General features: G+C 43.3%; 100 protein-coding genes, 2 tRNA genes, 1 pseudogene and 1 riboswitch (1 of these 104 running past the window's edge). Of the genes and pseudogenes, 72 read left to right on the plus strand and 31 right to left on the minus strand.

All coding sequences use genetic code 11. From position 1 onward, the window contains the following. A protein-coding gene (locus tag EYB58_RS11495; protein WP_111953005.1) for a PilW family protein crosses the window boundary here: on the minus strand, positions 1–294 show its beginning. The gene continues 396 nt to the left of window position 1, outside the view; only the first 294 of its 690 coding nucleotides appear in the window; its start codon is at positions 292–294; its stop codon lies off the left edge, out of view. Then, positions 285–893 carry a GspH/FimT family pseudopilin gene (locus EYB58_RS11500; protein WP_111953007.1) on the minus strand — a complete coding sequence of 203 codons (609 nt, stop codon included), beginning with the start codon at positions 891–893 and terminating at the stop codon, positions 285–287. The genes EYB58_RS11495 and EYB58_RS11500 overlap by 10 nt, the downstream gene beginning before the upstream one ends. 460 nt (positions 894–1,353) lie before the next feature. Continuing rightward, positions 1,354–1,465: riboswitch (TPP riboswitch) on the plus strand. An 80-nt stretch (positions 1,466–1,545) separates the two neighbouring features. Here EYB58_RS11500 and thiC point away from each other — a divergent pair. The 25 genes from thiC (at position 1,546) to trbJ (ending at position 23,621) form a co-directional block, all read left to right on the plus strand. Then, positions 1,546–2,832, plus strand: coding sequence for a phosphomethylpyrimidine synthase ThiC (thiC, locus tag EYB58_RS11505; RefSeq protein ID WP_111953009.1), 1,287 nt, complete (start codon positions 1,546–1,548; stop codon positions 2,830–2,832). A gap of 220 nt (positions 2,833–3,052) precedes the next feature. Beyond that, on the plus strand, positions 3,053–3,568 hold the full coding sequence (locus EYB58_RS11510) for a hypothetical protein (protein WP_111953011.1): 516 nt from the start codon (positions 3,053–3,055) through the stop codon (positions 3,566–3,568). Next, positions 3,568–4,773 carry a bifunctional phosphopantothenoylcysteine decarboxylase/phosphopantothenate--cysteine ligase CoaBC gene (gene coaBC, locus EYB58_RS11515; protein ID WP_111953013.1) on the plus strand — a complete coding sequence of 402 codons (1,206 nt, stop codon included), beginning with the start codon at positions 3,568–3,570 and terminating at the stop codon, positions 4,771–4,773. The genes EYB58_RS11510 and coaBC overlap by 1 nt, the downstream gene beginning before the upstream one ends. Positions 4,774–4,777: 4 nt before the next feature. Further along, positions 4,778–5,374 (plus strand): uracil-DNA glycosylase, encoded by a 597-nt coding sequence (locus EYB58_RS11520; RefSeq protein ID WP_111953197.1) that lies wholly within the window; start codon positions 4,778–4,780, stop codon positions 5,372–5,374. Continuing rightward, on the plus strand, positions 5,346–6,260 hold the full coding sequence (locus EYB58_RS11525) for a tyrosine recombinase XerC (protein WP_423201846.1): 915 nt from the start codon (positions 5,346–5,348) through the stop codon (positions 6,258–6,260). The genes EYB58_RS11520 and EYB58_RS11525 overlap by 29 nt, the downstream gene beginning before the upstream one ends. An 80-nt stretch (positions 6,261–6,340) precedes the next feature. Continuing rightward, positions 6,341–6,886, plus strand: a complete 546-nt coding sequence (gene hslV, locus EYB58_RS11530; RefSeq protein WP_111953017.1) for an ATP-dependent protease subunit HslV — start codon at positions 6,341–6,343, stop codon at positions 6,884–6,886. A 38-nt stretch (positions 6,887–6,924) separates the two neighbouring features. Continuing rightward, a complete protein-coding gene (hslU, locus tag EYB58_RS11535) occupies positions 6,925–8,289 on the plus strand; it encodes an ATP-dependent protease ATPase subunit HslU (protein WP_111953019.1) in 1,365 nt (454 codons plus the stop codon). Further along, the gene (gene argB / locus EYB58_RS11540) at positions 8,286–9,170 is read left to right on the plus strand and encodes an acetylglutamate kinase (RefSeq protein WP_111953021.1); all 885 of its coding nucleotides are present in this window, start codon (positions 8,286–8,288) and stop codon (positions 9,168–9,170) included. Before hslU ends, argB begins: the two co-directional genes overlap by 4 nt. Before the next feature lie 114 nt (positions 9,171–9,284). Further along, positions 9,285–10,481, plus strand: coding sequence for an aspartate aminotransferase family protein (locus EYB58_RS11545; protein WP_111953023.1), 1,197 nt, complete (start codon positions 9,285–9,287; stop codon positions 10,479–10,481). Beyond that, the gene (gene argF, locus EYB58_RS11550; RefSeq protein ID WP_111953025.1) at positions 10,478–11,392 is read left to right on the plus strand and encodes an ornithine carbamoyltransferase; all 915 of its coding nucleotides are present in this window, start codon (positions 10,478–10,480) and stop codon (positions 11,390–11,392) included. The genes EYB58_RS11545 and argF overlap by 4 nt, the downstream gene beginning before the upstream one ends. Positions 11,393–11,441: 49 nt before the next feature. After that, positions 11,442–12,821, plus strand: coding sequence for an argininosuccinate lyase (argH, locus tag EYB58_RS11555; RefSeq protein ID WP_111953027.1), 1,380 nt, complete (start codon positions 11,442–11,444; stop codon positions 12,819–12,821). Further along, on the plus strand, positions 12,818–13,261 hold the full coding sequence (locus EYB58_RS11560; protein WP_111953029.1) for a hypothetical protein: 444 nt from the start codon (positions 12,818–12,820) through the stop codon (positions 13,259–13,261). Before argH ends, EYB58_RS11560 begins: the two co-directional genes overlap by 4 nt. Next, complete coding sequence (folK, locus tag EYB58_RS11565) at positions 13,248–13,793, plus strand: 2-amino-4-hydroxy-6-hydroxymethyldihydropteridine diphosphokinase (RefSeq protein WP_111953031.1); 546 nt, start codon at positions 13,248–13,250, stop codon at positions 13,791–13,793. The genes EYB58_RS11560 and folK overlap by 14 nt, the downstream gene beginning before the upstream one ends. Next, the gene (gene fsa / locus EYB58_RS11570; RefSeq protein WP_111953033.1) at positions 13,777–14,421 is read left to right on the plus strand and encodes a fructose-6-phosphate aldolase; all 645 of its coding nucleotides are present in this window, start codon (positions 13,777–13,779) and stop codon (positions 14,419–14,421) included. Before folK ends, fsa begins: the two co-directional genes overlap by 17 nt. An 87-nt stretch (positions 14,422–14,508) precedes the next feature. Beyond that, positions 14,509–14,583, plus strand: a tRNA-Gly gene (locus EYB58_RS11575). 3 nt (positions 14,584–14,586) lie between these two features. Continuing rightward, positions 14,587–14,661, plus strand: a tRNA-Cys gene (locus EYB58_RS11580). Positions 14,662–15,091: 430 nt separating this feature from the next. Further along, complete coding sequence (locus tag EYB58_RS11585) at positions 15,092–16,177, plus strand: helix-turn-helix domain-containing protein (RefSeq protein WP_111953199.1); 1,086 nt, start codon at positions 15,092–15,094, stop codon at positions 16,175–16,177. After that, a complete protein-coding gene (locus EYB58_RS11590) occupies positions 16,161–17,144 on the plus strand; it encodes a 3'-5' exonuclease (RefSeq protein WP_111953035.1) in 984 nt (327 codons plus the stop codon). The genes EYB58_RS11585 and EYB58_RS11590 overlap by 17 nt, the downstream gene beginning before the upstream one ends. Next, positions 17,141–17,497 carry a TraK family protein gene (locus EYB58_RS11595; protein WP_111953038.1) on the plus strand — a complete coding sequence of 119 codons (357 nt, stop codon included), beginning with the start codon at positions 17,141–17,143 and terminating at the stop codon, positions 17,495–17,497. Before EYB58_RS11590 ends, EYB58_RS11595 begins: the two co-directional genes overlap by 4 nt. Positions 17,498–17,601: 104 nt before the next feature. Next, positions 17,602–18,798 carry a Rha family transcriptional regulator gene (locus tag EYB58_RS11600; RefSeq protein WP_111953040.1) on the plus strand — a complete coding sequence of 399 codons (1,197 nt, stop codon included), beginning with the start codon at positions 17,602–17,604 and terminating at the stop codon, positions 18,796–18,798. A 3-nt stretch (positions 18,799–18,801) separates the two neighbouring features. Then, positions 18,802–19,539, plus strand: coding sequence for a nucleotide-binding protein (locus EYB58_RS11605; protein ID WP_111953042.1), 738 nt, complete (start codon positions 18,802–18,804; stop codon positions 19,537–19,539). Then, positions 19,536–19,796 carry a hypothetical protein gene (locus EYB58_RS11610; protein ID WP_111953044.1) on the plus strand — a complete coding sequence of 87 codons (261 nt, stop codon included), beginning with the start codon at positions 19,536–19,538 and terminating at the stop codon, positions 19,794–19,796. The genes EYB58_RS11605 and EYB58_RS11610 overlap by 4 nt, the downstream gene beginning before the upstream one ends. Before the next feature lie 15 nt (positions 19,797–19,811). Continuing rightward, positions 19,812–20,132 carry a TrbC/VirB2 family type IV secretion system protein gene (locus EYB58_RS11615; RefSeq protein WP_111953046.1) on the plus strand — a complete coding sequence of 107 codons (321 nt, stop codon included), beginning with the start codon at positions 19,812–19,814 and terminating at the stop codon, positions 20,130–20,132. Between the two features lie 13 nt (positions 20,133–20,145). Then, positions 20,146–22,875 carry a VirB4 family type IV secretion/conjugal transfer ATPase gene (locus EYB58_RS11620; protein WP_111953048.1) on the plus strand — a complete coding sequence of 910 codons (2,730 nt, stop codon included), beginning with the start codon at positions 20,146–20,148 and terminating at the stop codon, positions 22,873–22,875. Next, positions 22,872–23,621: a P-type conjugative transfer protein TrbJ gene (gene trbJ / locus EYB58_RS11625; protein WP_111953050.1), complete on the plus strand. Its 750-nt coding sequence runs from the start codon at positions 22,872–22,874 to the stop codon at positions 23,619–23,621. Before EYB58_RS11620 ends, trbJ begins: the two co-directional genes overlap by 4 nt. Before the next feature lies 1 nt (position 23,622). Here trbJ and EYB58_RS23195 read toward each other — a convergent pair whose 3' ends face one another. Next, complete coding sequence (locus EYB58_RS23195) at positions 23,623–23,790, minus strand: hypothetical protein (RefSeq protein WP_165477763.1); 168 nt, start codon at positions 23,788–23,790, stop codon at positions 23,623–23,625. On the opposite strand from EYB58_RS23195, the gene trbL reads away from it, so the two are divergent. The 18 genes from trbL (at position 23,771) to EYB58_RS11715 (ending at position 42,667) form a co-directional block, all read left to right on the plus strand. Beyond that, positions 23,771–24,835 (plus strand): P-type conjugative transfer protein TrbL, encoded by a 1,065-nt coding sequence (gene trbL, locus EYB58_RS11630; protein ID WP_242637331.1) that lies wholly within the window; start codon positions 23,771–23,773, stop codon positions 24,833–24,835. The genes EYB58_RS23195 and trbL overlap by 20 nt on opposite strands. Further along, complete coding sequence (locus tag EYB58_RS11635; RefSeq protein WP_111953052.1) at positions 24,836–25,489, plus strand: VirB8 family type IV secretion system protein; 654 nt, start codon at positions 24,836–24,838, stop codon at positions 25,487–25,489. A gap of 11 nt (positions 25,490–25,500) precedes the next feature. Further along, positions 25,501–26,343, plus strand: coding sequence for a P-type conjugative transfer protein TrbG (trbG, locus tag EYB58_RS11640; protein ID WP_111953054.1), 843 nt, complete (start codon positions 25,501–25,503; stop codon positions 26,341–26,343). Next, complete coding sequence (locus EYB58_RS11645; protein WP_111953056.1) at positions 26,340–26,765, plus strand: conjugal transfer protein TrbH; 426 nt, start codon at positions 26,340–26,342, stop codon at positions 26,763–26,765. Before trbG ends, EYB58_RS11645 begins: the two co-directional genes overlap by 4 nt. Further along, complete coding sequence (locus tag EYB58_RS11650) at positions 26,762–28,075, plus strand: TrbI/VirB10 family protein (RefSeq protein ID WP_111953058.1); 1,314 nt, start codon at positions 26,762–26,764, stop codon at positions 28,073–28,075. The genes EYB58_RS11645 and EYB58_RS11650 overlap by 4 nt, the downstream gene beginning before the upstream one ends. After that, on the plus strand, positions 28,072–28,248 hold the full coding sequence (locus tag EYB58_RS23200) for a hypothetical protein (protein WP_165477764.1): 177 nt from the start codon (positions 28,072–28,074) through the stop codon (positions 28,246–28,248). The genes EYB58_RS11650 and EYB58_RS23200 overlap by 4 nt, the downstream gene beginning before the upstream one ends. After that, positions 28,245–30,410 carry a DNA topoisomerase 3 gene (locus EYB58_RS11655; RefSeq protein WP_111953060.1) on the plus strand — a complete coding sequence of 722 codons (2,166 nt, stop codon included), beginning with the start codon at positions 28,245–28,247 and terminating at the stop codon, positions 30,408–30,410. Before EYB58_RS23200 ends, EYB58_RS11655 begins: the two co-directional genes overlap by 4 nt. Before the next feature lie 2 nt (positions 30,411–30,412). Beyond that, positions 30,413–30,631 (plus strand): hypothetical protein, encoded by a 219-nt coding sequence (locus EYB58_RS11660; RefSeq protein WP_111953062.1) that lies wholly within the window; start codon positions 30,413–30,415, stop codon positions 30,629–30,631. Then, on the plus strand, positions 30,628–33,411 hold the full coding sequence (locus tag EYB58_RS23940; RefSeq protein ID WP_242637332.1) for a zincin-like metallopeptidase domain-containing protein: 2,784 nt from the start codon (positions 30,628–30,630) through the stop codon (positions 33,409–33,411). Before EYB58_RS11660 ends, EYB58_RS23940 begins: the two co-directional genes overlap by 4 nt. Next, complete coding sequence (locus tag EYB58_RS11675; RefSeq protein ID WP_111953064.1) at positions 33,408–35,264, plus strand: type IV secretory system conjugative DNA transfer family protein; 1,857 nt, start codon at positions 33,408–33,410, stop codon at positions 35,262–35,264. The genes EYB58_RS23940 and EYB58_RS11675 overlap by 4 nt, the downstream gene beginning before the upstream one ends. Next, positions 35,254–35,712 carry a S26 family signal peptidase gene (locus EYB58_RS11680; RefSeq protein WP_111953066.1) on the plus strand — a complete coding sequence of 153 codons (459 nt, stop codon included), beginning with the start codon at positions 35,254–35,256 and terminating at the stop codon, positions 35,710–35,712. Before EYB58_RS11675 ends, EYB58_RS11680 begins: the two co-directional genes overlap by 11 nt. A gap of 23 nt (positions 35,713–35,735) precedes the next feature. Then, positions 35,736–36,671 (plus strand): P-type conjugative transfer ATPase TrbB, encoded by a 936-nt coding sequence (gene trbB, locus EYB58_RS11685; RefSeq protein WP_111953068.1) that lies wholly within the window; start codon positions 35,736–35,738, stop codon positions 36,669–36,671. Continuing rightward, positions 36,668–37,321 (plus strand): TrbM/KikA/MpfK family conjugal transfer protein, encoded by a 654-nt coding sequence (locus EYB58_RS11690; RefSeq protein ID WP_111953070.1) that lies wholly within the window; start codon positions 36,668–36,670, stop codon positions 37,319–37,321. Before trbB ends, EYB58_RS11690 begins: the two co-directional genes overlap by 4 nt. An 87-nt stretch (positions 37,322–37,408) precedes the next feature. Beyond that, complete coding sequence (locus EYB58_RS11695) at positions 37,409–37,750, plus strand: plasmid mobilization protein (protein WP_111953072.1); 342 nt, start codon at positions 37,409–37,411, stop codon at positions 37,748–37,750. Positions 37,751–37,840: 90 nt separating this feature from the next. Continuing rightward, positions 37,841–39,367, plus strand: coding sequence for a relaxase/mobilization nuclease domain-containing protein (locus EYB58_RS11700; RefSeq protein ID WP_111953074.1), 1,527 nt, complete (start codon positions 37,841–37,843; stop codon positions 39,365–39,367). A gap of 392 nt (positions 39,368–39,759) precedes the next feature. After that, on the plus strand, positions 39,760–40,410 hold the full coding sequence (locus EYB58_RS11705) for a hypothetical protein (RefSeq protein WP_111953076.1): 651 nt from the start codon (positions 39,760–39,762) through the stop codon (positions 40,408–40,410). Between the two features lie 71 nt (positions 40,411–40,481). Next, positions 40,482–41,429, plus strand: coding sequence for a phospholipase D-like domain-containing protein (locus EYB58_RS11710; protein ID WP_111953078.1), 948 nt, complete (start codon positions 40,482–40,484; stop codon positions 41,427–41,429). 245 nt (positions 41,430–41,674) lie between these two features. Continuing rightward, positions 41,675–42,667 carry a ParA family protein gene (locus tag EYB58_RS11715; protein WP_111953080.1) on the plus strand — a complete coding sequence of 331 codons (993 nt, stop codon included), beginning with the start codon at positions 41,675–41,677 and terminating at the stop codon, positions 42,665–42,667. Positions 42,668–42,676: 9 nt separating this feature from the next. Here EYB58_RS11715 and EYB58_RS11720 read toward each other — a convergent pair whose 3' ends face one another. After that, complete coding sequence (locus EYB58_RS11720; protein ID WP_111953082.1) at positions 42,677–42,859, minus strand: hypothetical protein; 183 nt, start codon at positions 42,857–42,859, stop codon at positions 42,677–42,679. Positions 42,860–42,903: 44 nt separating this feature from the next. Between EYB58_RS11720 and EYB58_RS11725 the strand changes: the two genes are divergently transcribed. The 3 genes from EYB58_RS11725 to EYB58_RS11735 all read left to right on the plus strand — a co-directional run bounded on the left by EYB58_RS11725 (position 42,904) and on the right by EYB58_RS11735 (position 48,010). Continuing rightward, complete coding sequence (locus EYB58_RS11725) at positions 42,904–44,667, plus strand: hypothetical protein (protein ID WP_111953084.1); 1,764 nt, start codon at positions 42,904–42,906, stop codon at positions 44,665–44,667. 752 nt (positions 44,668–45,419) lie between these two features. After that, on the plus strand, positions 45,420–46,148 hold the full coding sequence (locus EYB58_RS11730; protein ID WP_111953086.1) for an endonuclease: 729 nt from the start codon (positions 45,420–45,422) through the stop codon (positions 46,146–46,148). Between the two features lie 533 nt (positions 46,149–46,681). Next, a complete protein-coding gene (locus EYB58_RS11735; RefSeq protein ID WP_131072050.1) occupies positions 46,682–48,010 on the plus strand; it encodes a hypothetical protein in 1,329 nt (442 codons plus the stop codon). A gap of 319 nt (positions 48,011–48,329) precedes the next feature. Here the strand turns inward: EYB58_RS11735 and EYB58_RS11740 are convergent, their stop codons facing one another. Then, complete coding sequence (locus EYB58_RS11740) at positions 48,330–48,911, minus strand: recombinase family protein (RefSeq protein ID WP_111958357.1); 582 nt, start codon at positions 48,909–48,911, stop codon at positions 48,330–48,332. A 257-nt stretch (positions 48,912–49,168) separates the two neighbouring features. On the opposite strand from EYB58_RS11740, the gene EYB58_RS11745 reads away from it, so the two are divergent. Next, complete coding sequence (locus EYB58_RS11745; RefSeq protein ID WP_111958355.1) at positions 49,169–51,097, plus strand: tetratricopeptide repeat protein; 1,929 nt, start codon at positions 49,169–49,171, stop codon at positions 51,095–51,097. A gap of 1,112 nt (positions 51,098–52,209) precedes the next feature. Here the strand turns inward: EYB58_RS11745 and EYB58_RS11750 are convergent. The 9 genes from EYB58_RS11750 to EYB58_RS11790 form a co-directional block, all read right to left on the minus strand. Further along, positions 52,210–53,517: an IS91 family transposase gene (locus EYB58_RS11750; RefSeq protein WP_111958353.1), complete on the minus strand. Its 1,308-nt coding sequence runs from the start codon at positions 53,515–53,517 to the stop codon at positions 52,210–52,212. A gap of 410 nt (positions 53,518–53,927) precedes the next feature. Continuing rightward, complete coding sequence (locus EYB58_RS23945; protein ID WP_165477765.1) at positions 53,928–56,207, minus strand: tetratricopeptide repeat protein; 2,280 nt, start codon at positions 56,205–56,207, stop codon at positions 53,928–53,930. Positions 56,208–57,623: 1,416 nt separating this feature from the next. Further along, positions 57,624–57,857, minus strand: coding sequence for a DUF2188 domain-containing protein (locus tag EYB58_RS11760; protein WP_111958349.1), 234 nt, complete (start codon positions 57,855–57,857; stop codon positions 57,624–57,626). An 11-nt stretch (positions 57,858–57,868) separates the two neighbouring features. Then, positions 57,869–58,654 carry a hypothetical protein gene (locus EYB58_RS11765; RefSeq protein WP_131072052.1) on the minus strand — a complete coding sequence of 262 codons (786 nt, stop codon included), beginning with the start codon at positions 58,652–58,654 and terminating at the stop codon, positions 57,869–57,871. After that, entirely contained in the window at positions 58,651–59,442 is a 792-nt protein-coding gene (locus EYB58_RS11770; protein WP_111958345.1) for an SMODS domain-containing nucleotidyltransferase, read from the minus strand. Before EYB58_RS11770 ends, EYB58_RS11765 begins: the two co-directional genes overlap by 4 nt. Positions 59,443–59,919: 477 nt before the next feature. After that, positions 59,920–60,141 (minus strand): hypothetical protein, encoded by a 222-nt coding sequence (locus EYB58_RS11775; RefSeq protein WP_111958343.1) that lies wholly within the window; start codon positions 60,139–60,141, stop codon positions 59,920–59,922. Further along, the gene (locus tag EYB58_RS11780; protein ID WP_111958341.1) at positions 60,141–60,998 is read right to left on the minus strand and encodes a replication initiation protein; all 858 of its coding nucleotides are present in this window, start codon (positions 60,996–60,998) and stop codon (positions 60,141–60,143) included. The genes EYB58_RS11775 and EYB58_RS11780 overlap by 1 nt, the downstream gene beginning before the upstream one ends. Before the next feature lie 254 nt (positions 60,999–61,252). Then, positions 61,253–61,672, minus strand: coding sequence for an ankyrin repeat domain-containing protein (locus EYB58_RS11785; RefSeq protein WP_111958339.1), 420 nt, complete (start codon positions 61,670–61,672; stop codon positions 61,253–61,255). 581 nt (positions 61,673–62,253) lie between these two features. Next, on the minus strand, positions 62,254–63,204 hold the full coding sequence (locus tag EYB58_RS11790; RefSeq protein WP_242637333.1) for a tyrosine-type recombinase/integrase: 951 nt from the start codon (positions 63,202–63,204) through the stop codon (positions 62,254–62,256). A gap of 542 nt (positions 63,205–63,746) precedes the next feature. Here EYB58_RS11790 and EYB58_RS11795 point away from each other — a divergent pair. The 5 genes from EYB58_RS11795 to EYB58_RS11815 all read left to right on the plus strand — a co-directional run bounded on the left by EYB58_RS11795 (position 63,747) and on the right by EYB58_RS11815 (position 75,749). Further along, on the plus strand, positions 63,747–64,031 hold the full coding sequence (locus EYB58_RS11795; protein WP_111958335.1) for an integration host factor subunit alpha: 285 nt from the start codon (positions 63,747–63,749) through the stop codon (positions 64,029–64,031). A gap of 679 nt (positions 64,032–64,710) precedes the next feature. Then, positions 64,711–67,941, plus strand: a complete 3,231-nt coding sequence (locus EYB58_RS11800) for an ATP-binding protein (RefSeq protein WP_111958333.1) — start codon at positions 64,711–64,713, stop codon at positions 67,939–67,941. 11 nt (positions 67,942–67,952) lie between these two features. Continuing rightward, positions 67,953–68,564 carry a DUF7680 family protein gene (locus EYB58_RS11805; protein ID WP_111958331.1) on the plus strand — a complete coding sequence of 204 codons (612 nt, stop codon included), beginning with the start codon at positions 67,953–67,955 and terminating at the stop codon, positions 68,562–68,564. A gap of 19 nt (positions 68,565–68,583) precedes the next feature. Continuing rightward, positions 68,584–71,817: a DUF1156 domain-containing protein gene (locus tag EYB58_RS11810; RefSeq protein ID WP_111958329.1), complete on the plus strand. Its 3,234-nt coding sequence runs from the start codon at positions 68,584–68,586 to the stop codon at positions 71,815–71,817. Continuing rightward, positions 71,817–75,749, plus strand: coding sequence for a helicase-related protein (locus EYB58_RS11815; RefSeq protein WP_111958327.1), 3,933 nt, complete (start codon positions 71,817–71,819; stop codon positions 75,747–75,749). Before EYB58_RS11810 ends, EYB58_RS11815 begins: the two co-directional genes overlap by 1 nt. Positions 75,750–76,308: 559 nt before the next feature. On the opposite strand, the gene EYB58_RS11820 is transcribed toward EYB58_RS11815, so the two are convergent. Then, the gene (locus tag EYB58_RS11820) at positions 76,309–78,564 is read right to left on the minus strand and encodes a hypothetical protein (protein WP_111958325.1); all 2,256 of its coding nucleotides are present in this window, start codon (positions 78,562–78,564) and stop codon (positions 76,309–76,311) included. Between the two features lie 688 nt (positions 78,565–79,252). Here EYB58_RS11820 and EYB58_RS11825 point away from each other — a divergent pair. Then, positions 79,253–80,173: an Abi family protein gene (locus EYB58_RS11825; protein ID WP_163354494.1), complete on the plus strand. Its 921-nt coding sequence runs from the start codon at positions 79,253–79,255 to the stop codon at positions 80,171–80,173. 198 nt (positions 80,174–80,371) lie between these two features. On the opposite strand, the pseudogene EYB58_RS24565 reads toward EYB58_RS11825, so the two are convergent. Continuing rightward, a pseudogene (locus tag EYB58_RS24565) lies at positions 80,372–80,521 on the minus strand (hypothetical protein); the annotation flags it as partial. 729 nt (positions 80,522–81,250) lie between these two features. On the opposite strand from EYB58_RS24565, the gene EYB58_RS24725 reads away from it, so the two are divergent. From EYB58_RS24725 to EYB58_RS11845, 4 genes are all read left to right on the plus strand, one after another. Then, on the plus strand, positions 81,251–81,370 hold the full coding sequence (locus tag EYB58_RS24725) for a hypothetical protein (protein WP_423201856.1): 120 nt from the start codon (positions 81,251–81,253) through the stop codon (positions 81,368–81,370). 368 nt (positions 81,371–81,738) lie between these two features. Next, on the plus strand, positions 81,739–81,960 hold the full coding sequence (locus EYB58_RS23205; protein WP_423201857.1) for a hypothetical protein: 222 nt from the start codon (positions 81,739–81,741) through the stop codon (positions 81,958–81,960). A 159-nt stretch (positions 81,961–82,119) separates the two neighbouring features. After that, on the plus strand, positions 82,120–82,365 hold the full coding sequence (locus tag EYB58_RS11840; protein WP_111958317.1) for a hypothetical protein: 246 nt from the start codon (positions 82,120–82,122) through the stop codon (positions 82,363–82,365). A gap of 35 nt (positions 82,366–82,400) precedes the next feature. Next, positions 82,401–82,619, plus strand: coding sequence for a Tn3 family transposase (locus EYB58_RS11845; RefSeq protein ID WP_278186442.1), 219 nt, complete (start codon positions 82,401–82,403; stop codon positions 82,617–82,619). Between the two features lie 153 nt (positions 82,620–82,772). On the opposite strand, the gene EYB58_RS11850 is transcribed toward EYB58_RS11845, so the two are convergent. After that, on the minus strand, positions 82,773–83,597 hold the full coding sequence (locus EYB58_RS11850) for a PEP-CTERM sorting domain-containing protein (RefSeq protein ID WP_111958313.1): 825 nt from the start codon (positions 83,595–83,597) through the stop codon (positions 82,773–82,775). Positions 83,598–84,282: 685 nt separating this feature from the next. On the opposite strand from EYB58_RS11850, the gene EYB58_RS24730 reads away from it, so the two are divergent. The 3 genes from EYB58_RS24730 to EYB58_RS11860 all read left to right on the plus strand — a co-directional run bounded on the left by EYB58_RS24730 (position 84,283) and on the right by EYB58_RS11860 (position 86,730). Continuing rightward, on the plus strand, positions 84,283–84,492 hold the full coding sequence (locus EYB58_RS24730) for a DUF6399 domain-containing protein (RefSeq protein WP_368733858.1): 210 nt from the start codon (positions 84,283–84,285) through the stop codon (positions 84,490–84,492). Positions 84,493–85,228: 736 nt separating this feature from the next. Then, on the plus strand, positions 85,229–85,681 hold the full coding sequence (locus EYB58_RS11855) for a hypothetical protein (protein WP_111958311.1): 453 nt from the start codon (positions 85,229–85,231) through the stop codon (positions 85,679–85,681). A gap of 263 nt (positions 85,682–85,944) precedes the next feature. Further along, a complete protein-coding gene (locus tag EYB58_RS11860; protein WP_163354488.1) occupies positions 85,945–86,730 on the plus strand; it encodes a PEP-CTERM sorting domain-containing protein in 786 nt (261 codons plus the stop codon). Positions 86,731–87,091: 361 nt separating this feature from the next. Here the strand turns inward: EYB58_RS11860 and EYB58_RS11865 are convergent, their stop codons facing one another. Both EYB58_RS11865 and EYB58_RS11870 read right to left on the minus strand, forming a co-directional pair. Next, positions 87,092–88,228 carry a hypothetical protein gene (locus EYB58_RS11865; protein ID WP_131072053.1) on the minus strand — a complete coding sequence of 379 codons (1,137 nt, stop codon included), beginning with the start codon at positions 88,226–88,228 and terminating at the stop codon, positions 87,092–87,094. A 561-nt stretch (positions 88,229–88,789) separates the two neighbouring features. Then, positions 88,790–89,794 carry a helix-turn-helix transcriptional regulator gene (locus tag EYB58_RS11870; RefSeq protein WP_111958303.1) on the minus strand — a complete coding sequence of 335 codons (1,005 nt, stop codon included), beginning with the start codon at positions 89,792–89,794 and terminating at the stop codon, positions 88,790–88,792. A gap of 96 nt (positions 89,795–89,890) precedes the next feature. Between EYB58_RS11870 and EYB58_RS11875 the strand changes: the two genes are divergently transcribed. The 10 genes from EYB58_RS11875 (at position 89,891) to EYB58_RS11920 (ending at position 106,361) form a co-directional block, all read left to right on the plus strand. After that, positions 89,891–90,250, plus strand: a complete 360-nt coding sequence (locus tag EYB58_RS11875; protein ID WP_111958363.1) for a DUF4116 domain-containing protein — start codon at positions 89,891–89,893, stop codon at positions 90,248–90,250. 94 nt (positions 90,251–90,344) lie between these two features. Beyond that, positions 90,345–91,076, plus strand: coding sequence for an LEM-3-like GIY-YIG domain-containing protein (locus EYB58_RS11880; protein ID WP_111958301.1), 732 nt, complete (start codon positions 90,345–90,347; stop codon positions 91,074–91,076). Positions 91,077–91,406: 330 nt separating this feature from the next. After that, positions 91,407–92,312: a PQQ-binding-like beta-propeller repeat protein gene (locus EYB58_RS11885; RefSeq protein WP_131072054.1), complete on the plus strand. Its 906-nt coding sequence runs from the start codon at positions 91,407–91,409 to the stop codon at positions 92,310–92,312. Positions 92,313–92,375: 63 nt separating this feature from the next. Further along, a complete protein-coding gene (gene recC, locus EYB58_RS11890) occupies positions 92,376–95,906 on the plus strand; it encodes an exodeoxyribonuclease V subunit gamma (RefSeq protein ID WP_111958297.1) in 3,531 nt (1,176 codons plus the stop codon). 2 nt (positions 95,907–95,908) lie between these two features. Further along, positions 95,909–99,604, plus strand: a complete 3,696-nt coding sequence (recB, locus tag EYB58_RS11895; protein WP_111958295.1) for an exodeoxyribonuclease V subunit beta — start codon at positions 95,909–95,911, stop codon at positions 99,602–99,604. Next, positions 99,601–101,616 carry an exodeoxyribonuclease V subunit alpha gene (gene recD, locus EYB58_RS11900; RefSeq protein WP_207309038.1) on the plus strand — a complete coding sequence of 672 codons (2,016 nt, stop codon included), beginning with the start codon at positions 99,601–99,603 and terminating at the stop codon, positions 101,614–101,616. Before recB ends, recD begins: the two co-directional genes overlap by 4 nt. A gap of 236 nt (positions 101,617–101,852) precedes the next feature. After that, the gene (locus EYB58_RS11905; RefSeq protein WP_111958293.1) at positions 101,853–102,557 is read left to right on the plus strand and encodes a hypothetical protein; all 705 of its coding nucleotides are present in this window, start codon (positions 101,853–101,855) and stop codon (positions 102,555–102,557) included. A gap of 337 nt (positions 102,558–102,894) precedes the next feature. Continuing rightward, positions 102,895–103,944 carry a hypothetical protein gene (locus EYB58_RS11910; RefSeq protein WP_111958291.1) on the plus strand — a complete coding sequence of 350 codons (1,050 nt, stop codon included), beginning with the start codon at positions 102,895–102,897 and terminating at the stop codon, positions 103,942–103,944. 388 nt (positions 103,945–104,332) lie between these two features. After that, the gene (locus EYB58_RS11915) at positions 104,333–104,959 is read left to right on the plus strand and encodes a plasmid pRiA4b ORF-3 family protein (protein ID WP_111958289.1); all 627 of its coding nucleotides are present in this window, start codon (positions 104,333–104,335) and stop codon (positions 104,957–104,959) included. Positions 104,960–104,972: 13 nt separating this feature from the next. Next, a complete protein-coding gene (locus EYB58_RS11920) occupies positions 104,973–106,361 on the plus strand; it encodes an ISKra4 family transposase (RefSeq protein ID WP_111958287.1) in 1,389 nt (462 codons plus the stop codon). Positions 106,362–106,638: 277 nt separating this feature from the next. On the opposite strand, the gene EYB58_RS11925 is transcribed toward EYB58_RS11920, so the two are convergent. The 12 genes from EYB58_RS11925 to EYB58_RS11975 all read right to left on the minus strand — a co-directional run bounded on the left by EYB58_RS11925 (position 106,639) and on the right by EYB58_RS11975 (position 112,507). Further along, a complete protein-coding gene (locus tag EYB58_RS11925; protein ID WP_131072056.1) occupies positions 106,639–106,863 on the minus strand; it encodes an Asp23/Gls24 family envelope stress response protein in 225 nt (74 codons plus the stop codon). Between the two features lie 13 nt (positions 106,864–106,876). After that, positions 106,877–107,251: a hypothetical protein gene (locus tag EYB58_RS11930; protein ID WP_111958283.1), complete on the minus strand. Its 375-nt coding sequence runs from the start codon at positions 107,249–107,251 to the stop codon at positions 106,877–106,879. 11 nt (positions 107,252–107,262) lie between these two features. Continuing rightward, entirely contained in the window at positions 107,263–107,568 is a 306-nt protein-coding gene (locus EYB58_RS11935) for a hypothetical protein (RefSeq protein WP_111958281.1), read from the minus strand. A 448-nt stretch (positions 107,569–108,016) separates the two neighbouring features. Further along, positions 108,017–108,463 carry a hypothetical protein gene (locus EYB58_RS11940; RefSeq protein ID WP_111958279.1) on the minus strand — a complete coding sequence of 149 codons (447 nt, stop codon included), beginning with the start codon at positions 108,461–108,463 and terminating at the stop codon, positions 108,017–108,019. A gap of 33 nt (positions 108,464–108,496) precedes the next feature. Continuing rightward, the gene (locus EYB58_RS11945) at positions 108,497–108,757 is read right to left on the minus strand and encodes a hypothetical protein (protein ID WP_111958277.1); all 261 of its coding nucleotides are present in this window, start codon (positions 108,755–108,757) and stop codon (positions 108,497–108,499) included. Between the two features lie 108 nt (positions 108,758–108,865). Continuing rightward, the gene (locus tag EYB58_RS11950; RefSeq protein WP_111958275.1) at positions 108,866–109,150 is read right to left on the minus strand and encodes a hypothetical protein; all 285 of its coding nucleotides are present in this window, start codon (positions 109,148–109,150) and stop codon (positions 108,866–108,868) included. A gap of 11 nt (positions 109,151–109,161) precedes the next feature. After that, a complete protein-coding gene (locus EYB58_RS11955; protein ID WP_111958273.1) occupies positions 109,162–109,551 on the minus strand; it encodes a hypothetical protein in 390 nt (129 codons plus the stop codon). 89 nt (positions 109,552–109,640) lie between these two features. Beyond that, positions 109,641–110,006: a hypothetical protein gene (locus tag EYB58_RS11960; RefSeq protein WP_111958271.1), complete on the minus strand. Its 366-nt coding sequence runs from the start codon at positions 110,004–110,006 to the stop codon at positions 109,641–109,643. Between the two features lie 73 nt (positions 110,007–110,079). Further along, on the minus strand, positions 110,080–110,370 hold the full coding sequence (locus EYB58_RS11965; RefSeq protein WP_111958269.1) for a hypothetical protein: 291 nt from the start codon (positions 110,368–110,370) through the stop codon (positions 110,080–110,082). Between the two features lie 60 nt (positions 110,371–110,430). Beyond that, complete coding sequence (locus EYB58_RS23210) at positions 110,431–110,607, minus strand: hypothetical protein (protein ID WP_163354486.1); 177 nt, start codon at positions 110,605–110,607, stop codon at positions 110,431–110,433. Next, complete coding sequence (locus EYB58_RS11970) at positions 110,604–111,233, minus strand: tyrosine-type recombinase/integrase (protein WP_111958267.1); 630 nt, start codon at positions 111,231–111,233, stop codon at positions 110,604–110,606. Before EYB58_RS11970 ends, EYB58_RS23210 begins: the two co-directional genes overlap by 4 nt. Before the next feature lie 425 nt (positions 111,234–111,658). Next, a complete protein-coding gene (locus tag EYB58_RS11975) occupies positions 111,659–112,507 on the minus strand; it encodes a tyrosine-type recombinase/integrase (RefSeq protein WP_111958265.1) in 849 nt (282 codons plus the stop codon). A gap of 981 nt (positions 112,508–113,488) precedes the next feature. Here EYB58_RS11975 and EYB58_RS11985 point away from each other — a divergent pair. Further along, the gene (locus tag EYB58_RS11985) at positions 113,489–114,859 is read left to right on the plus strand and encodes an HD domain-containing protein (protein WP_163354484.1); all 1,371 of its coding nucleotides are present in this window, start codon (positions 113,489–113,491) and stop codon (positions 114,857–114,859) included. 13 nt (positions 114,860–114,872) lie between these two features. Then, on the plus strand, positions 114,873–115,193 hold the full coding sequence (locus tag EYB58_RS11990) for a glycosyltransferase family protein (RefSeq protein ID WP_111958256.1): 321 nt from the start codon (positions 114,873–114,875) through the stop codon (positions 115,191–115,193). The last annotated feature ends 150 nt before the right edge of the window (positions 115,194–115,343 follow it).

Consider the following 115,343-nt stretch of genomic DNA (forward strand, 5'->3'; position numbering starts at 1 on the left):
CAAAACGCCATCCCCGTCAGTATCTGTTTCAAACTGGATTCTTCCTGCATTTGTGGGGGTGACGGAAAAATTTCCGCTGGCCGTGGGATCATAACCGGCCATGCGAAGGTCAATGGCGATTATTGAAAACGCGGCCCGTAGATTTTGTTGCATTTCAGCCACCTGGTCTTGGGTATAGTAAGCTTTTTGCTGGGATAAATAGGTGGCATAGGCCGCCCCTGTAATCATTGCACCGATGACCAGGGTCATCATTAATTCGATCAGGGTAAATCCCTTCTGGTTGTTTACGGCCATTCTGGTCCACCCCATTTTAGTAGTTTGACTAATCCACTGGACAGTGTACCTACGGCATAGGTCGTGCCGTTGTTCGGGTTGGTAAGGTAGACATATCCGGCATTTCCTATGCCACTTGAGTTAACAACGAGAACATTATTTGGTGATGGATAGGTAATGAAATCACCAAAGGTCGAGCCTACAGGCGTGGTTGCATTTCCATTGCCAAATTGAACTCTGTTTTTATACGTCGGTGACAGCAGCGACACGCTTCGTTCAATGACGTTATCGCCTGTTCCGGTCATATCCCCGGCAGAGTCCCAGTCGTCATCAGCACCTTTATCACTGCAAATGTAGTAACAGCTGTTGGTCGTATCAAAAACAATGGCCGCACTGGCATTCTGCTTAACCGCAATCATGCGGGCCTCCTGCATAGCCGAATACAGGTCCCTTGCCGCAGATTTGACGCTTAAGTTGTCAAACCAGAGCATCAGGTTCGGAACAGCCATTGACGCGGAAACTCCAATAATCGCAATGACAATCATCATTTCAATCAGTGTAAATCCGCCATTATGCTGTTGTTGTCCGGGAATCATTCTCTTTAAAGATCTTTTAATCATGTTATCTTATCTTTTATTTGTTGTTTATATCTATATTATCCCGGCAGGGTGTCAATCATCAGGCTATAATCGGGAAAAATCGTCATTTGGGGCCGGATTTTATAAATACGCTGAATGGTAAAGCAAAAATCATTCCAATCAGCCTCGTCGTTAACGGGATCTTGAATAAATCGCCTTATTCTTTACCATACATTAATACGCGTGTCTCGGGTATGGTTCAACCTATATATCTGTATCTAAAGTTCGGCTTTTTCTTAAGAAATATTTAATTTTTTCGGATGTTAGCCAGGCAAAATGCATAGAAATTGCTTGACGTCATGGTTAAATTTCACCAAAACCATTAAATAAAATTAATACTACAGGTGTCATTGGTTTTCAATCATTGTTTTAACCGTGTCGAAAATCTGGTCTCAGGATCAAGACATTGACAGAACCTTCCGAATCAAGTATTTGATATTTTAGTTGATCACGGGGGTGCTTTCGTAAAAGCTGAGAGAAGTTGGCTCAAGACTTCAACCCTTGGAACCTGATCCGGTTCGTACCGGCGTAGGGAAAGTGATTGAAGCTTTGGCATAGAGCTTGTTTGTCATTTTCCCGCCTTTTCCGTTTCAGTTTCCCTGCCCAAAAATAAATATAAACAGGAGATGTACACATGTCACAGTCATATACGACTCAGATGGATGCAGCCAGAAAAGGTATTCTCACCCCGCAGATGGAACAGGTGCTCGCCAATGAACCCATCTCAAAACAGGAGCTGATGGAGGGCCTTGCCGAGGGCAGGATTGCTATCCCTGCCAATAAAAATCATTTAAACCTGAAAGCAGCAGGCGTGGGAAAAGGGCTTAAAACTAAAATTAACGTTAATTTAGGCGTATCCAAAGATGTCTGCTGTTTTGATTCAGAATTAAATAAAGCGAAGTTGGCGATAGAGTACCAGGCAGATGCCGTCATGGACCTGAGTGTATCCGGCGAGACTGAAAAATTTCGAAAGCGTCTGGTGGAACAAATTCCCGTGATGATCGGTACGGTGCCTATTTATGACACCTTAACCCGTACTGGAAAGCCCACAGAAGAGATAACCCTGGAAGATTGGTTTGAAACCGTTGAGATTCATGCCGCCAACGGGATTGATTTCATTACTATCCATGCCGGGCTCAATCAAAAATGCGCCCGAAGCATTAAGGCGAATCCCAGGCTTTGCGGAATTGTCAGCCGGGGTGGGGCTATTCTGTTTGAATGGATGGAAAAAACCGGCAATGAAAATCCCTTTTATGAACACTTTGACCGGCTCCTGGACATTTGTCAGGCCCATGATGTCTGCATCAGCCTGGGGGATGGACTCAGGCCGGGTGCGATAAAAGATTCAACAGATGCCCCCCAGATCGAGGAGCTGATCACCTTGGGAGAACTGACCAAGCAGGCCTGGGAAAAAAACGTACAGGTTATGATTGAGGGACCTGGTCACGTGCCGCTGCATGAGATAGAAATGAACATGAAACTTCAGAAAAAGCTTTGCCACAACGCCCCGTTTTATGTGCTTGGCCCCTTGGTTACCGACATTGCCCCCGGCTACGACCATATCACGTCAGCCATTGGCGGTGCCCTGGCCGCCATGCATGGTGCCGACTTTTTATGTTATGTCACCCCTGCTGAACATCTGCGACTGCCAACCGCAGACGATGTTAAACAAGGTATTATTGCATCCCGGATCGCCGCCCATGCCGGAGATTTGGCCAAAGGGCTTAAAGATGCTGAGATTATAGACCATAAAATGAGCAAAGCCCGGGGGGCCCTGGACTGGGAGGGGCAGTTCGATTGCGCCCTGGACCCGGAAAAGGCCAGGGAATACCGCAAGTCGTCCCAGCCTGGGGAAAAAGAAGTCTGTACCATGTGCGGTGATTTTTGCGCTGTTAAACGTGTGGGGGCTCTGCTTGGATAGCGGCTTCATCCTGACAAGTTGCATCAATCGTTTTATATTCATGCGTCAGTACTGAAGTTAGGATTATTGAAACAATAAAATCCACTATATGGTTTGTCTTTCCAACCGTATTTGTGGATTTTAAAATTTTTATGGCCCTTAATGACATTGAATTGACATTTAAGGGGATTAGTTTTAGAAGAAATAACATTTGAGGTAACGGATAATTGGGAGAAAATTAATGCACATTCGTCATTGTCTACCATCAACCTTTTTAATTTGTTTGATCTTTACCGCCTTTATTTTTGTTTCAGGGTGCGGGGTTTTTCAGGGGGCGTCTGCCCCGGAACAGGGTCAATCCACCCAGTCGGAAGTTGAGACTAAACCCCTTGCAATTTACCATGATTTTGAGGATGTGCTGGTGCCCGAGGAATTGACAATTATAAAAAACCGCACGGTCGTGGTCTCAACACCCGGATTTAGATCCGGAATCCTTACCCTTAGGGGGCGGGTGGAGTCCAATTCTCTATATAACTTTTTTTCCATAAATATGGAAAAGGACAACTGGGAGGTCATTTCCAGGATTAAAGCTCCGGAAACCACCATCATGGTATATCAAAAGGCCACCCGATGCGCTGTGATTACAATCCGTGAAGAACAGATCTATACTTATGTTGAAATCGGAATAGCCCCGACTTTGCGCGACGTCTCCGAAACTCCGATAAACAGTGGGACCTTAAATGACGGGACCTATTGATGACATTGAATGGCAAACACATTTTTTTAGGTGTGACCGGCGGAATAGCTGCGTATAAATGCGTTGAATTGCTTCGGCTTTTCAAAAAGGCCGGGGCCGATGTGGTTGTAGGCATGACCCGGGCAGCCACCCGGTTTGTGGGGCCTGCCACCTTTGAGGTGCTCTCGGAAAACCCGGTGCTGGTGGATTTGTGGGAAGGACCCGGCTCCGGGGTTTCCCACATTGAAGTGGCGTCAACGTCGGATCTTGCCGTTATCGCACCTGCCACGGCCAACTGCATCGGCAAGTTGGCCCACGGTATTGCCGACGATGCGTTGACCACGACGATGCTGGCCATGACCTGCCCTGTCTTGATCTGCCCGTCCATGAATACGGACATGTACCAGAATATGCGGGTGCAGAAAAATCTGGATCTGCTGGAAGAAACAGGCATTCACATTCTGGACCCGGATTCAGGGGCACTTGCCTGTAAAACCACAGGTGCCGGGCGCCTGCCTGAACCCTGGTTTATTTTTGACCGGGCCTGTACCTTTTTCTATAAGAATGATCTTAAAGGAAAAACCGTTTTGGTTTCTGCAGGGCCCACGGTGGAGCCCCTTGACCCGGTGCGGTTTATAAGCAACCACTCCTCGGGTAAAATGGGGTATGCCATTGCCGGGGCTGCGGAAAAAAGAGGTGCCAAGGTTATCCTTGTGTCCGGGCCAGTCAGCCTTGATCCGCCTGTCGGTGTGGCGTGTGTACCTGTAGGGTCCTGCGATCAGATGTATGATGCTATGTTTGATCACCTGGATCAGGCCGATATCATTATTAAAGTCGCGGCTGTGGGGGATTTTAAACCTGTTTCGGTCAATGCCCATAAAATTAAAAAAACTGGTGACCAGGATCAGGATCATATGACTCTTGAGTTGATCCAGAACAAGGATATTTTAAAAGCCATTGGGCTCAAAAAACGAAAAGATCAGTACCTGGTCGGCTTTGCTGCGGAAACCCGTGATCTTGAAACCTATGCGGTGGGCAAAATGGAAAAAAAACACCTGGACATGATTGCGGCCAACATTGTGGGCAAAAGCGGTTCCGGTTTCAAAGCGGATACCAACAAAGTCAAGCTGTTTACCCGGGACGGCCACGTAACGGATCTGCCTTTGATGACTAAGGAGAAGGTGGCCCACGCCATTCTGGATGCTGTTGTCCAGGCGATTTCTTGAACCCATGGATATTTCTAACGGAAAAGCTGCCCAACATTCAGACTGCGGTCATGGGGTTGTCCAGGCCCTCAATGCGTTAAGCCGGTTTCTGAAATTTCAAAAAAGTTTGGGTAACCAGTCCATGACTTTGGGCCGGGATGCTTTTCATCTCCTTGATCTATGGGGTACTCCGTCATGGCCGCCACCGCCCTTTGTTGCCCAGGGTCCTGAGGATGCGAAAATCGTTCTGGTGGACAGTGAGGGGTCCTTTTTTAACGGACAACCCGGCAACCTTTTGGTAAAGATGCTTTCAGCCATGCATCTTGCTCCTTCAGATGTGTATATCTGCAATGCTGCTGACAATACGCTGCTTACCCGGCATATATTAGTGCATAAACCTATTGTCGTGGTGGCATTAGGCGAGAAAGCCTGCCGGATGACCAAAGGCACGGGTGAACCTCTGGCAAAAATCCGGGGGGATTTTTTTCAATGCCACGGGGTGCCGGTTATGGCCACCCATCACCCTGGGGCACTTTTGAAAAACTCTGCCCTGAAACGTCAGGCCTGGGATGATCTCAAACAGGTCATGGCCTTTGCAGGACTGGACCACCATGATTCTTGACGACTATCTGAGTACCCTGGAAGCTGAAAAAGGGTATTCTGTTCATACGCTTCGGGCTTATTTTACGGATATAAAAAGCTTTATCCTTTTTTATCTGGACACCTGCAACTGCAAGGATGAAAATTGGCAACAGGCCTTTGAACAAAAAGTTCAACAGGTGGACAAGATGATTGTGCGCAGATATCTTGCCGTCCAGACCGCCTTGAAAAAAAGTAAAAAAACCCTTTCACGGCGGCTATCCGCCTTAAAATCTTTTTTTGATTACCTGGTCCGGTCCGGTCTGATCGTGTTGAATCCTGCGGATGCCATCCCCTTTCCAAAACTTGAGAAAATCCTTCCCAAGGCCATGGGTATTGATGATATCTTCAGGCTGTTGGATACCATGAAAACTGATACCTGGATGGAGCGGCGCAATCTTGCCATGTTTGAGACTTTTTATTCCACAGGTATGCGAATCGGCGAGCTTCACATGCTAAATATTCAGGATATCGATTTTAATGCCGGTCTGGTTCGGGTTTTAGGCAAGGGAAACAAGACGCGCATCATGCCCGTGGGCAGGCGTGCCCTTGATGCCGTCCAAACCTACCGGGCTGATCTCAAAGAAAATTTTTCTGCCGTATTTTTAAATAAAGATTTTGGAAGGCTTGGCAGGCGCTCCATTCGGCGCATTCTTGATAAGGTGGTCATGGAATGCGGTTTAGGCGTAAAAATATCACCCCACACCCTGCGGCATACCTTTGCCACTCATATGCTGGATTCCGGCGCAGATCTTCGGGGTATTCAGGAGATTCTAGGCCATGCCAGCCTGTCCACCACCCAGATCTATACCCATGTGAGCATGGATCGCCTGATGGCCGTTTACGACAAAGCCCATCCCCGAAGATAAATGTCTTATCAAATTAAACAAAAAAACCAGACTGTTGGCTGATTTTAGCGGCGAACAGAATCAGGAGAAATGGATATTATATGGATAATCAACAATTTCACGGTACCACAATTCTTGCCATTAGAACCGGAGACATGGTAGTGGTTGCAGGTGATGGACAGGTGACGCTAGGCCATGTTGTAACAAAACATAAAGCCCGGAAGGTCAGGCGGATCTATAACAATCGGATTCTTACAGGATTTGCAGGCGCCACCGCCGATGCCCTGACCCTGGCTGAAAAGCTTGAGGAAAAACTGGATCAGTACAGTGGCAGCTTAACCCGGGCCTGTGTGGAACTTGCCCGGGAGTGGCGTACGGATAAATATCTTCGCCGTCTTGAGGCCATGATGATTGCAGCGGATAAAGAAAACCTGTATCTTCTATCAGGTAACGGGGATGTGATTGAACCGGATGAAGGCGTCATCAGCATCGGGTCCGGCAGCACCGCAGCCCAGGCTGCCGCCACGGCCCTGATTGAAAATACGGATCTTTTACCTGTGCAGATTGTGGAAAAAGCCATGAAAATTGCCGCAGATATCTGTATATACACCAATCACCATGTAACCATTGAAACGATAGAAAATTAATAACTAATATCCAAACACTAACCATTGGAAATAAGTGAATGAAGGATTTAAAACCTCACCAAATTGTAACGGAACTGGATAAGTATATTATCGGCCAGAATGACGCTAAAAAATCGGTGGCAGTGGCTTTGAGAAACCGCTGGCGACGACGGCAGCTGGAACCGGTTCTCCAGGAAGAGATTGCACCTAAAAATATCATCCTCATCGGTCCCACAGGGGTTGGCAAAACCGAGATTGCCCGCCGTCTTGCCAATTTGACGGATTCTCCTTTTTACAAGGTGGAGGCATCCAAATTCACCGAGGTGGGATATGTGGGCCGGGACGTGGAATCCATGATCCGGGACCTGGTGGAACTCACCGTGAACATGCTCAAAGGCCGCCAGCAGGAGGCGGTTCAGGAAAAGGCGCTGAAAATCGCCCGGGAGCGGGTGCTTGATATCCTTTTGCCTTCCCCAAAAAACAGTCCGGTATTCGGGCTTGACACAAAGGATGATGCGTCCCAAACGCCTGATGAGAAGCCTTCGGAACATACCCGGGAAAAGCTTGGTAAAATGCTTGATGACGGCAAGCTTGACGACCGTAAAATAGATATTGATGTCCAGGAAAAAAACTTGCCCATGGTGGAGATTTTTTCGAATGCCGGCATGGAGGAAATGGGTATCAATATGAAGGATATGCTTGGTAATTTCATGCCTAAAAACACCAAGAACCGCAATGTAAAGGTCAAAGAGGCCCTTGCCCTGATTGCCCAGGAGGAGGCGGCCCATCTGGTGGATATGGAAGCGGTGAAAAACGATGCCATTAACCTGGTAGAGCAGTCCGGCATCATTTTCATCGACGAGATTGACAAGATTGCGGGCAAGGGCAAGAGCCATGGACCGGAAGTGTCCAAGGAAGGGGTGCAAAGGGATCTTTTGCCCATTGTGGAAGGCAGTTCCGTGCCCACCAAACACGGTACCGTGAAAACAGATCATATTCTGTTTATTGCATCGGGTGCCTTTCATGTGTCCAAACCTTCGGACCTCATCCCGGAATTGCAGGGTCGGTTTCCCATTCGGGTGGAGCTTTCCTCGTTGGGTGCATCGGAATTTGCCCGTATTCTCACCGAGCCTAAAAATGCCCTGGTACTGCAATATATTGCGTTGCTGCGCACCGAAGGGGTGCAGTTAAGTTTTACCCAGGGCGCTGTGGACAAACTTGCCCAGATTGCCGTTGAGGTGAATGCATCCATGGAAAATATCGGTGCAAGGCGGCTGCATACGCTCATGGAGCGCCTGCTTGAAGAAATTTTATTTGATGCCCCGGATATCGAGGATCCCAGCATCTCCATTGATTCTGATTTCGTTGAAAAACGGTTGTCAGATATTGCCAGGGACCAGGACTTAAGCAGGTATATCCTATGAAAAATACTGTTGCAGACATATTGATAGAGGCCTTGCCGTATATCCGGAAATTTTCCGGAAAAACCGTGGTGATCAAATATGGTGGACACGCCATGGTGGATGAAGATCTGAAAACCAATTTTTCCAAGGACATCAGCCTGCTTAAAACCATCGGGATTAACCCGGTGGTGGTTCATGGCGGCGGTCCCCAGATCAATGAGGTGCTCAAAATCATGGGAATCACCTCCACCTTCATCAAGGGCATGCGGTACACGGATGATGCCACCATGGATGTGGTGGAAATGGTGTTAGGCGGCAAGGTGAACAAGGATGTGGTGTCCCGGATCAATTTGGAAGGCGGACGGGCCGTGGGTCTTTCGGGCAAAGATGCCGGATTGATCCTGGCCGAAAAAATGACTATTTACCACCAGGAAGATGAAAGTAAGCCGCCTGAGATCATTGATCCGGGTATGGTGGGGGATGTGTCCCGTATCAATCCTGAAATCATTCATACGCTCAGCGCCCAGGGTTTTATCCCCATTATTGCGCCGGTGGGGGTGGGCAGCAAAGGTGAAACCTATAATATTAATGCGGATGTGGTGGCGGCAAGGATTGCCAGTGCCCTGAATGCCGAGCGCCTGATCCTTGTCACGGATGTGGACGGGGTGCTGGACAGTGACAAGGCACTTTTCTCATCCCTGAATGAACCCCAGGCCCGGGAAATGATCCGGGATAACCGGATTTCCGGGGGTATGATTCCAAAGGTGGAATGCGGACTTTCCGCCTTGAACGCCGGCGTTAAAAAAGTCCATATCATTAACGGAAAAATCGCCCATGCTGTTCTGCTTGAACTGTTTACGGACTCTGGTATCGGCACACAGTTATTTGCGGGTGACATTTAAATATAACAGCCCCGGGCTGACCTTGGTCTATCGACACCCAGGCTCAGTCCACAACGAAAGTTGAAAAGATCTGTGTCGCTTACACAGACTTTTTATATGAAAAGGAATTATAAAATGAGCATTGAACTTACCCAGGATCATGTGTTTCAGACCTATTCTCGCCAGGGTCGGCCCTTTGTCAAAGGACGGGGTACCAAACTTTATGACGATCAGGGCAATGAATATACCGACTTTTTGGCCGGCATTGCCGTATGTAGCATGGGGCATTGCCACCCGGATATCACCGCAGCCATTTGTGCCCAGGCAGCTACTTTGGTGCATGTGTCCAACCTGTTTTATACAAGGCCCCAGGCCGAACTTGCAAAGGTTCTGACGGAAAAGTCCTTTGCAGACCGCGTATTTTTTGCCAATTCAGGGGCTGAGGCCAACGAGGCTGCCATCAAACTCGCCCGGCGGTTTTTCCAGGCAAAGGGGGAGACCGACAGGTTCAAGATTGTGACCATGCAGCAAAGTTTTCACGGACGGACCATGGCCACGCTGTCCGCCACGGGTCAGGACAAAATCAAAAAGGGCTTTTATCCTCTGCTGGATGGATTTATCCATGTGCCCTTTAATGATATTGAAGCACTGAAAGCTGTTCTGGATGATACGGTGTGCGCGGTGATGATGGAGCCTGTGCAGGGGGAGGGGGGAGTTATCCCTGCCGATCCCGAATATATCAAGGCCGTAAGGCAGCTTTGCACGGATACCGGGACCCTGCTGGTTTTTGATGAAATTCAAACCGGCATGGGCCGTTGCGGCACATTATTCGCCCATGAATCCTATGATGTGACACCTGACATCATGACCCTTGCCAAGGCGCTGGCCAATGGGGTTCCCATCGGCGCCATGCTGGCCACCGAAACGGCTGCCCAGGGGTTTGACATTGGCAGTCACGCCACCACTTTTGGCGGTACTCCCATTGCCACAGCCGCAGGTCTTGAGATGATTCGTTTAATCTGTCAAGAAGGTCTTTTGGCGTCTGTACGTGAAAAAAGCGCCTATTTTCTGGAGCAGCTCAATGTTTTAAAAGAAAAGCATCAAAAAGTGGTGGATGTCAGGGGAAGAGGGCTGCTTCTCGGTATGGAGCTTGATATTTCCAAGGGGAAAACAGCCACAGAGTATGTGTCTGAGTGCTTTAAAAAAGGCTTTATTATTAATGCAATTCAAGATAAAATTCTTAGATTTGCACCGCCCTTGATTATAGGGACCGCCGAAATTAATCAGCTGGTTGCCGTACTGGACAGCCTGTTTGCAGGAGAAGATCATTGAAGAAGGATTTATTGTGTTTACTGGACCTTGAACCCCAGGATTTTGTAACCCTGTTTGAAAGAGCCTTAAGTCTGAAGGCGCGTTATCAAAAAGGTATTTTTGATTCCCTTCTGGCCGGTAAAACTCTGGGCCTTATTTTTGATAAGAAATCCACCCGGACCCGCATTGCATTTGAAACGGCCATGATTCAAATGGGTGGACACTCCATATATATGAGCACCCAGGATACACAGATATCCAGAAATGAGCCGGCAAAGGATACGGCCCGGGTTTTATCCCGGTATATTGACTGTCTGGCCATGAGAACCTTTGACCATGCTTTGGTGGAAGAATTTGCCCAAAGTTCTACGATTCCGGTGATCAACGCTCTGACGGACGCCTTTCATCCCTGCCAGATTTTAAGCGACATCATGACTGTGATTGAACATAAAGGCGGATATGAAAATGTCAGGATCGCCTGGGTGGGGGACGGTAATAACGTGGCAAATTCATGGGTCAATGCCGCAGTTGTGCTGGGGTTGGATCTGATCGTGGCCTGTCCGGACAGCCACCATATCAAGCCTGATATCATTGCCGCATCCGGAGCAGACACAAAAAAAAATATTGTGTTCACCAATGACCCCAAAGAGGCTGTTAAAGGTGCCGATGTTGTATATACCGACGTGTGGGCCAGCATGGGTGAGGAAGACCAGCTTGAAGGCCGGCTTAAGACGTTCGAGGGATTCCAGGTCAATGAGAAACTGCTCAAAGGCGCCAAGGACGACTGTCTGGTGCTTCACTGCCTGCCTGCCCACAGGGGTGAGGAAATTTCCGAATCTGTTTTTGAAGCACAAAATGCAGCGTTCTGGGACCAGGCAGAAAACAAGCGGCATATGCATAAAGCCATTTTGGAGCGCTTGATTTTATCATAAAGGTTTTGGCGCCCAATGAAAAAGAAGAACTACATAGGAAGAAAAAATAATGAGTGAAAAACTATGGGGCGGCCGGTTTGTCGAATCCACGGATAAGCTGATGGAGTCTTTTAATGCCTCCATAGACGTGGATAAACGCCTCTATGAGAGCGACATAAAAGGTAGCCAGGCCCACCTTGAAATGATGGAAAAACAGGGCATTATCTCATCAGAAGATGCCGAGATTCTAGTCAAGGGTCTGGATACGGTAAAGACCCGGATTGATAACAACGAAATGCCATTCACCGATGCCCTGGAAGACATCCACATGCATGTGGAGGAGAATTTAGGCGATGTCTGTGGGGCTGTGGCCAAGAAACTTCATACGGGCAGAAGCCGTAATGACCAAGTGGCGCTGGATGTGCGCATTTATCTTAAGGCAGAGACCTTAAATCTTATCCAGATGCTCAAAGATTTCCAGACCGCTTTGGTGACCCTTGCCGATGCCAACAGAAAAACGGTGATGCCCGGATATACCCATATGCAACGGGCCCAGCCCGTATTGTTTGCCCATCACATGCTGGCATATTACCAGATGTTCAAGCGGGATAAGGCCCGTTTGGAGGATTCCCTGGATCGTCTGGATGTGATGCCCCTTGGCTCAGCTGCCCTGGCCGGCACCACCTTCCCCATTGACCGGGAATATACCTGCCAGGTTCTAGGCTTTTCCCGGGTATCGGAAAACTCCATGGACGCTGTGTCTGATCGTGATTTTATTATGGAATTTATTTCCCATGCGTCCATCTGCATGATTCATCTGTCCCGGCTGTCCGAGGAACTGATTTTATGGTCCACGTCGGAATTTGCCTTTATCACTATTTCCGATGCCTTTACCACTGGCTCTTCAATCATGCCCCAGAAAAAAAATCCGGATGCGTGCGAACTTGTCAGGGGTAAAACAGGGCGTGTGGTGGGCAATCTGATGGCTATTTTAACCACCATGAAATCGTTGCCCATGGCTTATAATAAGGACATGCAGGAAGATAAGGAACCCTTGTTCGATACCGTTGATACCTTAAAAATATGTCTTGATGTGTATACCCGTATGTTTGCGCATATTGATGTACATAAGGACCGGATGCGCACTGCCTGCATGACAGGGTTTTTAAATGCAACGGATTTTGCCGATTACCTGGTCAATAAGGGTGTTGCCTTTAGAACGGCCCATGGTATTGCCGGCAAGGCCGTAAGTTTTGCCCTGGATCAGGGTAAGGAGCTGGGCGATTTAAGTCTTGAAGAGATGCATTCCTTCAGTGAGCTTATTGAAACGGATATTTATGATTTCATCAGCCTGGATGCCGTTGTGGCCCGGCGCAACTCCTATGGTGGGACCGGATTTGACAACGTATCTGCGGCCGTGGATGCGGCAAAAAAGGAGATTGGCATTTGAACCGGATATTTCAGCGTGTATTGTCATGTCTTCTTTTTGCTTTGTTGAGCGCAGGCATGCTTTTTATGGCTCCGGGATGCGGTAAAAAAGGACCGCCCGTGCTCCCGACCAAGGCCGGTGATATCCCTGCTGCCCCCACCGGCCTGAAATATACGCTCAATGGTCGTGATTTGACCCTTACATGGACCTGTGCATCTTTGCAGAATCAGGAACACGGGCCAAAGGTGGAAGGGTTTGAGGTGTTCATGGCTACTAAACCCCTGGATGGTTGCCAAGGATGCCCGTTTATGTTCAAATCCCTGGGCGTGGTTTCCATGCCCCGGAAAAGCTTTGTGTACACCCTTGACCAGGACCTTCATTATTATTTCAGGGTTCGGACCCTGGGGCATGACAACATAAAAAGTAAGGTATCGGACACCCTTTATATTGAATTGCCCTGATTCCTTACCCCTGACACCTGCATTTTTAAGTATCGGCGCCAATGTGGGAAATAAGCTTGCCAACATTGGCCGGGCCCTCAGGCGTCTTGGGGTAACAGAAGGTATATTTGTAGAGGCGCTGTCAAAATTTTATAAGACAGCGCCCCAGAACTATACGGATCAGGACTGGTTTGTGAATGCAGCCATTAAAATCAACACGGCGTATTCTCCAGAACAGCTTTTAGAGGTGCTACAAGCCATTGAAAAAGAACAGGACCGGGACGGCAAACCCTTCCGCTTTGGTCCGCGCAAGATTGATCTGGATATTATTTTTTACGGCCAAAAGGTGATGAGCACAGCGACTCTTGTGCTTCCCCATCCCAGAATGCATGAACGCGCCTTTGTATTAAAACCCCTTTGCGACATAGATAAAAATCTGGTTCACCCGGTAAGCGGCCTGACCGTGGGTGAACTGTTTGAACAAATTAAAACAGATGAAAGCCAGGCCGTCATTGCCCTGGCTAAGGAGGAGACCCGTGAAATTTTTTATTGATACAGCCAATATTGAACAGATCAAGGATGCCAATGATATGGGCATGGTGGATGGTGTGACCACCAATCCGTCCCTGATTGCCAAAGAAGATGGTGAGTTCAAAGATATTATTGCACAGATCTGCAACATTGTTGATGGTCCTGTTAGCGCAGAAGTGATCAGCCTGGAGTATGAGGGGATGGTCTCCGAAGCCCGGGAACTTGTAAAAATTGCCGATAACATTGCCGTGAAGATTCCCATGACCGTAGAAGGGCTGAAAGCGGTTAAAACATTATCTGCCGAAGGCATTAACACCAATGTGACTCTGGTTTTTTCAGCGCTCCAGGCTCTTATGGCGGCTAAAGCCGGCGCAACCTATGTCTCTCCCTTTGTGGGACGCATTGACGACCTGGCCCAGGAAGGCATGGGGCTCATCGAAGAAATTGTCCAAATTTTTACCAATTATGATTTTGATACCCAGATCATTGTGGCATCCGTGAGAAGCCAGCTTCATGTTCTGCAGTCCGCCTTGATGGGGGCGGATATTGCCACCATCCCCTATGGCGTGCTTAAAAAACTGGCCGCACATCATATGACCGACAAGGGCATTGAGTCCTTCCTCTCAGACTGGAGCAAAAAGAATAAATAGCAGCCGTATTGCTGAAAAAATAAGGATGTTGTTAAAATTTTATTGACAAAAGCAGCACATCCCTCTATAAATACTTCCTGTTGATGAGCGGGAATAACTCAGTGGTAGAGTGCGACCTTGCCAAGGTCGAAGTCGCGGGTTCAAATCCCGTTTCCCGCTCCACAAGGCGGCTTGGCCAAGTGGTAAGGCGACGGCCTGCAAAGCCGTTATTCTCCAGTTCAAATCTGGAAGCCGCCTCCAACCCAAATTTTAAGGGCTTAGAAGATCTTCTTTCTTCTGAGCCCTTTTTTTATTTGGGCTCTCCTTAAGTGGTGGTCTGGAAAAAGACTCCAGGTCACCCGTCTTAACTTCTTTCTTTATTACATTACGCTCTATTATAAAATTTTTTTTATGGAGAGTGAACTTATTTTTAAAAAAAGGTAACCGCTAAAAACAAAAAAACCTCATCGGTAGCAGCCGATGAGGTCCTTCTGTAGAAGCTTGTATCTTCTAAATTGAATAATCTCAATTTAGAGGATAACTCAAAAAAAGAGTTTTGTCAAGCGATCGGTGGAGTGTTTTGTTTTTTCGGTTAGAAAGGGGAATGTTGAATAATCTCACAATTTCGCATGGTTATGCGACCGATCTTGATTTATGGTTTGGGAAAATCGAAAGAAAAGATGGTGGAAAAATGACTGCAGGAATCGAAAAAACTTTTAAGGCGATGGTAAGATGCGCAGTTGGTAAAGACCATACATTCGTGAATATGGGAACATTAGCCAACCGGACAAATGTCTGCCATCGAACCATTGAAAGACACGTCAAAATCCTTCAAGAAGCCGGGCTGATCAACTCTGTGAGAGAAGAAATTAACGGCTGGATGCAGACCGCCTATTATTTTCTTGCCCATCCTGTAATCATTAAATTCAGGGAATTAAGAGCTGGTAAAACAAACCCTCAGCAAAAACCGGATGAAACGCCCAAGCCGGATCAGCCGGAAGTGGCCTCGGAAATGGAGCCAGAATTTCCGGAATGTGGCGACCAGGAGACCATCCGGGAATGTCTTGCCCCGGATCAAAAAAATGTCGGCAATTTGTCGGATTATACCATAGATAGATTATATATAGATACTCCCTCTCTATCCCCCTCAGAATCCGTCATAAATCATGGCCGCCAGGAGCCTGCAACCTGGGCAAAAGTCAGAGAGTGTATCATCGAAAAAGACCAATTAAATTTGGCCGCTAAAATGCTTCCCTGCCTTGAGGCTACAATCGAGAAAGATAGTGTAATTCTGTCAGGGCCTAACGAAATAGCATTACAAAGAATCGAAAAACATTACGGTCAAACACTCAAAGATAATTTTTCTTTTTTTGGCGTTAAATCCCTTGTCTTTAAAGTCTTTTCGGAAGAACGCCAAAAGAAAAAAAATGAAGATCAAAAACTGCAGGATCAAATTCAACGGCAGCAGCAGAACGAACAGCAGGAAAGGATTCTGGCTGAAAAACAGCAGCAGGAAACTGAATTAAATAGTTTGCCCCTCAAGAAACAATTTGAAGTTCTTTTAAATCAATACCCCCGGAGAACCGGGAAATGGCAAGCCTGGATGAATTTTAAAAAACTTGTTCAGGCTGGAGAAATACCAAAAACATCAAAACTTTTACAAATCATTGAAAAAAACAAGATGTCCCAGGGCTGGCAACGAGATAATGGCCGCTGGATACCGGGACTATCAAAGTTTTTGAAAGAAAGACGATGGTTAGATGAAATTAATACTTAGCACAGAAAACACCGGCACGGAAAGCCAGGATCAGGTTATAGAACTGGCAATTATTGACGCAGATACAGCCCAGATACTTTTTAATCAACGGTTCAAACCATCTGTTTTTATAAAGGACCAGGCTGCAGCTGTACACGGCATTACCCTTGGTGCCCTGGCACATATCAAGACCTGGGCAGATTACCATGATCATATTCTTGAGATCATTAAAAGTGCAGAATCGATAATGACCTATAACGCCGATTTTGACTTCAGGTTAATGCGGCAGACTGCAGAGGCGTTTGATCGTGTCTGGCCGCAACTTATCCCGCCATGCCGGGATTTAAGGGCAGCATATGCTGATATAGCTCAGATTGAATTCAACGAATATTACGGTACCTGGAAATGGCAAAAATTAGAAGTGGCCTGTCGGCAGCAGGGTATTGATGTGTCTGACATCAAAACGCACAATGCGCTTGATGACTGCAGGGCAACACAACGGCTGTATAAAAAATTGCAAGGGGCTTTTGACGCATATTGGAAACCGTTTGTTAAACCTCAGTCCACTAAGTATGAAGAATTTAAAGAAAATATAGAAGAAATATCACAGCTGTTTTCTCAAGGCTTATCCATAAGTCATATTCATCAAAAACTTATTCAGGACGGTAAAATAACCTTGTCGTACACGCATTTTACCAAATTTTTTAAAGACTATACAGAAACTTATGTGTCTTTAGCCGAGTTGCCCGCGCCCAGGCTTACGCCGAAAACAGGACCTAAATCAGCCCAAGACAGAGAAATTGAGTTCCAAGCCAACAAGCATGAAATTATTGTGCTTTTAAACAAGGGGTACTCCAAGGCCCGAATTCATAGAATGCTTAAGAAGCAAGGTAAATGGAATACCAGTTATGCCAATTTCACAGAAATCTGCCGCCAGTATAACGTCAGAAAACACCATAAACTCGATATAAACAAGGCTTTAAAATGAATTTAAAACCGACATGTAAAAGTCAATATTTGGCAGTCCACAGTGAAGCCAGGCAGCTGCTGGACCAGGGTTACACGAAAAAAACAGTTTTTGATTATTTTGTGGCCCAGAAAAAAATCACAATGTCATACAAAGCCTGGGTGAAAATTGTTGATAACTACGACCAGAAATCACCGTTCTCTCGAAAAAAGAAAACTTCAACAGCTCGAAAAACCATAGGGCAAAGTTTGGGTTCAAAAAAGGGAAAGTTCAGCCATTCAAATGATCCGTACCCAACTGAAGATACAACTGACTCTATTGTGGAAGAAAAAGAAAATGAAAAACCGTTTAACCTCATTCAAAAGGGTAAATAATACATTGTTATTATTAAATATAATCAACGGGCGTAAAATTGAGCCCGTTAAACACAGGTAGTGATCTGACAATTTTAAAGCGTTACTTTTTGGGGAGTTTAACGATGGATATGGAAATAGGAAAACAAGACGTCAACATTACAGAGACAAACGGGAAACTGATGGTACCGTCGGTAATGGTGGCAGAGCATTTTAAAAAGAGACATGACAACATTATCCGAACAATTAAAAGCCTTGAGATACCACAGAATTTTCGACTCCTCAATTTTGAGGAGTCCTCATATATTAACGAACAAAACAAAACACAGCCAGCAATGAACATGACCCGTGATGGTTTTGTTCTGTTAGTTATGGGGTTCACAGGCAAGAGAGCTATGGAGTGGAAACTCAAATATATTGAGGCATTCAACGCCATGGAAAAGGCCCAAAAAGACAAATTATATTTAAAAGCCACGTTACAAATACCAATAGACAGTGATCTGACAGTTTTATTGCCCACCGGCGAGTTCGGCATTTCAAGCTGGAAACTGGCCCGGGAAATAGACCAGCCCCACAATGCCCTTGCAACAAAAATCCATTTTTTGGATATTCCTGCTGCATTCAAGGCAGAAAATTTTATCCCAATGGGCCATGTGGCAGATCACGGCCCAAGAGAGGATGGTTACGGGATCACCTTGGCCGGTCTTGGCATGATGGGGCATCTCTTTCGCAGCCAGGTAGCCAAGGCAGCTCAATTAAAAGGGTATGAACAGTTAAAGGCTGTTAACGCCCAAAAAACCCAGGTGGAGACTTTCCAGGTACAGCCAGTTCAAAATGTTACCCCCCGGTTCCAGCGGGCTAATGTTACTGAAAAAAAAATGCTTGCGCTCAAAGGTTTAATTTCCATTTGGGCATGGATTGAAAATACCACTGCTGAAAAACTTGAAGCTGAATTATGTGCCTACATGCAGATAACAAACCTGAAAGGCATCACAACGTCGAGTTATGAAAATGCCATGGAATACATTTGGTCAGGCATGAACATGCTGCAGAATGATTTTATAGACCTTTGTGCTGAGGAAGAATTACAGCCTTTAAGGGGCTTGTTTGATTTTATGGCCTATTACGATGACAGAATAAATTATGAATCTTTGTTTAATAATTTCAAAAAAACTCACCAATTTGAAGATTTCACCAAAGTTTCCAAAAAGGATTTTCAAAAAATCATAATGTTAGCCTGGGGCACCATGTATGCCATGTGTCTCGGTGATAAATCCGGATGCTGCAAAGCAAGCTGCATCCATAACCAATTAAAAGGATAAAAAATGGCAGCTATAAATATGATCCTGCAAGGTAAGGGCGGTGTTGGGAAAAGTTTTACAGCCAGTCTGTTAAGTCAGTATTTGCTTGATAGAGATCAGTTGGTCGGATGTTTTGATGCTGATCCGGTTAATGCAACCCTGACAGCTTATGCATCATTAAAAGCAACAAAAATCGAAATCATGGAAGGAGATTCCATCAACAGCCGGCTGTTTGACACCATGATAGAAAAATTACTTCAGTTGCCGGATAAAGCTTTCGCTGTCATTGACAGCGGCGCCAGCACATTTGTTCCCCTGGCTGCTTACATGTCAGAAAACAATGTTGCCGATTTCCTGAAAGACAGCGGCCACAACCTTACGCTGCATACCTTGATCACCGGCGGTCAGGCCGAAGGTGATACCATCCAGGGCCTTGCATCCTTGATGGAAGGTTTTCCGGACACCCCTATAACAGTATGGGTAAATCCTTTCTTCGGTCAAATTGAATTTAAAAACCACAAACTGGAAAAGGCCAACCGGGATCAGGGCGGCACCACCATTATTTTGCCGACGTATAAAAAAGAAACCTTTGGCTATGATTTAGAGCTGATGCTCAAATCTCGCCTGACATTTGCCCAGGCAATCAATTCCGGCAAATTCAACGTCATGGCTAAACAGCGGCTTAAAATAGCCAGGGATGAAATCTGGAGCATCATGGATGAATCCGGCTTGATCATTGATGCCCAGGAACAGCAGGAATGAAAAACAAAATCCAGGCAGAAATAGCCAAAAGGCACAAAATGACAGTCTGTGACAATGATCCGATCTGGATCGTTGCAACTGTGTGTGAACTTATGGCCGAAGAATATTCACAAAAACTGTCTGACCAGCAAGATCTTTTTGCAGAAAAATTCAAAGAAAAAATCAAGGAGGTGAACAAAAAAACAAACACGCTGAATATAGTGATCGCCGTGCTTCTCGGCATCATTATAGGTCTGTCAATTCAACTGATTATTTAAAGAGGAGTTTTAGAAATGAAGAAATACTTACCGTTACTTGCGCCAGCCTTTCTTTTTTTTGGCGTTATCACCTTTGTTGATTCTGCTTTTGCATCAACAATTTCAGAGTTTGAAACACCGGCAGAAACCTTGATGGAAACCTTACGCGGGCCGTGGGCCAAATCAGTTGCCATACTGATGATCCTAGCGGCTGCTTTTGTGATGTGGTTCAAAAAAGACGATTTGGACGGAATGACAAAAGGTTTTCTTGTTGTTGTCTGCATCATATCCGTGCTGGCCCTGGCAGAACCGATCATTGATACGCTGTTCACATTCGGCAGCGGCGCATTAATATAGGAGCATTATTATAATGCGAAGGATAGCAATACATCGTTCATTACATCGTTCAGACCTGATCATGGGCATAGAGCGGGATTTGCTTTTCCCGATTGGTATAGCCGCTGGCGTGCTGATTGTATCCAGCGGCAACCGCCCCTGGCAGATATTGATAGGTCTGATAATTCTGTCGGGTGGGTTTGCCTTGGCCAGGAAAGCAAATAAAAAAGAGCCGATTCTTTCAAAGGTTTTCCGGCAGCATGTCCAGCACAAGAAATTTTACCCGGCCAAAGACAGCCCAAAGTTACCTCATAAATCTATTCATTACGATGCCATGAGCAGAAAAGAAAAGGGCCTGCAAAGTCTTTTGCAGTATGCTGTGATGGCAGATAATGGGATTATTCTTTGTAAAAACGGTTCGTTCCTGGTGGGCTATGAAATAACAACCAGGGACACAGACAGTTCGACTGATACAGACCTTGAGAACTTCTCCACTTCTATATCCGCATCTTTAAAAAATTTAGGCGATGGTTTCACCCTGCACTTTGACTGTATCCGGAGCCCGGAAGATTATTATCCTGATAAAAATGAAAATCATTTCCCTGACAAAATCACCAGAGCCATTGATAATGAAAGAAGGATATATTTCAAAAAAGGTAAGCATTTTCGCACAACTCATTATCTTTTTATCACCTGGAAGCCGGATATATCAGCGCAGAAAATGGATTCCTTTTTATATACAGAAGAAAAGGATGAACGCCAGAGAACAAAAGGGGATGATGCCGGTGTTAAGGCGTTAAAAACTTTTCAAAATAACCTGGTCGAAATAGAGGACAGGCTTTTGTTGTCTTTTCAGCTTCGGCAACTCAAGGATATATACCTCCAAAATGGCATATATTCAGAAATTCTGGAAATTATCAACTTTATTATCACGGGGGAACGCCACAAAATAAAATTGCCGAAAATCCCTATGTATCTTGATTATCTTTTATCCTCCCAAGATGTCACGGGCGGCATAGTCCCGAAAATCGCGGATAAATATATAAGTGTCGTTGCCATTGACGGTTTTCCGGCAGAATCTTACCCAATGATGCTGTCTGGTTTAGACAGTTTATCCATACCGTACCGGTTTAACACCCGTTATATCTGTATGGATCAATGGACAGCCTTGCAGCAGATAGAAAATTACAGGAAGAGCTGGTCTCAAAAAATAATTGGTTTCTTTGACAAGCTTTTCAATAACGCCAAAGCAAAACCAAACAAAGATGCCGCCTTGATGGCCGGAGATGCGGAGGAAGCATATTTAATTAATCAATCCGGATTTGTGGGGTTCGGTTATTTTTCCGGCAACATCATTCTGCTAAATGAAGATAAAGAGTTGTTGCAGACGCAAACCAGGGACATCCGTAAAGTGGTTTTATCCCAAGGCTTTTCTGCCCGGGTAGAAACCCTGAACGCCCTGGAAGGCTGGCTTGGAACCCACCCGGCAAACAATTATTCTAACCTGCGCCGCATTATTTTGCACAGTCTGAATCTTGCTGACATTTTACCGTTGTCAACAATATATGCGGGATTTGCGACAGCCCCATGTCCTTTTTATCCACCAGGATCACCGCCGCTTATGTATGCTGCCACGGATGGATCAACCCCTTTCCGGCTGAACCTGCATGTAGGGGATTTAGGCCACACTCTGATTTTTGGCCCCACTGGTGCTGGTAAATCTGTTTTGCTGGCCATGATAGCCGCTCAGTTCCGGAGGTATAAGGATGCGTGTATTTTTGCATTTGATAAGGGATTGTCAATGTTTTCCCTGGTCACTGCTGCAGGCGGCACCCATTATCACATTGCCGGTGATGACAGCTCGCTTGCTTTTTGCCCTTTAAAATATATTGATACTGATGCTGAACAGGCATGGGCTGAAGATTGGATAACCACCCTGGTCACCCTGCAGAAAGTTGATATCAAACCCGAACACCGAACAGCTATACATGACGCTGTTACACAAATCAGAAACTCTCCGGGTCAGCATCGCACATTAAGCAACCTGTATCATTATATCCAGCACCAGGAACTCAAAGAGGCGATCCAGCATTATACAAACCAGGGAGCCATGGGCAAGCTCCTTGATGCCCCTGCCGATTCCATGACCCTGGAAAATTATACAGTGTTTGAAATCGAAGATTTAATGAATCTTGGCGAAGAAAACTTAATCCCGGTGCTTTTGTATATTTTTCACCGCATAGAGAAAGCATTTAAAGGGCAGCCAAGCATACTGATCCTGGACGAAGCCTGGATCATGCTGGGGCATCCTGTTTTTCAGCAAAAAATACGAGAGTGGTTAAAAGTACTCAGAAAGGCCAATTGTGCTGTTGTCCTTGCCACCCAAAGTCTTTCTGATGCCAAAAATTCAGGTCTTTTAGATGTGCTGTCGGAAAGCTGCCCAACCAAAATATTTTTACCAAACCAGGATGCAGAGAAAGACACTCAACAAGGACTCTACCACGGCCTGGGCCTCAATTCCACCCAGGTTAAAATCATCGCACAGGCCCGGCCAAAACGTGAATATTACGTGACCTCTTCACAGGGTAGCCGCCTGATCAACTTATCTTTATCCCCCCTGGCCCTGTCATTTGCCGGAGTATCGGGCAAAGGAGATATTGCCGCAATTAAGAATTTAATAAATGAGTACGGCCCTGAATGGCCGACACAATGGCTGCATGCCAGAAGTATTGAAATACCTCAAAATTTAAGGAGCTTAAAATGAGAAAAAAAATTCAAACTGCAATGATATTGCTAACTTTTATTACCTTTATCAATGTGTCAATGGCCGGTATCCCTGTTACATGCATTAATTGTTCAACCATGTTCACGCAGCTTTTAGAATATGTCAAAGATATTGAACAGTTAATGGAAGCAGTAAAGAGATATGAACAGTTGGTAAAACAAACTGAGAACATGGTTAAAAACACGATAAATTTACCCTCTAATTTAAAATCAAATCTTGAATCTCAAATCATGACAGCGGTTGACAACGTGACCCGTTTGAAATCGTACAAGGCTGATATGGATGCACTTTATAAAATTTTTACTGAGACCTGGCCGGAATTACGGGACTTAAAAATTGATGACGTATTAATGCAAGATCGTATTGAAATGCAGTTAGATCAATTTTCAAAGGCCTCTGAGAAAATTGATAATGTTTTACAGTCTAATTTTCAGCTTACCGGCCAGCAGTTACAAGACCTCCAGGATTCAGGGGATTTCGATGATTACTTGGACAATCTTCTTTCGAGCAAAACCGGCAGACAGCAGGCAATTGAAGCCGGCAACCAGATCAACGCCCTCACCGTCAATGAAATGAGACAGACAAGGGCCTTGCTGGCTAATTATGTTCAGGCTCAGACTGCGGCTTTGGCTCAAGAACACAATGCTACAAAGTTAAAGGATGCTGATTTGCAGCAGGAAATGGAAATTGGGGTGGACCGAACAGATGCACTTATCATTCCATAAATCATGGAGTGATAACCGCGTCAGCTCTATCTATCCCCACTTTTTTCTCTTGTGCTTCGATTTTTTTCCACTCGGGCTCAGCGTCACCGGATACACTGATATAAACGCCAATACTGATACTAATGGCGATAACAATGGAGATGGTAAGAATGATCAAATTTTTAGACATAAAAATAACTCCTGTTAAAATTTGTCTTTATTTTTTGATAATAGCAAGTTCTTTGATTATTTTCAATAATTCAGCAATGGCTGATATTAATCAGACAGTTATCGAAAAAATTGTACAAGGATACAAAGATGTAGGTTTCACTTGGGGCGACAACGTCAAAAGCCACGCTTTATGGTTACTGAAATGGCTACTCGTTATTCAGCTTGTTGTAATGGCCGTAAAGCTCGGGTTCAAACAATCCACATTGCAAGACGTTGTTGAAGACCTTGTAATGACGGCAATTTTTGGCGGTATATTTTGGGCTCTCATCATAAAGGGTCAGGCCTGGGGTCTTGATTTAATTCAAGGTATGCTGAAAATGGCTCAAGATGTTGCGGGCGGCGGTTCTCCGCCAGGTGAGGCATTTTTTTCAAAAGTCTTCACCGATGCTCTCAAGGTTGCAGATAACATGATGTATTCGTGGAATCCTATGTTAGTCCCTGCCATTTGTCTATGTTCAATCTGCAGTGCCGTCTGTGGTGCTTTTATCTACGGCATGTATTTGGTGATTCTCTGTGAGTCCTACATAGCCTTTAATCTCGGCATTTTTATTTTAGGCTTTGGCGGTATGAGATACACCAGAGGCTTTGCCACAGGTTTTTTAAAGTACGCCCTGAGCGTCGGCCTTAAATTATTCGTAATCCGGTGTCTGCTATATATCCTGGGTTCATTCCTGGCAGATATGGTGCTGTTCACCTTCAAAAGTTTTACAGAAACACTTGTTATCACAGCCTGTTTTTTTATTCTGGCGTTTCTCATCAAAGTATTGCCCGACACAATAGCCAAAATGGTCACACTGCACAGCGGCAGCAGTGCCGGAGCTATTACCGGAGCCATGGCAGCAGGTGCAGGTATGGCGGCGGGTGCCGCCTCCATGGGCGTCGGTGCCGCTGCCGGTGCTGCCGGTGGCGGCGGCATGGCCGGAGCATTCAGTGGAGCCAGGGGCGGCGCACTGAGTGCTCTAGAAAAAATAGCAGAAGCAGTAAAACCCAAAGAGGATAAATAAATGTCAAAAGAAATTCAAAACCATTATCTCGCCGGTCGGCAGGCCTGGGCTGAAGTGTTCGGATCTTTCATCCAGGAAAGAAACCTTTGGCGGTTGGTAGCCCTGCTTGTTTCGATTGTCGCTATTCTGCTTGGAGCAGGAAATATCATACAGCTAAGGCAACAAAAAGTGATCCCGTACATGGTTGAGGTTGATCGGGCCGGGCGGATCAGCGGCGGACAGATGGCTAAAAAGCTTGAGACCAGCCAGGAAATGATTCAATACAGCCTGGGCCAGTTTATCACGGCCTGGCGGACAGTCACGGCTGACATCGCCCTTCAGGAAAAATATGTAAAACAAACAAGTTTTACGTCAATTGGTGCTGCAAAAAAAATACTGGCTAAATGGTATACAGACAACAATCCATACATTTCGAGCGAAGAAAAATTGGTAGAAGTGCGGATTATGGCCCTGCCTCTTTATGTCAGCGGCGAAACCTGGCTGATCGAATGGACAGAAATAGAGCGCACACATAAAGGTGTTGAGCGCTCCCGGACAACCTATCAAGCAAACCTTATCATCAAGCGTAAGCTTCCTGAAACACAGCAAGAAATCATCAATAATGCCAGCGGCATATATGTGTCAGAAATCAGCCACAGCAAAAAAATACAATAGGAGGTTAAAACATGAAAAAACTTCTAACAATCGCAATGGCAATATTCTTTGCAGGCTTGGCAACATGCCGGGCTGCGGATTTCGTAAGCCCCGTATCAGCCAAATTGGACAGCAAAGAAAAAAAATCTTTAGCCCTGCAGTCAAGATGGCAAAAAAACACCCTGGACCCGATCACCACCAGGAACGGCATGACCTGTTTTGTTTATGGCCATTCAAATCCAACTATCATTGTTACCCCATATAAAGTGGCTGATTTGGAACTGCAGCCCGGAGAATTGATCAATTCCATGGTCCTGGGCGATAACGCGCGATGGTACGCAGAAATCGTATTTTCCGGCAGCGGCGATATCAGCACCAGCCACGTTGTTTTCAAAGCCCTGGATTCCGGGCTCACCACCACAGCCGTGATCACCACTGACAGGCGGGTTTATCATATCAATTTCAAATCCGACCGCAGAAAACACATGCTGTACACAGGCTTTATTTACCCCGAAGATCATATCGCAATCACCAAAGCGGCCCGGGAAAAAAAAATCAAAGAAAAAGAGAAAAGGACCACCGCTGAGGGCTTTGATATGGCCAAGTTAAATTTTGATTATGAAATATCCGGGGATGCCGGGTGGAAACCGCTGCAGGTTTTTGACAACGGCGTTAAAACGTATATCAAGCTGCCCAAACTGCAGGAGATGCCCATGTTCATGGTTAAAACCACTGCGGGTAAAGGTCTTGTAAACTACCGGGTAAAAAACAACTGCTTTATTGTGGACCGGATTTTTGACCAAGCCTATTTAATCGTCGGTGTGGGCAAGGATAAGGAAGAATTAACCCTGACCAGGCTGGAGGCGAAACAATGAAAAAGCTAATCAGACTGATCCTTCTTTTTTTTATGGCGTTAAACTGTTTTTCCTGCGCCCACCTTTCCCCTAAAGGATCATGGGTATTAATTGATTCTGAGCCGCCGTTACTGCTTTGTGATGTAATCATCAGCCGCCTGATCCTGCAATATCCACCGGCAAAAACCACGATAACGCTTCTTAAAAGCGGCAATAAAACCTTTGATCAACTGATTGAAAAACAGGCCAGACGGGCTGGTTATATAATCAGCCCGTCCCAAAGCGCTGTCAAAATAAGCTATGTCATTGACGTATTATCACAAAACCCCGGCACTGGGTATTTTCATCTTAAAAGCAGTGACGGATTCAGTTTCAGCCAGATGTTCCGCCTGCCTGGATATAACCTGGCAGACACCTATACCCAAATTGAGGTTAAAAAATGAGCGCACCACGAGGGCTGAAAAGGCCAGGCGTAATGACAACCGTATTGAGCAAAAAGCCTATCTTAGTGCTGTTTCTGTTCATTGCCATCATTGTATTGCTGCTGCTTTTTTCAATATTTGATGACGGCAAAAGAAAAAATAAGAACAGCGGCCAGGATCAGGAGACCCTGTTGATAGAACCCCAGCAGTCATCAGTCTCCACAGATGAAGAAGGGCTTAATCTTCCTAAAGCCCCTAAAGAACGCAAGGGCCTTGCGTCTGAAACCGATATGAACACCCAGGGGGAAAAGGGGGATCAAAAGGCACTTGAACCTATTGAGGTTGTACGCGCTAACTCCCCTCCCCAGGACCCTGTAAAAGCCGCCCTGGACAAGCAGCGGCAAAAACAGCTTGTAACGGTACTGCAGTACCGATTCGAAAAACAACGCCAGGCGTTGGAGTCCAACCCGGTTGTTTACAAAAAAAATGCCTCAATGATTATTGGCACCTCTGCCGGTGTTTCTGACCAAACCGGCCAGCAATCGGGATCTTCAGCAAGATTGCTGGCGTTAAACAGTGAGCTTGCAAACGCCAAAGCAAGTCTTGGCCTTGGGGGTGCCGGTTCACAATCCACAGCATCGGTAACAACGAAAACCGGTTTATCCATATCTGCAAATCAAACCGGAAGCAATGATGATTCAATGTGGGATAACGGTTATTCCATGGATCAGGATACCAATGCCTTATCCATTAAAACCGGGTCCATTATCCCTGTGGTGCTGATCACAGGGATTGATTCAACTTTGCCCGGCTATATCAGCGGCCAGGTTAGTCAAAATGTATGGGATACCGCAACCGGCTATAACCTGCTCATCCCCCAGGGCACCAAAGTCTTTGGCCAATATCAGAACAATATTATTATGGGCCAGGAAAGGGTATTCGTCGCCTGGCAGCGGTTAATATTTCCTGATGGCCGGGCAATGACCTTGAAGGATATGCCTGGCGGGGACCAGCTGGGTTACGCCGGTCTGGAAGACAAGGTCAATAATCACTATTTCAGGATTTACGGCCATGCCCTGCTTATGAGTCTTGTCACCGGCGGCACCGCTTATGCCATGAACACCCTGGACAGCGATAACAGCGACGAAACAACAACGCTCAATGAATTCATGGGAACGGCCTTTGCCGACCAGATGGGGCGAACAACCATGGGACTGCTTGAAAAACACATGAATATGTCCCCCACTTTAACCATTCGGCCCGGTTATCGCCTGAACATCATAGCAGTTAAAGATTTAGAGTTCAGCGAACCGTATGAAGGCAAATTATGAAAGTTGATAAAAAATCCTGGCAACAAGGCTATGAGGCAGGGCTCCGGCAGCAGGAATCCCAACCGGAGAACACAGATGTCTTAAGCTGGCATGCCGGGTTTCTTGAAGGGCAGGAAGAGACCGAAATGAAAATCAAAACCCACAGGGAACAATCAAGGAGAAAGAAATCATGAGACTTTTCATAGCAGAAAAACCATCCCTTGGCCGGGCCATTGCCGCAGGCTTGGGGGATGCCGAAAAAAGGAACGGCTATATAGAATGCGGCCAAAATGTCGTTACCTGGTGCTTTGGCCATCTGTTGGAGATGGATAAACCCGAAGAATACGACGAAAAGTACAGAACCTGGAAAAAAGAAGATCTGCCTATTTTACCCAATTCCTTTAATGCCTCGGTCAGAAAAGAGTCTGCAGCACAGCTGAAAATCATAGGCAAGCTGCTTCAGGATGCTGAACGCGTCGTCAACGCAGGTGATCCGGACAGGGAAGGTCAGTTGCTTGTTGACGAGGTGCTGGAATACCACAACTATGCCGGTTCTTGCGAACGTATCTGGCTTGCCGCTCTGGATGACAAATCAGTCAAAAAAGCCCTGTCATCCATGACCGACAACAATGACTACATTGGCCTGCGTGATGCGGCCCGGGCCAGATCACAGGCAGACTGGCTGGTGGGCATAAACTGCACCCGGGCCATGACCCTTATAGGCCGTGATGCCGGAAGCCATGGCGTGTTATCCCTTGGCCGGGTCCAGACCCCCACCCTTGCCCTGGTGGTCAACCGGGATCTGGTTATTGAAAACTTCAAACCCCACCCGTATTTCACCCTTCATGTTGAAATTCTACATGAAACCGGTAGGTTTACCGGTACTTTTCAGCCGCTTGACACACAAAAGGGACTGGATGACCAGGGCCGCTTAATCAACCCTGATGAAGCCTTTCGAATCAAAAAAGAGGTAAGTGGGCAGACTGGAAAGGTTATAGAGTCCGTTACAGAAAAGAAAAAAAAGAATCCGCCATTACCCCATTGCCTGTCCTCTTTACAGAAAGCAGCATCGTCAAAACTTGGCATGGGAGCAAAACAGGTGCTTGATGCGGCCCAGGCTCTTTATGAAAAAAAGCTGACCACGTACCCCCGTTCTGATTGCCGGTATCTGCCGGAAGAACAATTTGATGAAGCAGGCAGTGTACTTGCAGTCCTGGCAAGTTTGCCCGGACTTGAACAAGTTGCTGAAAATACGGACAGCTCTATCAAAAGCGCGGCATACAATACGAAAAAAGTAACTGCCCACCATGCCATTATTCCCACAGGTGAAACGCCCTCAAACCTATCAGGTGATGAATCTGCCCTCTATCACATGATTGCCCAAAGCTTTTGCATCCAGTTCTATGCAGCCATGGAGTTTGAAGCGCAGAAAATTTTGACCGGCATAAATAACACGGTTTGGAAATCAACAGGCAGAAAGATATTGAATCCTGGTTGGACCGCTTTCATCAAAGAAGAAAAATCAGACGCTGAAAAAGCTGAAAAAAACGAGGAACAAGACTTACCTATCGTCCATGAGGGCGACGGTATAACCGCGGCTGATGTTGAAATTAAATCCAAAAAAACCAAGCCGCCTGCAAGGTTTACAGAAGGTATGCTCATTGAAGCCATGGCAAATATTCATCGGTTTATTGAAAATACCGACGCCAAAAAGACATTAAAAGAAAATGAAGGCATCGGGACCGAAGCGACCAGGGCCGGGATCATAGAAACATTAAAAGCCCGGCACCTGCTTGCACTCCAGAAAAAAAACATCACTTCCACTGATCTTGGCCGGCAGCTGGTCAAAATGGCCCCTGAAGTCCTCACTGATCCTGTGACAACGGCACAATGGGAATCCAGATTATCAGCCATCGCTGACGGTAAAGAAAGCCTGTCCGGGTTTATGACAGATCAAACCATCCAGGTCCCGGAACTTATCAAAGCAATATTTGCCCTTCAATTAGACCCTTTGCCGGGAACCCATCTTTGCCCGGAATGCGGCCAGCCTTTACGCAGGCAAAAAAGCAAAAAAGGGTCGTGGTATTGGGGATGTTTTAACCAGCAAGGGCATGCAAAGCCTGTATTTCTCAATGATAAAAACGGCAAGCCGGATTTAACGCCAAAGAAAAAAATAGAAGTATCAAAACACAAGTGCCAGGCCTGCGGCAAACCGCTTGTGAAAAGGGAATCAAAGAAAAAAGGCAAAGGAGGCAAGAAAAATTATTGGTGGGGATGTTCCGGCTTCCCTGAATGCAGGCAAACGTATTTTGACGATAACGGCAAACCCCAGTTCAAAGATAAAAAAGGAGAATAACAATGGATTTTGAATACTTTGCAATCAAGCGCAACATGACTGTCGATGAGTACATAGCCTGGCTGAAAAGGCAGCTTGATATTCTTGATTTTGATTCTGACGATATCCCGGGAGATGTTGCCGAATATGCGGAAGAATCCTTTGGCCTCATAAAAATTTCTGCAGAAGAATTAGCCAGAATGCAAAAAGCACAGTTAGAGGGCGAGGGGGTTGAATTATGAGTAAATATCAAGACAAATTAAATGAATTCGGTCAAAACGTTCTTGACGTGATTGAAACCGGCAGAGCACCATGGCAGAAATCCTGGAAGGAAGGCGAGCTGCTTGAAATCCCTAAAAACGCAACCACAGATAATAGTTACAGGGGCGTTAATCTTATTAACCTGGCTATGAGTGGATACAATGACCCCCGGTGGTTGACATTCGTTCAGGCCAAAAAAATGGATTGCAAAATCAGGAAGGGTGAAAAATCCCGGGCTGGGTTTTATTATTCGCCGTCTCGTTTCGAAAAAGAACTTGAGAACGGCAAGCCTGTTCTTGACGATAACGGCAAAGAAAAAATGGTGACAGTTGATAAACCAGTTTTTCGAACTTTTGCATTGTTTAATGCAACTCAGGTGGAAGGCATGGAGCCATACAAACAGCCTGAACCATCTTGGAAGCCGGAAGAAAAAGCAGAGAAACTTTTAAATGCTTCCCGCATGACAATTGTGGAAAGTCAGCTTGACCAGGCGTTTTATCGTCCGGCAACTCATACAATAGAAACCCCGCCCAAAGCCCAATTTAGCGACAAATCAAAATATTATGCAACAATATTTCATGAATTAGGACACGCTACAGGGCACCCCTCCATGCTGAATCGGGATAAAGACACTAAAAGCACAGAAGGAAAGGCAAAAGAAGAATTACGCGCGGAAATTTCGGCCTGGCTTGTCTGCACTCAAATTGGCATTGGTTATACGCCTCAAGAACAGGACAATAATAAAAATTATGTTGCTGGCTGGTTATCCGCCCTGAAAGATAAAGACCGGGCCAAAGAACTTGGTTTTGCAATGAAAGATGCCGAAAAAATTGCGGATTATATACTTGCCCTGGATAAAGGTAAAGATCAGGTTTTAACTGACCAGCAGTCCATAGACCAAGAACCAGAAAAAAATCATTATATCATTGTTGATGAATCTTTTGTTGGTATCAGCGACAAAGAAACCTTAGTTGATCCATGGGGTGATGAAGTTGCGAAATTTGATAATCCCGAAACCGCTTTAAAAGCCGCTATCTCTGCTAAAGCCAATATGGAAGGCTTAGAGGATGATGAATTATCAGTTTATAGAATGAATGAATTTGGTGAATCGACAGGGCCGCTTGTATCCACAAGTTTACCTATTCACATGAAAGCGATGTGGGAAATGAAAATTAAAACGCCCTTTCCGGAACATTTTTTAGGCAGAAAGATGGGTCTTGATTTAGAGAAAGGTAAAACAACAAAAATAGAAGCCGATGCCCCCAAAGAGCCAAGTCTTTTAGTAACAAAGGAAGCGGATAAATTACAGGCTAAAGCCGACCAATACCGTGCTGATCAAAAAGATTTATTTTCGTATACAGAAAAGATAACTGTGGCAATGAGCAATCCCGATTTGTTTGATGATTTAATGCCCAACCACTATAAAAGTGATCCGTTATCAGCTTATAACAACGAACTGGATGATACTCAGCGTGAAATAGTAACATATCTGAAAAAGATCACTTTTTCCTTTGAAAAGCCCGAACATTTCCCGTCCCCCCAGGAGCCGGTCCCTTTAAGTGAATCTGAAAAAAAAGAACTGTTGGATACCATTGCCCCGCATCTATCCCAGAATTCGCAAGTCGTGCTTGATGGAGAGAAGCGTCGGGGAGAAAGAGAACCCGAATCCAAAATGTATATCAACGTGCCGTATTCAGAGAAAGATGAAGCAAAGGCCCTGGGTGCAAAATGGGACAAACAGGAAAAATCCTGGTTTCTCGAACCAGGAACCGACCAGGCCCCTTTTAAAAAATGGCTCGAACCTGCCCGGGAAAACCGTTTTGATATGAATAAAGTATTTGCTCAATTCCAGGATCAGGCATCCAGGCTCGGCCTGAAAATTGACAGCCCCCAGGCGGACGGCAAGCTGCACCGTGTAGCGGTTGAAGGAGATAAGGGCGGCAAAAAATCCGGTGCATATACGCTTTATCCTGACGGCAGGCCTGCAGGGTTTATTCAGAACCACAAAACCGGGGAAAAAGCCAATTTCAAATATGAAGGCGAAATCGGAAAAACTGTCATTCCATCAAAAAATAAACAAGCACGGACAGCCGAGCTGAAGGAGGATTACGCCGCCGCAGCTAAAAAAGCCTTTGGCATTTACATCAATGCCGATAAAACCACGGATCACCCCTATCTTACGGATAAAAAAATCAATGGAGACAAAAAATACCGGGTTGATAAAAACAACCGGCTCATTATCCCTGCCAAAAACCTTAAAACAAACAAAATCGAATCCCTGCAGTTTATAGGCGAGGATGGGCAAAAGCAGTTTCTAACCGGCGGGAAAAAATCAGGAAACGCATATACCATAGGCGAATTCGACGAACAAAAACCCATACTGCTGGCTGAAGGCTTTGCAACCGGAAAGACCATTAATGATGTGAGCCACCTTCCGGCGGTGGTCTGTTTTGATGCAAACAACCTTGAAAAGGTTGCCAAACAGATCCGGGAATTGATGCCCTCTGCTGAGTTGTTCATTTGTGCTGATAATGACCACGCCAAAAAAAATAATGTGGGGGTTCAAAAAGCGCAAAAAGCGGCTAAAGCTGTTGGCGCTAAAGTCATTATCCCAAAATTTACGGATGAATCAAAAAAGCTTGGGTACACGGATTTCAATGACCTGGCCAAGTGCAAGATGGGTAAGAGCCGGGTTCAAAGCCAGTTGAAATCCCAAATCCAATATCTCTCCAAAAACAAAGGCATAGGGCTTGAACGATGAAAAAACAAGAATACGGCCTTAAGCAGGCCAAGGCAAAAGAAAGCAGGTATGCCCTGCTCTTCCCGGTTTGTTTTTTCTTGTGGGCCTTTGCCTTTATGAGTTACTCCACCCAAACCGTAGCCAGGGCGTTAAGATACCATCCTGACCTGGGCAGGCCGGTGTTTGATACCTATTACCTGCCCTGGAAGGTGTTTGAATGGAATAAATACATAACAGACACCCCGGTGGGTGATAAGGTTGACTTGATCTTCGGTGTTTTTATTCTCAGCACGGTCTTCGGCTTTTTCCTGATTCTCAGGAAAAAGCCGAAAGGCAATTTAAATCTGCACGGCACTGCCACCTGGGCAAAGAAAAAGGATTTGGCCGCCATGGGACTTGATGCCAAAGACGGCGTATATGTCGGCGGCTTTCCATTGGCCAGGGGAACCAAATACCTGATCCATAACGGTCCGGAACATATTTTAGCATTTGCGCCAACCCGATCCGGTAAAGGTGTGGGCCTGGTTATCCCCTCGTTGCTTGCCTGGATAGGCTCAAGCGTAACCCTGGATATTAAGGGTGAAAATTACGCTTTAACGGCAGGATATCGGGCTAAAGAATTAAGCCATAAAATTCTTAAGTTTGATCCTGCCGATGAAACCTTTTCTTTTGCTAAATGGAATCCTTTGGCAGAAGTGCGGATTAATACAAATCATGCCATTGCGGATGCCCAGAATATTGCACAGATGATCTGTGACCCGGACGGCAAGGGCATGAAAGATTATTTCACCCAGGCCGGGTATGCTTTGCTGACCGGGCTGATTTTGCATGTCATTGTATCAAAGCAGGGCGCCACCCTTGCCGATGTCGTGGCAGAAATCACAAAAAGCGACAATGAGGGGGATGTAAAAAACCTGCTTTATGCAATGATAGACAAAGAACACGCACAAATCTTGAAAAAACGGTATCCGGACATGGATATTGATCTGGCAGACAACATACAATCCACAATTGACAGTTATGCCGGTGAAGCTGTAATCAAAGCCGACCGTGAACTGTCCGGAGTTGTATCAACCGCTGTTACCAACCTTTCTTTGTACCGTGACCCCATTGTCGCAAAAAACACCTCTGAGTCTGATTTTTTCATTTCAGATATCATGAACGCTGAAACCCCTGTTGATTTATACCTGGTTGTCTCCCCTGCCAACCTGGACAGATTAAGGCCGCTGCTGCGTGTATTTTTTAATTTGGCGTTAAGAAAATTCACCCAGAAAATGGAGTTTGAAAACGGGCAGGCCGTGGTTTGCTATAAACACAGGTTGCTGCTTATGCTGGATGAGTTTACCAGCCTGGGAAAATTGGAAATCATGCAAAAGGCCCTGGCGTTTATGGCCGGTTACGGGGTGAAGGCTTATATCATTGTCCAGGATTTATCCCAGCTGCAGGAAGCGTATACCCGGGACGAATCAATTACATCAAATTGCCATGTCAGAATTGCATATGCACCCAACAAGATAGAAACCGCAAAGCTGTTGTCGGACATGACCGGGAAAACCACCGTGGTTGACAAGAAAACCAGTGTTTCCGGCAAGCGGTTAGGCGGCATGGGCAATGCCTCGGTGTCTGTCAGCGAAGTTGCAAGGCCGCTGCTCACACCAGATGAATGCATGAGGCTGAGAGGCCCGGTCAAAGACGAAAAAGGGGGCATCAAAACTCCCGGCGATATGCTTATATTCGTTGCTGGTTACAACACGGTGTACGGTCAGCAGATACTGTATTTCTTAGATCCTGTCTTCCAGAAGCGGGTTAAAATCCCGCCGCCCGGCAGCATTGATCTTTTCAAACTCAAAGAGGTCTCGAAGAATGACATATAAAAGCAAAATAATAAAAATCATGCTGCCCTGCAGTCTCTTTTTCGCGGCCTGTTTTTTTATATCTCAATACTGTTATATCAATGCATCCGCCAGCCTGCCCATAGGCATATATTTAAAAACCTCCCGGGCAATTGTCAACGGTTCCTTTGTTGTTTTTCATCCCACTGCTGCACAACAGCCTCTTGTATCAAAGTACGTTAAAAATACCCCTTTAATGAAACGTGTGGCTGCTTTACCAGGGCAGGCATACCAATTGCCCCCGGCCTCGGATACAGACAGCAAAGACCGGGCGATTACAGCGTTTGAACCCAAAACAGGCATTGTGCCTGCCAATCATCTGGTTGTGGTTGGCAACACAAAATTTTCATTGGACAGCAGGTATATAGGCTTTGTGCCCCAATCCTCAATAATTGATACGATAACCCCTCTTTGGGTTTTTTGTCTCTGAGAAAATATTGGAAAGGAGTGAAAATGAGCGTTGTTTTGGACAGTTTGAAGCATAATTTAGGCCCTATTGTTACCCAGGCCCTGGATGATGATAACGTGATTGAAATTATGCTCAATCCTGACGGCAAGCTATGGCTCGATACGTTTGACAAGGGAATGGTGGAAGTATCCGCCATTCCTGCATCATCTGCTGCCGGAATACTGAGCCAGGTTGCGTCCATGCTTGGAGCCGTCGTTACAAAGGATTCTCCCGTTGTTGAAGGTGAGTTGCCCCTGGACGGCAGCCGGTTTGAGGGGTTGTTCCCTCCGGTTGTGACTAATCCCTCTTTCACAATCCGCAAAAAGGCCATCAGAATATTTACCCTGGATAATTACGTGCGGTCCGGAACCATGTCTTTGGATCAGCAGCAAATTATCTGCGATGCCATTGCAAACAAAAAAAACATCCTGGTGGTGGGCGGAACGGGTTCCGGTAAAACAACCCTGACAAATGCCATTCTTGCACAATTGGCAGATATTGCCGGCGATGAACGGCTTGTTATTATCGAAGACACCAGCGAACTGCAGTGCCTGTCAAAAAATAAGGTGATGTTGCGTACAAACCAGAACACCAATATGCAGCATCTTCTTAAAACCACCATGAGGCTTCGGCCAGACAGAATCGTTGTGGGTGAAGTAAGAGGCGGTGAAGCCCTTGACCTTTTAAAGGCATGGAATACCGGCCACCCCGGTGGCGTGTGTACCGTCCATGCCAATTCCTGTGCCGGGGGACTGGTCCGGCTGCAGCAGCTCATTGCCGAAGTTGTGCCGAACCCCATGGATGATTTAATCCAGGAGGCAGTTGATTTGGTAATTTTTATCAAACGAACCAAAGAAGGCCGAAAAATTAAGGACATAGCCGAAATAGGAAACGATTATGGGATTCAATCGGAAATACAAAAATTAAGGATTTTAAAATGAAAAAGTTTTCAGCAACAATTACGATTTTTCTTTTTTGGATAGTTTTTTTAGGAGAAACGCCTCTCTCATGGGGAGATGATGAATTAACAAATGAACAGAAATTGGCTTGCGAATCTATTTTATGCTTGTCTTCGGGCGACAGGCCGGACGAATGTGACCCTGCTTTAAATTATTTTTTCAGCATCAAAAAAAAGAAATTATCCGACACCAGGGACGCCCGGAAATCTTTTTTGAAAAAATGTCCTGATTCAAATGCAGATGGGATGTCCAGCTTGATCAACGTCCTCGTTGATTACAATTGTTCTTCCTGCACTGTTGAACAGTTAAATAAAAATCTTGTCAAAGTGGTCATTTCAACGGGACGTAATTTTAGTTCTATTTCCAACCACTCTTCCGGTTATACGGTAATGGCAGTTGATCCTGAATTACCGGCATATTGTTTAAAGTATTATGCCGCCATGAACAGTAATCAATACACCGCTTACTCACAATATTCACAATCACAACCAGTCTATATAGGTTCCAATATAGGCAGAAAGGTCAAAGATGACGACGGCAATGAATATTATTTAATCTATGCAAAGTCAAGAAGCGAACAAGCTCAGATCGCGGAGGCAATATCACAAAACCATTGGGAATGGGCCGATTAACCAGGTAACACCATCAGAAATAATGGTGCTGGCAAGCACCGTTGTTCCTGATGGTGCTTTTAATAAAAAACGCAGGGGGGGGGTGCAATGAAAAAAAACAAACGGGAAATAACTCTCAAATCTTATGTGACGAAAAAAGAATACCGCCAAATCAAGCTTCTTGCCAAACAGACAGGCTTTTCCGTCTCTGAATATATCCGCCGGATTTTAACCGGTCAAAGGATAGAATCAAGACTTGACCAGGAAGCTTTTTTATCTGCGCTTAAAGTGAACGCCGATCTTGGCAGGCTTGGGGGGCTGTTTAAATATTATCTTACCCAGGGGTTTAAAAATGTGCCTCCTTCAGAAATAAGAAAGGTACTGCATGACATTGAAGACAGGCAGCGGCAGCTTAGGCCGGTCATTTCTAAAATTCGGGATATGGTGTAAGGTTGCAGCCCTGTTTCCTTCCATATATTCAGGCAACACCGACATTTTTGATGTCTTTGGACCATAGTACCATCATCACAGTTTAATGCCATGATATCAAAACGAATCCATTGCGGACCGCAAAACGACAACATAAAGCGTTTAGGGCTGTATATAGGCGCCGGTCATGAAAGAGAAAAGCTCTTTGCAAAATGGACAGCCAGCTGTTATGCGGGGCAAGATTATGATCTGGCCATTGATGAAATTAAAGCCACCCAGGCAATGAATACCCGGACCAAAAAAGAAAAAACTTATCATATGGTAGTCAGTTTTCATCCCGAAGATTTCAAAAAACTTTCCCTGGAAGATTTTAAAAATATTGAAAAAGAATTCGCTGCAGCTTTAGGTTTTGAAGATCATCAACGGCTCTGTGGAATACACATCAACACCGACAATCCCCACATGCACGTTGCTTACAATATGATTCATAAGGAAAAATACACCCGGCATGATCCTTTCTATGATTATTATAAACGGGATAAAACGTGCCGGCTCCTGGAGGAAAAATATAAGCTTAAGGTTGACGTTGGTGTTGAACAGCAATTTAGCGATTACGTTAACCAGCGGCAAACAGATGTTCAACACGTTTTTGACAATACCCGGGATTGGCAGTCCTTGCACAAAGAACTTGCCGTTTACGGCTTAACTGTGCTAATGCGCGGGAACGGCTGTGTCCTGGCCGCTATCGGCCACAAACAAAAAGATGGTCATCATATCAAATTAAGCGATTTTGATAAAAATTTGTCAAAGAAAAAGCTTCAGGACCGGTTTGGTTCTTATGAAAAATCAGCTGGCGATTATGAGGTAAAAGAATTTTTTCAACGGGAGCACAAACGGGAAAACGCCAAAGCCAAAGATTTTGAAACTAAAACAGGACTGAAATCCTTTGAGACCTTTGTTTTAGAGTCAAAAGAGTTTATCGCCCAGGCGGCAATCAAATCTAACACCTGGCAAGACTTCCATAGGGAACTTGCCAGAATCGGTCTTGAAGTTAAACCACGGGGGGCGGGTTTTGTTTTAACGGATATAGGCGGCAAGACTAAAAAAAATTCAAGCATCCCTTTTTCTAAAACCGGAATGCGAATTGTCAAAAACGGCATTATTCTTAAACGCCAAAAAAAAGGAGAGATGAACAATGGAAGAAACACAGGACAGCCCAGTAATAAAAACACCGGAAAACAACGAAACACAAGCACATGTAAGCAGTCCGGTTTTAGGCAACCTGAGCCGCTCTCCAAAAACAATTTGCGCAAATTGTCCAAATGCCGTTTGGCATATCACGGAACAGGACAAGTTGAGGATATTTTGTCGTTTGATGCACGCGCTTATAGACGAGAATCTGAAAGCTTGCGATGGGGCAATGATGGAAGATTGAAAATTTTAAGGGAATTTGAACCGTCCCAAGGCGGTTATACAATTGAAAAGCCGTATAAATTTGAACCGGTAAAAAAACTCAAATCCGCCAAAGAAAGAGAAGCTTGGAAGATTTATATTCAGGAACAAAAGCAACATAATTATAACTGGATAAAATTTAATAAAAATTTTCAGCGCTTTTATGGTGAAGATTATGGGATGTAAATTTATCGTTTTCAGAAGTTTTTAAATGATTTGACATTAATCCCCCCCTCCACAATACTTCTGCTATTGAATGCTACTTTCAAATAGGCATGTGCGACCCATGATACCATTATTCTTGACCTTTGTATTTCTCAAACGGTAATCGCATTATTTGCATTCCATAGGCCTGATATTTTTTCTTGTAAATTATATGGATGCAATATATCCATTAAAATAACAACAAATTGTGGCTTGCCGACAAGTCTGAGATTCATGTAAAAGCAGTCTGGTAAAGCGTTTTACTGACAAATTCGGATTTTTGACCCATCGGTACAAAAAAAAGCAGATTTTGGGCCAAACCGTCTAAAAACGCGCAGCAATATAATTAATGTTAGCTATTAAAGGCATTTTCTATGAAAGATATATATCGAATAAACATTGGCAACAAATGGAAATTAGAAGATTTATACGAATTCCCCCGTGCATACTACCAAGTGTATGCATTCCAATATTGTTTCATGCCGGATCAAAATATCGAACATAAAAATCAGTTATTAAAAATATTCAAAAACTATAAAGATAATGGCCAATACCGATATATTAATATTTATAAAAAATTTCAGCTACATGTATCACAGGAAAATAAGCCAGATATTTTTTCAATGCATTATGCTTCACCTGGCTGGATAGATTTGCTTCTTAACCCTGAAATTGCCTTACAAATTTCAAAATCCATTGCGATTTATCTTGGGTTGAGTGTTACAGCAGCAAAAACATACAAAACTATTTACAAAATGTTATCAGAGATTAACCAACAGAGAAACAAAAACAAATTAAATGATTTTCAATTAACAAAAAAACAAAATGAAGAATTGATTGCTATGTCCAATCACATTGCAAGGCTTATTGGTTTTGATAATGTTGGACAAATTGACCAATATACTGGTAATCCAGAGGTTACATTGAAAATCTTGCTTGCACATTACAGGCGCTTAAAAAATATTGAAAACTTTATAAGTGATGGGAAAGTAAGTTTAACTTCAAACAAAAAAGAAGGTAGCTAACAAGCCGGGTGCACGGGAGCCTTCTGCTGGCGCTTCAGGCCCGTGATCCGCAGGTTAGATAAGGAAGAAATATGACTGATGTTAAAATGATGTATGGCGAAGAGTTTTGGTCATATTTTTATGCCGCTATACAAAATGCAAAACGGCATGTTTTTATTTTTACTGCCTACACAAATACCTCCGATTTAAGAGATGTTTTGGGCAAGATTTCACACCTGCCTCACCTGGTGGTTGTCAGAGATGATTCGAACGTTTCAAGTAATCAAATCGGCAATGTCATCCTGACGGATCATTTGAAGTTTCATGCCAAAGTTTACGTTATCGATGATTTGGTTATTGTTGGTAGCCAGAATCTGTACAAGGTCAAAAAAATATCTCTTGCAGAAAAGAAAGGTGAGATTAGCGTCGCATTTAAACCAGACAATGCAATCAACATTATTTACCAATCGCTAATGATTGTTCTTCAAGGCGAATATGAAGCTTACTACGAAAACAAAATTGAGGATCTAAAAAAACGCTTTGGGCATGAGTATGATATTGGCTGGGTAGATTTCTTTAGGGAATACAAGTTAGAGTCATTTTTGAATCTAAATTCAGGCACTTGTCCATGTTGCGGGTCTCAATTGGTCTTAACAGAAAGAGATGAAGCCTTATTTGAGTGTTCTTCAAATACATATGGTCAAATTACGCAGTTTGAATGCGGAATCGGGAACGCCTGTAAGTATTGTATTTCTGATCCGATATTAGTAGAGCCTGAAGTTACTTATAGATGCTCTACTTGTAATTTTACAACTGGATACAGAATAACTGAAACTTACAAGAGACCCTATTATTCGTGGGAGGTTTTGGCCGCAGTAACCGTTCCCGATCAGCTTGAGAGTTTTCTAAAACTCTATTTTTACTTGATTGATGGATTGGGAGAGATGCAAGCGAACAACTTGCTGTCGTCATTAGGAATCCTTGGAAATCTCTATAGGCTCAACGTAAGTCAAAGAGACTATCAAATTTTGGGTTTCTAAAAAATATCTAACAAGGCAAATTAAAGCGGACTGGCTTACGGAATCCGTTTGGGAGATTAACCTCATGGGGAAAGAAGACCCTAATTTCCTTAAGCATCAGCGTATATTACGAAAATTCAACGTCTCAACTCATAATTGCTAACAAACCGCAAACGGGTCAACACGGACTCGCTAAAACTCGCCGTGAACAGCGGTCCTGAATTCATCCAGTACCGCGATTATACTTTAATGCATAAGGAAATATTATGAAGATTGTGTCAATATTTAATAACAAAGGTGGTGTTGGTAAAACCACATATATGTATCATGTTGCTCACCTACTTGCGAAAAATAAAAAATCGGTACTAATAGTTGATTTGGATAGTCAATGTAACCTTTCTTCATATTCAATATCTGATTCAGAATTAGAGAAAAGTTGGAAATCTGACAGGGGAAATAGTATATGGAATGCTCTTGAACCTGTCTACGAACGTTTAGGTGATATCAGAAAAAGACAGCCATCTTTAGTTGGGCCAAATTATCAAAATTTATATATAATTCCAGGCGATATTATGTTGAGTAATTTTGAGGATTCACTTGGCGATTCTTGGAATAGTGCTAAAGGTGGTAGCCCTGGAGACTTAAGAGTTCAGTCCGCAATCTATCGTTATATTTTATGGGCGGCGGAAAAAGTAAATGCTGATGTTGTTATGTTGGACCTTGGGCCTAATCTTGGAGCATTAAATAGAGCAGTATTAGCGGCAAGTGACTATTTTATGGTGCCAATGTCACCTGATTTATTTTCTATAAGAGGGACTTCGAATCTTGGATCAAAATTAGTTACTTGGAGAAATGAATGGGATCAGTGTAACTCTGCATTTACGGGGAATGATATTCAACTACCACACGGAAGACCGATGTTTTTGGGGTATGTAATGCAACAACATAATATTCGCAAAAACACAGAGGGGATGACGAAGGGATGGTCAATATTTGGTGACCGAGTAGAGCAAGCGGTAAAGGAAAATATTATTGATAAGCTTAATCCTATTGGTCAAGTTCATGACTGGGGAGATGGACAATGGAATATAGGTAAAATACCAAATCTTCATAGTTTGATTCCATACTCTTTAGAAGCAAGAAAACCTGTTTTTGACTGTGGTTCAAGAGATGGTTTGAGAGGGGCTCATATCTCTTCAGCGAGGGATTCAGCGAAGTTTTTCGAACCAATAGTAAACAAATTATTAAGTGTAGTATAACATGACGCTTCAGCGGACGTAAAAAGCCGCGCGGCTGAGCTTTTCGTTCACGGCGGCTGCGCCGCCGTGAACCGCGGTGCTGACTTCGTCCAGTACCTTGTCCCGGCCAGATGAACCAACCGAACTGGGGTATAATTGCACATTTAGGGTAAATCCGTCATAGGAATTGGGGGTGTAAGCCCTAACCCCCATATTGTTAGAAGCACCTAATCCGCAACTATGGAAACTATGGAGAAATGAAATTAGTGAACCAAGCATGGTTTGAAATGAATGATATCATCCGGAAAGATTTTAACCGATCAGTGTGGATACCATTGAGAGCTGTTTTCTATAATGAAAAAGAAGGAAAACCCGGTTACGATGGATACAAAGAAGATTTTTTCGGTACAGGCTCTGTCGCAATTCCGGTTGATAAGATTGAAGCTGCAAAAAAATTGGGCTGGATGGATGTTGGAATTAGTCATGAACATTCTGGCTGGGTTGAAGACGGCGAATACACACCAGCAGAATTATATAAAGATTGCAGAGGAGAATTTGAAGGGACACATCTCTTGTTGGCGCAAAGGACTGATGATGACAGTCCAAATGTGTGGCATCTTAACCAAGATTTAGTAATCACTTTAGGGCTGATTCGAGAAGGTAATTCTTGGCTCTGCCCGAAAGACGGATATACAGAAGTTGCACGATTAAAAACTTCTGATAATGAAGCCCCAGCCATGATAGAGGTCAAATCTCAATATTTAAAAGATTACCTTTGTGCAAGGAAACTGGCGTTATATATGACACACTATTTTAGTCGGAATGTTGTATGCGATGACGCCTCCCACATTTCATGGCAAAACGGTCGCAGTAAAGAAAATAATGAACAAGATAGCTGGGAAGGCATTATCATGGAAATACATGAAGGCGGTCATTCATTCGGTAAGAAAATGGCTGTATTTCATGTCTCAAGAACAGATGTTGACGAATCTGATGATGTTCCAGATATATCAGGCATTCCTACTGACGAGAATACCAATGGAGAATCTTGGGAAAAGGAATTTGAAGGCCGTAAATTATACAGAATTTCAGGCGAACTTTGGCGCAACGAAATATTAATGCCTGGAGCAAGTAGTCCTAAAGTACGCGGAGATGAAACTGACCCAACAGTTTTTTTTATTGTCGATGCTGAAGGAAATAAAAGTTGTGGCCGTGATTTGATTGACTCCGGGAAATGGCTTTGGTTTAAGCCAGACCTAATCATGGCGCTGTACCACAGAAGGGGTGGTCATCTATCTTTTTACACCGAACAAACAGGAACAGTTTCCTGTAGCTATGGATCTGGGACCCATTTCGGTATTAATGAACTGGGACTTTTAAATGTATACGCCAAGGATGTTGGCTTGTTGCCGGAGTGGCAGCAGCAAATTTGGGCCGGTTACAATATCTCTCCAGAAGGTGGAGTTTCTTCCGAACTACTCGCCTCTCAAGTGAGAGCAGAGCCAGCCAGCACTATGGCTCCAGAAGAGTTCCTATCAAAAGGTATAGAAGAAGCGAACAAGCTCTCACTGGCTAAGTTAGGCATAAGGCTCTTTCGAGACCATGAAGTTGTCCCAGAACTTATTAAAAAAGCACATCGCTTCAGATCTATTGATGAATCTTCTTTTTACGCATTGGCCAAAGATTTAGCGCGATTAATTGCCGACAGCCTTGATGCTCAAGCAATGCAAACCATTGTAGCTCCGCCGAAAAAGCAGAAATGGGGCTCATTAAAATCTTTAGAAAACCTTCTTGCCGCTAAATACGAGCTTGATTTCATTCGAAAGATTACAGCTCCCCTTGTTGGAATTTATGAGCTTAGACACGCGGATGCTCATTTGCCAAGCAGTAAAATCGAAGAAGCTTTCAATCTTATAGAAATTGATAGAGATTTACCGTTTGTGCATCAAGGGTTGCAAATGCTTCATCAGGTAGTGTCCAGTATTTATGGAATAGTTGAGGGCCTGCGAAGGTGGGAGTAAATGCTTTTAATCGGGATAGGACTCCCCATTACTGAGGAGTCTTCCCTCACCACCCGGCATACGGATCACGTACCAGGGCGGTTCGGCTGATTTTAGGAATCAGTTCCCGGGCAAGGATTCTTTTCAAGGGATCTGGATATAAAGCTGATTTTTGCAAATTTTTGAGGAAAAGCCGACCCCACAATATGTCTATCATTGAACCCCGAGAACCTTTCCAGGCAAGGCGTTGACTACTTCAATATTGTGTCACTGGAATTTTGGATATTGATGAAATAGTTTTTGTAAAAATCATCGGCCGACATCGTCCAAACGAAATCTGTTTTTGAGTTCAGGAATGATAAAATCGTCTATTTAACGGTGCTTGGTGCCTGATTTATATTATCCAAGTCTAAAATGACCACAATATATCGGCCTAAAATGGGCTTAAATAAAGAGTTTCGACGATGGAAAAATATTTACAAACCATTCCATCCAAGTTATCAATAATATTGAGCGCTTCTAAACGAGCGTCTCCATATATATATTGATAGGCCCCGGTGGGATCGGCCGGCCGGGGTCACCTCGCCTCATTTTTTTTGTACATCTCTCCCATGACACCTCCATAATCAACTGTTTGGAGATCCAACATACCCCACCCCAAAAAGCAAAAATGAAACGCCGTACACTTTAAATGATTTTTGACAGCCAAGGCGGATACCAGGTATAAAACCTCAATTAAAATCTACAGACCATAATCAAAGGAGAACCGTCATATGAGAATCCTTAAAGCCATTCTTTTCCTAAGCCTGATATTATTCCCTGCCTTATCCATAGCTGGCGGCAACACAACAAATGACTCTTTCAATAAAGCTAAAAAACGGCTGTTGAATCAGGTTTATTATGATCACCGGGAAACCTTTTATTGTGGGTGCCCATTTACCATGAAAAAAAAGGTGGGCCTGCAGGCTGATAAATTTTCTCCATCAACAAAATACCGAAAACGGGCAGACAGAATTGAATGGGAGCATGTTGTTCCTGCACAAAGTTTTGGGCAATCGTTTCGAGAATGGAGAAATGGTGACCCGGCCTGTGTGGATAAAAAAGGAAAGGCATTTAAAGGGAGAAACTGCGCTCAAAAGGTCAATATGGAATATCGGTATATGCAGGCAGACATGTATAATCTGGTCCCGGCCATCGGCCAAGTCAATGCGCTGCGGTCAAATTATTCTTATGCAATGATTCCGGGTGAACCCCGACGTTTTGGCAACTGTGACATGGAAATAGAAGACCGAAAAGCCGAACCCCGGCCTGAAATCCGGGGAGACATCGCCAGAATTTATTTTTATATGGATGATGCTTACCCCGGGCGTGGGATTATTTCAAAAAAGAACCGGAAACTGTTTCAGGCTTGGGCCAAGGAAGATCCGATAGACGATTGGGAAAGGGAAAGAGCCAAACGGATTGAAGCTGTCCAGGGCACTAAAAATAAATTTGTTCAGTAAGTTTATATTTTTGATGATAGCCCCTGGCAGCGAACCGCCAGGGGCTTGTTTATTGATGGTGATAACTATTAATAATAGTCTTGGCTTTTAAATTCGGCATTGATGGTATTTTGTTTATGATATAGTCCTCAGTGAAAAATTTTAAATATCCTCTACAATGCTTATGTTATTGAATGCTAATTCTAAATCGGCTCGGGTGTCCAATGATAGGCATATCTATCGCTTTTAGAGCACCCGTATTGTTCAACCTTATGCATAAAGTTGAACGAAAGCCTTTGCGAAGCATTTCGAATGATGGTATGAATTTTGGGGTTGATATTTAAAAATTTATCCAGATTTGCATATCCTTACTTTTCGGGTGTTATCCCGATAGATACGTGAGTGTGCAAGATAAACAGAAACCACAGATCAACTTCTTCGCTTTCGATCGGCGACTAATAAACTGTTCTGAGATTTGCAAGTAAAAAAAGAGTTAATATAAAAGAGGCTAAGATTTGGACTCGATAACTAATCTGTTACATAAAAAAAATCTGGTGAAAAAGAATTCTCCCAATATTGAGACAATTAATTCTCTTTCTTTAAATGATATTGAAAAAATTGGGGCCGAGCTCGAAGATATTATTAAATCAGAGACCAAGCCAGTTAAAAATAATATTTCAACTCATACTGCTTCTTCAGGATTAGGCGGTGGTATTAGTGAATGTTCTGGATTAAGTTGCCGTATCAATAGTATCGATCAATTATCAAGGTTTGCTTTAATGTATAGCGACAAAATATATATTCAAAGTTATTTTACGAAATATCCTTACATTTCAGTTTTTTATGATTTGGACTCACTTAGAGAAACATTTTTTGATGACATTACGCTTATTCTTAAGCTTGACCCTCTTATTGATAATGACTTTATAGGGTTTTATTGTCCCGCCACCGAAACCTGCTTTACGTGTCAGGCGAAAACGTTTATAGGGGAAGCTGCAGGGAAAAATTTTACAAGTTCTTATATAAACCTTCAGCAAAAATATCTCAATAATATGTCAGTCGAGGCAGTGATAGAGTATGACGAGTTAGAATTTCTATTTGACGGGCCTGAGCCATTTTTTCATCATTCTTATTCATGGTCTCAATTAGACATCCCTATTCCTCTAAAAAAAAGACCTACCATTTTAAAAAAAATTAAAGCTGGTGCAAAAGTTAACTTATCAAAAACAATGATTAAAGATTTAGGTTTTCATACTGACTATGCACACACTATAGTTTCTGACGCGCTGGCAGGAATAGCTGCTTCCAAGTTTTATAATAGTATCTTTATTTCTGATAATAATTTGCACTTTAACTTTTTAAATTCCTTGCAGCCGGTAAAAGAAATAGCTAATCGTAATAGAATTGCTGAAAAATATCTTACAGCGATAGTTCCATTTATAAATGACGTAAAATTAAGAGATATTCTCAAAATACGTCAAAGAGAAAAAGAATCTTTTTTGCTTTTCCGAAAGGGATTAAATGAAGCTATAAATAATTTTTCATCACCTTCAGGAATTACAACTGAAAAAGAAGCAAAAGATTTATACGCTGATATAATAAGGCCTTCAATTGCCCAACTTGATATAAAGGTCAAACAAGCTAAAAAAGATTTAGTAGTGAACACCTATAGACCGGTGATTGGTATAGCAGGGGTTATTTCATTTGGCATGCTGGCAGGATTGTTCCCTAATGATTTCTCTGAAATTATTAAAGCCCTTGGTCTTTTCAAGTTTGGTACTGACTTTGTATCTAATTTGTTGACTTTAGGTGATAGCGAAGAAAAATTGAAATCTGAACAGTTCTATTTTCTATGGAAATTAAAAAAGAAGGCGAATTCATAATTTCTTAGAGTATGATATTTTGTTACAACAAACAAAAGGCACCGGGCGAGCCAGTGATTTAGGTGATTACATATTTATAATATAAAAAGTTGACCGAGCAATCATGGTATTTAAGAACTCCCAAGCCATTATTGAAGCGGCGTTGACTACTTTTGTTATTGGTGACCAGAATTAAAAACCTGGTAGATCAAATCAAGTGTCTGAGGTCAAGACTACCTTCAGAACAATATCCGCTTTTCAAACGAATGAAGACAGTAGACTATCCCTGTCAGTCCACACCTTTTTTAAAATCAATAAAAGTCAATGATTCTCACATTATTCATAACTCACCTGATAAGGATAAGGGGGCATTTTTTAAAACGTTGTAGATGGTACCACGACTGACTCCATAAACTCGGGAAAGCTCCGTAGGGTTTATCCCGGCCGCGTTCTTTGTCCGGATTTCTTTTTTATGCTCATCGGTGAGGGATGATCTTCTCCCCAGGTGTTTGCCATTGGCCTTGGCTGCTGCAATACCTGCAAGCTGCCGTTCCTTTCTGAGGTTGGTTTCAAATTCTGCAAACACCCCAAGCATTTGAAGGAATGCCTTGCCGGTGGCTGTGCTGGTGTCGATCTTCTGATCCAGGATCTCAAGGGAAGCCTCCCTGCTTTCCAGGTGATCAACTATTTTGCATAGATCCCCGGTGTTCCTTGCCAGCCGGTCCAGTTTCCAAACCACAAGTTTATCGCCCTGGTTGATCATATCCAAAAGCAGGTTCAGGACTTCACGGCCCCTGGTAGTTGTTCCTGATTTTTTTTCCTGGCGATGGACTGCATCAGGGTAAGCAGCCTTTAAAGCTTCCACCTGCATATTTGTACTCTGGTCTAAGGTGCTGACTCTGGAATAAGTAAAAATCATCATGACATCCTTCCCGGTAAAAATGCCTGCTTAACTGTCAACAAGCTCCTAAACCTTTTTAAAAACAGTGTCAACAATTAAAAAAACAACCTTTTTAACGTGGTTTTATAGACTGTCAATAAGGTATACCTTTATAATAGATCTTTAATTTAGACGCGGGTAGTGGTTCACAGTGGGCCTATTTTCTTGACGTGAGTCGCCCTTTGTGAAATTTATATTAATCACAATCAAACTGACAATTAACAAAAAAAGGAGCTGCCTTGCGTCTCTCATTCCCCCCTAAAGAACATTGGGCAGTGTGGTTGCTGATTCCAGGAACAGAGCAATGGAAAGAATGGAGTATACCCGAAAAACTTGGTGTCATTGGCACCTACATTACGATTTTCGGATTTATAATTACCGGTGCATCTTTTTTGAATACCATTTCACCACCTTCTCAGACCACAGTAAATGTCTCGGGTTCCAACAATCTTACGGTTACCGGGGATGGTAATGTTATCCATCAAGAGATACCTCAAAAAGCCCAGGACTATCTTCTAAAAACACTCGACGAAAAAGACATTGCCCTTGAAAACCGGGATAAAATAATTGACGACTGGAAAAAACGGTACAAGGAACAGGAGAAAAGATTAGAAAATAGTTCCAGTGATGATCGACTTATCGCCCAGGCGAAAGATAAGTTAACAGCAGGAGACTTGGACGGAGCGGAAAAACTCCTGACAAAATCTTTTGAAAAAAACATTAAACAGATTGAGGAGAGCATAAACAGTGCCGCTGAAAGTGCCTATGAACTGGGTTCTGTCAAGGAACTCAAATTAGAATACAAGGAAGCCCAATACTATTTTGAACAAGCGGTTAAATGTGACCCAGGAAACAGCCTTTACTTAAATGATTTGGGACACATTCTATACACATTAGCTCAACATAAAAAAGCGATCGAGTATTACGAGAAGGCCCTGTCATCGGACCTGAAAACCTACGGTCCGGAACATCCGAATGTGGCAGTACGATGGAACAATCTGGGCTTGGCATGGCAATCCTTGGGCAAGTATAAGAAGGCGATCGAGTATTTCGATAAGTCCCTGGCATCGAACCTAAAAACCTACGGGCCGGAACATCCGGATGTGGCTTCAGACTGGAACAACCTGGGCTCGGCATGGAACTCCCTGGGCAAATATGAGAAGGCGATTGAGTATTATAAGAAGGCCCTGGGATCGAACATAAAAATCTACGGGGTAGAGCATCCAAATGTGGCCGTAAATTGGAACAATCTGGGCTCGGCATGGAACTCCCTTGGCAAGTATGATAAGGCGATCAAATTTTACGATAAGTCCCTGTCATCGAACATAAAAACCTACGGACTGGAGCATCCTGCGGTGGCCGTAGACTGGCACAATCTGGGCTTGGCATGGCAATCCTTGGGCAAGTATGAGAAGGCGATTGAATATTACAAGAAGTCCCTGTCATCGAATATAAAAACCTACGGGGTGGAGCATCCAAATGTGGCCGTAGACTGGAACAATCTGGGCTCGGCATGGAACTTCCTGGGCAAGTATAAGAAGGCGATCGAGTATTTCGATAAGTCCCTGGCATCGAACCTAAAAACCTACGGGCCAGAGTATCCAAATGTGGCTGTATGCTGGAACAATCTGGGCTCGGCATGGAACTTCCTGGGCAAGTATGAGAAGGCGATCGAGTATTATGAGAAAGCCCTGGCATCGGGCCTGAAAACCTACGGGTCGGAGCATCCAAATGTGGCCGTAAACTGGAGCAATCTGGGCTCGGCATGGAACTTCCTGGGCAAGCATAAGAAGGCGATCGAGTATTACGAGAAGGCCCTGGCATCGAACATAAAAACCTACGGGGTGGAGCATCCAAATGTGGCCGTAGACTGGAACAATCTGGGCTCGGCATGGTACTCCCTGGGCAAGTATGAGAAGGCGATCGAGTATTACGAGAAGGCCCTATCATCAGACCTGAAAACCTACGGGCCTGAGCATACGGAGGTCGCCCTAGACTGGAACAATCTGGGCACGGCATGGTACTCTCTGGGCAAGTATGAGAAGGCGATCGAGTATTTAGAAAAATCATTAACCGTTTTTGAAAATAGCTTGGGAAATGATCACCCTGATACAATCTCAGTAAGGGAAAACCTTCAATCAATTAAAAACTCATATCAAAAAGTGTGAAATCGAGTCAAGATTAGCCACAGATAACGGAGGTTATGGTAACTTCCAGCCCAGATCACTTCCCCCACAGTCTATAAATTTAAACAAGAAAAAGGCGGCTTTTCTCGGTCGGACGTTGTGTGCTACCCCATGATCGGCCGGCCCTTCTCTTGGTAGGGACCAAAAAGCTCCCAGTGCTGAATAGACCCCTCTCCATCAATCTTCTCTGTCTCAATAGCCCCAGGGATTTTGAAACAGATATAGACCTTTTGTGGTATTCCCTGAATCCGAGCATCTGGACATCAAAGGAAATCCCTCCTACCTAATCCGGTGTCCTGCTCCCAGCAAGGCCCAGAAATGACGTGAATTTTAAATGGGTTTGAAGAGTTAATGAAAGTTTCTTAATCTACAGAATTAGAAACTAAAAAACACCAAGGCGTCTTTGAATAAAGGTTTTAATGTTATTTTATTTTTTAAGCATATTGATGATTTTCCGCAGATCCCTAAAAAATATCCCCCGGCAGTGGATATCACCAGGGGACCTTCCCATTTTTTGGGGGCTGAATCGGTTGAAATTGCGTTTTTATAATGGTAACCCCTATTTACAAGGTTTTAGAAAAAAACTGGGGCATCGAGTTAGAGTAACCTTTCGTTCCGTTGGACTTCAGTCCCCCCTGAGAGCATTGATTTTTCGTTACAGCCATTGAGGCTTTTCACTGTCCTATCAAACGATCGTTTTTTGAGACTTAATAAAAAGGTGTATCATATTTCTAAAACAAGAGTGCCGAGCATTGCTTCTGCCATTTCTCACCTTTCTGAAATCGTTGGCAGTCCGCTTTTATACCTAAGCTTTCTTTTTAAATCGCCGGGAGTTTATCCAAAAGCAGCTTAACTCCGTGTTCGCTTTTTGGGGACATAGCCTTGCTTCATTTAGAGAAAAAAGGGGGGGGACGTATGTTGAAGAACTATGAACTTAGCGCGCTGACGCGCGGGCTTTTTAATCTCGTACAAACTCCATAGTGTCTTGATTACAACTGGGACACCCCAAAACCGGCATAAATTCTTCATAACACCTGCCTTCAAATTCAGCTATTCCTATTTCAACATCTATAATGGCTTCATTAACTTTCATTTCATGATGGCATTGTGAACAACGATAGTTGTATTCCTCCGGCGGGGGGCCAAACGGAATATCCGCCACCTCTATCAACTTTTTCTTGCTCAATTTTCACTTCCTCTAAAGTCGAAACAATATCATACAGAACACCATGCTTGGGATGCCATATCGTCATCAATTCCATTTCAGATTCACAATATTGACATCTCATGGGATCTATCCCGCTGATCTCCTGATATCTTTCTCGATATTTTTTCCGTTTTACTATTTGATACGCACCTTTGACTATTCGGCCTATTCGCTTTATCCCTCTCGGAATCACTTCAGACCATTTTTTGTACGTTTTAGTAGCCTCTAAACCGTAATATCGTACTCTTTGAAAACCTTTCGGCATGATGTGCTGAACCATCCGTCCTATAAATGTATAAACATGCACTTTTTCAAATGTTTTCGACTTGGTGCGGTGATCCTTATACCAATACTCAACAGTTTGACCATCGTAATTGACTATGCGTCGTACTGCTATTGGAGGAGACGCCACATACCTGGCTAAATATCCTGCTAATCCACGGCAGGATTCTGGTACGCTCCCTTTACTGACATTTGCAACAAGCCCATTGGGATATTGCTTCCAGAGTTTATTCACAAGCTGGTTTATTTCCAATGAATCAAAATATCTTTTCAACCACGCAAACAAATGGTATTGCCATTTCTTGTGGATTATCTCGTACTTAAAATAGCCTAAATCATACCAGCGTTCATGTTCAGTACTAACTCCACCGCTTGTCATTATAACGTGTAAATGTGGATTATATTGCCCTGACCGACCATGGGTTTGAACAACGACTATACTTCCTATTTTCAACATTTTTCTCTTTACCGTACTGACTACATCTTCTAAACATTCAGCCCCACACTTCATAAAGCCTGACAGCAAATATTTATTGAAACGCTCTTTGAAAAATACTGGCCTTAACTGCTCTGGCAGCGTTAATACGATGTGTCTGTAAATAACTCCTGTATGCAGCACCCCACTTACTTGGCTGACAAAATTATCAACGTATTGCTTGGCACATGAAAGGCAAAAACAACTTTTACAACTGAAGGGTACTCGCCTTCTGTCCCGGCCACAATACATGCAGATGTACTCGCTGTAACCGTTGGAGGCATCTCTGCACCCAAGCATTTTCTGAACCGGGTTATCGTATTGATCAATGTCATATTTCGGATAGGCCTTTATGAAATTTCCCCAATGATCATCGAAGATTTTTTTAAAAACATCAACATCTGAATAAATTGATTTTCTATCCGAGAACCAAGTCATGAAAGGATTTAAACATATTTTTTATATTTCCACAAATGAAGGGACCGTGGTAAAAATGGAAATTCCTATACTCTAAATTTATAATGTTTTGTTTGAATTCACACTTCCCGGTTTTTATCCATTTATTAGCCTCATTTTTTGGAAACTGATTTCATTGGGATTGTTTTATATATCAGTTTGTTATCTATTTTTCTATGGGGATTTTCCCCTAAATGTTTAATTACACCCATAATACATTAAATTTAATGAATCTTAACTTTTGGTAAAAAGTTAAGATTTATCACAATAAGGAGACTATGCTAAGAACTTGTAGAAGAACTCAACGCCTTTGTTAAAAGGCCTCTCGGAGACCAATAATAGAGATAGTGTGGGGTCTGATTTTCCTTAAAATTTTCCTGAAAATAAGATTTCTAAATTTTTTTCTCCCGTTTGAATTTATCATAATTCCTCTGCACAATTTTTGTATTTGGATGATCTTTCCCAAGCTGGGCCTTTAATATTTTCAGAGCCCTTTGATAAAGGGGCTCGGCTTCTTCATATTTACCCTGGGACCTGTAAAGCTCGGCCAGGTTGTTCAATGTGGTTGCGACAGAGGGATGGTCAGGGCCAAGCACCGTTTCTTTTATCTTCAGAGCCCTTTGACAAAGGGGCTCGGCTTCTTCATATTTACCCTGGGACTCATATAGCCCGGCCAGGTTGTTCAATGTGGTTGCGACAGAGGGATGGTCAGGGCCAAGCACCGTTTCTCTTATCTTCAGAGCCCTTTGATAAAGGGGCTCGGCTTCTTCATATTTACCCTGGGACTCATATAGCCCGGCCAGGTTGTTCAATGTGGTTGCGACAGAGGGATGGTCAGGGCCAAGCACCGTTTCTCTTATCTTCAGAGCCCTTTGATAAAGGGGCTCGGCTTCTTCATATTTACCCTGGGACTCATATAGCCCGGCCAGGTTGTTCAATGTGGTTGCGACAGAGGGATGGTCAGGGCCAAGCACCGTTTCTCTTATCTTCAGAGCCCTTTGATAAAGGGGCTCGGCTTCTTCATATTTACCCTGGGAATGATATAGCCCGGCCAGGTTGTTCAATGTGGCTGCGACAGAGGGATGGTCAGGGCCAAGCACCGTTTCTGTTATCTTCAGAGCCCTTTGATAAAGGGGCTCGGCTTCTTCATATTTACCCTGGGACTCATATAGCCCGGCCAGGTTGTTCAATGTGGTTGCGACAGAGGGATGGTCAGGGCCAAGCACCGTTTCTCTTATCTTCAGAGCCCTTTGATAAAGGGGCTCGGCTTCTTCATATTTACCCTGGGACTCATATAGCCCGGCCAGGTTGTTCAATGTGGCTGCGACAGAGGGATGGTCAGGGCCTTTTGCCTTCTCTACTCTTTTCAAACAGGTTAAAATAATGGTTTCACTTGAAACGTATCTTCCTGTCCTCTCTAAATAGTTACCTAAAGTAGATAATTCGTTATTATCCGGGAATTCATCCTCTGGCTGGTCCTTATCGGCCATATTGGCTATGTGAACAATGTGAGGAATCAATCCATATCCTCTAATGTACTGACCTTTATCCATCAATTCATTTATCTTGCCATGGATATATTGGAGAACCGTCTCGCCCCATGTGATGCGGTCATCCAAGAATATTATTGCTTGCTGGACTATACGATGGACGCCATACCCTGTGGCAGTTCTTTTCAGGATAGATAACTCGGTTAAATTGGATAGGATCTCATAAATCTGCTTTGATGAAATTTTCAATATATCCGCCAGTAGTTCGGGATCAATGAAGTCCGGATCAAAGTATGCCGCTGAGCAAAGTACTTCTTTTGTTTTGGGGATGGAAAATTGATACCCAGCCAAATTCAAAGAAGCCAGAATGCTTGTACATTCTTTATTGCAGGTCGGCCGCTCTCTGGTGATCAGCTCTTTGGGCAAATAGACGGCAAGTTTTTCCAATGAATATCCCCGAGAAAGGCTTCCGATAATCTCCAGAGCCAAGGGTAGGAATTCCACTTTTTTACAAATTCCCTGGATAAGGCTTAAATCATGTGTAGTGATTTTCTCCTTTTCCAAGTGAGCGTATCCTAAAAAAATGTCCAAAGCTGTGTCTGGATAAGGCAATTCCATATTCACATGGGGAACGGCCAACTTTTGATTCCGTGTGGTTACAAGCAAATCGGAATCACTGATAGTAAAAATTTTTTTAGGGATCTGATCGGTTTCAAGGTTGTCTAAAATAATAAGCTTTTTACCAAATGTTTGAAGCTGTGATAGGAGTAGATTGATCTGACTCTTTTCGTCGAGATCCTCCCAGCCTTCACGGAGAAGGCCTTTTGTTTCAGCTACCTGCAAAAATTTTGATACTGCTCCTGTCAACCCCGATTCCATGCCCAACCAAAACACGCCACCAGGGTATTCTCCGCTATACTTCCAGGCATATTCAACGGCCATAGCAGTTTTACCGATTCCTCCCTGACCGACAGCTGCAGCTTGACAGACAGCCGCCTGATATCCCTTGGAAAACGCCTCTCTGATTTTAGCAGTCCAAATATCACTGTTTTTAAGAAAAGTATTTTGTGGGTATGGCACCAGAAACAAAGGCGTATCAGGATGATCTAAATTCTCTTTTAATGTATCTACAGTTTTATAGAAAAGGTCTTTTATTTCATCCGTTGCCTTTGTTGTATGCACTTTAACTCCATTTTCAGCCCTATCAACGTCACTTTTGGTTGAAGGTTCCGGTTGCTGGGCATTCAAGTAAGCTTTTATCAACCGGATAATTGCAAGGATAAAGCCAACCACGAAAATCAAAGTCCAAATTTGGGCAGAACCGTTTCCGTTTAGTGCGTTTTTATAATTCAGTCCGACCACAACCAATGACAAGATGATAACAATTGAATCGAAAAGCAAAATTTTGCCATTCAAAGTCATATAAACACCACTATCAATTTTTTAGAGGAGGAATTTAAGATGATGGGATCGATTTTAAGCATGAGCAGCCTCCATATGATACAATAGAAAAAAAGATTTTGACGATTAGACAAATACCGCCTCATTACAAATTTTGCCGGAGTCGTCAAGCTACATCACCATCCTAAAACAGAGTTATACATATTTTTTAAACTCAGATTTTTTGCATTAGTAGAAACGCTATCAAATTCTGGTGTCTTAATAATATCAACAATCCAGGTGAGAAATACCAAGGTCCTCAATAATGATATAACCTACATTTCGCACTAAAAAATTTCTTTTGTTCCTATTTTTTTGCCAGCTTTTTTTTCATTTATGCCGGCTCAAATTGCCACCACTTATCTTTTAGACTTCCATAAACCAATTCGGGTACTCCCAATAACTGAAGCACTTGTCCGTGAAGTTCCGTAACACCTTTAACAGGCCCAATGAAAACATAGCTGCGTTTTCACCCAATATAAATTCCCTAAATTAAAATAGGGGTTTGAAGTCCAACGGAACGAAAAGTTACTATAACAATCTAAAGTGTCAGGATAGGTTCAAAGGCCCTCGGGAAAACATGTCAGGAAAATTAAAAACCAATTTTAATCTGACACAAATCAGTATGGTTACCTGACATCAGGTTGAAGTATACTCTAACCTGACGTCTAAAACGTTAAGGATTGTGTCGACCTGGAAGGTTAATCTCAATCCTTAACGTTTTTGTAAATCACAAACCGCACATCCTGGTAGCTACGCTACTTTTAGGCCGGGTTGGAATCCTTATAGTAACTTTTCGTACCATTGGACTTCAAACCCCAAATAGCACTGGAACTTATGGTCTTTTTTAGGTGAAATCACCCCATATATTGCTTTTTCACCTCTAAAAATCACCAAAAACTTCCGGTTCCTCTGTTTCTCGGAAGTTTTTTTATTCTCGTTTTGTTTTCCTTCGGACATCTGAATTTAATAAGTTATATTTTTTCAGCTTGCCGTCATAAGGAATATCACGTTTTTACAGTATCTTCGAAAAAACTTCCGGATCAAATTGGAAACGGAAGTTTTATTGGGTGAAAACGCAGCTATGTTTTCATTGGGCCTGTTCAATTACTGCCCCCCCCCTATCGGCCTAAACATACTATTTTTAAGGTCAGGGAACTATTTTGTATCTTTCGGAGGACAAGGGTCCCCACCGTGACTATCCGCGTTCTGGATAGCACCATTTTTTTTATGGATAATAAACTCGGATTTTTGATTCTTACTGACCCCACGGCCATAATCTACCGCATCCTGTTTTTTGTCAAAGTGCTTGATGGATTTCTGTCCACCACCTTTTTTGACATCCCATCCACTTTCGGAGTTCGGAACCACATGATGTGTTTTTCGGGGCATAATTTTTCTCCTTATTTCATATTGAGGTCATTTCGTATTTGATTCCATCTTTGAGTGAGTTCTTCATTCATTTTGAAAAATATCTTTGATGATAATAAAAAGCCGGCTGAATGTTTAGCAGCCTCATAGGCTGTAAAAGAATCAAGTATCGAGGCTGCCGTTTTTGGATTTTTACTATTGGCTTCATTCAGAAATAGTGAATGAAGCTCATCATATGTATTTTTGTAGATGCATCTCAACAGTTCAAGCGTCAACCATTGAATACAAATTTCTGTTGAAAAGACCAGTTGGGTAATCCACATTAATGTTTCCGGTTTACATTCAGGCGAACCGAAAAAAAATACCCAAATGATTATATATATAACTGTAATCATTCGTTTTAAAATAAGCATCCGAGCAGCAACTTCTTTACTGAAAAAAGAATTTTCCATTGTGTTTGCGCCAAGGCGTAATATATTTGGTGCATATCCATTGTTGTAATAATGAACTGTACGGTCGTGTGATAACGGTACTCCAAAAGAATTCGATAAAAACTGCTGCCTTCTTTTTCTTTCAGCTCTTGGCAAAAGATAAAATCTTGAAAATTGAGCTAAACAAAAATGAATTAACACCAAACAGATAAATACAAGTTGAATTTTGGATGCAACTTCTGGATTAATATTTTGTTTTACATAAGGAATGAAAAGGGACGATCCAGCAATTATCCAAAAAAGGTATCCTGTTACTTTCCCTGCTTTATTCACAGGCTCATAATAACGGTTTACCTCATCTACTCTATTTTGTGGGTTTTTACTCATAGTTCCGGCAAAATTTTTTTGATTTCAGTTTCAGCAGCAATTGACATACCATAATATTCGTATTCCTTTGCTTGTTTGGCATATCTTTTAGCTCTATCGACTTTGTCTTTGATGTACTGAGCCGTTTCATAGGTATATTCAAATCCAGACCAAAAAAAATAGAAATAATCTTTTTGTGTAGTACATGACCCAAAAAATTGATTTACAATATATCTTTCAAGCGAAAAGGAATTATACGGATGACCGTGTGTGGCATTCCAATATTTTATTAAGCGTACTAACGGTTTGATTTTATAGTTTTCAGAAATATTTTTATCCATAAGAGCCTGGTTAGTACCGTTAGGGTCTGTCGACATCCAGTTTGACCAATCAGATGCCGGAGAAGGAATTTGAATTTGATATACCCAATCAGAAACAGCAGGAACAAGTTCAAAGTTTATATGATTCAGGGAAAGGACAATCGTCGGGCTTGATTGAGAAATTTCAGAAGTTGAATACTTATTTTTTGCGAATCGTTTTAATCGATTCAGATATGTTTGAGGCGTTTTTTTGCCGTCAGAGGTATTAAAAATTATCATATAGTCAATATCTGATTTGCTATCCGCTTTTCTTGGTAATATTGTACCACGATTATTAGACCCGAATTGAAAATGGTTCGTTATACCACCACCAAAATAAGCTTCTAACCTTATTTTTAAGGTACTTATAGATTTCGTAATACTTGCTTTTTCATCTGATGATAGCACCAGGCCACTTGCCAAGCTTATTAAATATGAATTAACTGTCATCTTTCTCTTCTGTGTTTAAGGGTCCGTTAAAAAAATAACCATCTATAGAGCCTCTTGCAGAAATAATTTATCTGCAAGAGGCTCTATAGATAGGTTTTTTGGGCACAACACCCCGAAAAGGGTGTATTCCAAGTTTCATGAAAGGTCAATGGCTTGTATTGGCAATGTTTTGCGGCCTGTCTCTCATCAGTCAGGTAAAATATAACAGGTCAGATCAATTAACCCTTCAGAAACTAACTAAAAATAATCGGTCTTTAATTAATTTTTTATTATTCATATGACATTTGTTTCTTAGCATAATCGCGGTGCTGATCGGCGCACAGCACCGGCCGGACCATCAGAAAGATTGTGGGCTCAAAAGAAGCCACCCTGAATATTAACTTTGTCCAAAAAGTTAATATTCGATAAATTCGCCGAAAACCTTATACCTAAAGGTTTTGCCCTTATTTGTCCAACAAATCGAAAAAGCGGTCTTGTTCAGTCATTTGTACTCTCCTGGTCAAAGAGGTTCAGTTCAGTTTCAACTGGCTTTTTCTTCGGAATTGTAACGTCCACATGAAGCTCTTTTCCGCATTTAGGGCAAGAGTATACTTTGCCCTGTAAAGTTCCTACTGTCATGGTTTCCCGCATTTCTATTTTTGTTGGCATTTTTGATTTTTCGCACTCATGGCCGCAATTACTACAGGTTATTTTTTCCATTATTTTTTCTCCATACAGATTTTACAACAGTTTTTCGTTCCCCGAAGCTGGCCGCAGCCGTCCGGGTGATCTGCGGCGCACTGGACAGCGGCCAGGAATAGGGCGTTGTTTGTCTTTGATTGTTTCTGCTGACTTGCTTTTTTTGCTTTGCTTTCAGCCTTAGCCCTGGATTTTTTGCCGAAGAAAAAGCGCACAGCTATTACCTTCCGGCCTTTTTTTATTGGCTCATAACGCCAACGGAGCGGGGTTTTTTCTTCAATATCTTTAAGGGCCTTGTCTAAAACTCTGCGTTTAAACTCTCCAAAATTTTTACGCATAGACGGCGGTGTGCAAAGTATTTCATGCAAGTCTTCCATGCTAAGTTTTGTTGCGTCTCGTTCGTCCCATGAGCGCAGGATTTCATACACTCTTTGGCTATAAGTAGATGGCAGCGCCAAAAATTCAGCCAGGGCGTATTTAGTGAAGTGTTTTTTAAGCGCGAGGTAGTGCGGCTTGAGATCCGGGTGAAAGCCCAGGATCACCGCGTTATCTTTCTTGATAAATTTACAGGTGGAAAAGAGTGTGTATTTATTCCAACCCCAAGATTCTTTAATTTTAATTACTCGCCCCATGGCTTTATCCGTCAATTCATCGAGGGCCTTGTAGACTTTGCCATTTTTCTTAATTTCAGCGGCATTGATGATGTCAGAAACAGGGACCCAATATCCTTTAAAATCCTCGTCATCTTCCCGGACTTGTGTTGCAATGAGGGCAACCAGGCGGCTTTCCCAGATTGAATCTGGGGACCAAGACGCACGGCACAGAGCGTTTGATTTACAAACCAGTGTGTTTTGTTCTAAATCGATATCCTTTATAATATGTGGGTGTAATTAAACATTTAGGGGAAAATCCCCATAGGATTTTGAACAACCTATTAAAGTATCCTATTCAAATTTCGGGGTAAACACCGTTTAACTCCAAGAATTGATTTTTATACCCAGTAAAAACAGGTGGTTATAAAATTATACTTTAACATCAGATAATTTTACCCCGGAATTTGAATAGGATACCTATTAAATTTATAATGTTTTGTTTGAATTCACACTTCCCGGTTTTTATCCATTTATTAGCCTCATTTTTTGGAAACTGATTTCATTGGGATTGTTTTATATATCAGTTTGTTATCTATTTTTCTATGGGGATTTTCCCCTAAATGTTTAATTACACCCACAATTTCAGCATGACCATTCTCCGATGCCATATGCAGTGGGGTAAAGCCGTATTTATCTCTTACATTCACATCGGCTCCGGACTGTATTGCGTCTTGAATTTTAGCTACATCTTTCCTTTTCATAGACTCAGAAAGAATCTTCAGCGTTATTGTTGCCACCCTATTTACCGGCTTCCCAGTAACCTGGAGCGGAGTTGGGTTAGCTGAGCCATCGCTCTTAACTGTTTTGCTTACGATAGTTTTTATGGGAGTACACCCATTCACAAGCACTACAATAGCTAAAAGAATCACCATTTTTTGTAGCAGTTGGTTTGATTGCATTTCTAATTCTCCTATATGTGTGTTGAAATATAGATGCCATTGTGGCTGCTAGCAAGTTGATCTGTGGTTTCCGTTTATCTTTCGTATTCACTTATCTAACGGGATAACATCCGAAAAGTAAGAATAACCAGATCTGCATAAATATTTAAAGAATCTTTGCTGAAATCATTAACATCATATAGCCACATAGTTGACTAAGCACTTATAGAGTACCAGAGAAAAAACAAGGAATATTTTCAAATTTTTTTGAGACGTACCCTTCCTGTCCGATATGGGGGTTTTCACACAAAACCGCCAAATTTCCTCTGACCCTATTAAAACCCTTGTCAATAGAGCCTTTCAAGGCCAAGATCAATTTTAAAATCGCTAATACCAATTCGATAAACCCTTTAATATTAAGAGGAATTTGGTTTTCAGAAAATCGCATTTTCAGAAAAAAGATGAAATCATAGTATCCATGCCGGTTTTAGTGTAATCCCGTTTCAATTTGGAAACTTTTGTCCCGGAAGTATTGGAGTTTGACAATCAATGGAACGAAAAGTTACGCTGGTTTATACCTTATTATATAGGGGGGGGGGCGATCAATACCTCACCGCAAAGCTCGCACTTTCCCGGTACCGGGCCACCCGCTTGTCATACATCTGGGTGGTCTTGATCTGGGCATGGGCAACCGTTTTCTGAACCGCCTCAATGGGGCAATTGTTCTCCAGGGCCTGGGTAATAAAGGTGGCCCGGGCGGCGTGGGGTGTTACCCCGTAAACATCTGCCAACCTGGCATACTTCTTAAACAAATAATCAACGGTTTTCCGGTTCAGCTTTCTGTTTTTATCCGATTTTCCGGGTGCAGGCTTTACCGGCAAAAACAAAAAGCGCTCCTTTTCACCTTCATGGTCGGCAATCCTCAAATATTCCCTGATGGCAACCTGCAGCTCTTGATTAATGGCCAGGCGGTTGCGTTTTCCGCCTTTCACCCAGAAGTCCAGCACATAAAAACCTTGTTCCTGGTAGAAATCTTTGACCGTCAGCGTGCAGACTTCAGATACCCTGCAGCCGGTGAAGAATAACGTGCTCAAAATGGCCTTGTCTCTCCGCCCCTGCAATTTATCAGTATTCGGCGCATTCAATATCTTTCGGACCTCCTCCGGCGTTAGCACCTTAGCTTCCACCCGGTCGGAATTCACCGGCATCCGCCGAACACCCTGGGCCACATTAATTTTAACGACCTGATTATCGATCAGGTGATTGAACAGGGATGAAATGGCAGACAGCCGGTTGTTGATCGTCCGGGGACTGTGACCCTCGTTCTGTAAAAATTTCTTAAACGCGATGACATGGCCATGGTGAATTTCTCTGAGCTCTTCCGGAGACGAGACACCGATGAACGCCAAAAAAGAATGAATCGCCTTATCGTAAGTTTCAATGGAATTATCAGAATTAAAATTGGCTTTCCACAATAATTCTTCAGGGATCTCTTTGAGCGCGTTCAGGACAGACACTTTTTTTCCAGATCCGACAATCAAATCCTTATCCATTTTTTCATCTGCTCCTTTTTTCCAATGCATCTGCCAAAAATTACAAAACCATAACAAAAATTTTCATCCCACCCTATCATACCCAAAAATCACGGCAATAATTTTGTTAGACATAATGCCTTTTATGTCTAACAAAAATCTACCAAGAACCCGGCTACTATTTTTTCATGCCACATTATTATATAGGAATGTTTTTGGAATGGGAGATGTGCGAGGACCTGGCCCTAAAATAAAGTTGACGAGTCAACGAAGAAGTTTGGTTATATTGGGTGAAAACGCAGCTATGTTTTCATGAGGCTTATGGATTGAAATTGTGGATTTACCGAAACCGTAAGTTTCTGTTAAAATGCCCCCTGCTGGTCCATTTTAAAAAGATACCAAAAACGAACCCTGGCCATTGTTGCCGGCATTAAAAATGATACCATTATTTATTACCTTTCTTCCGGCGCTGGTGGAGATCCGGTTAGGGCTGCAACAATTCAGGTATCAAACAGCCTCTTTTTTTACTCCAAAAAGAAAAAATAAAGGATATACAATAAAATATGGCTCTCACAAAAACTGACATAACAGAAAAAATAGCCGACAAGCTAAACCGATCTCCCTTGGAGTCCAAAGAAATAACTGAAGAACTTTTAAAAATTTTAAAATCAACCCTGGCATCCGGAGAAGATGTTATGATTTCTGGATTTGGCAAATTCCAGGTGACCGAGAAAAAGGTCCGGAAGGGGCGAAATCCAGCCACCGGTAAAGCCATGATGCTATCGGCCAGGCGTGTGGTTACTTTTAAGGTGGCCGGTAAGTTGAAAGATCGAATTAATGGTGTATAGTGATTCATATTGTTTCAAGTAGGCATATTTTTTTCTCCCGTGTACGGTTCTGAGGGAGCTTGGGGCAGGTAATTGCCTCCGGCCACCCGATCATAGAAAATAATGAAAACTTGGTCCCCTCATGCTTTGTTTAAAAGCGGTAAACCTTGGGGGCAAGCTTCCGAGAAACAGAGGAACCGGAAGTTTTTGGTGATTTTTAGAGGTAAAGTAGCAATATATGGGGTGATTTTACCTAAAAAAACCATGAGTTCCAGTGCTATTTTAATTTAGGGAATTTATATTGGGTGAAAACGCAGCTATGTTTTCATTGGGCCTTAATATGGATTCAGAGTTATTTGCAACAGAACCGATTTGGGGGACCATGCTTAACTATTTGAATTTATTGTGATGATTTTTAGATCCTGTCCTGAAATTGAGACCAAACACAGGACAGAGAATTCATGTTCAAGAGCCAAGAAGCCTGAAAAATAGGGAAGGACCAGAAAGCCGAATAAATGGCCTCCCCCAAATCCGTTATAATCAGAAAATATTTATGAGCAGGTGTCACTGACAAGAAACCGATAATCTAATTGAAATTGCCATATGTGTTTAGTAGTTTGCACTAGATATGTATTAATATATTAGGATGAGGTAATATCCTTTTTTTATAATTAGCAACAATCTGAACTGGGGCAAATCAATGCTTTCTATACTCAACACCTGTACTCCTAGGTATGACATTCTTGACGGCACATTCAATCCTGAAATATTCACTGCATCCATCAGTGAAGTGCTAAGATTCTATCAAAACCAAGGCACGGACATGCATCCCATGTACACGGATGCAGAACAGTTTTTTTTGGAAGCCACCTATCCGACGGACGGTTTAAAGATGGTGCTGCAGGAAGTTTTTGCCCGCTTAGCCGGCAATAATACCGTGCCGGCCATCCACCGGCTTGAGACCGCATTTGGCGGTGGTAAAACCCATACGCTGATTGCCTGCACCCATATCGGATATAAAGGAATGGAACTGGCGTCTGTTGTCTCGGACCTTTTACCCACAAGCGACCTGCCGGAAAAAGGAAGCGTGGCGGTCGTGGGGATTGCCGGGGATGAATTGCCCGTTCATAAAATAAAAGGAGACGCCATTATTCCCTACACCCTATGGGGAGAAATAGCCTTTCAGATTGGCGGGGAATCTCTATATAGAGAAGTTGAAGATGAAGCAAAATCATTTGCTGCACCCGGCCGCAACTATTTTGATACGGTGCTGGGCAAGAAAAAAGTATTAATCATGCTGGACGAGTTGGCCCAGTATACGGCAAGACTGACGGCAGCCAATCCCGAAGGCGGTGAGCAACTGGCGGCTTTCCTAATGGGCTTAAACGGATATGCCCGGTCCAATTCCAACATATCCATCTTGCTCACCCTTGCCAGTGCAACGGATGCATTTGCAAGCCAGACAGAACAACTGGCCGGACTTTTGGCGAAAGTCACCGGGCAAAAAATGTCAAAAGATGATGCACTGGGGATTGGACAGCAGGCCATAGGCAGCATCAGCAGCGTGGTTTCCAGGGATGCCACTGCTGTGGTTCCTGTTCAGTCCTCTGAAATTTCACGGGTCCTTGCAAAACGCCTGTTTTCAAAAATTGATGATGCCGCAGCAAGCCAGACCGCCTCGAATTATGCTGACCTGTATCAAAAAAACATTTCTCTTCTTCCGGACAATGCCACCCGAGCCGATTTCAAAGACCTCATGGCGGCACACTATCCGTTTCACCCGACCTTAATTGATTTTTTAAACAACAAACTGGCCGTGTCTGAAAATTTCCAGGGCACCCGGGGCGTGCTGAGGGTGCTGTCCCTAGCTGTAAGGGGGATCTGGAATAGAAAAATCGATATTCCCATGATTCATACCTGTCACATTGATTTAAGGGATGCCAGGACGGTAACTGAAATAATCGGCCGGACCGGAAGCGGTGATCTTCTGCCTGTTTTAAATGCCGACATCGGCGGTGCAGACACCGAGCAGATTCAAGGCAGCAGCAGCAATGCCCAGCTGGCGGACCAGAAAAACCCCCACCCTGACGGCTGGCAGATGTATGAATTCACATGGAAAACAATATTCTTGAACAGCTTAACCGGAAGGGAACAGGGCCTGCAATCCAATATCTTTGGCCTTACAGAACAGGAAGCCATGTTCAATGTTGCATTTCCGGGCCTTACCCCGTCCCAGATCAATGAAGCGTTAAAAGAAATCAGCCAGTCGGCTTTTTATCTGAGGTACAATCAGGGCAGATATTACGCCAGCCTTGATCCGTCAGTAAACATCGCACTTGCCAAAATCCGCCGGACACTTGGTATAGATGAGCTCAATGATGTGCTGGATGCCACAGCCAGAAAACTTGTCAAAACGGATATAAAAACCTTTAAAGTCGTTCATGATGTGGCCGTGTCCGAACATATTCCGGACAATACCGGCAAACCGGTACTGTCGCTTGTCTCTTTAGGGGCTTCAAACCTGGATGTTGACGAATGTGTCACCTATGCCGGCCCCAATGTTCCGAGAAAGGAGCAGAACCTTGTATTTCTCCTGGTGCCCAAAACCGTTTCCATTAAAAGCAATCACCATAAACAGGGAGACCTTTTTATCTCCACGGAAGCTCAGGCCCAAAAAGAATTGACCCGGCTGCGGGAATTGGCCCGAACCGTCGTGGCCATGCGGAAATTGAACTCCAATCCACAGAATCAGGGCATCAATCCCAACAAGCTTGATGAAGACGATTTCAAAACCCGGTTCCATGAAAGGGAAAACGCCCTGATCACATCAGTGTCCGAATGTTATCAATATATCTGGTATCCGTCTGCCAACGGGCAAATCGCCTGCAAGGAGATCAAAACCGGCGGCGGTGAGGGCGGTGAATCCATTCTGGAACAGATCGGAAAGACCCTGAGAAGCGAAGGTGAAATTGTCACTGCCGAACATACCACCCAAACAGATTTATCAAATCTGTCCAAGCTCTTTTTCGGACACAAAGATGTGGTCTCCATCAAGGAAGTCCGGAATAACTTTTGCCAGTTAAGAAAATGGCCCATCCTGGAGTCTGCCAATTTACTGGAGACCATTATCCGGTCCGGCGCGGACAAAGGGATATGGTATGTGTATAAAATGGGGGATTCGGAAAGTACAACGCCTTCAGAATTCTATGGCAGAGGTGCCAAGGAAATGTCCCTGAATATCAACTTGGCAGACGGATATTCCCTGGTCACGATCAAAGGAGCCAATCAAAGGGGATGGACCGAGAAAGGGGGACTGGATCCCCAGAAGGTTAAAGAATACGTCAAACAGATTGCGGGTGAAAAACAAATTGCACAGATCCAGGAAATTGTGGATGATTTTAAGGCAAAACATGGCGACATCCAGAATGGCACCATAGAAAAGGCCATTACCGACGTGGTCCAGGACGGCCGGTTTATGGCGAGTAAAGATGAGGTCAAAGACGATGAAACGCCGGAACTGATTAGCGGTACAGCAGCCATGCTCTACCAACCGGATGCCGGGGACACCATCGTTACAAAAGCCAAAGCATCGGAAAAAGGCTGGATTCAAAAGAAAGACCATGGCATAAACCTCACCGGACAGGAATGCACAGAGACCGTGTTTCCATTAATGCGGCGGTTGGGCAGCATCTATGAAAGAGGCGGGCTTTCCGATATTGACACCCTGGATATGACCGGGCTGGTTCTGCCAAACGGCGGAAAATTAAGGGTGGAATTAATAGACGCCACCCCCGACACCCTGAAAGATCTAAGTGAATTTTTTGAAATCATGGCAGGTCTGGTGGAAAAAGATAATGGGACAGAATTTTACCTGGATATAAGTGACCCCAAAGAGGGATGCAAGTTCGTAAACAAACTGAAAAAAGAATAGAAAGATCCACAATGGCAGCAAAAAAGAAAAAAACAGATCCTGAAAGCCACTACGCCCAGCGGATAAAACCGGAACTCAATCAGGCGAAATGGATTATCCGGATCACTGAACATAAAGATAAACCCATGCCTGTACTGATCCTGAAAGAAAGAATCCAGCCGGATCAGCGTACAGACACCCGGGACATGGTTGCCCCCAGGGCGGTGTTAAAGGAGCGGGGCCTGTTATACGGCCCGTCCCTGACAAGATGCCTACCTGTATTGAAAACCATTATCACCCGGGTGACGGACCAGGCAGATATTCCCCTGGAACTCCAGCAGTACCTGAACCGGAAACGGATCACCTTCCGGGGCAACCTGCCCTTAGACGATGAGGCCGGATACAAGATGGGCCTGGTTTTCAAACTTCAGGAACGGATCAAAGAAATGGACCGTGTGGAACTGATCGCCCGGCGGGTGGACCGATTTACAAAGGAAGAAGCCGCCTACTGGTATTCACGGATTTCCAATTTTACCGACACGGCCAACCGCTGGGCCATGGCCGGGATGAAAATCATGCTGGCCGGCCATCCCAATGACAAGCATATCGAAAAGATGCTGGATAAACTGAGACTCAACTATTAAGCAGAACAAGGCAGATTCTATGGACCTTTCCTATCAGGATGATTTACGATTAATTGAAGCTGGATTTCCCTGCCACCAGGTGGGGGCTGAGACTCAACGGGAACGAGGAGCAGCATCTGCTCTTCCACCGCTCTATTTTCTCCATGTCTGGTGGGCAAGAAGACCCTTAACGCCAAGCCGGGCTGCCATACTGGCGTCTTTGCTTCCGGCAGATACAAATCCGGATCGTTTTATAAAACAATTAGGAATTTTTAAAAAGGTTGTTGAAATTAATGGCATCCAATGGGTGCTTGTTGGAAAAATATTAGACAAACTGGCAAATGTGGGTGGCAGAGAGACTCTGAAAATAGATGGAAAAATTCACGAGTGGCTACTCAAGGAAAATGACAGAAGGTCAAAGTGCAGGGAAATAATTCGAAAATTAGAGACCACTGACCTAAATTTTTCTAATGACTTTGTCCTAAAGCAGTGGAAAACTGAACTTGCCAGTATCCCTGATCCACTTCCCCAAGTCGGAGACATCCTTGAGGTGACTAAGATCCCAGCTAATCCGGCTCATATCAACGATCGAATCCAGTTTGCCAAATCAAAGAATGTAGTAAGTGTTCTTGGGAAAGCAATAAAACTGGATGCTGAGGATTTGTATGGCTATAATAGGGCCTTTACGAATTCCCCTGAATCAACACCAACTCCCAAAATAGTTATGGATATGACCTCTGGTGGAGGCTCCATCCCATTTGAGGCATTAAGATTAGGTCACAAAGTAATTGCAAATGATTTAAATCCTGTTGCTTGTGTCATACTGAATGCAACTCTAAAATATCCGTCACAGTTCGGTATAGAGTTGCTGGCAGACATAGAGAATTGGGGAGAAAAGCTAACCAAACATGTATCTAAAGCATTAGATCCCGTCACACCGTTTTCAGAATTACCTGAGCAAGAAAAAGAACTATTGAGAACACATTGTAAAGCCTGTCCGGATGTCATCTCGGAGTTCGACAAAAAAGAATACGACCATACCGGTTTACTTTACTGCCGACAAATAACATGCCCTCATTGTGGCGGAGAGGCCCCTTTATTAAACACTTGCTGGCTGAGTAAAGAAACAGGCAAACAATGGGGGGTTAAAATTATTCCCGACGGCAAATCAGAAAAGGGTCGTGTCAATTTTGAAACCTATAGGATCAACAAGGGTAAAGGCCCTAAAGGAGAAGACCCTGGATTTGCCACTGTCAAACGCGGTGTAGGCCTTTGCATTCATTGCAAACAAGCCATCAATACCGATGAAATTAAAGCACAAGCCAGAGGAGAGTCAGAAAAAGGTCAATGGAAAGACCGGCTCTATTGTGTGGTTTCAATCCGATTTCAACCGAAACTGGATAAACAAGGCCAAATTCAACGATTTAAATCAGGTCTTAAAAAAGGTGAAATCAAAACTGAAAAAGTCAAATTTTTTCGTACACCTAATACCGACGATTTAAATGCGGTTAAACAAGCAGAAGAATTGTTGGAAAAAAACTGGGATCATTGGGAGGAATTGGGATTAATACCTACAGAGAAATTCCCTCAAGGAAATGATATGCGACCCAAAGTATACGGCATGCCTCGATGGTGTGATATGTTCATGGGTCGGCAATTATTTGCACATCTCACCCTTGTTGAAAAATTGAATGAGCTAAAACCACAGATTCTGGAATTAGAAGGTGACGAAAAAGGTAAAGCAATTATTACCTATCTCCAATTAGCAATCGATAAAGGATTAGATTATAACGCAAAACTAACATTCTGGGATGGAGAAAGAGGGGTTCGTCATGTGTTTTCTGGCCACGACTATAGGGTAAACTTAAATTTTGCCGAAATGATCTTTTCAGGGCCGAATTCCGGGATAAGCTGGTGTTTAAAACAAACAATTGATGCATATAAATCTTTATGCAAATTGATGCCTCACAGAAAAAATGAAAATAAGTCTCTAACTATAATTAATAATTCGGCAGCACATATACCAACTGTCAATGATTCTTCGGTGGATTTAATATGCATGGATCCACCATATTATAATAATGTGCAATATGCTGAATTGTCTGATTTCTTTTATGTCTGGATGAAAAGGACACTAAAAGACATCTACCCTGAATATTTCAAAAAAAGACTAACCAATAAAATAGATGAAGCTGTTGCAAACCCATCGAGAGATGGGGGAAATAAAGAAGCCAAAAATAATTATGAAAAAATGATGGGAGAAATTTTTTGTGAATGTCGAAGGGTCTTAAAACAAAATGGTCTACTAACAATTATGTTCACTCATAAAACCCAAGAAGCTTGGGAAACTTTCACAAGTTCACTAATTAAAAACAAATTAATCATTACTTCTTGTGCACCTATATCATCAGAATCACACAATTCAATGAACATAAAAAACCAAGCGGCGGCTTCAAGCGCTGTTTTTCTTAGCTGCAGAAGAAGAGTAAATGAAAGTTCAGACCCATCAAGCTGGAAAGGGTTTGGTGGTACAGGAGTTCAACAAGACATCATCAAAGCAGTGAAGAAAGGATTGATCGACTTTAAAAAGCTATCTCTCAACCCTGTTGATGAAATGGTTGCCTGCTACGGCAAAGCCCTAAGCGTTTTGTCCGAGCAGTGGCCGGTTCTTGACGGCGACGAGCCCGTCGGTCCCATCCGGGCCATGAATGAGGCCAGCCGGGTGGTGGCGGAAACCCAGATTTCCCGGATCACTGACGGCAAGCTTTCCATCAACGACATGGAACCGGAGGCTGCCATGGCCTTGACCCTTTACGGCATCTACGGCCTTGGCGATCTGCCCTATGATGAAGCGTTGAACTTGTCCCGGTCACTGAATATCAAATTGGAAGCCAAGACAGGGGGGTATACCGTTGACGACCGCTTCATCGGCATCAACACCCAGTCAAACACCCGGCGAAGCAACCAGGCCGCCAAAGCCGAAGACCTCGGGTTTCATGCGCCGTTGCTCCGGAAAGGCTCTAAGCTGAGACTGGCACTTCCTGAAGAACGGAACCCAAAACGCCTTGAACATCCACAGACCGAATGGGACCTGCTTCACGGGCTGATTATCCAATATCGCGAAGGGGATATTCCCCTTGCCAGGGCTTATATGGCCCGACATGCAGAAGGCAAAGAAGAGATATTGATGCACCTTTTATCCGTGTGGACCGCAGAAACCGGTGATGAAGATCTTCGCAAAGAAGGCAATACCATTCTGTTCGGATTAAAATAATGGTATCTGCTCCGAACCCCTTCAATTTTAAAGACAGGGAATGGCGGATTTCCTATAAAACATCCTCCGCCATTCCTGGCCAAGGTGCCGTCAGTATTCTCCATGATTTTTATATACCGGTGTTGACATCCAGCGTGGATTACAAACGGGTGGCCGGGTATTTCAGTTCCTCCTCCCTGGCAGTGGCATCCCAGGGATTTTCCGCCCTGGTAAACTCGGGCGGAAAAATCCGCCTGGTTGTGGGATCGGACCTGAAAGAAAATGATGTGGAAGCCATCCTAAAGGGAGATACCCTGCGCATGGCTGAGGTCCTCAACAGCGAACTGGAGCAGCAGGAAAGCTGGCCCAAAGCTGTCACCCGGGGAGTGGAGCTTCTATCATGGATGGTTGCCAAGGGATATCTTGACATCCGGGTGGCATTCCGGGTTCATAAAGATACGGGCAAGGCGCTACCCTTTTCATCTTCCGAAGACGGGTATGTCCATGAAAAATGGGCGGTATTCACCGATCAAGAGGGAGATCGCATCTATATTTCCGGCTCATTGAACGAATCCAAAACCGCATTGTTGTCAAATGCGGAAAACATTGACATTCACACAGATTGGTGGGGTAAAACAGACAAGCTCAGGGTGGATGAGGCCCAGGCGGATTTTGAAAATATATGGAATGACAAGTCCGCGTATCTGCGTGTTATGACCCTGCCCCAGGCCGTCAAAGACAAGATGATTACCATCGCGGCATCGGCTGGCACTCTGGCTGAAATAGACGGCACCCAGGTGGATATGCCCGAGTCCATGGACCTGAGGGCGGCGGTGCCCCGTCCAACGGCCTTGGAACTGCTTCGCTTCAGGCTCATCAAAGACGGCCCAAAGCTTCCCCGGGGGCGGTATGTGGGGATGGAAACAGCGCCGGTGAAGGCCTGGCCGCATCAGGATGTGGTTGCCCGGCGTATCATAGAGACCTGGCCATACAGCTACCTGCTCTGTGATGAGGTCGGGCTGGGAAAAACCATTGAAGCGGGCCTTGTGTTCAGATCCCTTTACCTGTCAGGTATTGCCAAACGGATTCTGATCACCCCGCCGGCCAGTTTGACCCGGCAGTGGCAGCGGGAAATGGCGTCCAAGTTTCTTTTGCCTTTTTCCAGATCTTTGTCAGGGCCTTATGCCCGGCAGGAAATCATTTACCCCACGGAAAAAATCAGCCCATTAAAAGGCCTGCTTGATCCGGATCTGTCCATTGTCTCAACCGGATTGATTTCACGGGCAGAACGACAGCAGGAAATCAAGACGGCCAAGCCTTTTGATATCACCTTTGTGGATGAAGCCCATTACGCCAGAAGGAAAAACTCCAGAAACGGCCACCGGGTTCAGGCCAGATTCGGCAATCTGTACGAAACCATCAGGACCCATTTAAGGCAGAAATCAAAATCATTGATGCTGGCGACAGCAACCCCCATGCAGATTGACTGGATAGAGGTCTTTGATCTCATTCATCTCACCCTCAGGGTGGGACAGTTCCAGGAAGATCCATCACTGACCTGGACCTATTATGACATGCTCGGGGCCATCGTCAGGGGAGAAAAAACCTCCAACGACCTGTGGGATTTCTTAAAGCATGCCATTGTGGCACTGGATCACCATGATCCCTTTTATAAAGGATACCTTGATAATGCCGTTATTGATGGCCGGATAAAAAGTACGGCCCGCCAATGGCTGCAGCGAAACCGTATTCCCAGGGGACTGGATAGAAAACGGATACAGCGACTCATTTTCTCCGCGGCCCCCCTGTCCAGGGTCATGCTCCGCCACACCCGTCCCCTGCTGGAAATTTATCGGGAAAAGGGACAGCTGGGGGCCAACCTGGCCAAACGGCACATCCTGCCCGTACCTAAAATCGTACTCAATGATCTTGAAAAAACAGCCTATGATGAGCTTGAAGTGTATTGCCGGGAACTGGTCAACAGGCTTGCCTCGAATAAGCAGGGAAATAAGCCGCCGCCCAGCCTGGGCTTTTTATTAAGCTTTCTGCGACTAAGGCTGGCCTCAAGTCTGTTTGCAATTAAGGAGACACTAAAGCGCAGGAAAAAAAAGGTCAAAGCCACCCTGAACCATATGACCCCACAGCCGGTGGGCCAGAATATACTGGGTGATATTGAGTCCTGTATTGACAGCAATGATGAATCTGACAAAAATATTGAAGAACTGTTTTTAAAAGACAGAACGCCGGCTGACTTGAAATGGGAATTGTCAAAACTAACCGAAATGCTGGGCACCCTGCGTGACCTGTCCGCCCCGCCGTCCAAATTCCAGGAATTGCTCAATGTCCTTGATAGACGAAAATTTTCAGGGAACCGAATTCAACAATTGGTAATTTTCACTCGGTTTTACGATACCCTATCCGATATTGTCACACGGCTCAGGTCCATTGATCCCGGTATGCGCATCGGAACATACTCCGGTAAAGGGGGGCAATATGTGGATTCGGATACCAAACAGATGAATACGGTTGACCGGGAAGATATCAAACACCGGTTCATGGGTGAAGAAATTGATGTGCTGATCTGTACAGATGCCGCAGCGGAAGGCTTGAACCTTCAAACCGCAGATCTCATCATCAACTATGATCTGCCATGGAATCCCATGAAAGTGGAGCAGCGTATCGGCCGTATTGACCGGATCGGCCAGAAACATGATGACATATACGTCCTGAACTTTTGCTATGTTGATTCCGCGGAGCAGATCGTTTATGACCGTTTACTTAAACGTTTGGTCCAGGCCGGTGATATTGTCGGCACCCAGCAGGTTTCCATGCTGCCGGTCAGTGTGGAAGAATTCAATGATCTTGCAGCTGGAGATATAACGCCCCAGGAGTTGGAGGCCTCAGCAAAAGAGAGAATCAGGGAACAAAACAACCGCAGACAGAGCATGGAGATCCCGGCCCAGGAATTATATGAGATCTATCTGCGCCTCACCCAGACCCAGGAGAAAAACAGCGTACCCATCACCCTTGATAATATCTGGCAGGCATTTACAGAAGCCGATTTCCTGAAAAGCATCGGCTGCCGGATGCTTGAAGAAAACCCCGACACCATCATTGAACTTTCGGGCCTTGATGATTTACCAGAGGGGGCCTGCCTGACAACAGACCGAAAATCATTTGAGCAGGGCGGTCCGGAATTAACCGATCCACTCCATTTCGGATCATATGGAGATCCTGTCTTTGATGCCGTAATAAATACCTATCAGGCATTTGAACTGCCGCCGGCTATTCAAAGGATATCTGAAACGATCCAGGATATAGATACCGAGGTGGTGGGGTATGCTGTGGCAGTTAAAAGACAGGGCAAGGCCACCTCTGTGAAATTAGTAACCCGGTGGTCAGATTTAAAAAATATTGAGATAGATGAGAAGGCTGACTTATCACAGAGGGATCTGGCCCTTGTAAAAAAACAGCTCCATAGCCTGGTCAGAAAAGAATTTGACCCCACAAGGGCGGTGGGCCTGCTTGAGCAAGTGAATTTCAAAGCAGCAACAGCCCAAAGAATAATGAATCTAATCTGCATCAAGGGGCTTCTTCTTCCCATCGGAAGTACAGAAGATGAAAATTTCTGGACAATAACCAAGGGGCTTGAAGAGCTGGTGGCTCAGAAAGACAGGCTCATGGTCCCCAAATTACCCGTTGATATCCTGAAAAAAATACACCCCTATCTTCTGGCGGAAATCCAGGTGCCCAAAACAGGGGAATATACCACACTGACACTGGCCATTCATTTCATCGCTGCCGCGCTGGATGAAGGATATCGTGTTGCAGATGCCATGCGGGTCAAAAAGAGTGAGTTGACAGTTGGATCGGTCAGGTCAAGGATTGACCGGGAACTGAACAAGGCCTTCAAAATGTTCCAAAGTTGGGTCATCTTACATAAAGGTACGTAACGCGACATAGGATTTGCTGGAAGTCCTGTCCTTCGCAATTAGGCCTAACAGGAGGGTAGCTGCTCTGAGGTACAGTTTTTATGTGGAGCGTTGTTTTTGTTCAGTTATGTGTAGCGGCCTGATTTCATAATGGCCTTGGCTTGATTTTATCAAGAAACCTCGGCCATGATTAAATGATTCTATCCAAAATTCCGGGCCGGATTTAACCGTTTCTGGGCCAGGAATAAATGTTACTGGCCAGATTTAAATGTTACCAGGCCAGATTTATTCGATACTAAATACTGGCGATGCGGCCCAGTGGAAGCGAGGGTGTCATGAGGGGCAAAGTAGATTATAAGGGTGCCACGAACATTCAACTGGCATCACCAATAACAAAAGTAGTCAACGCCTTCATTGATAAGTGCCTCGGTCAGAACTTTAGACATAGTGTGGGTTAGTGATTCCTGATATTGCCCTCTAAGATTTTTCAGCTATTCAAATGGTATCTTTGACAACTTTCGCCCCTAAAAGCTCATGGATCGGATAATTCGTCTTGAGTAATATGGAATAGTCTACTTGACTATTCCATATTACTAATTCTTTGCCAAAGTTTATCCTTACTATGTTTCAAATCATCCAAAATAGATTTCATTCTTGCAACTTCACTTCTATTTGGGATATATAAATATCCTTCTTTCCCTTTGTCTTTTTCAATTATATTTTCTCGTATAAGCAAATTGACAATTTTTTTAGTGAATCCTTTTCTGTCTATTAGACCCAACCCTCTAAGGAGAGCCTCTTCTTTTCTTGCTGATCCTGGTTGGAAAAACGTCTTCCTTATAATAGTGATGAATATTCGTTGAGGTATTGAAAGATTTGCTTTTTTGATTCTTGAAACAGTGTCAACTGCTTCAAAATTTTCAATTAAGCAACTTTCAACCCAATTAGGTAGAGAGGCATCTGAGGATATTCCATAGAGTTGATTTATTGTACAATCAATGAGATTTATGTTCTTTAATTTTTTCTTAGGAAGATAGAATTCTTCGATAATACATTCTTTAAAAGTTATATTTTCAACATGACTATCTGAAAAATCTAAAAGAGAAAAATGACCGTCAGATAATTTTATATCAGGAAAATCTATTTTTTTGCCATTTGCACACCCTAAAATAATACTTGCTATGAGATCGCAGGAGAGAATTATATTATTCGATTCACAAGCCTCTTTTAAATACTCAATATAAAATGATATTTTAGAATCCCCATTCCCATTCCCATTAATTTCAGTTGCAACGATTTCGAGTCCAACCTTTTTTAGCGGATTTTTCCAATTATCTGATAATATAGTTTTATCAAAGGAGTTTACGGCATCAATTATATCTTCAGCCCATAAGCCATCTAAAATAAAGATATCAATGAATTGACGCTCGTCGCTCTCACTCTTGACTCGGCCTAACCCAGGGAGCCGTTGTAAAACAATTGCAGATTCCCCTATCGGAGGAGTTCCAACAACCTCTTCGAACGCAGCGTTTATTTCCGTTTGAGTAATCGGGCCAACGACTCCTGGCTTCAATCGAGTACGCCGCGCTATCTTTTTTAAAATTGATTTAATGGATGTAGGGTCCAATGCGGATCTTATATTTGACTCTCTTTTGGTAACAGCATCAATGAATAATTTCCAAAACCCAAAAATATTTTCGTTTGAAGATAATAATTGTTCTATAGTAAGGTCGTCAAAAGTAATAATTACCTGACAAATCAATGGACGGCGTGGAAGCCAGTCAGGCAATATAATTGAATTTGATAATTTATTTAGAAAGGCGACCATTTCATCATCAGTAAACTCATCGTAGCACTGTATAATTTCAACTTGATCAGGTGAGGTTCCCAATGATTCGTGCATTTCATGATCTGTGTTAAAATAATGCTTCCTACCGGAAATTAGCATTCCATGGTTTACATTTGTTATTAAGTGTCGAACACCTTCTAAGGATTTTTTTCTAATGAGGCTCAGTTTACTGGGAGACTCATTCCAAGCTTGCGAGCCAATTTCATCAAAGCCGTCTAACATAAAGCAAAAAGGTATCTCCCTATAACTTTTAATAACGTTATCAGCTATTTTTTCTAACCCAAGCTCTTGGAAATGCCGTCTAATAATTTCTGCCCCAGAATTTAGCCCCCAATTTTCCCTCAAATCAATTGCCAAAGGATACACTTTTGAGGCCTTTGACGTTTTACACAAGAGGAAGAAAAGTTCTCGTATGCAACGGCTTTTTCCGGTGCCATAATCACCTAACAATATAATTTTTTTACCACTTTGAAGTTTCTTAATGATTTCATCAATTGTAAGGTCTTTTTTTAAAGTCTTACTATAATAATGCACTGGAATATAAGTTGTTCGATCAACTTCACCTGTATATGGGTTATACGAACTTCCAAAAGGCCTTTGCTTTCTTATATGATTATATGATTCGAAATCATAAAAATCTTTTACAAAATTTTTGTATGACATGACTTCGATTGAATTTTCTTTTCCTGCATTTTGCATTGCAGGAGTTGGATTATCTAAAGTGACACAATAGCATTTTGCGAAAATCGATTTTGTGAAAAGAGAGGCTTTGGCCATTATCAGTTTATTAATATCTTCCCGGGTTTTTGTAAGCGATTTCCTTTCAGTAACTTCTACCAGGATATAATAATCATGTTCCAATTTAACAACAGCGTCAATATTCACACCCGATATTTGCTCTGGAATACAATTTCTATTCCACTTAAATGAAGCGATTGTTCTAACATTACGTTCTAATGTCCCCCAAGATTTTAGATTTTCTGTCATTTGAACCTCTTGAATGAGTGGAATGCAATTCGCTCGATATTTTTCATAATTTTTGAAAGTTTATATATCGTGGATAGAGAGGGAAATCTATACTCAAATATCCTTGCATTAATCTGAATTTTCAAAAGGATCATGTATCCAGGTGATAGTCACAAGGGAAATGAGTAATGCCAAGGCCCACAATATGGTATTAAAACATGACTGGCTATGATTATAGAAAAGGCCGGACTACCAGAAGTATTGTGGGCTCAAAATAAACCATCCTGATATTAATTTTGGACAGAAAGTTAAGATCCATAAATAAAATGAGAGAGGAAATTTTATTGATTTCCTAATTGGTTATTTTAAACGAACGTTTTTGATGGTACGATTAAAACGGCTGTTTGGACATCAGAATCAATACGCAAAATAGATCGTCTCTTAAATCCAATGACATCCGAAATAAATGTTGGTTTTCATGGTGACACATGATAGAATATTTGAATTTTATTATAAAATTCAAATATTCTATCATGTGTCACTAACTTTTCTTGACTTACTGTTTACGTATATGTATATTATACATAGATATATTTACATTGAATAATACCCATTTAGCTCTGTGCATTTGTACAGGTAACTATCTCGTTAAGAGAGGCTAAGTGGGTTTTTTATACCCAAAACGTTCTTATATTATGGTGGTATAAAATTGACTTCGAAAATTCCATATGACAAACCACCATGCCCTGATACTGAGCTTTTACAACAACTACGAAATCGTGGTTTAGATATCGAAGACGAAACAAGAACAATCCGGTATTTAAATTTTATTGGTTATTACAGATTGTCGGCCTATTTTCTACCCTACCAATCAGAAAAAGATAAATTTCGGGATGGTGTTGAATTTGATCGTATTTTAAGTTTGTATATTTTTGATCGCAAACTAAAACTGACCCTGATGGAAGCCATTGAACGTATTGAAGTTGCAGTTAGGGCGGCCACAACCAACTACATGAGTTTAAGAACTGGTGACGCACACTGGTTCTTAAATGAAAATCATTTTGACAATTATTCACCGGATAAAGGTAAGTCTTTTCAGAGTTTTGACGGCTACCTTCAGTCTATCTGTAGTAGTATTGATCGTCAGATAGATGCTACCCCTATTGTCCATTACTATTCCAAATACTCTTTTCCTGATTATCCTCCTGGCTGGGTGGTTATGGAAGTCCTAACGCTTGGTCAGGTATCTAAAATTTATTCAATATTGCGGACTAAATATAAAAGGAAGATAGCCAAAAAATTTAAAACAAGTTGGCAGGTTCTGGAGGCGATACTGCTTTCCCTAACTGTTATAAGAAATAAATGTGCTCATCATCAAAGAGTTTGGAATGTTAAAATATCCTATCCTCCCGCGAGAACAGTATTAAAAAATATTGCCCCACAATATTCTGGTTCTCCCAATTCTCCGTGTGTAATTTATTTTATGATCTGGTTTATTTTAACCCGGATTAATAATGATTCAAATTGGGGAGCCAGATTATGTGAACAGCTTTTAGAATTAGATGAATCACTCCTTCACAAAATTGGTTTGGATCTTAACGAGATTTATACGTACCTTATAGAAGAATAATTACTGGCTGTTCAACATGTGAACAGCTATTAATTATTTTTAATCGAAAAAACATATTCTTTTCTGAGGAATACCATACGATACAATTTTGTATGATCCACTGCACGCCTTAATCCTGAATTTTAAGTGTTGAGAAACAAAACTACGAATATAACTTTATACAAATAGTTAATATTCATAAAGAGTTAACATATGAACTTAGAATCGCTGAAAGCGCCTGAGAAAGGCCATCCCGCTCCTTGGTAATACCGCTACGCTAATGCCTTCATTGGTATAAATTGCCTCACACCCGGCAGCCGTGAGAGCATTAATTTGTAAATCAAGATTCTGTTCATCCGTAGACACACCGGCATAACCTAATTTTTATGCCGATGTTTTTGACAGCCCCTTTTGATTGTTTCAATATATAATTATTTCAAAAGGTTAATGATCCACGTTTTTTGTGTCAAAAGGGTTCCCTTTTGGGGCCAAAACAAGGTTTCAGCCCCCCCCCCCTTTTTTTTACAGTGAGGACCAGCGGGGGCATTTGAACAAAAACTTACGGCTTGACCAGGATATTATTAGTTTCCGTTATAAACCTCTACTAACTGTTTTTAACAGTTTTAAACTGGAAAAATAGAACTTTAGCAAATGCCTGGGCTGCTCAGAGCAGCTTCGCTTCCACTACCCCTTCCAACGAAAATACCCCTAAAATTTTACCGTTGTACGATTATTATCATAATAGTAAGGTAGTAAGCATGCATGCTGAAAAAAAATCCCTGACCGAAATTTTGGAAAAACTGGCTTATGTATTCCAATACCAAACACCCTTCAACAAGTTCCTCGGGATGCGCATTGAACGCATAGCACGCGACAATGTAGTGGTGGCTTTCGACATGAAGCCCGAGTTGGTCGGCAACTATGCTCATAACGTATTGCACGGCGGGGTCATATCGTCAGTGCTGGATACCACCGGCGGTATAATGGCCGCCATCGGAATCGTTGAAAAGGCGCATAAAAAACCGATAGAGGATATTCCCCCCAGAATTCTGGAAGAGCGGGACCATCGACTTGCGAGTAGACTATTTGCGGCCGGGTTTGGGAGAGTGTTTTTATGCCAACGGCAAGATCATTCGGTCTGGCAGGAAGGTTACCGTCGTGCGCATGGAACTGCACAACAATGGGTGTAATTGCACATTTAGGGAAAATCCGCCATAGGATTTCACCCTAATATGAATATTTACAGTGCCCTATCTCAATAATTCACTTCCCATTTTAAGGCGTTTGAAAATCAAAAAAATCTGGAAGTGAAAAGCTCTATGAAATATAGCTCTCGATTGCGACATTGATGGCAGAAAAAACGAACATTTTCACCAGTTAAAGAATTCCTATTCTTTTATGCAAAAACCATCTAAAATAATTCGAAAAATAAGTTTAACATCAATAGCACTTGTCAAAGGGGTTTTGGCCGCCATTTACTCAAAAAGTTAGATCGATAAAATCCTATGGCGGATTTTCCCTAAATATGCAATTACACCCAAGAACGGTGCAAATATGAGCGTTTAGCTCGGTCGAAGGGTTGGCCCCTGGATGACAGTCGTTTAGACTTCAGAGCGGCTAAAGAGATCGTGATGCGTTACGGTACAGAGAAGACCGCTGCCGCCATTAAATCATGTTCGCCGGCAATTGCCGACCGGCACCGGAATCTTGACGACTACGCCACCCGGACCGCCGCCAACGCTAAAGCCAAAGTTCGGCAGGAACGGGCGGCTATGAGCCAGGATCATGACTATGGTATATCGATGTAACCCAGCTTTTTTCGCCAGAGCGGAGCGAAGGCGGCGTGTGTATTACGCCATGGATTCCCATTTCCGGTCGTTCGTTTCTGTGGTATTTAGTCGTTAATTATATGTCAGATTTCTTTGATTTTTATATTATTTAAATCAAATAAAAAAGGTTGTTTTTTTATGAAGGAAAAGTTGATTAACATTGAAACTAAACAGAACCGTGGTGGTGTGCGTCCAGGAGCTGGGCGAAAAAGGATGAAGCCGAATATCAAAAAAAATGTGAAATCCTTTACCTTGAGCATTGAGAGTCAAAAAGCATTGCGGGATTTGCAGGAAGACTTGGACTTGTCTTCTCAAACTGCCGTGGTGGAATTTCTTATTTTGAAAGCGCATCGTGAAATGGTCTCCCAACCATACATAACATAATTCGCTTTGGTTGGGGTAACCCCAAGTATGGCCATCTGGTCGCCAATATCCTGATCTTCATGAATGTTCATGATCAGAGCAAAATCATGAACGAGCTCATTCGGGAAGGGCATGTGATTACCAGAGAACAGGCCGCCTGCCTGGCTCCATACCGCAAAGCCAATATTAACCGCTTCGGAGCCTACTTCCTGGATGAACTCAGGAAATCGATCAACATTGACTATCAACTGGAGGTGGTGTCACCATGTAATTGAATACACTCAGGAAAATCGATATCAATTTTCCGTACTGCGTGATTTTGCAGGAATTGGTTCCGCACCTCAAAATAGGCCTGTCCACGAAACAAAAAAAAGCCTTTGATCGCACTTTGGCGATCAAAGGCTTTTTTTGTTTAAAACGATTGACTATCAGCTTTTGCGCTGGATACCGGCAAGGCCCAGAAGTCCGATGCCAAATAGTATCATAGTGGTGGGTTCGGGAACCGGATTATCAAAGTGGTTATCAGGATCTTCGTCCGGTGCCACATATTCACCAAAGCTTGCGGAAATATAAGGAATCGCACCATATGTTGCACTGGAATGGCCGAAATGGAAGCGCATATCAATACCGTTGGACTGGATTCCTAAGGGAACTGAGCCGACGCTTGCACCCTGGGCCCATAGTGTTGTGGGGTTCACTCCATCCAGCAACACAGAACTGGGATCCCAATTATTAACGGCTTGGGAGTAAGAGCCGGTAATGGTTTCAATTCCCAGTGCAGTCAGAAGAGGATTAGCGTTCTGGGTCCATGCGGGATCGTGATCTGTACCTATCCAGAGTCCGCCACCCCGGCTATCAAACTCAGCAGCAATGTTCCGGAGTAGGGCCTTACCTGAGGCCTCTTCAGGGACATGGTTATAACCATAGGATCTGGAATCCACCACAATGGAATTATGGTCGGTGAAAAAACCAGTCAAGGCATCAATATCGTCTTGGTTAACATAAAGACTGCTTGTCAGGTCATAGAAAAAAACCTGATCATAGGCATTAGTCGAAAGGGCCGTTGCAATGTTCCCTCCTGTTTTGGCATTAACGATATCCACAGTGTGGCCGTCACTCTCAAGGTTATTTTCCATTTGAATATAACCGTCATAGTCAAATTGAGTCAACAGGATGTGGTCTGCGTGGGCCGTCCCAACCAAGGCAAAAACAACTAACAAGAAAAATAAAAAAACATTTTTTATTTTTTGCATGAATACATTTCCTTTACTGAATAAGTTTTCGTTAAAAAAACAATCAACACAATTACAGCAAAGTCATATGCAGAAAACAGACCCAAAAGTGGAATAATCTAATAATATAGTATGGTGTGCCTTTGATAGTCTTTCATAACCCCATAAATTTAAAAGAAAAGTTATTTCATTAAGAATTAATTAAAATTTCTCAGATAGCGATAATTTCAACAGAACATGAAATTTATATCATAATAGTTAGCACTTTTTTTACACAACCGCCTTTACCAGCCAATCAGGTTGAATATATCGGAAAGGCCCTTCTGGTTGATATTTTATCTACTTGAAATGATAGGCAATATTAATTTTGGTGTAAAAATACACAGAACAAGCCCTGAATAAAACTTGCAATAGAAAACATTGATCAGAAAAAATATTCTATTGCAAGTTCCGGACACAGAGACCATTCAAAATCCGGCAACTCTTTTTCAGGAAACGCCCTTGTCTAAGAGGTATTAGTAAATTAAAGCCCATTGAAATAAAAAAGTCAGAACCCCAAAAACATTCAATGGAATAAAAATTATAGCCCATGTTTTCTATTGTAAGTTTTTTGAAACTAAATTTCTGACTGATTTTACGCCAAAACAAATAATTTTTAATTATTACAGTGAAATAAAAGTATCAACCAGAAGGGCCTTTCCGATGTATTCAACATAGAAGGACGAAATGCTCAACTATCTTTGCATCACCAATGAAGGGTTTGACGGTAATTCATAACTTCCATTTAAAAAGGCCTGACGGGACCACTGCGGCAGAACGATTTTTTGAAAACAAACCGATCAACATGTTTGAATGGCTTGTTGAAAATATGCCTTTACCTGCAAGGCCAAGAAGTAGAATAAAGATGGTGAGTTAGTGAGAATGGCCGATCTTATGATCAACCCCCATTTTCCAGATGCCGACTCCCATTTTTCGGGAACCTCCATTCAAAAACTGTAAAGTACTTTTGGGATCATATGAAGGATGCCTTTAATTCTTGCTTAAAGAGTTGCCCAGTCGACCCGGAAAGTGGGAATGCGCCCGTTTTCCCAAGAGAGCGATATAGGGGAGGTAATAGTAAATGCGAAAAAAACGTCGTTAAGGAGTTGTCCAATAACTTTAGTTTATGGACATGTCTTTTTGGAGAAATTAACCATTTGTAATTATGGATGATTTTTCTGGCTCTTTTATATGGTTTTTTGGACAGTCTTTACTGTCTGGAATATTAGCGGATTCTACACCGTTATGAATACCGCCAGAGAGCATTTAATTCCAACGCTTTTGAGCTTAGCGACGTTTTTTTCGCATTTACTATTACCTCCCCACTTTTGACATATTGACAGTGAGTTCAAACCGTAAGTTTCTGTTCAAATGACCCCGCTGGTCCATTCAGGTTAGACAAATATTTGATTGTGCGGGCAGCGTAACGTTCAAAAACTCAATTTTTATGAATATAAATACTCAAAATTTATTTTAATAACAAATAGTTAATAATATATTGATTTTAAGTAGGAACTAACTATTTTTTCCTTCCAAAAAGAGAAAAATAGTGATATTCGCAAAATTGAAGTTCGTATTTTTATCCGACTCTTTTAAGAAAAAGGAGAATTTTAATGTTTCGGTTCAAATCTTTTTTATGTTCAATTTTTATTTCATTGTTTTTTTTAATGATGTCCGGCATGGGCCATGCTGCTTTAACGACGATCGGCACGGCCACTTACAATGGACAAGACTACAATCTTATCTGGGACGATGACAACAACGGCAATTCAGTGGTGTGGCTGGATTATACAAATGATCGTGCAAAATGGGCCGATCAGATTAGCTGGGCATCAAATCTTAATGGAACAAATGTTTTGACCTACAACATTGATTCTGACTACACGGTGGAATGGGGAACAAGCTCTTGGCGCCTGCCGACCACTGTTGATGGTCTCTGGGATTTTGGAGCTGACGGTACCACCACGGCAGGTTTCAATATCACCAGTTCCGAGATGGGTCACCTCTATTATGAGGAACTGGGCAACCTTGGGTATTTAGATGTCTCCAGTAATAGGTCGAATTAAACATTTAGGGGAAATCTGTCATAGCAAAACGGATAACCTATTGAAATAAAATGGTTTAGAAAGAATTTTATATCCCCCAAAAAATTCGGGTTAAAATAGCCTCAAAAACGGGAACCTTAATTCTTTCTTAAGGCTTTGAAAAAATTAAATTTTCAAAAAATTATATGACTGTTTTCCCCTCCCGATACGTATGTATGTTTAGCATAACTATCAGAAAGAACATATGTGTAATTAATACAGTATTCTTAACAAGGAAAAAAGAAATGAAAAAGAAGATTATATTAGCCATTTTTTTATTTTTGGCCACTCTAATAAATGGAATGGTCCCTGACTCTGCAGAAGCCGGATCTGTTGTAATCGCAAGTGATGACTGGATATTTACAAATACAGGATTTTCAAGTCGTCCGGTTGATACATCTAATTTCGCCATTAATTTAGCTGAATACCTTACAGGAGATAATATAGGGAAAATACACGCCTACTCAGATTTCCAATCATTAACACAGTCCAGTTTAATAAATACATTGAACAATGCCGGATATACTTATACCACCGGGTATGGGATATCTTTTGATCTTGAAACACTATCTCAATATGATGCATTATTTTTTAGTAGTGGGTTGTCAACAGCCGGTTTAGATGTTCTTGAGGATTATGTTACTGGTGGTGGAAGTGTATATATCCATGCAGGCCTTGGCATGAGTAATCCTAGTGGAGCAGCGACAGCCTGGAATGGATTCTTAAGTCAATACGGAATGGGTTTTGGAACCTATTTTATTGGTTTGGGTGGTGCGACAAATATATCAAGCACTCATCCCCTTTTTGATGGCGTATCCTCCCTTTACATGCTTAATGGTCACCCAATAACTGGTGATAATATAATCGCAACAACAACGAGTGGAACACCTTTGTTTGCTGCCAATGCAGTGCCTATCCCTGGTGCAGGATCAGCTCCAGAACCTTCGGCAATCCCAGAACCTGCAACAATGCTTCTTTTCGGCCTTGGTCTTCTCGGCCTCGCCGGAGGTAACAGAAAGAAACAGCAATAAACTCCTCGTGAGTCGTACCTAGGGTGTAATTAAACATTTAGGGGAAATCTGTCATAGCAAAACGGATAACCTATTGAAATAAAATGGTTTAGAAAGAATTTTATATCCCCCCAAAAATTCGGGTTAAAATAGCCTCAAAAACGGGAACCTTAATTCTTTCTTAAGGCTTTGAAAAAATTGAATTTTCAAAAAATTCTATGACAGATTTCCCCTAAATGTTTAATTGCACCCACATTTGGGTGAAGGCCCAATGAAAACATAGCTGCGTTTTCATGAGGCCGATATGCGGACAACCGCTTAACTACTTGTTCACGGCGGCTCCGCCGCCGTGAATTGCGGTGCTGACTTCGTCCAGTACCTTTTATTCAGTTGGACGACATTCGGGCACACTGAGCATCCTAAGTATCTTAGAGGAGACAAAAAACGCGACCATCTGTTCATGCGTCCCCAGAATGTCGCGACGTTCGCGGTCGCCAAACAGCGTAACCACAACCCTGTAATATCTGCCGTTGACAATGCACGCGACACTGGGCGAGATCACAAAAATTTCCTTCTGGTCGGGTTTGGGTTCGTACACGACTTCCACCGGATCGGCTCGCGGATCTGGATTCTCAAACTTTAGAACGGCGATAGCGCTTTTAGGCAAAGGTTTCTGAACTTTCAGCGTGATCGAGTAAGAAATCTCGGTGGGTGTAACACTTCCTTCGAGTAAGATGCCAACATTAACAGTTTTTAGATACTCGCTTTCGGCGTTTGGCGGCAGTAGATGATACACTTGTCCTTTGTCATGGGCTGAAGCACAGCCAGTTAACGCAGCGACACATTGGACGGTACACACGTTATGATGAGCGTAGGCCAGCAGTTGCTTGCAATAATCCCCTGCCGGTGTGCATTCATCTTCCGTAGGTTGATCTACAAATAGAGCCGTAGCTAATAGGGCTCCCTTCGTCAAATAAATCATACGCAGTGGATTACCCGTCGCAGCGGATATTTTGCCAGTTGTTGCCTTGGCTTGATCCAAAGACCCAGGGGGTAGGCGCAGATACGTTGCATTAATTCGACCGATGTAAACACAACCTCCTTTGGGAACTGTGAAACTCGGCCCACCAGTCGGCAGAAAAAACGGCTTGTCCGAAAGGCTTTTAGCCCGTACATCAAGTCCTGCCACAAAATAATTTCCAGGAGGCAATACCAGCCTAAAGTTTTGAAAACACACACCTACATCGTTCGGTCCTTCTGTGAACAATTCCCAGATTGCCATGCCGTCGGCGATGTCGTATATCACGTCGTGCCCACCCGTCATTTGCCTAATATGCAACATCAAGTCAATGGGTGGCTCTGGCAGCGAAGCCAAATCTGTGGGGTTGATCCTAATGACCATGGTACCCAGCACTTCCTGCGGCTGCGATTCCGCATGGTGTTGCGCCTGGTTCGTAGCGGCGCATCCAGCGATTGTTACCATAACAATTATTAAAAGGACGGACATGAATCGTGTCATATCAATACCCCCTTTTCAATTTCGCTCGCCTAATGGTCGAGTTGACCAGTCAAGATTCCCTGATAACCGGCCAATCATCTGCTGGCGCATCCTCATTTTTAAATTTCCTTTATTGTATCAAAGAATCGAACTTGAGCTTATATTTTTTTCCATTTTGCCCAAAAAAAAACGGTTGGTAAACCAGGAAAGCATCTAATAGGGGGGTTTTGGACAAAACCCCCCTATTTAGAATTTGTGATGGGCTCACAAATGATAACGGGAAATTGAAAAAATTTAGAATAAGCTGGGGCTATCGGGCATGGCTTCGTAACTTTCAGCCCCCGTTTTGGCATGGACTCCTACATCAAACGATCGTTTTTTGAGACTCAATAAAAAGGTCTGTCATATTTCTAAAACAAAAGTACCGAGCACTGCTTCTGCCATTTCTCACTTTTCTGAAATCGTTGGCAGTCCGCTTTTATACCATTAAAGCTTGCCTTGATATTACTCATTTTGTTCAAAAAGATCCTTCGAAGCATCAATAAAAACATTCTCTTTTGCCTTTACGTTAAACCTACGTTTTTATTTATAAATTAATTGCATATCCGAAATATTTTTTTTAATTTTTTCTGCCAATAGAATTGGCTGTAGCACTTTAACTTCTACTCCAAAGGACAATACCCATGATATTATTTCAGGTTCAGAGGATGAGGTAAACATCAGAACAATCTTCCCATCTTCCGTATGAGTTATACTTTGATCCGGACTCCAAATACGTTCTGCGACATAGTCAGCAGCCCACCCACTGAACTCAACAGTAACCTGAAAAGCCTTTCCTTGAATAACGCCAAAATGTTGATTGAACGCTTTTTCAAAATTATAATCGCCGGGAAATTCATAGTGAGTATCTGTCTCCTCAATTGCTTCTATCCTATGAACTGCAAGAAGCGGATCAAACTCCGGCTCCTTGTACGGTCTTCCCGGAAATATTGCCATTTTAGCATGCAAATACATTGTGTCCTTATGGGAAAAAATTTTTAACGGCTTAATATAAAAAAGTTTTGCCTTTGATTCAGAGATGCTTTTGTATTTTATTTTGCAGATTTGTCTGTCTTCCATTGCAGAAATCAAATCAAGAATAATCTGATGGTATTCTGTGTAATCAATACTTCCAGGAATAATACTGGCAAAATGCTTTGAAGAAGGATTACATTTTGGGGGCAGTTGCGACCGGCTTTTTTCAATAGCAGTTGTAGCTTCATTAAAAAGCTGTTTCCCCAGCAAGTGTTTTGCAAATGCATGGCACATCTGAAGAACACCCAACTCAGTTTCTGAAAGATTGACTGGTAAAATCGTTTTGGGACGCTCTATCCGGAAATATTTTTGCCTCCCGTGATACGATTCTTCTATCTTTACACTGTATGACAGGGTGATATCATCAATGAGCCTCAAGACAGTCTGCTTTGAACAATCCAGCATTTGTGCCAGTTCGCTTAGCGATCTTTTTTTACCGGTGAACATCATATGAGCGAAAAGACTGATAATTTTTTGACCATACGTTTTTGATGAATTTCTCTTTTTGGGCATGTTGAAGACCTTTTTTAAAAAAGTATAACATCGTTCCGTTTAATGGAACGGTATCATGATACTCTACAAAAAATCAATCAAATGGAGGATTTTGAAATGAAGTTAATATCCAATAGAAAAGAAGCGTTGCAGACGGTTATGAAAGACGGCATGAAGCTTCGAATCGTTTCGAAAGAGTTGCAGAATGATAAAGAAATCGTATTGGCTGCTATCGAAAACAATCAGTCTGCATTTCAGTTCGCCTCAGAAAACTTGCAGAAAGATGAAGGATTGGCCAGCCGGGTTGTCAAAAATAATGCATATTACTTCAACATCATTGATCCAGTGTCAGGCTTAAAATATGACATTCCAATGTTATCTTCAACTGCCCCAAACTATTTTTATTCATATATTTATTATGTGAAATTTAGAGAACACTCCCCAGATACCTTTGACAAAATGTTGAGGTGGGATTGATTATTATTAATTTGATTAAATCGGTTGCAATTGAAATGTTCATCCAAAGAAATTTATCTGTAATTTAATGCCAATACTAAGGAAAAAGGATATCATGTTAAAAAAAAACGGAGACCGATTCCCTTCAGAGGTTATTAGTAAATTAAAAAATTATGTTTACCGCCTTATTGATCCAAGGAATGGAGAAACTTTTTACGTCGGCAAAGGGAAAGGGAATCGGATTTTCTCCCATGTTCAAGGTGATACAGAGAAAGATGCTCTCTGTGAAAAAATGACTAAGATTCGGGAGATTCACCTTGCAGGCTTTGATGTGGCCCATGTGATTCATCGTCATGGAATGGATGAAAAAACTGCGTTCGAAGTAGAGGCTGCACTAATTGATGCATATCCAGGGCTTACAAATGTTATGACCGGGCATGGTAATTCTGATTTCGGAACTATGCACGCAAAGGAAATTATCAAACACTATTGTGCCGAAATTGCTGTATTTCATCACAAAGCCATTTTAATAAGTGTCAATCGAAGTGCTTCTGAAGTATCTTTATATGAGGCGACAAGATATGCATGGCGTCTTAACAAAAAAAAAGCAGAATTCGCAGACGTTATCTTGTCAACATTACAAGGGCTCATAGTAGGTGCCTTCGTCGCAGAAGAATGGCTTGATGCAACAGATAAAAATTTCCCTGGCAAAGAAAATATTCCAGGGCGCTATGGTTTTACTGGGAATGAGGCTTCAAAAGAAATTCGTGACCTATATGTTGACAAAAGGATTCCCGATAAATATCGCAAAAAAGGTGCTGCTAACCCAATAAAATATACATGGTAAAAAGCAGACCAGATAGAATATTGAGATGTAGTAGGCGGCCAGGGTGTTAAGCAGTTCCTTTAGGGGCTTTCCTACTATAATACTCTTTTCGAATACGAATACGCTTTATCATACCTCTGCTATGCAGAAGGTCGATGATTTTACCCACAGGAAGAAAATATGGTACAAAATACTCAATTAGCCCAATCTTATTGGCCACGGTCTGGTTATGACCAAAGGAACCGATCCCATGTCCCATTCCCGGGAGCCGAGTACGGTAAAATTATTCGCAGGGTCTCGCTTCCAAGCTCACAAGATGGAAGAAAAGTCACCCTTAGGGGGGGATGCGTGATGACGGATACAATGATTTTACGGGTTGAGTATGATAATAGCTTATCTGCGATCTCCATTGATGGAAAAATTTTATGGTCCGTTAGATTGCGCGACGCAGAGAATAAGCGGCCTCAGCATTGCTCGTTACCCGTGGCGCTTGAAGATGGTGCGTGTTTGGTTGCGCTTTCCGATAGTATTTGTGTATATGACGCCAACGGGCATCGTGTATTCCAAGAACAGATTTTTCTTCCTGATGACTCTGGTTGCGCGCCAAACATTACAAAAGCAGGACAAATTCTTTATTCAAGTATAAACGGAGAGATCTGGTGTGTTGACTCGATGGGAGTAAGAGAGGTTGGGTGTTTTGGTTATGATGTTCTTCCACCCGCAATCTATCCCGATAACTCGTTAGCTATAGCGGGTTATTATGGAGATGGATTTTGCCGCGTCAGTCTTGACGGCCAAATGGTCTGGAAAACGGAATTCAAAGAGGCGGATATGTTGCCAACGATTAATCAGGACAATATTGCTGCGGTTGGATCTAAGAATGATAAGAAGTCGGCTTTTTTTTCTCCTAATGGAACGCTTCTTGGTACGTACGCCAGAGCCTCTGTTTTTGCAGAATATTCTCCAGACTCATGGATTGCGCGTTCAGATAAATGGGTAGCGAAGTTAACTGTCGATGGGAGTGAGTGTTGGACGCATTCGCTGCGAGATGACACGAATTTGGGGCATTGTCAGCCGATTGTTGATAGTGAGGGAAGAATTTATTTGCTTGATGACGGTAAACTTCTGTGTCTTACCGGAGAGGGCGAGATCGTTTTTTCCACGGATGTCCATGGTAGCTCGTGGGGAGGACTTAGTTGTGTTTCCCCAGGAAAAATGGCCTATGTTGGAGCGGGAATGTTACAAATCATAGAGTAACAAGGTCAGTTTACTGAACAACAAACGTCTTTTCGGAAGTTATTAATAATTTAAGGAATATTGATGAAAAACAATTCCGGACAGAGTCTTTCCTCCGGCCTTTCGATTATACATTCCAACCATTTGGAATATTTAAAACAGGTGGCTGTAGAATGGATTAAGAACCATCCTTTACAGGTACTGGAGACTGAGCAATTTATTGTCCAGAGCAACGGTATGGCCCAGTGGCTGAAGCTGGCCCTGGCGGCCAACGAAGGGTGCGGTATCAGTGCAGGAATTGAGATGAAGCTGCCGGGTCGGTATGTGTGGGCGGCATACAGGGCGGTATTGGGCAGCGACACCATTCCCGAAGAATCTCCCTATGACAAAGATCGACTGATCTGGCGGATTTTCCGACTCTTGCCCATGCTTTCCGATGAATCCATTTTTGATCCTTTGAATCGCTTCCTTGAACAGGATAAGGATCTGCGCAAACGGAGCCAACTTGCCGGCCATCTAGCGGATCTTTATGACCAGTACCAGGTGTATCGGGCCGACTGGCTTGAAGATTGGGCCAAAGGACGTAACCATCTGGCCAGAGTGGCGGGAACGCCGGTTCCCCTGAATGAAAATCAGAAATGGCAAGCTGAACTCTGGCGCAGGATTAAGGCTGATGTCCCGGACGAATGTAGAACCATAGGCCGGGCCGATCTCCACCACAAATTTCTGGAAAAGGCTCGAACATTAGACGGACAGCGGCCCGGAGAATTGCCTCCCCGGGTCATTGTGTTCGGAATTTCATCCCTGCCTCGCCAGGTGCTGGAAACTTTGTATGCGGTATCCTCCATGTGCCAGGTTTTGCTTTTTGTCCATAATCCCTGCCGTCATTTCTGGGCCGACATCATTGAAGACAGGGAGCTTTTGCGTATTGAGCACGCCAGGCACAAAACCAAGGCTGGCATGCCCATTCCCCTGGCACCCGAACAGCTGCACCAGCATGCCAATCCCCTGCTTGCAGCGTGGGGGAAACAGGGGAGAGATTACATCGGCCTACTTTATGGGTATGACGAGCCGAAAAATTATGAAACAGATTTTTCTCAAATTGACCTGTTTGAAGATTTTACAGTACCAGGTGCCTACAATCCAATTTTGAAGCAGGTCCAGCAAGCTATTCTGGACCTTTCCCCGCTGCCCAGCGATGAGGAGAAAAAACAAATGGTTGCACCCAAAGATGAGTCCATTTGTTTTCACATAGCCCACAGCCGGCAGCGTGAAGTGGAAGTCCTCCAGGACCAGCTCCTCTATTGTTATGAAACCATAGAGGACTTAAAGCCTCGGGATGTTATTGTAATGACCCCTGATATTGAGGCCTATGCCCCTCATATAGAAGCGGTATTTGGAAACCTGTCTTCCACAGATTCCAGGTTTATTCCATTTACTATTGCCGATAAGCCCAACCGGGAGAGCGTACCTCTGCTCAAAGCACTGGAAACTCTTTTGCACCTGCCGGATTCTCGCATGGGGGTCAGTGAGGTCATGGACCTTCTTGACGTTGGGGCCTTCAGAAAACGCTTCTGCATTGAAGCAACTGATTTACCCAAATTACGGCAATGGACTGAAGGCGCCGGTATTTCCTGGGGACTGAATGGAGAACAACGAACCCTGTTCGATCTGCCCGGCGGACTGGAACAGAACACCTGGGCCTTTGGCCTTGACCGTATGCTTTTAGGCTATGCCGTGGGCAACGGCGGGGAATGGAATGGTATTGAACCCTATGACGAAGTGGGTGGGCTTGATGCGGCCTTGGTCGGGCCCTTATACGACGTAATTGGGCAACTGGAAAGCGTGTGGCAGGATCTGAACCAAACGGGAAATCCAGCGGCTTGGTGCCAGAATATCCGTAATCTGGCTCGGGACTGTTTTCTGGTCCAGGAAAGTCAGGATCAATTAACTCTCAGTCGTTTGGATCAAATTCTGGACCAGTGGCTTGATGCCTGTACCCAGGCACAGCTTGATGAAGAATTACCCCTGGCCGTAGTACGGGAATTTATACTGGCCAAAATGAAGGAGTCCAGCATCTCCCAGCGGTTTCTGGCTGGTATGGTTAATTTTGGCACATTGATGCCCATGCGGGCCATTCCCTTTAAGGTGGTCTGCCTTCTGGGTATGAATGACGGAGAATTCCCCAGAAGCCATCCCCCCCTTGATTTTGATCTAATGGCAGGCAAAGGGCTTTACCGGCCTGGAGACCGGTCCCGACGGGAGGATGACCGGTATCTTTTTCTTGAAGCCCTGCTTTCGGCCCGGGAGCGACTGTACATCTCCTATGTGGGGAGGGATGACCGGGACAACAGTGAACGCATGCCTTCGGTCCTGGTGGGACAGTTCCGGGATTATATTAAGGCCGGGTGGCGTCTGGATAATGCTGGAGACGAAAACCCAAGCAGGGCGCTGCTGGATATCCTGACCTGCCTCCATCCCCTGCAACCTTTTAGTCGGGACTATTTTCTTAATAACAACTCCGGTCTGTTTACCTACTCTCACGAGTGGAGAATCTCACTTGATTCTGAGGAGGCAAAGCGCCCAGATAAAGATAGAAATCAACTCTTGGATGCGCCTGATTTTGAAGGGATTTTAAACTTGGGCTCCCTAATTCGGTTTTTTAAAAATCCGGTCAAGTATTTTTTGAACCAGCGTCTGTCCATCCGGTTTGATGATCTGTCCCTGACCAATCAGGATCAGGAGCCTTTTGCCCTGGATTTTCTGGCGCCTTTTGGACTGGGAAAGCAACTGTTGGAAGCAGGACTTCATGCAGTGGATTCAGACGTCTGTTCTGCCGTAACAACCGAGGCCCTTCGCCTGACCCGCACAGGGAATTTGCCCATGGCCGGATTCGGTAATCTTGCTGCAGACGAACTTTCAGGACCGGTGATGAATATGTTGGAAGGCCATCAGACTCTGTTGGATCAATGGCCCTGTCCCTGCGATCCCCTAGAAATTTCCCTGAGAATTGAATCTGATAAAATGCCGGCTGCTTTTCTGGATGATTGGCTGGATAAGATATATGAAATCAATGATTCCCAAAAAACAGGAAACTTGAATAGCTTGGCCCGGTTCGCACGCTGGGATTTTTATCCAAAACCCATTATGGGGAGCAAAGGAAAGGTAAATCGAATTCACAGCCTGGCAGGGCTATGGGTGAAACATGTGGCCGGATGCGCCCAAGGTGTTCACCTTACCAGTCATCTTGTAGCTCCGGATGGGATTGCAGTTCTCTCTCCCATTACACAGTCCCAGGCCTGTACGTGTCTTGAGACCATGTTTTTTTATGTGTTTATGGGACTGAGCCGGCCTTTGCCGGTGACGGCTAAAACCGGATTGGCCTATGCCCATGCCCTGATGACTAAAAATGATGAGGACAAAGCAAAGGCTGAGGCTACAAAGACATATGAGGGGGACGGTTATAACTCAGATGGAGAACTGGGATATGATGCCTATCTCAGGCGAGCCTATCACGGATTCGACTATTTGTGGCAGGCTTATGACAATCATTTTGTTTCCCTTTGTCAAACTTTATACGAACCACTTGTCTCAGCCCTGGAAAAGGAGGTGTAACTATGGAGGAACAATTAAACCCAATGACCTTTCCTTTGAACGGGGCACGACTCATTGAGGCCAGTGCGGGAACCGGAAAAACTTACACCATCGCAGCCCTTTATCTTCGGTTGGTCCTGGGACACGGAAACAAAAACGGATTTGCCCGGCCTTTAACCCCGCCGGAAATCCTGGTCGTCACCTTTACCAATGCTGCAACCGAAGAACTTCGGGAGCGGATTCGAAGCCGGCTTACCGAAGCAGCCGGATTTTTCAGAGGAACCGGGGAGGCAGATGCCTTCCTGGAAGAACTTAAAGGTGATTACGATCCTGGTGAATGGCCGGCCATGGCCATGCGCCTGGAACAGGCAGCCCAGTGGATGGACGAATCAGCTATTCACACCATCCACGCCTGGTGTCAATGTATGCTTCGTCAACATGCCTTTGACAGCCTGTCCCTGTTCGACCTGGAACTTGCCCCAAACGATCAGGATCTGCTGGAAGAGGCGGCCTGTGATTTCTGGCGGGCCGGGTTTTATCCCCAAAGTGTTTCGGCCCTTTCAGAATTAAAGGCCGTAGCCAAGATCTCCACCCCCCAGGAGCTGCTCAAACAGGTTTTTCCCATCATTGATGCCGTGGACTGTGCCGACGGGTCAAATACGGTCGACCCGTTTGATCTATTGGATCAGCGTATACAATCCATAGAATCGGCACGGCTGGTCTGGGCCTCGGAGTTTGATCGGGCTGTTGAGCAGGTGACTAAGGCTCAGGCCGATAAGACATTGAACAATAACAAGTACCGGAAGGGCTCCCTGGAAAAATGGATTGTTCAATTGGATCAATGGGTAAACCATGGAGGCCCGTTGCCGGAGAACCAAGTCCTGGAAAAATTTTCAACCCAGGGTCTAACCGCCGGAAAATCTAAAAATAATAATCCACCGACCCATCCAGCCTATGATGCATTGGATGTGCTCAATGAGGCCCTTGCATCAAAAGACGTTAAACAGGCCCTCATCTACCATGCTGCAGCGCAGATCCGTAAAAGGGTGGCCGAGGCCAAGGACCGCCTTTCCCGAATGGGATTTAATGACCTTTTGACCCGGCTGGGTCAGGCCTTGTCCCAGTCCGAATCTGGGGGTAACCGTCTGGCCCGGGTCATCCGTGATCAGTTCCCCGTGGCGATGATTGATGAATTCCAGGATACCGATCCAGTCCAGTATAGTTCTTTTGCTGCCATTTACCAGAACCGGGAAAACACAGGACTTTTTATGATCGGTGACCCCAAACAGGCCATATATGCTTTCAGGGGTGCAGATATTCATACGTATCTCAAGGCCAAAAAGGATACCCTGGGGCACCACTATACCCTGGGAAAAAATTACCGGTCCACACATCGTATGGTGGAGGGTGTCAATCAGGTCTTTGGCTGGGCATCTCATTTTCCCGATGGCCCTTTTTTATTCAAGGACCAGATTCCATTTGATTCCGTGAAGGCCCAGGGCCGACAGGAACAACTTATGGTGGATGACCAAGAAGTTCAGGCCATGACTTTGTGGCTAATGGAGCAGGGCGAACCGGTGAACAAAACAGGGCCTGAAGGCTACATTACCAGGATGGCGCAAGCCGGCGCCCAGGAGATCGCCCGCCTGATAAGTCTGGGCAGACAGATCCCCTGTCGAGCAGGGTTTGCTCAGCCCGGAGAGGAAATGACACCGTTGAGACCTTCGGACATTGCCGTTCTTGTCCGGGATGGCAGGGAAGCGGCTGCCATTCAATCTGCACTTACAACACATGGAATCAAGTCCGTTTATCTGTCGGACAAGGAATCGGTGTTTGACAGCCCGGAAGCCCAGTCTCTGCTTTATATTCTCCAGGCTTGCTCTGATCCGACAAACGATACTCTGGTACGAACAGCCCTGGCTACACAGATTATAGACCTTTCCTTTGAAACTCTTGATCGGTTGGAACAAGATGAATTGGCCAGGGAGGCTGAATTGGAACGGTTCAAGCAGTTTCAAAATATCTGGCATTACCAGGGCGTGCTGCCCATGGTGAGGGCATTGCTGTTGGAGTTTAACGTAGGGGCCAGGATGCTGGCAGGCTCAACGGGAGAACGGCGGCTCACTAATGTGCTCCATCTGGCAGAAATAATCCAGGTGGCAGCCGCAGATCTTGATGGAGAACAGGGTATTATTCGGTGGCTTGCCGGGCAGATTGAAAATCCCAAAAGGGGCGGCGATGACCAGATCCTTCGCCTTGAAAGTGACCAGGCCCTGGTCCGGGTGGTGACCATCCACAAATCAAAAGGCCTGGAATACCCTTTGGTGTTCCTTCCTTTTATATGCAGTTTTCGGAAGGTAACTGCACGTAACTCTTCCATGGTAAAAATCCATGACAAAGACGGGAATGTCAGGATGGTGGTAAACCCGGGAGACAATGAGCTTGAAATGGCTGACCAGGAAAGGCTGGCCGAGGATTTACGAATCCTTTATGTGGCCTTGACCCGGGCCTGTCATGCCTGCTGGCTGGGAATGGGTGTAATAGGAAAGGTAACCAAAAAAGGGGAGACCACGGACCTTCACCAGTCAGGAATTGGCTATCTGCTTAAGGGTGGGGAAATGATACCCACGGTTGAACTACCATCCGTACTTGCAAATCTCAAGGGGGATTGTGATACCATTGCCGTGACTCCTTTGCCGGATTTGTCCACGGGGCTTGCAGTACCAGAGTCGGAAAGTAAGGTGCTTTTGCCTGCCAGGACATTCAATGGCATCATCCCTAAGAATTGGCGGATCAGCAGTTATTCCGGTATCCTTACCGGTGCTGCCATGCCGGAGACCGGAACTGATACACAGGTATCTTTAAAGGACTCTGCCGTGGATTCTCCAGATTCCCCAGCCCAAGACCAGCTCCAGGAAACTGCAGGAGAAGAAAACCTTTCCCTGGATGTCACTCCCGGAGCCCGGTCAATCCACACCTTTGCCAGGGGACCTGAACCGGGAACCTTTCTGCACGATATGCTTGAGTGGGCGGCACACACGGGATTTGATCAGGTCGCCCAGAATACGGCAGCCACCCGGGACAAGGTTACAGAACTATGTATCCGACGGGGATGGGACTTGTGGTCTGATGTCCTTTCGGATTGGTTTCTGGAATTGATTCAAACCCCTTTACCTTTGCTTGACGATTCTATGGCTTTGTCTGATCTTGGGCCGGAGCTATGCAAAGCAGAAATGGAATTTCTTTTTGCGGCCCACCAGGTGGATATCCATGATTTGGACCGGCTGGTGACGGATGCTGTGCTGCCCGGTATTGTTCGTCCGGTGTTGCGGCAGGACCGGGTCAACGGCATGCTAAAGGGCTTCATCGACCTTTTGTTCCGTTTTGACAACCGGTATTTTGTACTGGACTACAAGTCCAATTATCTGGGAGAAAACCAGAGCGCTTACGGACAGGATGCCATGGCCCAAGCCATGGTGGAGCATCGTTATGATCTCCAATATCTGCTTTATATTCTAGCTCTTCATAGGCTGCTCAAGGCCCGTATTCAAGATTATGACTACGAACGGGATGTGGGTGGTGCGGTTTATCTGTTTTTAAGGGGTGTGAATACATCTGGCCAGGGCATTTATGTGGACAAACCTCCTGCAACCCTGATCAATGAACTGGATAACTTGTTTAAGACTGGCAATTTGTTTCAAAAAGGAGGACTTAAATGATGCCCCTTGCTGATTTTTTTGACTTGCTTCAAACCTGGACGGTCCAGGGCTGGCTTAGGCAGATAGATAAGGCCTTTGTTATATTTTTGAATCGCCAAGATCCTTCAGCATCTTCTATGGTGCTTCTTGGGGCAGCACTGGCCAGCCACCAACTCGGGCGGGGCCATATCTGCTTGGATATGGCCAGTGCTCTGGCCGATCCCGATGGCACCCTTTCCCTTCCCCCTGAAGGAGAGACAGGGGAGGATATGCCTGCTAAACCCTCTCAGCTCCTTTGTAACCTCACCAAGAAACTTTGGGTTGAACAGCTTTCCAATTCAAATCTTGTGAGCGAAGATACTGGCAGCAGTCCTCTGGTTCTGCAACAGGGCCGTCTCTATTTGCGACGGTATTGGCAGTATACCCTGCAGGTGGCCCGGGAAATTCTTGGCCGGGTGGGGCAAACAGCTCCGGTACCCCAGGATTTAGAGAGGCGGCTGGATAAATTATTTTCTAATTTGAGAAGTCCGGAAGAAACGAAAAAGCAAACCATCCATTGGCAGAGTGTGGCTGCAGCGGTGGTTGTCGCTTCGAATTTCAGTGTGATCTCCGGAGGACCTGGGACCGGTAAAACCACCACTGTGGTCCAGGTGATAGCTCTACTTCAGGGAATCTCCATCGAACAGGGAAAGACGCTTCGAATTCGCCTGGCCGCCCCCACGGGAAAAGCAGCTGCCCGGCTGACGGAATCCATCTCCAGGGCTATCGACTTTCTGCCGGAAAAAATTCAGGCCCATATGCCCACCGAGGTCACCACCCTTCATCGTCTCTTGGGCACCCGTCACAATTCCCGACATTTTATCCACAACCGGACGAACCAGCTCCATTTAGATTTTTTGGTCGTGGATGAAGCCTCCATGGTCGACCTTGAAATGATGGATGCTCTTTTAAGCGCTTTGCCGTCCCAGGCCCGGTTGATCCTTCTGGGAGACAAGGATCAATTGGCCTCGGTGGAAGCCGGTTTCGTTCTTGGGGATATTTGTGCCAATGCGTCCAATCCCTGCTACCAATCTGAAAGCGTTAATTTTTTCAAGAAAGCTACTGGTTACGATTTGTCTGAATTCTCAGGCCCCGGAACCGGCCTGGATCAGCAGATTGTGGTATTAAGGAAAAGTCACAGGTTCCATGAAAACAGCGGTATAGGGAATCTGGCCCGTGCAGTGAATCAGGGGGATGGAAGACAAGTCTCCAAGATCTGGGAAAAAGGGTATCCTGATATCTCTAAGCTCGTGTTGCTCTCCTGTGAAGATGAAGGCTTCCGCAGCCTAATCCTGGACGGCAATCTAAAATCCTTTCCACATGCGGTAGAACAGCCAGCAGGCTACCGCGAGTATCTCGAAGTCATAACCCGGGGGCACGGGGACTGGCCGTCGGAGGAGCACTGGTTCATGGCCGTGCTTGAGAGCTTTAACCGATTCCAGCTTTTGAGTCCCATTCGTAAAGGAGACTGGGGCGTGGAAGGGTTGAACCGCATCTGTGCTCGAATCCTTTACAAAGCTGGCCTGATCCAGTCTACCCAGGGATGGTATCCGGGACGGCCGGTTATGGTCACCCGTAACGACTATAGTCTGGGGCTAATGAACGGGGATATCGGCATTGTCCTTGAAGTGGGCCATGACGGCCAAAGGAATCATGAAAAAAGGGGGGGGGCGAAAAAGGTGTTACGGGTAGTTTTTCCCATGGCAGACGGATCTATAAAACAGATGCTCCCCTCAAGGCTCGGGGCTGTGGAAACCGTCTATGCCATGACTGTTCATAAATCCCAGGGGTCGGAGTTTGATCATACAGCCTTGGTCTTGCCTGATGCCATGAGCCCGGTATTGACCCGGGAACTTCTCTACACCGGCATCACCCGGGCCCGTTCCTTTTTTACCCTGGCAGGGACATCAACCGATATTTTGGCCGAGGCCGTTGAACAGCGGACCCACAGGGCCTCTGGACTTGGAAATTTATTGCTGAAAAGTGATGGCTAACTTCCTGGTACCAAGATTATGATAGATGAAGATATGTATGCAACATTTGGCGAAACCAAATATACCCTAAAAGGATCGCATTAAAAAAACGACTACCGATTTAAGCCGGGACACCCTTTAAAACAAGGCTTCTCCGGAACCCCAGGTTCATGAGGTTTAGGTACTGCAAAACTCTCATCACCGGGTCAAACTGTCCCACGTTATGTCGGTAACCAAAACAATTTAAGGAGCAGGAAATGAAAATTGGCGATGTAATGAAATTACAGCAAACTCTCATGCCAAAAATTGACGAGCTTTGCACACGTCCGGTTGCTTCATCTCAAAAACAAGTGGATTTCTGGCAAAATAACCATGGAGCCTATCTAAAAGAAAAGGCAAAAAGGGTTTTAACTCTTCCAGATTCGCTACAGAATGAGGTTGACCAAATGTTTGCCTCTTCCAAGGAGTTTTATTTAAATATGGTTGCAGTATGGTATAAATCATCACACAAGTCCCTTAGCAAAACTATACTTATGGAGCAACAGCGGAGTGGAATTATTTCTAAAGAACAAATGCGTAAATCGTTCGATAAAATTAAAAGTATAGATGTTCAGTCAATAGGGAAAGACCAAAAAATTCAATTTTTTTTTGAATTTTTCGAGAGTTTGATAGAACAAATCAAAAATCAAAAGGAATGGTCTAAGCTTTACCAAATCAGTAATTTAGGATTGCTGAGTGATAGGCTTGTCTGGAATATAAGTGCGTTAGACCTTTGCGCCTGGCAATTGCCTTTGGCTGACACAAGAAACATAAATGATTATCAGCAGCTGGCAAAAATCATGACGATTTTTTTCTTTTTTGAAAAAATTTATAAAAATTGGTTCAAATTAGATTCTATTAATGATGTTAACCCTTTCGATGTAGTACCTGGTCTTAACAAGATACTTGCATACTATATGTAGCGGCTCGGAATAATTCAATCCGGACTCTGTTTATACGTTAATAAGATTTGAATTTGGGCTCTGTTGCAAAAAATTTGACGGAAAAGAGTAAGTGCTTGATCTTATTGAATATGTCCCTTTACAGCGTGAAAAATTAATTATAACTAAATCAACGGCTTAGGGATTTTCAATAATTTTTTGCAACAGAGCCGAAAATTACGGCCTGAGATAGATGCGAGGGAATGAAACCGTAAGTTTCTGTTCAAATGCCCCCGCTGGTCCAACAACAGGTCACATCCGGCAAAAGATCATAAATTTAGTTTAAATCAAAGTATTCCAATCATTTGGAAAAATAATAATGAAAAAAATTTTTAGATTATATGAAAATGGAAAAGCAAAATTTGAATCATCAGTTTTTGATATGATAACTGGAGAAAAAGAAACAAAGCAAACAAAAGGCCTTGCATATTTATTAAAAGAATATCCAAGTTTAATAAGAGATATACTAAAATTAAATAAGATAAGGAATCATTCTTGTTTTTCTAAAAAAAGATTGAAATTGAGATGGAAAGAAATAAACAGCATTGAAGTATTGGCTGAAAAAATCACCAAATCAGGAAATCGTGTTGATATAATAATTAAAATAAACGAGAAAAGCGCTCCCCTGTTAGCAATCATTATTGAAGCAAAAAGTATAAAATCAAATATCAAATATAGTGCTGTAATTCCACAGATAGAGAAATACTTAGAAATGGGTGAGATTTCAGATTTAGAAGGATACTCGAAGATCCCAATAATATTGACCAAATTTAAAAGCATGCTGGGTAGCGATGATATCATTTCATTAACCTGGCAGGATATTATTGATATTATTTCTAAATCAAATGAGAGAAATAAAAATAATTTAATAGGGCAATATTATCAATTTATAACGGGAGTAAATAACAAAATGCATTATTATGAAAAAGAAGTATTGTCTATACCCGCAGGAAAAACATTTGATTTAGTTGAAAAATATAAGATTTATGAATGCCCCAATAACAGTTCCTATAATTATAAGAAAACTATTTTTATTACATTTAGAAATACGGGCGGTGGGGTGATGAAAAAACTTTATAAAATAGAAGATATAATAGTGTTTAATCCAGCAGAAAAATCAGATTTAGATAGAGTAATGGATTCCATGACAGAAGAACAGACAAAAAAAGAACGGCTTCAAGATTTTATAAAGGAATGTAAATATGAACATCCTGGAGAAGAAAAAAAATTTTATATACTGTCGGCAGATGAAATTATAGATCTACAAAATAAGCCAAAACCCAAAAGAAACAATGCAAAATTTACGTACTATAGATTATTTGATATTTTGACAAAGAGTATCGTTGAGCCTGCGTCAAAATTGTCTTAATTCAATTTTTCGATAGGGAGTGTTCAGAATTTTGTGTCAGTAGACTAAAGCTGATATCGTGACATTTTCTTGGGACCAGACCGCGCCAATCACACCATGGATTTTTAAAGTCGTATCTGAAAAATAGCTCGAATTATACATAGATGGCTAACCCGGCTGATTGGCCAATTAAGAGTATACAATGTTGGAGTCCATGCCAAAACGGGGGCTGAAAGTTACGAAGCCATGCCCGATAGCCCCAGCTTATTCTAAATTTTTTCAATTTCCCGCTATCATTTGTGAGCCCATCACAAATTCTAAATGCCCACCCCTCAGTGCTGATTTTAAAACAAACCTATGCTGGGTCACAGCCTTATCCAATTATGATAGAATAAAAGGAGGGGCAATCATGAACAAAACCGACCAGGTGAAGGTATATCAACTGCGAGTATATCTGCGGCAAATCAGCCCGATGATCTGGCGAAGGCTGCAGGTACGCAGTGACAGCACCATTGCCGATCTACATTACACCCTACAGATTGCTATGGATTGGGATGATTTTCATCTGCACCAGTTCATTATCCGAGGAAAACGCTATGGTGAATCCCGAGTAGGAGGCATCCTATTTTCCGACAATCCATGTCAAATCCGCCTTGGCGGCTTTGGGTTTCGCCAGAATGAACGTTTCCTCTATGAGTACGACCTCACCGACAGGTGGGAACACGAGATCCGGATCGAAAAAAAATTGTCAATGGACCCCCAAACGACTTATCCGGTTTGTATCGGTGGTGCCAGAACCGCACCGCCCGAAGACTGCGGAGGTCCCTGGGCTTTCATGGCGCTGAAACAAAAATATTCCCTGTGGTATATTGCCGATCGGTTAATCGAGATCATTAAAAAGAATGATGTAGATGATTACCAGGAGGAACTGCTCGAATACCAATACTGGTTGCACGTAAATAACTTTGACCGTCAAGCGGTTAACCAGCGGCTCAAACAATATGCGGCCGGCGATGATGCATGGCAGTGTCAATAAAGGAGAAATATTCATGAAGATAAAAGTTCAAATAATGATTGAATATGAGGAGAAGAGCCAGCCAATTGTGGAAGAGATCGAATGCTTGTGCCGTGGTGATCTCCTTCCGGAAACCCTGGGGCTGACATTAAATGAAGGCAAAGAATTGTTGGCCAGGATTCAAAAGGCAATGGTTACTCACCAGGCCACTGAATATGTTGCACAGCAGCGTTCCTGTCCGCATTGCGGGAAAAAACGCCATAATAAAGGCCGGCACGAACTCATACTTCGGTCTCTCTTTGGAAAACTTCATATTGGAAGTCCACGTCTTTATACCTGCGGTTGCCAACCACAGGAAAAGCAGAGTTTCAGTCCTCTGGCAGACCGACTGCCGGAACGGACAACCCCGGAATTCCGTTATCTGCAATCAAAGTGGGCTTCACTCATGTCTTATGGTTTGACGGTTGATATGCTGGAGGAGGTGTTACCCCTTCACGCCAATACCACAACCGTTGTCCGGCACATCCATGACGTAGCGGGGAAACTGGAAGCGGAACTGGGCGACGAGCAGGGAATGTTCATTGAAGGCTGTGAAAGGGATTGGGAAGCGTTGCCGGATCCTGATGAACCGCTCATCGTTGGCATTGATGGTGGTTATGTCCATGCCCGGGAGGGTGAAAAGCGAAAGGCTGGTTGGTTTGAGGTGATCGTCGGCAAGAGCATGCCGGAAAAAGAAGAAAATAAACGGTTTGCCTCCGTCCACAGTTATGACCAAAAGCCCAAGCGAAGAGTGTTTGAAATGCTGAAAAATAAAGGCCTCCAGATGAACCAGGACATCATCTTTCTTTCCGACGGCGGTGATACAGTGCGCAATCTGCAAATGTACATCAGTCCTCAAGCAGAGCACCTACTGGATTGGTTTCATATTACGATGAGAATCACGGCCATGAAACAGATGGCAAAGGGGTTGTCAGAGGAAAAATGGTTGCCGGACGTCCAGGCTGAACTTGAGAGCATCAAATGGTACCTGTGGCATGGCAATGTTTTTCGTGCATTGCAAAAAGTTGAAGGGTTGGATTTTGATTTGAGCTGTTACGAAGAGGATTCTCCGGTTGTACTAAAGGTTGGGAAAGCTCTCAGTGAATTTCACCACTACATTTCCTCAAATCAAAACTTCATTCCAAATTATGGGGAACGTCACCGCTACAGGGAAATAATTTCAACGGCATTTGTGGAGTCCACGGTGAATGAGGTCATCAGCAAACGAATGGTGAAGAGACAACAGATGCGTTGGACAAAACAGGGTGCGCATTTGTTACTCCAAGTGCGTGTTCAGACCCTCAACGGAGATTTAAGGGATACCTTCTGTCAATGGTATCCCGGCATGACGCGTGAGGCGGAAAATCTTTTAAAGGCGGCTTAGCCCCCGTTTTGGCATGGTCTCAAAGTAAATCCAAGGGCCGCACCGATAAGTAATCCGGTTAAAAAGTTCATTCCACCACCTTTCTATTTTGATTCGTTTTTCCAAAAAGGCTCTATGGCCGGAATCGGATCGTAATTTTCAATGGCGATTTCATTTTCATTATAAAATTGTTCAAGCTCGGGTCCTGGAAGCCGGGGGAAATAATCCATCGGCGGGGTAACATCTTGGTCTTTAAACTGTTCAGTCCCATCCGGGTAACCCGCCCGGCCAATACCACTTATTTTCTTTTACTCGTAAAAACAAGGGTCAAACCTACCAAACCAACAATAAACGATATCATCGCCGGAAGTGCCAAAAATCCAGGTGCGGCCCATTCTTGCAGATACAAATTATTGTCATTAGCTATTTCAGGAGGTACAGCAAAGCAACCCATCATCCAAGCGATGCCAAGCACACAAAAAAACAGCAAACCTATTCCAATAAATAACTTTTTCCATTTCATAACCCACCCTCGTCTATTTTGTTTCATCCTGGCTGGATGCCGGAGTCTGTTTTGATTCATTGACCAGTCTTAATTCTGCTATCCAAGTTTCCGGCAACCTAACAATTTTATCCTCACCAGTTTTTAAATTCCGAACAAATTTTGTGCCTTTTGGAATGACGATTATCTCATCTTTTGAAGACATTTTTAACAAATCTTCATTTAAGTTATGCAAATCATTTTCGTACATACTGATTTGCTCAGTCCGTAAAGTATTTATATCTTCTAAGAATTCCGTTTTAGCCAAAAACATTCTTTGTTGATAAAAGAATAGGGCCGTAACCAGGATCGAATAAACAATCAAAAACTGAGGCCACCAGTATTTTAAAAATTCTATAGCATTATTCATAATCCACCTCGTTATTTTGATTCAGATTTGATGACCTGATCATTGTCATTCACATATTCAAGAAGCCTCATGGCATCGGCAAGTAATTCTGTATTCGAAATTTCAGCCACATTCACAGACGGGAATGAAATACATTTAAGGCAAGTTTCTGCAAGCAGCTTTGCGGTTAGCAATATCCTTTTATTATCAATTTCATTATCTCCGTATGTGACAAGTAATAATCCATGTGGTCGGCTGCAACGAAGAAGCGTAAAAAAAGGCGGTATAAAGTCAATCCTTTTTTTATCGTATTGTTCTAATATTTCTTGTAATTCCATTTGTTCTTTTTCTCCAGGGGCCACCCGCCACCGGGCAGGGCTCCCTATTCTGATTCATGGCTCGTTGTTACTGTGTATTTTTTTTCGTTATTTATAATGCCTGCTTTGGCTTGTTTTGAGGCGGCCCCTTTGGCCTTCCCCGTGCTCATGTAAAGAATTCTATCAGTTTGTTATCCCAAAGTCAAGCTTTTTTTAATTCTTTTTTTATTAAAAACTCCAAAAAATCGGCTTGTTGCATTTTATTTTTTCCAGCCAGGGCAATGAAAATATTTTTGATTTCCGGCGTGACCCGGCAATTAATCCTAACCGACCTCCCCCCTTTGTGCGGGGTTATGATTCTTTTTTTTTCTGTGGTCATTGAAATATTTCTTTTTTTTTGGCGTTTATTTTTTTTCTCCTGGGGAATCTCCGGCTCGGCTGGTGTCCCTCCCTGGCCGGTGGATGCTCCTTATTTTGATTCGGTTTCTGGCCTGACCGATGGTGAAAAATTATAAGTGTGTTCAATAAGGGCACGAATAAGAATCCTTCCTTTTCCCACACAGCTTTGGTTAATGCCGGGGATATTGGTTTTTCCGTGAGCCATACAAACGCCTTCTATACCCGTTTGTAATTCAATTAAACCGGCTTCAGGTATCCTATCAATATCAATAGTACCTCCAACGAGTTCTAATATTTTCGTATGGAGATAAGAATCAACAGGGTTGAGATAGATGCCGTCCTCGGGGATATCAAACCCCATGCCCCTTAAAATTTCGTGTGGGAGAAAGAAGTCTTTACGCTTCTTTTGTTCGTCTTTCATCCTCTGGATGATTAATTCTAATTGACCTATTTTCTGATTAGCTACCTGTAATTCTGTTAGCAATTCCACCGCTGTGATTTTATTTTTATTGGACATCACGGGTTCTCCTATTTTTTCAGATGTTTTGAATCATAGCCCCGAACCTGCCCGGTGCCTGTTCCTCTTGTTTTCTAGTGTCTTTTTTACATCAAGACAACAATTGTCATTGTAAATCCATTGGGAACATTTAAGCACTCTTGACAACCTTTCAGATGATTGCTTAACAAACTTAAGTACATCATCAATTGTTTTAAGATTTCCTTCTTCAATCCCTCTCTGAATATCTATTGCTTCATACACTCTACCTGCTATTTCATTCATACTATTTTCATCTGGTATGACTGTTTTCATTGGATGCTCCTTATTTTGATTTATGGTTTCTTTTTTTGGGCGTTTATCTTTTTCTTGATCCAGGAGCCGGGTGGCTCCTGGATGTGACCCTGGCCGGGTGACTGCTCCCTACTCTAATTCATATACTTCGTTTATAATCTTCTGCAGCATTTGTTCTAATTCATTTCGTTTGATGCCCATTTTTTTTACGGTATTAATAAATTGCCGACTGTTAATAACTGGAATTCCGCTGGATGGCTGAGGCGGATCTAAAATTAAGTCTATTTTCGTATTTATCTGATTCATTTTTGCAATTATTTCTTGGTTATCTATGTGTTGATTCCAAAACAATAATCCGTTTAAGGTTATTATTATTATTAAAATTGATACGACCCAATGATTATTTTTTTCCATGTTGTTGCTCCCTATTTTGATTCAAAAATTACCAAAGGATTAAATTCCCGTTTTGATTCAACAAGGGAAAGAATAATAGTTTTATCAACTTGAATAGGAAATTCAGCGGGAATAATATCTTTAACCTTACTTGATAAAACTAATTTATAAGGACCATCTAAGATAATTTTATAATTTTCAGGTACATCCTTCGGGTCAAATTTAATAAGTTGCAAATGATCATTTTTTTGAAAAGAGATCGTGGTTACAAACATTGGATGTATTCTCACGGCAACTTTATTATCAAGACCAATAAATTCCTTTATCGTGGTTATAGGTTGTTTATTGGATTTTGAGGTGGCATAAAAAATGAAGGCAATAAGTAACGCAATTAAGACTATTGATATTGTTATTTTTTTCATCTTCTTTTTCTCCTGGGGCCTCCCGGCATCCGACCGGGGCAGGCCTCCTTATTTTGATTCAACAAATTTGTTTGGGCCCTAGCCTATTTCTATTTTGATTCATGCCTTTTGTTTATATGATCCATGATTTTGCGGTTAGTCTCTCTGCCGCCCTCCACTGACTTGTCACTTCGTTGGTTTATCAGGTCAATATTTTGAAGGAAATATTGGTAACATGCTTTGAAACCTTGCTCTTTAAGAGCAGAATACTGTTTCATATGATTCCCATTTAGAATCAAAAAAACCGGGAGACTTTTTCCATCTTCAAGGACAAGGGCGGTAGTATCATGTCCACCATAATCAGCACGGTCATAATTGTTGTATGAGATATAAAAATCTGCCTTGGTCTCAATCGTCTTATTAGGAACGGTCACGGGAATACCGTTAAAAAATTGTGTATGTGCGGTTGTTTTCATGCTTATCCTCCCTGCCACCCGGCTCCTGCCTCCCTATTTTGCTTTAGGCTCCGGTGTACCGGAGCAAGTTTGTTTACCGTTTAGCGTATTCAACAAAATCAAATTCACAAGTAACGATTGCATCTAAAAAAGTACGCCATGTGCTAACTCTCATAGGGCCAGTATGATGCAGGGTGCCATCATTCAAGGTTTCAAAAGCAGGCATAGTACCTCTGTCTTTGGCGTGAATAAAGTGTGCCTGAAATTCGCCCTTTTCAACAGTTGTAACACCCTCAGCAAGGTGATTTTCCAAAAACTTAAAACCATCCTCTCTAAGATTTTTTTCGATCTTTAACATCCCTGCCTCCCTATTCCGGCTTTCCATGATATCTCCTTAACCTTGTCTATTAAAGTTAAGAGAATTATAGCAGTTTGGGTGACAAAGTCAAGCTTTTTTATACACTTTTTTTATTAAAAATTCTAAAAAATCAGCAGGTTTCATATTTTTCCGTTCTGCCATTTCATCGAACATATTTTTAACTTCCGGCAAAACCCTTTGGCTGATCCGTTCAGTCCGGCCACCTTTGTGCGCTGTTATGATTCTTTTTTTTTCTGTGGTCATTCTTCCCATGCCTCCATCACTAATTTTCGTTTTTCTTCGCCCACGAACCGCAAATATACTTCCGTTGTCTTTGTGCTGCTGTGGCCCATTATTTGAGCTAAAACGTGAATCTGTAAAGGTTTAGGGCCTGATACCATATTTACGCCAAAAGAATGCCTTAAACCCTTACCTGTAGCCTGTTTACCTTTGATGCTTGCCCGGTCCATAACTCTCTTAACTAAACGATATGCCGTTGGCCTGCTCAAATTAAAAAGGCGTGTGTTAAGGCTTTTCTGTTTTTTTTGCTTTTGGCGAATATCAAACACCAAATCAAGATGTTCTATCAATATTTTGGGAACCGGAACCGTTCTATATTCGGGTTGCTTCACCCTTCCTTTACTGTCGGTTTTGCGTTTTTTTAAGCACCTAAAAACAATTGACTGTTCTTCTATTAATATCCGTCCTGGTGTTAATTCCAACGCTTCGGAAGGACGGCAACCGGTATAATAGAGAATTTGACAATACATCCGTTCGATTGGATCTTCTTCAATAGCGGCATTTAAATATTTTTCCCGTTCTTCGGCTGTCAAATAAAGTCGTTCTCCGGTTGGACTCAATAACCGCATTTCAGGGGCAAATTTAGCCATAAATCTCCTTGAATCAAAAGTCTAAAGTTTTGATTCAACTTACCCTATTAAAAAACCCTGATCAACCTTATTTTTTTGGAGTTCAGGGCTAAAAATGAATCAGTTTGGGGTATACGGCTTCAGGGTATGTTATCTCTTAAAATAACGCTGTCCGCAGGACCGGCCTATTAGTATAGGCCGTAAGCGAACCATAGTTCGCAACATATTACCGTTGAGCAGAGCGAATAAGGCAGGACGTAAAGTAGACCCCTTTGAAAAAGTGGGCCTACTTTACATGTCCTGCCCTCTTACCCTCGAAGATTTAGACAGAATATTCGGGATAAATGCAGATATTCGGAGAATTCTTCAAAAATCTGCATTTATCGATAAAAAACCTGCGGAAATCTATCATAAGGATACATAAATCTATAATTATCGCTAAATTTTTATTCAAATTTTTCACTTATCAAATTAACAGCGGATTTTCCCTGGGAAGGTGCTAAATGAGCATACCGCATTGTAATATTAAGACTGCTGTGGCCAAGCAATTGACTGACCACCTCAAGTTTAACCCCATCCTGGACAAGCCAACTTGCAAACGTGTGCCGCAGTGTATGGAATACAACTTTATGCCTGGAATCTTTGATTCCATCATTCAGGCCGGATTTCTTAACGGCCTGCTCAAATATTTTTGGTGCGGACAAGGTAAATATTTCCCTATTTTTGTTATTCGAGATTATTTTAAAGGCTGTGCCATTTAACGGAACGACTCTGTTTTTATGAGTTTTAGAGTCTAAAATGCAAATATTCCGGTCATTTTTGTTGATATTCTCAAAACCGAGATTAAATATTTCCCCTCGGCGCAGCCCGGTGTTAACGGCAAACAATGATATATCATACCAAGCTTTTGATGTTTTCTTTAAAATATTTAGAAGTCTATCAAATTCCGGTCTTGAAAGATAACGTAACCTGCGGTTGTCAAATTTTGGCATCACATTTCTGAATTTAGGCACCTGCACCGAGGGGTCATAATCGACAACCCGGTTAAGGATTCTACGCAGTAAAGATAAGCAATGAAAAATAGTCTGAGGGCTTAATTTTTTAGCTTCCAGCGATTTGCGTAATTCAAGAAGATCATAAATGGTCAATTCCTTTATGATTTTTTTTTCAACTATCGGGGAAATATGGTTTTTCCATCTGCCGGTCTCTGTAGTCTGACTTCTCTTTGAAGATGACTGTAAAATAAAATCATTATAAAATTCCCACGCTTCATGAACTTTTCTGATCTGTTTCAATTGAATTCCTCCTAAATAGAAAAATTAGGTAACCTCATCCAACAAATGCAAAATCCATACTAAATATTAGTCTTAATAAATTTAGGTAGTTGCGATAGTTAATGATTGTTGGAGAATTACAAAATTTGCACTTAACTAAAAAAATTGTTGCTTTTTTTTGAAAGCAGGTTTATTTATATGTTAAGCGTAAAGTTTTTAGAAAGAAGTCTTTACGGAAAGGTAAGGCGACGGCCTGCAAAGCCGTTATTCTCCAGTTCAAATCTGGAAGCCGCCTCCAAACGAATCTTAAGGGCTTAGAAGAATTCCATTCTTCTGAGCCCTTTTTTATTTGGGCTTTCCTTAAGTGGTGGTCTGGAAAAAGATACCAGATCGCCCGTCTAACTTCTTTCTTTATTACATTACGTTCTATTATAAAATTTTTTTTATGGAGAGTGAACTTATTTTTTAAAAAAGGTAACCGCTAAAAACAAAAAAAAACTCATCGGTAGCAGCCGATGCGGTCCTTCTGTAAAAGCTTGTATCTTCTAAATTGAATAATCTCAATCTAAAAAATAACTCAAAAAAAGAGTTTTTGTCAAGCGATCGGCGGAGTCTTTTGTTTTTTCGGTTAGAAAGGGAAATGTTAGGATTCGGACTTTTTGCCGATTCATCAATTATGACTTGCTTTAAGGATAAAAGGGGAGGGCAAAATTTTTTTTTGTCCTCTTGCATCTATTATATCATGTATTAAATTCCCATAAAGTATCTTCCTGGTAATGTGCGAGGATGATAAATGGAGAGCCGATTTTGTAGATCAAACAATATGATTTTGTTATGCTTCTCAAAGAGGTTCGTGTTCAGCTCGACCTTGGCCAGAAAGATTTTACAAGGAGAGTTGGGATTCGATATGCCACTGTTAATAAGCGGGTTCAATCCCAATAAATAAGTTAACATTTTGTTGGTTCTGGGGATTTCGGGTAAGTGGAGCGAAGTTATCTGGGATTGGCTGATGAAAGCCTGTTTATTGATAAAATCCAAAGTACGTTCAAAGCGGCTGATGTCAAGCTTCTAAGAAATGCGTATATTTTCTCGCAGGAAAAAGCATGTAACGGCAATCCAATTGGATGTAAGGCTGCGAACTTTCTTTTTAGCCAAAATGCCGACGCGGTAACCATTGCCGGTGCTCTGCTGGCACCTCTTACATGGGGAAATCTCACCAATGTCGATGATGTCCGGGGGTCTTTTGGTTCGGATGTTGCCACCGTTCTTGAGGACCTGCGGGATTCCTTCCTGCCTTCTAAATACAGTAGAACAAATCAACGGGAAAGTATGCACGTGCTGCTGGCGTCTATGGAGGGACCTCCTCGTAAGGCTATTTTGTATATCACCTTTCGTTTGCTGGCTTTGGAATGCGCTACTAATGCATTAGCTCCAGCCACCCGAAAAATGGCCCAAGAGACGCTTGATATTTTGGTTCCCATTGCCAATCATCTAAGTCTGGGTGATTTACGCCGCCGCCTGGAGGACGCTTGCTTTCAGATTCTGGCACCGCAAGACTATGAAGAACTGCAGGAAAGGGTTTGTCCAATCCAGTCGGAAGACAACAAGTGCCTTAGAATATTGCTTTCCGGTGCAAAACGGCTGCTGGCCAACAACGGCATTCAGGGTCGGGTCCAGGGCCGTACCAAAAGCCTGCATGCCATCCATTGCAAAATGATCCGCACGGGCAAAAATTTGGAAGAGATCATGGATAGGGTTGGGCTGCGGATCATTGTTGCATCGGTTCCGGAATGTTACACTATCCTGGGACTGCTGCACACTCACTTCAGACCGATTCCCGGTACTTTTGACGATTATATAGGTCTTCCCAAGAACAACGGCTATCAGTCCCTTCACACTTGTGTTTATCCTGTTCGGGAAATCTCCCACAAACCCATAGAGTTCCAAGTACGTACTGACCTGATGCATCAAGAGGCAGAGCATGGAACGGCAGCTCACTGGCGCTATAAACAAGACAAGACGGCCGATTTGTTAGACCAACAAAGAACACAATGGATGGGAGGTCTTGTTCGCCAACATCGGGAGTCGCTTAGCAACAAGGCGTTTGTCGAGCGGTTACATCAGCAGGTGTTCCAGAATCATCTATTGGTTTTTGGAAACGGCGGTCGGATTGTCCGTTTGGCGCAAAACGCAACGGTACGTAACTACATGCAAATTATTAATATTCGTTTTACCCATGATATGCCAGTGAAGGTGAATGGGCGTCTTGTTAATATAGATTTCAGGCTTCGTGACGGAGACTCAATAGAAGTCCTAGGGGACGGAGTCGCAACCAACCATGTCTTTAACGCAGAAATGGCCCAAGATCTATGAAAGGAGAAAACCAATGCTTAAATCGGAAAGCCAACCTTTATATACACATAAGATAGCTTTAATTGGCAACTATCTTCCGCGCCGGTGCGGTATTGCCACATTCACCACGGATTTGCTGATAAATTTATCTCAAGATGATTCCACGCATGATTGCTGTGCCGTAGTGATGAACGATAGGGTTGAGGGCTACAGGTATCCTTCCCAAGTGCACTTTGAGGTTAATCAGCATATAATGTCGGAATACCGGTTAGCTGCAGATTTTTTGAACATGAATGGAGTGGATGTGGTTTGTCTCCAACATGAATTCGGGATCTTCGGTGGCGAAGACGGTTGATGAGATTCAAATAATGTAACGGTATTATGGATTTAAGATTCTAACAAAAATGTCAAATTTGTTTTTGATTTAAACTTGTTGTAGCGAAACACCAATAAAAGCAGAGTTACAAAATAATGTAACGGCGTAAGAAAAATTCAATAATGATCT

Origin of the sequence: Desulfobacter hydrogenophilus, from assembly GCF_004319545.1 — a bacterium.
GTDB lineage: Bacteria > Desulfobacterota > Desulfobacteria > Desulfobacterales > Desulfobacteraceae > Desulfobacter > Desulfobacter hydrogenophilus.

Bases quoted from the DNA above. Each gene is read 5' to 3' on its own strand.
- EYB58_RS11500 (WP_111953007.1), bottom strand. From the start codon at position 893: ATGATTAAAAGATCTTTAAAGAGAATGATTCCCGGACAACAACAGCAT.
- thiC (WP_111953009.1), top strand. From the start codon at position 1,546: ATGTCACAGTCATATACGACTCAGATGGATGCAGCCAGAAAAGGTATT.
- EYB58_RS11510 (WP_111953011.1), top strand. From the start codon at position 3,053: ATGCACATTCGTCATTGTCTACCATCAACCTTTTTAATTTGTTTGATC.
- coaBC (WP_111953013.1), top strand. From the start codon at position 3,568: ATGACATTGAATGGCAAACACATTTTTTTAGGTGTGACCGGCGGAATA.
- EYB58_RS11520 (WP_111953197.1), top strand. From the start codon at position 4,778: ATGGATATTTCTAACGGAAAAGCTGCCCAACATTCAGACTGCGGTCAT.
- hslV (WP_111953017.1), top strand. From the start codon at position 6,341: ATGGATAATCAACAATTTCACGGTACCACAATTCTTGCCATTAGAACC.
- hslU (WP_111953019.1), top strand. From the start codon at position 6,925: ATGAAGGATTTAAAACCTCACCAAATTGTAACGGAACTGGATAAGTAT.
- argB (WP_111953021.1), top strand. From the start codon at position 8,286: ATGAAAAATACTGTTGCAGACATATTGATAGAGGCCTTGCCGTATATC.
- EYB58_RS11545 (WP_111953023.1), top strand. From the start codon at position 9,285: ATGAGCATTGAACTTACCCAGGATCATGTGTTTCAGACCTATTCTCGC.
- argH (WP_111953027.1), top strand. From the start codon at position 11,442: ATGAGTGAAAAACTATGGGGCGGCCGGTTTGTCGAATCCACGGATAAG.
- EYB58_RS11585 (WP_111953199.1), top strand. From the start codon at position 15,092: ATGACTGCAGGAATCGAAAAAACTTTTAAGGCGATGGTAAGATGCGCA.
- EYB58_RS11590 (WP_111953035.1), top strand. From the start codon at position 16,161: ATGAAATTAATACTTAGCACAGAAAACACCGGCACGGAAAGCCAGGAT.
- EYB58_RS11595 (WP_111953038.1), top strand. From the start codon at position 17,141: ATGAATTTAAAACCGACATGTAAAAGTCAATATTTGGCAGTCCACAGT.
- EYB58_RS11600 (WP_111953040.1), top strand. From the start codon at position 17,602: ATGGATATGGAAATAGGAAAACAAGACGTCAACATTACAGAGACAAAC.
- EYB58_RS11605 (WP_111953042.1), top strand. From the start codon at position 18,802: ATGGCAGCTATAAATATGATCCTGCAAGGTAAGGGCGGTGTTGGGAAA.
- EYB58_RS11610 (WP_111953044.1), top strand. From the start codon at position 19,536: ATGAAAAACAAAATCCAGGCAGAAATAGCCAAAAGGCACAAAATGACA.
- EYB58_RS11615 (WP_111953046.1), top strand. From the start codon at position 19,812: ATGAAGAAATACTTACCGTTACTTGCGCCAGCCTTTCTTTTTTTTGGC.
- EYB58_RS11620 (WP_111953048.1), top strand. From the start codon at position 20,146: ATGCGAAGGATAGCAATACATCGTTCATTACATCGTTCAGACCTGATC.
- trbJ (WP_111953050.1), top strand. From the start codon at position 22,872: ATGAGAAAAAAAATTCAAACTGCAATGATATTGCTAACTTTTATTACC.
- trbL (WP_242637331.1), top strand. From the start codon at position 23,771: ATGATCAAATTTTTAGACATAAAAATAACTCCTGTTAAAATTTGTCTT.
- EYB58_RS23195 (WP_165477763.1), bottom strand. From the start codon at position 23,790: ATGTCTAAAAATTTGATCATTCTTACCATCTCCATTGTTATCGCCATT.
- EYB58_RS11635 (WP_111953052.1), top strand. From the start codon at position 24,836: ATGTCAAAAGAAATTCAAAACCATTATCTCGCCGGTCGGCAGGCCTGG.
- trbG (WP_111953054.1), top strand. From the start codon at position 25,501: ATGAAAAAACTTCTAACAATCGCAATGGCAATATTCTTTGCAGGCTTG.
- EYB58_RS11645 (WP_111953056.1), top strand. From the start codon at position 26,340: ATGAAAAAGCTAATCAGACTGATCCTTCTTTTTTTTATGGCGTTAAAC.
- EYB58_RS11650 (WP_111953058.1), top strand. From the start codon at position 26,762: ATGAGCGCACCACGAGGGCTGAAAAGGCCAGGCGTAATGACAACCGTA.
- EYB58_RS23200 (WP_165477764.1), top strand. From the start codon at position 28,072: ATGAAAGTTGATAAAAAATCCTGGCAACAAGGCTATGAGGCAGGGCTC.
- EYB58_RS11655 (WP_111953060.1), top strand. From the start codon at position 28,245: ATGAGACTTTTCATAGCAGAAAAACCATCCCTTGGCCGGGCCATTGCC.
- EYB58_RS11660 (WP_111953062.1), top strand. From the start codon at position 30,413: ATGGATTTTGAATACTTTGCAATCAAGCGCAACATGACTGTCGATGAG.
- EYB58_RS23940 (WP_242637332.1), top strand. From the start codon at position 30,628: ATGAGTAAATATCAAGACAAATTAAATGAATTCGGTCAAAACGTTCTT.
- EYB58_RS11675 (WP_111953064.1), top strand. From the start codon at position 33,408: ATGAAAAAACAAGAATACGGCCTTAAGCAGGCCAAGGCAAAAGAAAGC.
- EYB58_RS11680 (WP_111953066.1), top strand. From the start codon at position 35,254: ATGACATATAAAAGCAAAATAATAAAAATCATGCTGCCCTGCAGTCTC.
- trbB (WP_111953068.1), top strand. From the start codon at position 35,736: ATGAGCGTTGTTTTGGACAGTTTGAAGCATAATTTAGGCCCTATTGTT.
- EYB58_RS11690 (WP_111953070.1), top strand. From the start codon at position 36,668: ATGAAAAAGTTTTCAGCAACAATTACGATTTTTCTTTTTTGGATAGTT.
- EYB58_RS11695 (WP_111953072.1), top strand. From the start codon at position 37,409: ATGAAAAAAAACAAACGGGAAATAACTCTCAAATCTTATGTGACGAAA.
- EYB58_RS11700 (WP_111953074.1), top strand. From the start codon at position 37,841: ATGATATCAAAACGAATCCATTGCGGACCGCAAAACGACAACATAAAG.
- EYB58_RS11705 (WP_111953076.1), top strand. From the start codon at position 39,760: ATGAAAGATATATATCGAATAAACATTGGCAACAAATGGAAATTAGAA.
- EYB58_RS11710 (WP_111953078.1), top strand. From the start codon at position 40,482: ATGACTGATGTTAAAATGATGTATGGCGAAGAGTTTTGGTCATATTTT.
- EYB58_RS11715 (WP_111953080.1), top strand. From the start codon at position 41,675: ATGAAGATTGTGTCAATATTTAATAACAAAGGTGGTGTTGGTAAAACC.
- EYB58_RS11720 (WP_111953082.1), bottom strand. From the start codon at position 42,859: ATGGGGGTTAGGGCTTACACCCCCAATTCCTATGACGGATTTACCCTA.
- EYB58_RS11725 (WP_111953084.1), top strand. From the start codon at position 42,904: ATGAAATTAGTGAACCAAGCATGGTTTGAAATGAATGATATCATCCGG.
- EYB58_RS11730 (WP_111953086.1), top strand. From the start codon at position 45,420: ATGAGAATCCTTAAAGCCATTCTTTTCCTAAGCCTGATATTATTCCCT.
- EYB58_RS11740 (WP_111958357.1), bottom strand. From the start codon at position 48,911: ATGATGATTTTTACTTATTCCAGAGTCAGCACCTTAGACCAGAGTACA.
- EYB58_RS11750 (WP_111958353.1), bottom strand. From the start codon at position 53,517: ATGACTTGGTTCTCGGATAGAAAATCAATTTATTCAGATGTTGATGTT.
- EYB58_RS11760 (WP_111958349.1), bottom strand. From the start codon at position 57,857: ATGCCCCGAAAAACACATCATGTGGTTCCGAACTCCGAAAGTGGATGG.
- EYB58_RS11765 (WP_131072052.1), bottom strand. From the start codon at position 58,654: ATGAGTAAAAACCCACAAAATAGAGTAGATGAGGTAAACCGTTATTAT.
- EYB58_RS11770 (WP_111958345.1), bottom strand. From the start codon at position 59,442: ATGACAGTTAATTCATATTTAATAAGCTTGGCAAGTGGCCTGGTGCTA.
- EYB58_RS11775 (WP_111958343.1), bottom strand. From the start codon at position 60,141: ATGGAAAAAATAACCTGTAGTAATTGCGGCCATGAGTGCGAAAAATCA.
- EYB58_RS11785 (WP_111958339.1), bottom strand. From the start codon at position 61,672: ATGCAATCAAACCAACTGCTACAAAAAATGGTGATTCTTTTAGCTATT.
- EYB58_RS11790 (WP_242637333.1), bottom strand. From the start codon at position 63,204: ATGGATAAGGATTTGATTGTCGGATCTGGAAAAAAAGTGTCTGTCCTG.
- EYB58_RS11795 (WP_111958335.1), top strand. From the start codon at position 63,747: ATGGCTCTCACAAAAACTGACATAACAGAAAAAATAGCCGACAAGCTA.
- EYB58_RS11800 (WP_111958333.1), top strand. From the start codon at position 64,711: ATGCTTTCTATACTCAACACCTGTACTCCTAGGTATGACATTCTTGAC.
- EYB58_RS11805 (WP_111958331.1), top strand. From the start codon at position 67,953: ATGGCAGCAAAAAAGAAAAAAACAGATCCTGAAAGCCACTACGCCCAG.
- EYB58_RS11810 (WP_111958329.1), top strand. From the start codon at position 68,584: ATGGACCTTTCCTATCAGGATGATTTACGATTAATTGAAGCTGGATTT.
- EYB58_RS11815 (WP_111958327.1), top strand. From the start codon at position 71,817: ATGGTATCTGCTCCGAACCCCTTCAATTTTAAAGACAGGGAATGGCGG.
- EYB58_RS11820 (WP_111958325.1), bottom strand. From the start codon at position 78,564: ATGACAGAAAATCTAAAATCTTGGGGGACATTAGAACGTAATGTTAGA.
- EYB58_RS11840 (WP_111958317.1), top strand. From the start codon at position 82,120: ATGAAGGAAAAGTTGATTAACATTGAAACTAAACAGAACCGTGGTGGT.
- EYB58_RS11850 (WP_111958313.1), bottom strand. From the start codon at position 83,597: ATGCAAAAAATAAAAAATGTTTTTTTATTTTTCTTGTTAGTTGTTTTT.
- EYB58_RS11855 (WP_111958311.1), top strand. From the start codon at position 85,229: ATGTTTCGGTTCAAATCTTTTTTATGTTCAATTTTTATTTCATTGTTT.
- EYB58_RS11860 (WP_163354488.1), top strand. From the start codon at position 85,945: ATGAAAAAGAAGATTATATTAGCCATTTTTTTATTTTTGGCCACTCTA.
- EYB58_RS11865 (WP_131072053.1), bottom strand. From the start codon at position 88,228: ATGACACGATTCATGTCCGTCCTTTTAATAATTGTTATGGTAACAATC.
- EYB58_RS11870 (WP_111958303.1), bottom strand. From the start codon at position 89,794: ATGCCCAAAAAGAGAAATTCATCAAAAACGTATGGTCAAAAAATTATC.
- EYB58_RS11875 (WP_111958363.1), top strand. From the start codon at position 89,891: ATGAAGTTAATATCCAATAGAAAAGAAGCGTTGCAGACGGTTATGAAA.
- EYB58_RS11880 (WP_111958301.1), top strand. From the start codon at position 90,345: ATGTTAAAAAAAAACGGAGACCGATTCCCTTCAGAGGTTATTAGTAAA.
- EYB58_RS11885 (WP_131072054.1), top strand. From the start codon at position 91,407: ATGACGGATACAATGATTTTACGGGTTGAGTATGATAATAGCTTATCT.
- recC (WP_111958297.1), top strand. From the start codon at position 92,376: ATGAAAAACAATTCCGGACAGAGTCTTTCCTCCGGCCTTTCGATTATA.
- recB (WP_111958295.1), top strand. From the start codon at position 95,909: ATGGAGGAACAATTAAACCCAATGACCTTTCCTTTGAACGGGGCACGA.
- recD (WP_207309038.1), top strand. From the start codon at position 99,601: ATGATGCCCCTTGCTGATTTTTTTGACTTGCTTCAAACCTGGACGGTC.
- EYB58_RS11905 (WP_111958293.1), top strand. From the start codon at position 101,853: ATGAAAATTGGCGATGTAATGAAATTACAGCAAACTCTCATGCCAAAA.
- EYB58_RS11910 (WP_111958291.1), top strand. From the start codon at position 102,895: ATGAAAAAAATTTTTAGATTATATGAAAATGGAAAAGCAAAATTTGAA.
- EYB58_RS11915 (WP_111958289.1), top strand. From the start codon at position 104,333: ATGAACAAAACCGACCAGGTGAAGGTATATCAACTGCGAGTATATCTG.
- EYB58_RS11920 (WP_111958287.1), top strand. From the start codon at position 104,973: ATGAAGATAAAAGTTCAAATAATGATTGAATATGAGGAGAAGAGCCAG.
- EYB58_RS11925 (WP_131072056.1), bottom strand. From the start codon at position 106,863: ATGAAATGGAAAAAGTTATTTATTGGAATAGGTTTGCTGTTTTTTTGT.
- EYB58_RS11930 (WP_111958283.1), bottom strand. From the start codon at position 107,251: ATGAATAATGCTATAGAATTTTTAAAATACTGGTGGCCTCAGTTTTTG.
- EYB58_RS11935 (WP_111958281.1), bottom strand. From the start codon at position 107,568: ATGGAATTACAAGAAATATTAGAACAATACGATAAAAAAAGGATTGAC.
- EYB58_RS11940 (WP_111958279.1), bottom strand. From the start codon at position 108,463: ATGTCCAATAAAAATAAAATCACAGCGGTGGAATTGCTAACAGAATTA.
- EYB58_RS11945 (WP_111958277.1), bottom strand. From the start codon at position 108,757: ATGAAAACAGTCATACCAGATGAAAATAGTATGAATGAAATAGCAGGT.
- EYB58_RS11950 (WP_111958275.1), bottom strand. From the start codon at position 109,150: ATGGAAAAAAATAATCATTGGGTCGTATCAATTTTAATAATAATAATA.
- EYB58_RS11955 (WP_111958273.1), bottom strand. From the start codon at position 109,551: ATGAAAAAAATAACAATATCAATAGTCTTAATTGCGTTACTTATTGCC.
- EYB58_RS11960 (WP_111958271.1), bottom strand. From the start codon at position 110,006: ATGAAAACAACCGCACATACACAATTTTTTAACGGTATTCCCGTGACC.
- EYB58_RS11965 (WP_111958269.1), bottom strand. From the start codon at position 110,370: ATGGAAAGCCGGAATAGGGAGGCAGGGATGTTAAAGATCGAAAAAAAT.
- EYB58_RS23210 (WP_163354486.1), bottom strand. From the start codon at position 110,607: ATGACCACAGAAAAAAAAAGAATCATAACAGCGCACAAAGGTGGCCGG.
- EYB58_RS11970 (WP_111958267.1), bottom strand. From the start codon at position 111,233: ATGGCTAAATTTGCCCCTGAAATGCGGTTATTGAGTCCAACCGGAGAA.
- EYB58_RS11990 (WP_111958256.1), top strand. From the start codon at position 114,873: ATGCTTAAATCGGAAAGCCAACCTTTATATACACATAAGATAGCTTTA.